Genomic DNA, 112313 nt, shown 5'->3' on the forward strand with positions numbered 1-112313 from the left:
CGCCCGCGGTGGCGGTGCTGCTGTGGAAGACGTTCTACGACGCCTCCCCGGACGGTGTCTTCAACACCGTGCTGGGGTGGGTCGGTCTCGGACCGGTGCCGTGGCTGGAGTCGGCGTCCTGGGTGCTGCCCTCGCTGGTGATGGAGGCGACCTGGGCCGCGGCCGGCGGCACGGTGATCATCTATCTCGCCGCGCTGACCTCGGTGCCGCAGGAGCTCTACGACGCCGCCTCGGCCGACGGCGCGGGCGTGCTCGGCAAGATCTGGCACGTCACCCTGCCGCACCTGCGCCCGGTGCTGCTGATCACCCTGATCCTGCAGATCATCGGCACCGCCCAGGTCTTCCTCGAGCCCTACCTGTTCACCGGCGGCGGCCCCTCGCACGCCTCGCTGACGCTGCTTCTGCTGATCTACGAGTACGCCTTCGGCAGCACGACCGGTGGCGGCGCCTACGGCCCGGCGACCGCGCTGAGCCTGATGATGGCGGTCGGCCTGGCGCTGCTGTCGTGGGCCTACTTCCGGCTGACGCGCGGATGGAGCGACTGATGAGCTTCGTCTCCTCCCTCGACCGGCGGCGTACGTCGGTGCGCTGGGGTGTCCGCGGTGTGCAGCTGGTGACGCTCCTGGTGCTGACGGTCGTCTGCCTCGGGCCGCTGCTGTGGCTGGCGAAGTCGGCGGTACCCCCACCCAGGACACCCTGCGCTCGCCGATCGCGCTGTGGCCGAACGGCCCCGACCTCTCGATCCTGTCGCAGGCGTGGACGGAGCTGGGCCTGTCGTCCTACCTGGTCAACACGGTGATCATCGCGGCGGGCTCGTGGGCCGTCCAGGTGCTGGTCGCCACGACCGCGGGCTACGCGCTCTCGGTGCTGCGCCCGCGGCTGGGCCGGGTCCTCTACGGTGCGGTGCTCGCCACCATGTTCGTGCCGATCGTGCTCCTGCTCGTCCCGCTCTACCTCACCGTGCTGAGCCTGCCGGTCGTGCACTGGTCGCTGGTCGGGACGTACGCCGGGGCCTTCCTGCCCGCGGGCGCCTCGGCGTTCAACGTGGTGCTCATGAAGCGCTTCTTCGACAGCCTTCCCCGCGAGATCCTGGACGCCGCCCGGATCGACGGCGCCGGGCCGTACCGGCTCTTCTGGTCGGTCGTCCTGCCGATGTCACGGCCGGTGCTCGGGGTGGTCTCGGTCTTCGCGGTGCTCGCCGCGTGGAAGGACTTCATCTGGCCGCTGATCGTCCTGCCGGACCCGGCCAAGCAGCCGATCGCGGTGCGGCTGCCGTCGATCGCGCCGGCCACCGACCTCTCCGTCCTGCTCGCGGCGATGGCGATCTCGGCGGCGCTCCCGATCGTCTTCTTCCTCCTCTTCCAGCGGCTCTTCCTGCGCAGCGAGGGTCTGGAGGGTGCGGTGAAGGGATAGGGATGTCGCGCCGGCGGGCTCAGGCGGGCAGCGGAAGCACCTCGACGGGGCAGTCCGCCTCGCGGAGCAGCGCCCGGGTCACGCCACCCAGGTGCGGGAACGCGTTGAGATGCGCTGCGCGCCCGACGACGAGGAGCCGGGCGGCGTCGGCGGCGGCGACGAGCGCGTCCGCGGGGGCGTCCGCGACGACGCGGCGCTCCAGCGGCGTCCCGGCGGTCTCGGGGGCGTGTGCCCGGGCCGTGCGGATGAGGTCGTCGACGTACGCCTCCGCGCGCAGCGTCCAGTCGCGGGTGGTGGCGTGGTCGGCCAGCTCGGCGCCCATGGCCATCAGCTCGAGACCGTAGAGGACGGTGACCGGTTCGTTGAGGCGGTTCGCCTCCTCCAGGGCGTAGGTCAGCAGCTGCTCGTCGGTCTTGTCGCCGCTGACGCCCACGACGATCCCGGTGCGTCCGTCGGCCGACCAGGCCTCGGGGACCACGGTCACCGGGCAGCCGGCATGTGCCGTGATGCGAGCCGAGGTGGACCCGGTGAACACCCGGTGCACGCGGGAGAACCGTCGGCGCTGGAGGACGACACGGTAGGCGCCTTCCGACTCCTTGATCAGTGCATGGGCCGCGTGGCCACGCACCAGCTCGCCGGAGACCTCGACCTTGCCGTCGACGACCTTGCGGGCGATCTCGATGGCGTCGCGGAGCAGCTGACCGGCGACCCGTCCGACCGCGGAGTCGTCGATGATCAGCGACCGCGGCTGCATCGCGCCGGGAAGTCCGAGGATCGGGTCGCCGAAGAGGACGTTGGCCTGGTGGACGTGGACGATCCGCAGCGGGTGGCCGCACGTGGCGGCCAGACGGCCGGCGTGCTCCAGCAGGGCGGTCTCCGAGGACGGGTCGAGGGTGCCGACGACGATGGGCTCGGCGCCGACGGGCGCGGAGCCGGTGGGCGTGGACGGCGTGGTCATGCCATCACGCACTCGTGGTCGGTGAAGCCGTGGAAGCCCTGGTGCATGCCCGGGTTGTGCGTGCCGCTGAACCCGACGTCCTGGGCGCAGTGGACGACGTGCTCGCCGAACTCACGCCCGTCGGCGGCCGCGGCCGGTGACGGGAGGGCGAGTGCGGTGCCGGCCGCTGCGGCGGCCGCGAAGATCAGGATGCGGTTCATGGTGAGATCACTCCTCGGAGGTCGGGGTTTCTGACTGGTCGATGCGCACGCGGGTTACGCCGGCGACGGTGGCTGCGGCGCTCTCGGCCAGGGCACGGTCCTTCGGTGTCTCCGGTCCGGTGATCACGACGCTCCCGTCGGCGACCGCGACGAGCCAGTCCGGGTGACCGAGCTTGCTGACGAGCGCGGTCAGCTCCCGGTCCAGGGTGTCGTCGTCGCGAGCCAGGGCGGCGGTCACGTCGCTTCTGCTGACGACACCCACAAGTGCCTCGTCGTCGTCGAGGACCGGCAGGCTCTTCAGCCCCCGCTGCGCCATGATGTCCACCGCGACGGACACCTCGGCGTTCGCGCGGACGGCGACCGTCACCGGGGTCATCACGTCCTCGACGTACGCCGGTGGTCGATCGGTCACGGGCTCCGGCGGGAGCACGTGGGCGCGCGGGTCGGGCAGGACACGGTCGCGGATCAGGTCGATCTCGGCGACGACGCCGCAGAGCCGGTCCGCCGACGTCACCACCGGCATCGCCGTGATGTGGTGGTCGCGGAGCAGGGCGAGCGCCTCCCGGACGGGAGTGTGCCTTCGGGCGGTGACCGGCGACGTGGTCATGATCTCTCGGACGAGCATGCCCATCACCGCCGGGAGTGTTCGATCGTCATGCGGCGAGCCTCCTCCGGCGGGCGGGGGCGGGCATGAGTGCAAGGTCCTGCGGCCAAGAGACCTTCGGCCCGCCGCAGGACCTTCGTCATCGTCTCCACGGACGAACGTCGGCGCGGTCGGGACCCGGCGGCTCTCGTTGCCGCGTCCTCGGCCGGGATGTGCTGGATCCGTCCGTGACCCACAACGAAGGAGAGGGCCATGTCCCTTCTCGACCGAACCCCGTTCCACCGCGAAGCGCGCGGTGGCGTCGCCGGCAAGGAGACACCACCGCCCCGGCCCGTCGACCGACCGGTCCCCGGCGGCGAGACGCCCGCCGGCCAGCTCCGGCTTCCCTATGCGACGGCGCTGGTGATGGGCTCCATCATCGGCGTCGGCGTCTTCAGCCTCCCGTACGCCGTCGCCTCCTACGGCCCGATCAGTCTGGTGGCGATGGTGGTCGCGACCGTCGGCGCCGTCGCGCTGGCGCTCGTGTTCGCCGTTCTCGCCCGGCGGATGCCGGCCGGCGGCGGGCCGTACGCCTACGCGCGAGCCGCCTTCGGTGACGGCTGGGGCTTCAGCCAGGCCTGGCTCTACTGGATCACCGCGTGGGCGGGCAACGCGGCCATCGCGGTCGGCTGGGTCTTCTACGTCGAGACCTTCCTCAACAAGGGCGGCGCCACCGGCTGGTCGATCGTGATCGCGCTGACGGGCCTGTGGATCCCGGCGGCGATCAACCTCACCGGCGTACGGTCCATGGGCGTCTTCCAGCTGTGGACGACGGTCCTGAAGTTCGTCCCGCTGGCGCTGATGGCGACCGCAGGACTCTTCTTCATCAAGAGCGGCAACTTCACGCCGTGGAACACCAGCGGTGACACGAACATCTCGGCGATCGGCGGTGCGATGGCGATCTGCCTGTTCAGCTACCTCGGTCTCGAGACCGCGTCGGTCGCCGCCGCCCAGGTGCGTGATCCTGCCCGGAACGTCCCGCGCGCCACGGTGCTGGGAACCGTCGGCAGCGCGGTGGTCTACCTGCTCTCGCTGGTCGCGGTCTTCGGCATCCTGCCGGCCTCGGAGCTGGCCCAGGATGTCAACCAGGCCTCCTACTCCGCGGCCGCGAACGAGGTCTTCGGCGGCAGCGTGGCGGGCGACATCGTCGCGGCCGCGGTGATCATCTCCGGGATCGGCGCCCTCAACGGGTGGACCATGATCTGCGCCGAGATGCCGCTCGCCGCGGCGAAGGAGGGCCTGTTCCCACGGCTCTTCGGCAGGATCTCGAGCCGAGGGGTGCCCGCCGTCGGCATCATCGCCTCCACGGCCCTGGCCTCGGTCGCCGTGGTCGTCAGCTATCTGGGCACCGACGGGGCCACCGTGTTCACCACCCTCGTGCTGATGACCGGGATCACCGCGGCGATCCCGTACGCCTTCTCCGCGCTGGCCCAGCTCAAGTGGCGCTGGCAGGACCACCGCCGCGGCCCGACGCCGCACCTGGTCCTCGACCTCGCGGTCGCGGTCGTCGCGCTGGTCATGTCGGTCGCGTTCGTCTACTACTCGCGCAACAGCGACAACAGCTGGTACGTCGTGTGGGGCCCGTTCCTGATGACCGGTGCCGCCGCGATCCTCGGTGTGCCCGTCTACCTCACGCAGCGACGCAGACTCCAGGCCGCGGCATCCGCGGACGCCGGCTCGCAGACGACTGATGGGAGCGAGTCGTGAGCTTCCACGTCGACTCCGAGGTCGGCCGCCTGCGGCAGGCGGTCGTGCACCGCCCCGGCCTCGAGCTCAGCCGGCTGACCCCGAGCAACATCGACCGGCTCCTCTTCGACGACGTCCTGTGGGCCGAGCGGGCCCGCGAGGAGCACGACGGGTTCGTCGCCGCGCTCGAGGCGCGCGGGGTGGTCGTCCATCACTTCGCCGACCTGCTGACCGAGGCGCTCGACCAGCCGGGCGCGCGCGAGCTCCTCCAGGAGGAGCTCTCGACGGCGCACCGGTTCGGTCCGGCGCTCGACCAGCCGCTCGACGACCTGGTGGCCACCACCCCGGCCGGTGAGCTGGCCGGCTACCTGATCGGTGGCGTGCTCAAGTCCGACGTCGCCGACCGGGTGCACGCCAGCAGCCTGCTGCTGGCGTATCTCCGCGACGACGACTTCCTGCTCGCCCCGCTGCCGAACCACCTGTTCCAGCGCGACAACGTCGCGTGGGCGTACGACGCCCTCTCGCTCAACCCGATGGCGAAGCCGGCCCGGCGGCGCGAGACGATCAACTCGAAGGTCGTCTACGACTTCCACCCGATGTTCCGGGGCCGGGTCGACTACCTCTACGGGCACGACGCCCTCGACCACGGCGGGGCGACCCTGGAGGGCGGTGACGTGACCGTCATCGGCAACCGGGCCGTGATGATCGGGATGGGGGAGCGGTCCACGCCGCAAGGGGTGGAGAACCTCGCGCGTGCGCTGTTCCGGCGAGGCACGGTCGACACCGTGATCGTGGTGGAGTTGCCCCGGGAGCGGGCGTTCATGCACCTCGACACGGCGATGACGATGGTCGACGCCGACGCCTTCTCGGTCTACCCCTACCTCCCCGACGAGCTGCGCTCCTACTCGCTCCACCGCGTGGGGACCGGCGGGGAGTTCAAGCTCGAGGAGAACGACGCGCTCTTCCCGACCGTCGCCGACGTCCTCGGCCTCGACCGGGTGCGGGTGCTGCGGGCGCCGATCGACCGACTGGGCGCCGAGCGCGAGCAGTGGGACGACGGGAACAACTTCCTCGCCCTGGCGCCCGGCGTCATCGTGGGCTACGAGCGGAACACCACCACGAACGCCTATCTGGCCGACCAGGGCATCGAGGTGATCCCCATCGTCGGTGAGGAGCTCGGCCGCGGCCGCGGTGGACCCCGGTGCATGACCTGCCCCATCGAGCGAGAGGCGGTGCCGTCATGACGCTGCTGGCCCCGCACGCGACGGTCAGGTCGCTGGCCGGCCGCGACTTCCTCAAGGAGGTCGACCTCACCGTCGAGGAATGGCGCTCGCTGGTGGCGCTGGCCGCGGAGCTCAAGATGGAGCGCCGGCTGCCCGGCAGGGCTCCACGTCTCGCCGGACGCTCGATCGCCCTGCTCTTCGAGAAGGCCTCCACCCGGACCAGGTGTGCCTTCGAGGTCGCGGCCTACGACGAGGGGGCGCACGTGACCTACCTCGACCCGTCGAGCTCGCACCTGGGCCACAAGGAGTCGGTCGCGGACACCGCCCGGGTGCTCAGCCGGCTCTACGACGGCATCGAGTACCGCGGCTCCGACCAGGCCACGGTGGAGACCCTGGCGGCGTACGCCCGGGTGCCGGTGTGGAACGGCCTGACCGACGCCTGGCACCCGACCCAGTCGCTGTGCGACGTGCTCACCATGCTGGAGCACTCGAACAAGGAGGCTGCGCAGATCTCGGTCGCCTACGTCGGGGACGCCCGCAACAACGTCGCCCGCTCGCTGCTCGTCGCGGGTGCGCTGATGGGCATGGACGTACGGCTGGTCTCGCCGACCGAGCTGGCTCCGGACCGCGACGCGGTGCGGCAGGCCGAGCGCATCGCCGCCGCCACGGGCGCCCGGCTGACGATCACCAGCGACCGCCGCCAGGGCCTGTCCGGCGCCGACTTCGTCTACACCGACGTCTGGGTGTCGATGGGGGAGCCGCCCGAGCTGTGGGACCGGCGGATCGCGCAGCTGGCACCGTACGCCGTCGACGACGCGCTGCTCCGGCTCACCGGCAACCCGGAGGTGAGGTTCATGCACTGCCTGCCGGCGCTGCACGGCACCGACACCGACCTCGGCCGGCAGCTGCAGATCAGGACGGGACGTACCTCGCTCGAGGTGACGCCGGAGGTGTTCGAGTCAGAGCGCTCGATCGTCTTCGACCAGGCCGAGAACCGCCTGCACACCATCAAGGCCGTGCTCGTCGCGACGCTGGCCGCCGGAGGCCGGCCGAGCGAGGAGGGGGCCGGATGAGGATCGTCGTCGCGATCGGCGGCAATGCCCTGCTGCGGCGCGGGGAGCGCCCGGACGCGGCCCCGCAACGCCGCCACGTCGCCGCGGCTGCGGCGGCGCTGGCGCGGATCGCCCGTGACCACCAGGTCGCGGTGGTCCACGGCAACGGCCCGCAGGTGGGCCTGCTCGCCCTCGAGAGCGGTGCCGACCCGACGCTGTCCGAGCCGTATCCGCTCGCCGACCTCGTCGCGGAGTCCCAGGGCCTCATCGGGCTCTGGCTCCAGCAGGCGCTCCTGGACGAGGGCATCGGCGACGTGGTGACGCTGGTCAGCCAGACGGTGGTGGATCCCTCGGATCCGGCGTTCCGGGAGCCGACCAAGTTCATCGGTCAGGTCTACGACGAGCCGACGGCCCGTCGCCTCGCCGACCTCCACGGCTGGACCATCCGTGCCGACGGCGGTGGCTGGCGACGGGTGGTGGCGTCCCCGCTGCCGCGGGACATCGTCGAGCTTCCGGTGGCCGCATGGCTGCTCGACGCGGGCGCGACCGTCGTGCTCGCCGGCGGCGGTGGGGTCCCGGTCGTGGACCGTGACCACCGCTACCAGAGCGTCGACGCGGTGGTCGACAAGGACCGCGCCGCAGCGCTCGCCGCGGAGAGTCTCGACGCCGACCTGCTGCTCGTGCTCACCGACGTGGAGGGCGTGATCCGGGACTTCGGCGGCTCCGCCGAGAAGGTGCTGCGTGAGGTGAGCGTCGCCGAGCTGTCCTCGATGTCGTTCCCCGCGGGATCGATGGGCCCCAAGGTGGAGGCCGTCTGCGGCTTCACCCGGCGGACCGGACGACGCTCGGCCATCGGCTCCCTCGACGAGATCAACGGGGTGCTCGCCGGCACGACGGGCACCCAGGTGCGGAGCTGAGGCCGGTGCCGACACGTACGGGAACCGAGTCCGGGGGACTCACCACGGCGGAGGCGTCGATCCGGCTGGCGCAGGACGGTCCGAACGCGGTGCCGGCACCGGCGCCGGCCACGCTGGTCGGTCGCGTCCTCACCCAGCTGCTGGACCCGATGATCCTGCTCCTCGGGGCCGCGTTCGTGGTCGTGATCGCCTTGGGAGACGTACCCGATGCGAGCATCATCGCGGTCGTGGTGCTGGTCAACACCGCCATCGGGGTGGTGCAGGAGCGGCGGGCCGAGCAGGCCATGGCGGCCCTGGGCCGGATGGCCGCGCCGCGCGCCCGCGTGCTCCGGGACGGCCGGGTGAACGACATCGAGGCGGCCGGGTTGGTGAAGGGCGACCTCGTACGCCTCGAGGCCGGCGACGTCGTCCCGGCCGATCTGGTGGCCGCCGAGGCGGTGGGCCTCGAGGTCGACGAGTCGTCGATGACCGGTGAGTCCGTGCCGGTCGGACGGGTGACCGGCGACGAGCTGCTCTCCGGGACCGTGGTCACCAAGGGACGCGGCTGGGGCGTCGTCGAGCGGATCGGCTCGGAGAGCGGTCTCGGCCGGATCGCGGCGCTGATCGCGACCACCAGGACCGAGCCGACCCCGCTCCAGGCACGGCTCCGCCGGCTCTCCCGCCAGCTCGTGGTGGCCACCGCGGCCATCGCGATCCTCGTCCTCGCGCTGTCGGTGCTCCGTGGCGTCTCGTTCGGCGAGTCGCTGATCCTGGCGGTCAGCCTGGCCGTCGCCGCCATCCCCGAGTCGCTGCCCGCGGTCGTCTCCGTCGCGCTGGCGCTGGGGGCCCACCGGATGGCGAAGCAGTCCGCGATCGTGCGCTGGCTGCCGGCGGTCGAGACCCTCGGCTCGGTGACGGTGCTCGCCTCGGACAAGACCGGCACCCTCACCGAGGGCCGGATGAGCGTGCAGCGGATCTGGACGCCGGACGCCGTCGACGAGCCGACCCTGCTCCGGGACGTGGTGCTGTGCAACGACGCCCACCTGACCGGGTCCGAGACCGACCGGACCCTGATCGGCGAACCGATGGAGGCCGCCCTGCTCCTGGCCGCCGCCGGCCGGGGCATCGAGGCGGCGCAGCTGCGCGCTCGGTGGACCCGCGTCGACGAGGTGCCGTTCGAGAGCGAGAGCCGGCACATGGTGACGGTGGACCGTGACCAGGACGGCGTCCTGCTGGAGGTGGTCAAGGGTGCTCCGGAGGTCGTGCTGGGCATGCTGCCCGAGGGCGCGGAGCGGCGCCGTGGCGAAGCGGTCGCCGAGGACCTGGCCGACGCCGGGTTCCGGATGCTGGCCGTGGCGCACCGGTCGTGGCGACCTCCGCAGGAGCGGCCGGAGTCCCTCGTGCTGGTCGGGCTCATCGGCATCACCGACCCGCCTCGCCCGGACGCCGCCTCCGTGGTGGCCGACTGCCGGGACGCAGGCATCAGAACCGTGCTGATCACCGGCGACCATCCGGCGACCGCGGGCGCCGTCGCCCGCGACGTCGGCATCCTCGATGCCGGCGAGGTGATGGACGGTGCGGCCGTGGATCGTGGCGAGCACGTCGAGGCGGTGGACCGGGTGCACGTCTATGCCCGCACCCGGCCGGAGCAGAAGGTCGACATCGTCGACGCGCTCAAGGCGCGCGGACACGTCGTGGCGATGACCGGGGACGGCGTCAACGACGGACCGGCCCTCCGCCGCGCCGACATCGGTGTGGCGATGGGGAAGCGGGGCACCGAGGTGGCTCGGCAGGCCGCGGACGTGGTGCTGGCCGACGACAACCTGCGTACGCTCGTCGTGGCCGTCGGCGAGGGCAGGCGCGTGTACGCCAACATCCGTACGTTCCTGCGCTACGGTCTCGCCGGCGGCCTGGCCGAGGTCCTGGTGATCCTGCTCGGGCCGTTCCTCGGTCTGCCGTTCCCGCTCGGTGCCGGGCAGATCCTGTGGATCAACATGCTCACTCATGGCGTCCCGGGTGTCGCGTTCGGTGGCGAGCCGCTCGACCGGCGGGACATGCGGCGCCCGTCACCGTCCCCCGAGCGTTCGGTGCTCGGCGGTGGCCTCGCCCGCCAGATCGTCGTCTCGGGACTGCTCATCGCCGCGGTCAGCATCGCCGCGGGGCTCGTCGCCCAGCGCCAGGGGTGGCACGTGCAGTCCGCGGTGTTCCTCACGCTCGGTGCTGCCCAGCTCGGCCTGGCCCTCGCGCTGCGCGCGCCGCGGCGGCGTTGGAGCCTCGCCGGGCGGGGGATCGAGGTCGCCGTGTCGATCGCGCTGCTGCTCCAGTTGGCCGCCCTGTGGTTCGGTCCGCTGAGGGCGCTGCTGGGGACGGCGGTCCTCGAGCCGCAGGCTCAGCTGCTGTTCCTCGCGCTGGCCTGTCTCCCGGGTCTCGTCGTCGCTGCCGGACGAGTGATCGGGCACCTCGCCCGGCGTGGTCAGGACGGCTGAGCCGCACGGCGCCGGGCGTTGCGCCAGGCCTTGTGGACCCGGTCGCCGAGCAGCAGGACGAACCCGGCCCCGAGCGCCCACAACCAGCCCTCGCCCGAGGGCCAGCTGCCGCCGAGCGTCTCGGAGAGCCACGGCAGGCCGAGGAAGCCGGCCAGCAGGACCAGCTCGACCGCGACGGCGGCCACGACCAGCGGGTTGCGGCGGGGGTCGAGACGCCATGCCGGCCGGGTCTCGCTGCGGCAGGCGAACGCGTTGGCGACCTGGCCGAGCGCGATCACCGCGAATGCCGTCCCGGAGGCCCGGGCGAGCAAGGTGGCGCTCGGGGTGTCGCCGAGCCCCCAGCCTCCGTCGGTCAGGACCCAGAGGAACGCGGCGACAGCGGTGACCGCCTCGATCGGCCCCAGAACCAGGAACGCCCGGCGCAGCACCGAGCCGCTGGCCACCCGCTCCTGGGTCCGCGGACCCTCCATCGTGCGCCTGCTGGGTGGCTCGGCCCCGAGCGCGAGCGCCGGCAGCATGTCGGTGCCGATGTCCAGCGCGAGGATCTGGAGCACGCTGAGCGCGGCCGGGATCGAGCCGCCCGAGAGCGCCCACACGGCGAACGGCGCGAGCTCGGCCACGTTGTCGGTCAGGTGGAAGGTGAGGAACCGGCGGATGTTGGCGTACGTCGCCCGGCCCAGCTCGATCGCCTTGACGATGGTCGCGAAGTGGTCGTCGAGCAGGACCAGGTCGGCCGCGTCCCGCGCCACGTCGCTGCCGGTGAGCCCCATCGCCACGCCGACGTCCGCGCCGCGCAGCGCAGCGGCGTCGTTGACCCCGTCGCCGGTCATCGCGACGACATGACCGTGCAGCCGTAGCGCGTTCGCGATCCTGAGCTTGTCCGCCGGCGTGACCCGGGCGACGACCGCGCCGCGCGGATCGTCGAGCAGGTCCGCCAGCGCGGTGTCGTCGGTCGGCAGCCGCTCGCCCTCGACGACGACGCCGCCCGGCAGCAGGAGCCCGACCTCGGTGGCGATCGCCGCAGCGGTACGCCCGTTGTCGCCGGTCATCATGGCCACCCGGATGCCGGCGGTGCGGCACTGCTCCAGGGCCTCGCGTACGCCATCGCGCGGCGGGTCCTCGATGGCCAGCAGCGCCAGCAGCTCCAGGGGCTCGTCCAGGAGGCCGGCGAGCTCGTCGGAGGTGGTGGGCCGCCGGTGACCGGCCGAGCGGGCGACGGCCACCACGCGCCGTCCCTGGTCGGCAAAGGTGTCGAGGACCTCGGCGGCCGAGCCGCCGGCCTCCCCGCAGCCGGGCAGGATCCGCTCGGGGGCGCCGAGGAAGTAGCTCCGGCCCGTGACGACGGCCGCGCTGAAGCGCCGCTCCGTGACGAACGGGACGCGGACGTCCGCCTCCGCCGGGTCCGTGCCCAGCCGGGCGGCGACGACGTCGATGGCGACCTCCATCGGGTCGCCCGAGGGCTGCCAGCTGCCGTCCTGGAGGACCGCTCGCCCGGTGACACAGGCGCGCGCTGCGACAGCGGCCTCGGCCGCGACGCGTAGCGCGGCCGGCTCGCCGGACACGGTGCCCGTGGGCTCGTAGCCCACACCCTGCGGGACCACGCGCCCGTCCGGCGTCCACATCTCGACGACCGTCATCTCGTTGCGCGTGAGCGTCCCGGTCTTGTCGGTGCAGATGAACGTGGTGGAGCCGAGCGTCTCGACCGCCTCGAGGTGGCGTACCAGCGCCTTGCTCTCGGCCATCCGCTGCGCACCCCGGGCAAGCGACAGCGTGACCGTGGGCAGCAGGCCCTCGGGGACGAGTGCGACGCTGACCCCGACGGCGAACAGCAGGGCGCCGGTCGTGGTGCCGCCGAGCACCAGCGAGATCACGCCCAGCACGACGCCCACCGTCAGCGCGACGACGGCGATGATCCGGACCAGCCGGTCGAGCTCGCGGTCCAGCGGGCTCGGCGGCCGGTGGGCACCGGCGATGAGCCCGGCCACGGACGCGACCTCGGTCTGCGCGCCGGTGGCCGTGACCAGGACCCGTCCGCTTCCCTGGACCAGGAACGTGGCAGCACGGACGACGGCGCCTGGCGGCTTGCGTACGGGCACGCTCTCACCGGTGAGCATCGACTCGTCGGCAGCGACCTCCTCGCTGCGCAGGAGCGTGCCGTCGGCAGGCACCCGGTCTCCGGCCTCGAGGAGGACGACGTCCCCGGGGACCACCTGGGACGCCGGAACCTCCAGGGTCCGACCGTCCCGGACCACGCGCGTGTCGGCCGGCATCAGGGATCCCAGCTTCTGCGCCGCCCGGTCGGCGCGGTGCTCCTGGGCGTAGGCGAACACGCCGTTGAGCAGGACGATGACGGCGATGGCCAGCGCGAGGGTCGGCATCCCGGCCAGCAGGGCGAGCGCCGCGGCGCCCCACAGCAGCACCGCGAAGAAGTGGGTGAGCTGGGCGACCAGGAGCCGCCACCAGGGGCGTCGTGGCGGACGCGGGAGCTCGTTGGGTCCGACCCGGGTGAGCAGAGCCGCGGCGTCGGCGGAGGTCAGCCCCCGCTGCTCGTCGGTCACGTCGCTCTCGGCCTGTCCAGCGGTCAAGGTGTCCTCCTTCGGGACCACGTTCGAGCCCCTTCGCTCGACTCTTCCCGACGGCAGCGCGGTGCCGCAGGTCCATTGGTCCCCGGGCGGGCAGACATCCGTCCCTCCGGAGAGGAAACCGGACCCGCGGCGCCCAGCGGACCTAGGTCCTCCGCTCGCGGCACCGATGACCCTGACCGCTGCCCGGGCGACCCGACGAGAGTGGAGACGCCGGGCCGGCCGGAGGTGCCGAGCCCATGAGGAGGGCAGATGTCCGAGCGTGACCGGATCATGGTCGCTGTCGACGGGGGAGAGGGCGGCCGCGCGGCGGCCCGCTACGCGGCGGGCAGGGCCCGTCGAAGCGGTGCTGACCTGTGGCTCGTCCACGTGGTCGACCTCGCCATCGCGACCGGGGTGTTCTACCCGTACGGCTATTCGGGCCTGGCGGACCAGATCCGCGAGGCCGGCGTGACTGCGCTGGCCCACGCGGAGAAGGAGGCCGCCGAGATCGTCGGCGCCGAGCATGTGACCTCGACGCTCCGCGACGGGGGCGTGGTGACGGAGCTCGTGCACGCGGCCGCCGAGTCCACGATGGTCGTGCTCGGCGACGAGCGCCACCACGGCCTGTCCCGCATCGTGACCGGCTCGGTGAGTGGCCGCGTCGCCTCGCGCGCTCCGGTACCCGTCGTCGTCGTGCCGGCCGACTGGCCGGCCGAGCGGGACAACCGCATGGTGGTCGTCGCCGTCGCCGACTGCGAGGCTTCCACCGACCTCGTCGTCCGGGGCCTCGAGGAGGCGGTGGAGCGTGACGGCGGCCTGGTGATCGTCCACTCCTGGGACGTCCCGGCCGTCTACTACGACTCGACGCTGGGACAGCTGGACGCAGCCGGCGTGCTGGCGGACGCGCGGCACCGGCTGATGCAGACCCTCGAACGGGCCCGACAGCTGGTCCCGAACTCTGCCGGGGTCGACGCCTGGATCGAGGTGCGCCGGGGCCAGGCCGCCCAGATCATCACGGAGTCATCGAAGGACGCGGCCCTCCTGGTCATCGGCCGGCGCGGCCACGCCTTCCCGCTGCGCCGCCTGGGTGGCACCGGCCACGCCCTGCTGCGTGAGTCCAGCTGCCCCGTCGAGGTGGTTCCGCCGGCGCCCGAGATCGAGAGCAGGAGGTAGTGCGGTGACCGCGAAGACGGAGGCGGGCGTGGAGAGATCAGCCTGGGTGGACGTGCTGCTGCAGGACGGCACGATCGTCCGCGTACGTGATGCGGTCGCGGGGGACCGGGGACAGCTGGTGGACCTGCACCTCCAGCTCTCCGACCTGGGCCGCTACCGGCGGTTCTTCCATGTCGGTCACTTCGACAGCACGCACTTCGTCGACCAGCTGCTGCCGCAGCTGGCCAGCGGCGACGCGGTCGCGAAGGTCGCGGTCGTCGATGGCCGGATCGTCGCGCTGGCCAGCGCCACGAGCACCGGCGACGGTGCGGCGGAGCTCGGCCTGGTCGTCGCCGACCAGCACGCCCACCGCGGCCTGGCGACCCTGCTCCTGGAGCACCTGGCCTTCGCCGCGGCCGGAGCTGGGATCACCGAGCTCGTCGCGTACGTGCTGGCCGACAACGCTGCCGTGTTCGACGTGCTGCGCCATGTCGGGTTCGAGATCGCCTCGACCCCGCACCAGGAGACCGTCGAGGTGCGGTTCCCGATCCGGCTCACCGATCGTGTCCTGGAGGCGATGATCACCCGCGAGCAGCGGGCCGACGCCGACTCGCTCCGGGCCCTGCTGCGGCCGCGGTCGGTGGCCGTGATCGGTGCCAGCCGTCAGGAGGACCATGCCGGCCACCAGGTCGTACGCAACCTGCTGCGAGCCGGGTTCACCGGCAAGGTCTACCCCGTGAACCCGCACTGCGACTATCTGCTCGGGCTGAGGTGCCACGGCTCGATCCGCGAGGTCGCGCCGGTGGACCTGGCGGTCGTCGCGGTGCCGGCGGCCCAGGTGCTGGAGGTGGTGCGCGAGTGTGCCGACAGCGGCGTACGTGACCTGGTGATCCTGTCCAGCGGCTTCGCCGAGGACGGTCCCGAGGGATGTCGTCGTCAGGACGAGATGCTGGCGATCGCCCGTGGCGCGGGGATGCGCGTGGTGGGTCCCAACTGCCTCGGCATCGCCAACACCGACCCGGAGGTCCGGCTGGACGCCACCTTCTCACCCATGTCCGTGGGACGCGGGACGGTGGCGATGATGGCGCAGTCCGGTGCGGTGGGGATCGCCGTGCTGCAGCGCGCCGAGGAGCTCGGCGTCGGGCTATCCGCCTTCATCTCCTCGGGCAACAAGGCCGACGTCAGCTGCAACGACCTGCTCATGTACGCCGCCGAGGACGAAGCCACCGACGTGGTCGCGCTCTACCTGGAGTCCTTCGGCAATCCGCGCAAGTTCTCCCGGCTGGCCAGACGGCTCGCCGCACGCAAGCCGATCGTCGCCCTGATCGGCGGCAGCAGCCACGCCGGGCGACAGGCGGCCATCGGCCACACCGCCTCGGCCGTCACGTCCTCGACCGCGGTGGACGCACTCTTCCAGCAGTGCGGTGTCATCGGCGTCCAGGGCCTCGAGCAGCTGCTGCAGACCACCAGCGTGCTGGCCAACCAGCCGCTGCCCGCCGGTCGCCGGGTCGGGATCATCAGCAACGCGGGCGGCCCGGGCGTCCTGGCCGCCGACGCGTGCGAGAGCGTCGGACTGAGCCTGGCCACGCTGAGTGCCGAGACGATGGCACGGATCCGCGACATCGTGCCCGATGCGTCCTCGGAGCAGATGCCGGTCGACCTCGGATCGGGAGTCGGCTGGGAGGCGTTCTCACAGGTGGTCTCGACCGTTGCCCACAGCGGCGAGGTCGACATGCTGATCCTGATGCGTACGCCGCTGCCCGCGCTCTCCTACGCGGCCTTCGCGCGTGCCCTGCGCACCTCGTTGCGCGCCGCTCCGGACGCAGAGACGCCGCCGGTCACGACCGTCGCGGTCATGCTCGACACGCACGGTCCGACCCGGCCGATCAGGGCCGGACACCACCACGTGCCGGTCTTCGCGTTCCCCGAGGACGCCGCCCGGGCACTCGGGCCGATCGCCACCTATGCCGAGTGGCGGGCCGCACCGCGGGTCCCGGTCGCCGAGACGGCGGCCGGCAGCCGGGCGACTGCCCGCGACGTGGTCGCCCGGGCGCTGCGGGCGACGCCGGCGGGCGGGCGGCTCGCGGAGCCCGACGTGCGGCAGCTGCTCGCGGCGTACGGGATCGGGGTCCTGCCGAGCGTGGTCACCAGGGGCGTCGAGGAGGCGGTCGACGCGGCCGCGTGGGTGGGCTACCCGGTCGCGGTCAAGATCGCCGACCCGGACCTCGTCCACCGCACCGATGTGGGAGGCGTACGCCTGGGGCTCACCGGTCCGGACGCGGTGCGCGCCGCCGCGCGGGAGCTGCTCGACGTCCCGGTCGAGCACCCCGGCCTGCTCGTCCAGCGGCAGGTCGCTCCCGGGATCGAGCTGATCGCCGGCGTCACGCACGACAAGGTCTTCGGGCCACTCGTCATGGTGGGTTACGGCGGCATCTACACCGAGCTGATCGGTGACCGCAGCTTCCGGCTCACCCCGCTCAGCCGCGCCGATGCCGCCTCGGCCCTCGCGGAGCTGCGTACCGCGCCGCTTCTCTCCGGCTACCGCGGTGCCCCACCGCAGGACGTCGCCGCCGTCGAGCACCTCCTGGTCTGTCTCGGCCGTCTCGCCGAGGACATCCCCGAGATCGCCGAGATCGATCTCAACCCGGTGATCGTCCACGAACGTGGCGTCTCGGTCGTGGACGCGAAGGTTCGCCTGCACCCGGCGGTGCCGGCACCCGACCCCGACCTGAGGCGACTGTCCGCTCCGATCGGGCAGGTCGGGCCGCTGGGGTCCGACGGGAGCGCCTGATGGCGAAGATGCTCGGGTGGCGGACGGCCGGCGACGGCCGCCTGACGGCGGGCCAGATCGAGGTTCCCGAACCGGCTCCGGGGGAGGTGCTGATCGCGGTCGAGGCGTGCGGCGTGTGCCGGACGGACCTGCACGTGATCGACGGTGATCTTCCCCGCCACCGCAGCCCGGTGGTGCCCGGACACGAGATCGTGGGCCGGGTGCTGGCCCGTGGCGACCACGAGGTCGGCGCGCCCGAGGTCGGCGTCCGGGTCGGGGTGCCGTGGCTGCGCTCGACGTGCGGGCGGTGCCGATGGTGTCGACGCGGCGCCGAGAACCTCTGCGAGCACTCGCGCTACACCGGGTGGGATGCCGACGGCGGCTACGCCGAGTACGCCGTCGCGCCGATCGACTACACCTACCCGATCCCGGAGTCGCTGACTCCGCTGCAGGCGGCGCCGCTGCTGTGCGCGGGGATCATCGGCTATCGGGCGCTGCGCCGCTCGGCGCTCCCGCCGGGAGGCCGGCTGGGGCTCTACGGGTTCGGGGCGAGCGCCCACCTGACCGCGCAGATCGCGATCCACCAGGGCGCGGAGGTGCACGTCGTCACCCGCGGCGAGGAGGCCCGCCGGCTCGCGCTCGAGCTCGGCGCCGTCACCGCGCTCGAGCCCGGCGGGGTCGTCCCGCCGCTCGACTCGGCGATCGTGTTCGCGCCGGCCGGCGAGGTCGTACGCGAGGCGCTGGCCGATCTCGAGGCCGGCGGCACCTGCGCGGTGGCCGGCATCCACCTCTCCGACATCCCGCCGCTCGACTACCAGCACGAGCTCTTCCGCGAGCGCACGCTCACCAGCGTCACCTCCAACACCCGGGCCGACGGGGCCGAGCTCTTCGGGCTCGCCGGCCGGCTCGGGCTCCACGCCGAGGTCACCCGCTACCCGATGGGCTACGCCGACCAGGCGATCGCCGACCTCGCCGAGGACCGGGTGCGGGGCGTCGCGGTCCTCGAGGTGGACGACCTGACCAGAACCGCGGTGCCGTCGTGATCGCGACCGAACCGTTGCTGGTGGGAATGGAGGGCGAGGCGTACGGAGGGCTGCGTGAGACCCACTCGGGTCTCGTCGTGTTCGTCGGGCAGACCGCGTACAAGCTGAAGAAGCCCGTCGACCTGGCGTTCCTGGACTTTCGTGAGCCGGAGGTCAGGCGCCGGGTCTGTCGGCGGGAGCTGGAGCTCAACCGCCGGCTCGCGGCGGACGTGTACGTGGGTGTGACCGACCTTCCGTTGGCCGACGGTTCGTCCGAGCCCGCGATCGTGATGCGGCGCATGCCCGATGAGCGGCGTCTGGCCACCCTGGTGCGCCGAGGGGAGCCGGTCGCGGGGGAGGTGCGCCGGATCGCGCGGGTCATGGCCGCCTTCCATGCCCGTGCCGAGCGTGGACCGGAGATCGCGGCCGAGGGTGGCGCGACGGCGCTCCGATCACGTTGGCGGCACAACCTGGCCGAGGTCGCCCGGTTCCGCGGCACGCTTCTCGACGAGGATCTCGTCGACGAGGTCGACCGGCTCAGCAGCCGCTACCTCGACGGCCGCGAGCCGCTGCTCGCCGAGCGGGTCGACACCGGGCACGTCATCGACGGTCACGGCGATCTCCTCGCCGACGACATCTTCTGCCTGCCCGACGGTCCGCGGATCCTGGACTGCCTCGAGTTCGACGACCGCCTGCGCCGTCTCGACGGCCTCGATGACGTCGCCTGCCTGGCGATGGATCTCGAGCGGCTAGGCGGCCCGCATCTCGCCGCGGAGCTGATGACCGCCTACCGAGAGTTCCGGGCGGACACCTACCCCGACTCCCTCGCGGACCACTACGTCGCCTACCGCGCGTTCATGCGGGCCAAGGTGACGGCCCTGCGTGCAGAGCAGGCGCGGACCGGCCAGGAAGCCGCCGAGGCGACCGCGGAGGCCGTACGCCTCGCGGAGCTCGCGCGCGACCACCTGCGCCGCGGAGAGGTCAGGCTGATCGCCATCGGTGGGGCGCCGGGAACCGGCAAGTCGACACTCGCACGAGGTCTTGCCGACCGGCTCGGCATGGTCGTGCTCAGCAGCGACCGGCTGCGCAAGGAGCTGGCCGGCATCAACCCGGAGGACCACGCGGCGACCGGGTGGAACGAGGGCATCTACAGCCCGGCGTGGACGGCGCGGACCTACGCGGAGCTGCTCGAGCGCGCGACCATGCTGCTCGCCCGCGGCGAGTCCGTCGTGCTCGACGCGTCCTGGACCGACCCGGTTCAGCGGGCTTTCGTGGAGGACGCCGCCCGCGCCACGTCCAGCGCTCTCACCACCCTGCGCTGCGATGTCGCTCCCGAGGTGGCGGCCGCCCGGATCGCCGCCCGCGACGACGTCTCGGACGCCGACGCGATCGTCGCGAGCAGGATGAGGCGCGCCGAGACGCCCTGGCGGGGAGCCGTCACGGTAGACACCGGCACCACCGTCGCCGACGCCCTGGAGGCCGCGATCAGCGCGGTGACGGCCCCGGCCACCTACGAGCCGGGCGGCAGCCTCGTGAGCCGGCCGCCCAGCCACCCCGACCCGCAATCACTCACATCCCGACCCGAAGGAGAACCGACATGAAAGCAGCAGTCGTCACCGGCTTCGACCGGCCCCTGGAGCTCCAGGACCGCCCCGTCCCCGAACCCGGGCCAGGGCAGGTGCTCGTCCGCCTCGAGGCGTCCGGGCTCTGCCACACCGACATCCACGCCGCGCACGGCGACTGGCCGGTCAAGCCCACACCGCCGTTCGTCCCCGGGCACGAAGGAGTCGGCGTCGTCACCGCACTCGGTGAGGGTGTCGCTCATCGCGCGATCGGCGACCGTGTCGCGATCGCCTGGCTCGGCCACGCCTGCGGCCGTTGCGGCTACTGCGTCAGTGGCTGGGAGACGCTGTGCGAGGAGCAGCGGAACAGCGGCTATTCGGTCGACGGCGCCTTCGCGGAGTACGCCGTCGCCGACGCGGACTATGTCGTCCCCGTCCCCGACGAGGTGTCGTCCTTCGACGCGGCACCGCTGACCTGTGCCGGGGTGACGACCTACAAGGCGATCAAGGTCGCCCACGTCACGCCGGGGGAGAGGGTCGCCGTGTTCGGGATCGGCGGCCTCGGCCACCTTGCCGTGCAGTACGCCCGGCTGGTCGGTGCCGAGGTCATCGCGGTCGACCTGACCGACGAGAAGCTCGAGCTCGCCCGCGAGCTGGGCGCGGACCACACCGTCAACGCGGCCACCACCGACCCTGTCCAGGCGATCGCGGACCTCGGCGGCGCCGATGTCGCGGTCGCGCTCGCGGTCACCCCCAAGGCGTTCGAGCAGGCCTTCGCGTCGCTGCGCCGCGGCGGCCGGCTCGTCTGTGTCGCGCTGCCGCCGGAGAGCGACGGGCCGATGCACCTGCCGATCTTCCGGACGGTGCTCTTCGGGATCAGCGTCATCGGCTCGATCGTCGGCACCCGCGAGGACCTCGCCGAGGTCTTCCGGCTCCACGCGCTGGGACGTACCCGCGTGGTCGCGGAGTCGCGCAAGCTCGAAGAGGTCAACGAGTCGATCGACGACGTCCTGCACGCGCGCACCTCGGCACGACTCGTCTTCGAGCTCTGAGGATCGGGGAGGGGCGACACCTCCACAGGGGCGGGCAGTTGTTCGGTCCGTCGCTGGACTTCCCTCCCGGCTGCCGGACGCCCCTCAGCGAGTTGGACCGGTGGTCGCTCCCGCCCCGACACTCACGCGCGACGGCTCGCCTCCGACTGCAGGCGCCGGCAACCGCAGGCGCCGCAGCAGGAGTGCGTTGACGGCGACCAGGAAGCTCGAGCCCGACATCGAGAGGGCGGCGATCTCGGGACGCAGCATCAGCCCGAACGCCGGTACGAACACACCGGCCGCGATGGGCAGCGCGATGGCGTTGTAGCCGACCGCCCAGCCCAGGTTCTGGCGCATCTTGTGCAACGTGCCGCGCCCGATGACCAGGGCGACCGGCACGTCGAGCGGGTCGGACCGCATCAGCACCACGTCGGCGGCCTCGATGGCCACATCCGTTCCGGCGCCCACCGCGATGCCGACGTCGGCCTGGACCAGCGAGGGGGAGTCGTTCACGCCGTCACCCACCATCGCGACGACCCTGCCCTCGGCCTGGAGCCTGGTGATCTGGTCGGCCTTGTCTTCGGGCAGCACCTCGGCGATGACCGTGTCGATGCCGAGCTCGGCGGCGATCCGGTCGGCGGTCGCGCGGTTGTCGCCGGTGAGCATGACCACGTGGACCCCGGCCTCGTGCAGGGCCGCGACGGCGGCAGCCGAGGTCTCCCGGACGGCGTCGGCGATGCCGATCACGCCGACGGCCTGCCCGTCGACGGCGACGAAGATCGCGGTGCGGCCGCCGGCGGCGATCTCGTCGCGCCGGGGCCCGAGGTCTCCGGCATCGATGCCCTCGGACTCGAGCAGGCGGCGGTTGCCGACGGCGACGCGGTGGCCGTCGACCTCGGCGACGGCGCCGATGCCGGTGATGTTGCGGAAGCCGGTCGCGCGCAGCTGAGGGACGGAGGCCCGGTCGGCGTGGCGGACGACGGCGCGGGCCAGCGGGTGCTCGGACTCGCGCTCCACCGCGCCGGCCAGGGCGAGGAGCCGGGTGCGGTCGATGTCGCCGGGGACGTCGCCCAGGACGACGTCGGTCACCTCCGGCTCACCCTTGGTGAGAGTGCCGGTCTTGTCCATGACCACGGTGTCGATTCGGGCCGAGGTCTCGATGGCGGTCGCGTTCTTGAACAGGATGCCGCGCTTCGCGCCGAGACCGGAGCCGACCATGATGGCGGTCGGGGTCGCGAGCCCGAGGGCGTCGGGGCAGGTGATGACCACGACCGTGATCGCGAACAGGAGGGCTGTGGTGACCTCAGCGCCGCTGGCCCACCAGACCAGGAAGGTGGCGGCTCCGCCGACCAGCGCGACGAGCACGAGCCAGAAGGCGGCCCTGTCGGCGAGCCGCTGACCCGGAGCCTTGGAGTTCTGGGCCTGCTGCACCAGGGACACGATCTGCGCGAGCGCCGTGTCCGCGCCGACCTTGGTGGCACGTACGCGCAGGGTGCCGTCGGCGTTGACGGTGGCACCGATGACCGCGTCGCCCGGTGCCTTGTGCACCGGCAGGCTCTCGCCGGTGACCATGGACTCGTCGACCTCGGACTCGCCCTCCTCCACGGTGCCGTCGGTGGCGATCTTCGCGCCCGGGCGGACGAGCAGGAGGTCTCCGGCCCGGACCTCCGCGGTCGGTACGTCGACGGCCTGACCGTCGCGGATCACCGTGGCCCGGGGCGGGGCGAGGTCCAGCAGCGTACGGATGGCGTCGTTGGCTCCGCCGCGGGCGCGCATCTCGAACCAGTGGCCGAGCAGCACGAAGGCGGCCAGCACCGTGGCGGCCTCGTAGAAGACCTCGCCGCCACCGGTCAGGGTGACGCCGAGGGAGTAGAGCCAGCCGGCGCCGATCGCGACCGCCACCAGCACCATCATGTCGAGCGTTCGTGCACGCAGCGCGCGCCAGGCGCCGTCGAAGAAGATCCAGGCTGAGTAGAAGACCACCGGGACCGACAGGATCAGGCTGAAGACGTCGTCGCGCAGCCCGAACGGCGCCGGTGCCTCGAACCCGAAGACGTCGCGTCCGATCGGCGACCACAGCAGGATCGGGACCGAGAGCACCAGAGCCACCAGGAACCGGTTGCGCATGTCGCGGACCATGTCGGCCATCGACATGCCCTCATGGCCACCGTGGCCCATCGCCTCGTGCGGCGACATCGTCGGTGCGTGCTCGTGGTCGGTGTGGGCTGCGTGACCCGCGTGACCCGCGTGGTCGCCAGGAGAGGCGAGAGGATCACAGATGTGGCCGGGCACCGACTGCCCGGAGCAGTGGTAGCCGCACTCGATGATCCAGTCGCGCAGCTGCGTCACGTCGGTCAGATCCGGGTCGAAGGTGACGGTCGCCGTCTGGGCGACCGGGTTGGCGTCGACCGCGAGGACACCCGGCCGCCGGCCGAGGACGGACTCGGCCACCGACTTGCTCGATGCCCAATGGACTCCGGAGACCTCCAGGACGGCTGTGCTTGTCATTCCTCGACCATACCCCATGGGGGTACCACGACAAGTCGCAAACGTCCTTCTCGCCCCCGGACCTTCGGACTCCGGTCGGGGTACTTGGTGCCCTGCTGCCAGCTCCCGGCGCTTGTGACGATGGCGCGGAGGGTCCGGCCGAGAGGAGCAGAGCCATGCGGTGGACCACGACCGACGTCAGCCGCCGGAGCCTTGTGCTCGGCTCTCTCGGAGTCCTGGCCGCCGGAGCCCTGAGCTCCTGCGACAGCGAACCCGGTCCGGTGGCGTCCCGGCTCATCGGGCCGGACGCGAAGGAGGTTCGTACGGCCGAGCGGCTGCGGCGTACGTCGCCCCAGCGGGTCGTGGCCCGGCGGATCACGGCTCGACCGAGCGCCGTGGACCTGGGCGGCCGGACCGTGCGGACCTGGACCTACGACGACGCACTGCCCGGACCCGAGCTGCGGACGAGGGCCGGTGACCTGCTGCAGGTCGAGGTGGCCAACGACCTTCCCACCGAGACGAGCGTCCACTGGCACGGGCTGGCGCTGCGCAACGACATGGACGGCGTGCCCGGCCTGACCCAGGACCCGATCGTCGCCGGGTCGAGGTTCGTCTACGAGTTCACCACCGCCGACCCGGGGACGTACTTCTTCCACCCCCACACCGGGGTCCAGCTCGACCGCGGCCTCTACGGCGTGCTGGTCGTCGAGGACCCCGCCGAGCCGGGCGGGTACGACCAGGAGTGGGTCGTCGTCCTCGACGACTGGATCGACGACACCGACCGGAGCCCCGACGACGTGTACGCGGACCTGGTCTCGACACCGGGGATGGGGCACGGCGGGATGATGGGTGCGGGGATGCAGTCCCCGCTGCTCGGCGGCGCCGGGGATGTCGACTACCCGCTCCACCTGATCAACGGGCGCACCGCCCGGGCCCCGGCCACCCTGACCGGCCGACCCGGGCAACGGGCCCGGATCCGGATCGTCAACGCCGGCTCCGACACGGCCTTCCGCGTCGCCCTCGGCGGTCACCGGATGACCGTCACCCACTCCGACGGGTTCCCGGTGAGACCGGTCGCCACCGACGCCCTGTTGATCGGCATGGGCGAGCGGTACGACGTGATCGTCGATCTCGCTGACGGGGCGTTCCCGCTCGTCGCGCGGGCGGAGGGCAAGGCCGGTGCCGGCATGGCGGTGGTGCGCACCGGCGCCGGCGCGGCACCGTCGCCGGGAGCGACCCTTCGCGAGCTCGACCGGCAGGTCCTGCTGGGCACCGATCTGACCGCGGCGGACAGCGCGCGGCTCGGCTCCCGAGACATCGACCGAGACCTCGACGTCGTGCTCGGCGGCGGGATGATGGCCTATCGGTGGACGATCAACGGCGCGGCGTACCCCGACATCGATGCCTTGGCGGTGGCGCCCGGCGAACGGGTCAGGCTGCGGCTGCGGAACGCCTCGATGATGTTCCACCCCGTGCATCTGCACGGCCACACCTTCGCCCTGGCTCAGGGCGGGACCCGCAAGGACACGGTCGTCGTGCGCCCGCGGCAGAGCGTCGAGGTCGACCTCCAGGCCGACAACCCCGGCCAGTGGGCCCTGCACTGTCACAACGCCTACCACGCCGAGGCCGGCATGATGACCGTCCTCTCCTACCGCAGGTGAGAGCTCGCCTCACACCAGGGCAAGGATCACGATCACGGCCGCCACGACCACTCCGGTGATCCCGGCCGCGGTGACCGCGATCGTGGGCGTACCCGAGGAGAAGTCACGCGTGGGCGTCGTCGGCTGCCGCCCGGTGTGCCGGCGACGGGCGATGAACAATCCGGCCCCGACGAGCAGGGCGCCCACGACGAGCATGACGATCGGCGCGGCCAGCTCTCCGGGGAACAGCTCGATGACGGACGAGGGAAGCACCAGCAGTGTGCCGAGCGCGCCGACGGCGAGCATCAGCAGGTCACGGAAGACGACCGCCGCCGCGACGACGGCGACCGACGTCGCCAGCGCCAGAGCGATGCCGGCGTCCGTCGGGATCGTCGTCATCGCTCCGGCGAACATCCCGGCGGCTCCGAACGCGATGACGAGCCGCCTCGGGTCCAGTACGCCGCCCCAGCCGAGCAGCAGCCAGATCAGGGCGACGCCCCAGACGGCGAAGCCGGGGAGCGCGTCACCGACGTCGAGCTCGTTGGTGAGCGCCGCCGCGGTCAGCATGAAGCCGACCATCATGGCCAGCTGCTGCACGGGCGGGCGGTCCACGAGCCACAGGCCGGTGGCGTACGCCGCGACACCCGCGCTCACCATCAGGAACACGTGCTCGCCGGCCAGATCCAGCGCGTCGCCGCCGAGCAGACCGAGGAACCCGGCGAATGCGCCGGTGGAGGCCAGCCACAGCACCGAGCGGAGCCGGAGAGCGACGTCTCCGATCCGCTGGGGGACGGCGAACCCGGCGGCGAGCAGGACGGCGGCGACGCCGCCGACGATGACGAGCCGGGCGGTGGTGCCGACCTGGTCCCAGTACAGCGACGCGATCAGGATCGACGCGACGACGATGATGACACCGCCCAGATAGCCGAGCGCCTCGGTGACGAGGGACGAACGCTCGTGCGGGCGCTCCTGCACCCCTGGCAGTTCGGCGAGGACGTCGCCCCGGAGCCGGATCCTGTCGGCCTGCTCGGGGGTGATGAGCTGGTCCGCGACCCAGGACTCGAGCAGAGAGGTCAGCGGTGCCGGCCTTCGCGTCGCAGTGTGGTGAGACATGGTCTGCCCCTTTCTCCAGATCTTCAGTCTTCGCCGCGCACGCCGCGGCGCTCAGTGTCGAAGGTCCCCTCGGCCGGGGCACGAAGCCACCATGTGAGGCAGATCCATCTCCGGAAGGTCGTCCGTGAACCGGACGAGGTCGTCGCGGGAGAAGACCGACGTGCCTGCCGTGGCGATCATGGCCGCGCTGCACGACAGACCGAGCCGGGCCGCCCGCGGAAGCTCCCAGCCGCGTACGAGACCGGCGACCATCCCTGCGACGAGGGCGTCACCGGCGCCGACGCCGCTGACCACCTCACCGGCCACGGCCGGGAGGAGCTGGTCGTCGGTGGGCGTCACCAGCGCGATCCCGAGGTGGCCGCGAGAGAGCACGACGACACCCGCCTGCGCCGCCTCGAGCAGCTCGCGTGCGCCGGCCAGCTGCTCCTCGGCGGACGGCAGCCGACGCCCCAGGTGGTCCTCGAGCTCTCGCACGCTCGGTTTGAGCAGGAAGGCACCGTGCGCTCGGTCCAGGGCGCCACCGGACGCGTCGAGGACCAGTCGCGCACCGATCGAGTCGGCCAGGCACCGCACCCGGGCGACAGTGTCGGTCGAGGACCCGGGTGGCAGGCTGCCGCTCAGCACGACGTACGCCGCGTGGCGGCCCTGGCGGCGCACGACCTCGAGGCAACGTTCCAGGTCGGCGGCGGTCAGCGGCTGCCCGGGAAGCACGAACCGGTACTCCAGTCCGGTGTCCCGTGCGGTCACGTGATGGCTGAGCCGCGTCTCTCCAGTGACCTCGATCGCCTCGAACGGAAGCCGCTCGACCTCCAGCAGCTCCGTCAGCGCCTGCCCGATGTGCCCCGCCGCGGGGAAGACCGCCAGCGTGCGAACACCGAGCACGTGCAGCACCCGGGCGACGTTGATCCCGCCGCCGCCGGGGTCGATCCGAGGCGCGCTGCTGCGCATCTTGCTGCCCGGGACCAGGCTCGGCACGGAGAAGGAGTAGTCGAGTGCCGGGTTCAGCGTGATGGTCACGACGTCGGATGAGGCGGGCATCGGGAAGTCCCTTCGGGGCCGTCGAGGGTGCGTTCCCAGGCAACCATCGTCCACGCGACGAGGCAGGTGGCAGAGGTCCCGGCGGAGATGACCAAGGTCTCGTGAGGTCCGGCTCAGGCGTGACAAGACTGGGGATGGACGGAGGGTGCCGGACGGGCGCCCCATCTCTCAGGGAGGACAGATGAGCACCATCATGAAGCGCGCGGCCAACCCGTTCGCGGACCTGCTCGGCTGGCTCGAGACGGAGTCGGCGGCGATGCGAACCTTCGGGTCGGCGCCCTACATCAGGGTCGAGGACTTCGTCGAGGACGACAACTACGTCGTGCGTGCCGAGATGCCGGGCGTCGACCCGGACAAGGACATCCAGATCGACGTCGCCGGGGATGTGCTGACGATCCACGGTGAGCGCCGTGAGGAGGAGCACGACCGCAACCGCAGCGAGCTGCACTACGGGTCGTTCGAGCGGACCCTTCCGCTGCCGCGCGGGGCCAAGGCCGAGGAGATCCGGGCGACCTACACCAACGGTGTGCTCGAGGTGCGCGTGCCATACGCCGCCGACGAGCCGAAGGCGACCCGCGTCGCCATCGAGCACAACGGGAGCTGATCGGTGCGGCCCCAGGCGTCATTCGAGATGGCGTCCGACGTGGAGCGTCGTGCCGGCACCGTGTGGGCGATGGACGTGTTCCTCGACCATGACGAGGGCACCGTCCGCGCCGAGGCGAAGCTCCACGCGGGCGGCCGGCAGGACCTGGTCGGAACCGGGGAGGCGGGGCTGTGCCCGGGCCAGGACCTGGCGACGGGGGAGGAGCTGGCCGCGAGCCGCGCGTTGGAGCGGCTCGCGGCCGCGCTCCTCACCGACGCACGTCAGCGGATCGACGGTTCCGGGCCGCAGGGGAGTGCGAAGCCCGCTCAGCGGGCGCGTCCGCTGCGCTCGGTGCCGCGGATGCTCGTCGGCACCGACCGGCCGTTCCGCATCACCCCGGCGATCGACTGGTCGGTGGCGCACGCGGGTACGAGCGGTCTCGGGATCGAGCTGTGCCACGTCGTCGACGACGCCGGTCCGGCGTGGGAGCGTACGCTGCGCACCTCCGTCTCGGACGCGAACGACGAGATGGCCGAGCTGGTCGAGGAGGTCCGCGAGCAGCACCACGGCGTGAATGTCACGTCGTCGGTCCTGGTGGGCTCGGAGAGTGCCTTCCTGGCCCGGTCGACGGAACGGGAGCTGGTCGTCATCGGGCGGGCGGACGTCGCCGGCGAGGACGGCTCGTACGTCGGTGCGACGGCGATGACCATCGCGCAGGACGCGAGCGTCCCGATCGTGGTCGTGCCGTCCGGCTGGTCGCCTCACCCGGACGCCGAGCGGCCGGTGATGGTGGCGATCGACGCGCTCGAGCCGCACCTGGAGGCGGTGGAGTTCGCACTGGCGTACGCGCACTGGCGGGGGCTTCCGCTCCTGGCGGTCTCGGTCTGGGAGTCTCCGACCGGGCCCGACGCGCGGATGCTGCTCGTGGGCGACGAGGAGTGGATGGAGCGCATCTCCGACGGCCTGGATGCCGCGGTGAGGCCGCTTCGGGCGCTCTACCCGGACGTGTCGGTGACCCAGCGCTCACCGCGCGGCGTGCCGGTGGACATCATCCTCCGTCTCGCCGAAGAGGCTTCGCTCCTGGTGGTCGGCAGACCCGGCCACGGCCGACACTGGCGGATGCCGCTGGGCTCGGTGAGCCGGAGGGTGCTGCACCGCGCGGCCGTGCCGGTCGCGGTCATCCCGGCCGACTGGCACGCCATGGACAGCGCGATGCCCCGTCGCTCGCCGAGCTGATCGGCTGACCGACGGGGCTGACCCGGCCCGCAGATCAGGAGGAGGCCGATCAGGAGGACGCCGTGCTCTCGTGGTGGAGGACGTCGTCGACGGCGCGTCGCGGGGTCGGCGGCAGCGGCGGGTGGTGCCGACGGGGCCAGCCGATCCGCACCAGCACCTGCGGGCAGGAGTTGTCGCCGAGCAGGTCGTGCTGCAGCGTACGCCGGGTGGAGCCGATCTCGATCGGCTGCGTGTAGGGCACCAGCGCCAGCCCCGAGGTCGTGCAGGAGAGCCAGATCGCGTCCAGCGCCTCGCCGGCACGCAGCCAGGAGAGCGGGTCGTCGGACGCGGTCGCGAGGACGATCCACTCCTCTGACGGTGGCCCGTCCTCGTCACGGGGGTCGGTGAGCGTGCCGGCGGGAAAGCGGGTGTGGGAGCCGGGCGTGCTCTCGGCCGAGAGGAGGCTGGACTCCGGGATCCCCTCCTCGCTGCCGCCACGCGTCCAGGAGTAGAGCTCGGAGAGGTAGGCCTCGTCGGTGGACTGGTGGGCGCGGGCGGTCTCCAGCGCCGCCTCGACGACCGGCCGCAGCTGGTCCGTGACGGTGGTCGCCACGACTCCGTACTCGCGGACGAGGTCGGCCAGATGCTCGAGGCGCTGGCGCGGCACCGGCCAGGACGAGACCTGGCGCCGGTCCGTGCAGCGCTGCTCGATGGCAGCCAGCCGGCTGAGGTCGTCGACATCGGGGTCGCGGTGCGCGAACGTCACCACCGCGAGCAGGTCGGTGCGACCGCCTTCGGGGGTGCGGTGCACGGTGCACGCCCAGCCCATGCCGGCCGCGGCCACGACGAGCTCGTGCAGCGCGGCACCGCAGCTCATCACCAGATCGCGCTCGTTGGGGTCGGCGTGGAGGAGCTTGCGGTGCGGGTCGGCCCGCAGCAGCAGCATCGTGTCGCGTACGGCCCACGCCCACGGTTGGGTGTTGTGGACCGACGGCGCCCGGCAGGCCAGCTCCAGGATCGCCCGCAGGGTCGTCTCGTTGGGGAAGGCGGACATCTCAGACCCTCACCTGACGCATCAGCTGGTGGCCCAGGTCCGCGGCCCAGTCCCCGGCACGGGCCGCCTCGTCGTGGGCCAGCGGACCCTCCAGGCCGCCGACGTAGAAGCTCGCCGTCGGGGCGACGTCGTAGCCACGGCGGCGCAGCACGTGGGCGACGTGCTTGGCGGCCGAGCCGGGGAGGTGACGCATCGCCCGTGCCCGGGTGTCGAAGGCGGCGATACGCACCGAGTCGGCGTCCTGGAGGTCCTCGAGCCACTCCCGGACGCCGCGGGCCTCGACCTCGGCCGGAGCGCCCCGCAGCACAGCGTCGGCTCGGGTGCTCGGTCTGCTCATGCCGAGCGCGTGCGTCGGTGCCCCGATCACGACGAGGTCGTGGGCGCGGAGCACGTCATCCTCGGCCAGCCCCACCGGGATCACCTTGACCTCCACGCCGGCGCGCCGAAGACCGTTGGCGACCGAGGTCGCGATGGTCGCGGTGTTGCCGAACATCGACTCGTAGACGACGGCTGCTCGCATCTGGTTCACGTCCTTCCCCCGGGCGCCGCGCCCTCTGCGTGGTGCCGATGGCACCACGCTCGCGTCGAACGGACGGATGTGTTCAGTGGCGCACGTCCCCGACCCGAGGACCTTGGTCCGATGCCGTCCGGCCCGGACATGCGGAGGCTGAAGACATGAACTCACACGAATCCCCGGTGATGCTCGAAGGCGGGCTCGACACCCGTGTCAGTCGAGCGCTCTGGCTGGTCAAGTGGCTGTTGCTGATCCCGCACTACATCGTTCTGTTCTTCCTGTGGATCGCCTTCGCCGTGCTCACCGTGGTCGCCTGGTTCGCGATCCTCTTCACCGGTCGCTACCCGCGGGCGATCTTCGACTTCAACCTCGGCGTCCTGCGCTGGACCTGGCGAGTGGACTTCTACGGCTACGCCGCCCTCGGCACCGACGCCTATCCGCCGTTCACCCTGCAGGACGTGCCCACCTACCCGGCCCGCCTCCACATCGCCTACCCCGACAAGCTCTCCCGTGGTCTGGTGCTGGTGAAGTCGTGGCTGTTGGCGATCCCGCATCTGCTGGTCCTGAGCTTCTTCGTGGGCGGTGGGCTGTACGCCACCCAGGCCGGCCAGGACTCCAACGACTGGACCTGGGGGAGCGGGATCGTCGGCCTCCTGGTCCTCTTCGCCGGCGTGGCGCTGCTCTTCGGCAAGGGCTACCCCCAGGGCATCTTCGACCTGGTCCTCGGGATGGACAGGTGGGCGGCGCGCGTCGCGGCGTACGTCTTCCTGATGACCGACACCTACCCACCCTTCCGGCTCGACCAGGGCGGCAGCGACCCGGCCGCGCCCATGCCCCCGGAGCCGTCCGCTCCCGCGGGAGAAGCGGCAGCGCCGCCGCGCCCGACCGCGGATCCGGTCGGAACCGGACAGCAGTGATCGCCGCTACGCAGGTGCGCCGAAGGACTTTGGTCCTCAGCGCACGGGTCAGACGTGCATTGGCGGGCGTCGTCATCGGTCGTAGGTTGATCCGGTGACCGAAAACGCAGCGCCCGAGGGCGCAGACGAGCCCATCCGGGTCTACCTGCTCGACGACCACGAGGTGATCCGCCGCGGGATCAGGGACCTGCTCGAGGACGAGGATGACATCATCGTCGTGGGCGAGTCCGGGCTCGCCGAGGAAGCCCGGCGCCGGATCCCGGCCCTGCGGCCCCACGTCGCGATCCTCGACGGCCGGCTCCCCGACGGGTCGGGCATCGACGTGTGCCGCGACGTACGCTCCGTCGACCCGAGCATCGCCGCCCTGATCCTGACGTCCTTCGACGACGACGACGCGCTGTTCTCCGCCATCATGGCCGGGGCGGCCGGCTACCTCCTCAAGCAGATCCGCAGCGCCGATCTCGTCGACACCGTGCGCCAGGTCGCGGCGGGCCGGTCGACGCTCGACCCCGCGGTCACCGCGCAGGTGCTGGAGCGGATCCGCAGCGGCCCGAAGACCAACTCGGTCTTCGAGAACCTGACCAACCACGAGCGCCGGATCCTCGAGCTCATCGGCGAGGGCCTGACGAACCGGCAGATCGGCAAGGAGATGCACCTGGCCGAGAAGACGGTCAAGAACTACGTCTCCTCCCTGCTCGCCAAGCTCGGGCTGGAGAGCCGGACGCAGGCTGCGATTCTGGTGACCAAGACCTTGCAGGGTTGATAGTTTGGGGGTGCACCACGCATGCGTCAGAGGGGGTCGACGTGGGTCGCACGCCACCGAGACAGCGCCGTGAACACGAGGACACGGTGGAGGCATCACTACGCAGCACTCCGCTCGACGAGCTCCTGACCGAGGTCCTCGCCAGGGTGACCGACGCCCGAGACGAGCAGGTGCGGTGGCGGCTGCTGCTCGACGCCATCGTCACGATGGGTGCCGGTCTCTCGACCGACGACCTGCTGGACCGGATCGTCGAGGTCGCCCAGGCCCTGGCCGGAGCGAAGTACGCAGCCCTCGGTGTGCTCGCCAGCGGCGGCGAGCGGCGGCTTCGCACGTTCATCACCCGGGGCCTCACCCCCGAGCAACAGCTCCGGATCGGGGACCTGCCCAGCGGACACGGCGTGCTCGGTCTGTTGATCGACCATCCGGAGCCGGTCCGGATGCCCGACATCACCAAGCACCCGTCGTCCTACGGGTTCCCGAAGAACCATCCCCCGATGGGTTCCTTCCTCGGCGTGCCCGTGCGTATCGGCGAGAAGATCTTCGGCAACCTCTACCTCACCGAGAAGGAGAACGGTGGGGACTTCAGCGAACAGGACGAGCGCATCGTGGTCGCGCTGGCCGCGGCGGCCGGCGTGGCGATCGAGAACGCGCTCCTGGCCGAGGAGGCGGCCCGCCGCGGACGCTGGCTCGACGCACGTGCCGAGATCACCAGTGCGCTGATGGGAGACGTGGACCGCAACTCGGCTCTGCAGCTCGTGGTCGACCGGGCGAGAGAGATCGCCGGTGCGGACGTCGCCTGGATCGTCACCGGCCCGGCGGCCGACCGGCTGCGGGTCGAGGTCGTCTCCGGCACCGAGATCGATCCCGACGTGCTCAAGCGCGCGCCGCTGCGCGACTCGGTCGCGAGCCACGCGATCCGAGACGGCGTACCGATGATCGTGGAGGACGTCGCCGGCGCCGCCGCGGGAGGAAGCGCCGCAGCGGTCATCGACCTGACCGACATCGGTCCGGGGGTGTTCGTCCCGCTGGGACGCACCGATCCGTCCGAGGAGATGAACGCCGTGGGCGCGCTCGCCCTGGCCTGGCGGCGAGAGAACGCCGAGCAGGCCCAGAGCGTCGACCTGGCGGTCGCCGATGCCTTCGCCGGCCAGGTGGCGCTGGCCATCCGGCTGGCTCAGAGCCGTGACGAGCGTCAGCGGCTGGCCGTCTACGACGACCGCGACCGCATCGGCCGCGACCTGCACGACATCGTGATCCAGCGCCTCTTCGTGATCGGCCTGCGTCTCCAGGGCGGTCTCAACCTGGCCGACAACCCGAAGCTGCGCGGCCGCCTCGACCAGGCGGTCGAGGACATCGACGAGACGATCCGCGACCTGCGACGTGCGGTCTTCGAGCTCGGCACCCCCAAGCAGAGCGGCGACGTCCAGTCCCAGGTCACCGAGGTGGTCAACCGGGCTGCGGCGTCGCTCAAGTTCCGTCCGAGACTCGCCTTCGACGGCCCGATCAGACTGCGCACCACACCCGAGATCGCCAAGGACGTCGTCGCCGTCCTCGGCGAGGCGTTGTCGAACACCGCCCGTCACGCGCACGCGAGCAACGTCGACGTGTCGCTGACGGCGGGCACGGACCTCGTGCTCCGAGTGCGCGACGACGGCGAAGGGATCCCCGCCGACACGGTGGAGAGCGGGTTGGCCAACATGCGTCATCGCGCCGAGGCGCACGGTGGTCGCTGCACCGTCGAGGCGGCGGAACCCCAGGGCACCGTCATCGAGTGGACGGTTCCTCTGGGCTGACCGGTCACCGGCCGGTCATGGCGGGCGCGCGGCGGAGGAGTCTCGTGCGAAGGTGCTCTCATGGACGTACGCCAGGTGCTGCCGTCATGGACCCGCGGCTACCAGCGCCGCTGGCTGTGGTCCGATCTCCTCGCCGGGGTGACGATCACCGCCTACCTGGTGCCTCAGGTGATGGCGTACGCCGAGCTGGCCGGTCTCCCGCCGGAGACCGGGCTGTGGGCGTGTGTCGGGGCGATGCTGGTCTACGGGTTCCTGGGTACGTCCCGGCTGCTCTCGGTCGGTCCGGAGTCGACCACGGCGCTGATGACCGCGGCTGCGATCGGGGCCACGCCGGCCGCGGCGCAGGATCCGGGATCGTTCGCGGCGACGCTGGCGCTCGTGGTCGCCGCCATCTGCGTCGTGGGCTGGCTCGCTAGGGTCTCGGTGCTGGCCGAGCTCTTCTCCCGGCCGGTGCTGGTCGGCTACATGGCCGGCATCGCGGTGCTGATGGTCGTCTCCCAGCTCGACAACCTCACCGGTGTCCAGGTCGAGGGCGACGGTGTCCTGAGCGAGCTCGCGAGCTTCGTGCGCAACCTCGACCAGGTCCATCTCCCGACCCTGCTGCTCGGTCTCGGTGCGGCCGCCGCGATGATCATCGGCTCTCTGCTCGCCCCGCGTGCGCCGGTCGCGCTGCTCGGGATGCTCGCCGCCACCGGGCTCGTCGCGCTGCTGGGGGAGGGACACGGGCTCCGGCTCGTCGGCGAGATCTCGATCCGACCACCGACGCCCGGGTTGCCGGATCTCGACCCGGGCCTGCTCGTCTCGATGCTCGCGCCGGCACTCGGCGTCGCCTTCGTCGGCTACACCGACAACATCCTCACCGGTCGCGCCTTCGCCGGCCGCGACGATCATGTCGACGCCCACCGGGAGCTGCTCGCGCTCGGCGGCGCCAACGTCGGGTCGGCGCTGCTGCACGGCTTCCCGGTGAGCAGCAGCGGGAGCCGGACCGCCATCGGACATGCGGTCGGCGGGCGCACCCAGCTGACCTCGTACGTCACAGCGGCCGCGACCGTGGCCGCCGTGCTGCTGCTCGCGCCGGTCCTGGAGGCCTTCCCGCAGGCAGCGCTCGGCGCGGTCGTCGTCTACGCCGCCACCAAGCTGGTCGAGGTGGGGGAGCTGCGCCGCTTCGCCCGGTTCCGGCGCAGCGAGCTCGTGCTGGCCCTGGTCGCGACGGTGGCCGTGCTCGTCGCGGGGGTGATGTGGGGTGTGCTGATCGCGGTGGGTCTCTCCGTGCTCGACCTGCTGCGCCGGGTCGCGCACCCGCACGACGCGGTGCTGGGGCTGGTCCCCGGGCTGGCCGGCATGCACGACGTGGACGACTACCCCGACGCCGAGGAGGTGCCGGGGCTCCTCGTCTACCGCTACGACTCGCCGCTCTTCTTCGCCAACGCGGAGGACTTCCGCACCCGTGCCCTGGCCGCGGTCGACGACGCCGCGTGGCCGGTGGAGTGGTTCCTGCTGAACGTCGAGGCCAACGTCGAGGTCGACATCACCGCGGTCGACGCCCTCGAGTCGCTGCGCAGGGCGCTGGCCGATCGCGGCGTCGTGCTCGCGATCGCCCGGATCAAGCAGGACCTGCGCGCGTCGCTGGCTCCGTCCGGCATCTTGGACAGGATCGGCGAGGACCACCTGTTCCCCACCCTTCCCACGGCTGTCGAGGCGTACCGCCGACGCGAGAGGTGAGGACGGACCAAGGTCCTCGGGGACGGGCCCCGACGTCCCTGCCCTGACGCTCCTGGCGTGGATGAGAGTGGATCCATGGCTCGGCCGGATGTGCCGCGCCCGGGAGGAGACGAGATGTCCGAGAACGACCGGATCCTGGTCGGAGTCGATGGGGGAGAGGGCGGACGCGCGGCGATCAGCTATGCCGCGGCCGAGGCCGGTCTCGACGACGCTGATCTCTGGCTCGTGCACGTGACCCTCAGCGAACCCGCCGACGTGGTCCATCCCTACCCCTGGCTCTCGCAGGACAACCGGAACGCCGGGATGCAGCTGTTGCGGAAGGCGGCCGACGAGGCGGCCACCTATGTCGGGGACGACCATGTCAGCGGGACCCTGGTGGAGGGCAGGGTGGTCCACGGTCTCGTCCACGCCGCCGCGAAGGCACGCCTGGTGGTGCTCGGCGACGACCGTGGGCATGGCCTCGAACACATCGTGACGGGGTCCATCACCCATCGCGTCGCCGGTCATGCACCGGTGCCGGTCGTGGTGGTTCCGACCTCCTGGTCGGCGGAGAACCCAGCGCGCCGGGTGCTCGTCGCGATCAAGGACTGCGAGAGCTCGGCGGGACTGATCGCGCAGGGACTGCGGCATGCGGCCGACCGTGATGCTGAGCTGGTCGTCCTGCACGCCTGGCAGCTGGACACGGTCTACGACGACATGACCCTGGGGCACCTGGACGTGACCGGGTTCGAGAGCGCCGCTCGCGACGCCCTCGAGGAGGGGCTCGACCGGGCCCGCCGCGAGGTGCCGCACGCCGCCGAGGTGGAGGTCCGCATCGACGTCCGCCATGGACAGCCCGCCCGGGTGGTCGCGGATGCGGCGGCGGAGGCCGACCTCCTGGTCATCGGGCGTCGCCGCCACTCCTTCCCGCTGGGACGCCTGGGCAGCACGGGGCGTGCGCTGATGCGCGAGAGCCGGTGCCCGGTGGAGATCCAGCCTCCGGCCCCCGACGTCATCAGCGTCGACGACCTCGTCCTCGAGCACGAGGGCCGGATCGAGAAGGCCGAGGAGGCGCCCGCGCTCTGAGCCCTGTGGGCCGGAGAGCGGGCGCGGGAGCAGCGGTGGCGACCACGACGTTCGCCCGGTGGACGGCAACGGTCGCGGTGGCGGAGAGCGCGGGCTTCGTCGCGCCCGCCGTCGTCGGCGCCCTCACGACGGACCTGCCCTGGTACGGCGCCCTTCCGGCGCTGCTCGCGGCCGGCGCCGTCGAGGGCGCCGTTCTCGGCTGGGCGCAGGCCTCGGTACTGCGACGCATGCTGCCGAGCGTGCGTGGCCGGCGCTGGGTGATGCTGACGACGGGGGCTGCGGTGGCGGCGTACGTCCTCGCGATGACCGCCGTGCTCGCGGGGACGGCGTCAGGGTGGGTGCGGATCGTCGTGCCCGTCGTCTGTGGAGCCCTTCTTCTCCTCTCGATCGGTGGTGCGCAGTGGCTCGAGCTGCGTCATCACCTGGCGCGCGCCGCCACGTGGGTCCCGGCGACGGCACTCGCCTGGCTCCTCGCCCTGGGCGCCTTCCTCGCCGTCGCCACCCCGCTGTGGCACGAGGACCAGCGACTCTGGGTCACCCTGCTGATCGGCGTCGGCGCAGGGATCGTGATGGCGCTCGTCCAGGCAGCGGTGACCGGATGGTGGTTGCTCCGGCTGCTGTCTCGGGTCCAGCGCGAATCGACGGGGTGGTCAGCCTCCCAGCGGCCGTGAGGCCGGGGCCGGGCTCATCGGGGTGCCGCCGTAGACCACCTGTCCGGACGTGTCCTGGTAGGTCTGCCACGCGATGGTGTCCTGCTGGGCCACGCCGGCCTCGGTGAAGTCACACACTCCGGTCTCGAACGTCTCCTGCAACCGCGCCCACTCGGCGTCGGTGAACCTCACCGGCACCGTGACTCCGGCCACGGTCGTCGTGTAGTCGGCGCGCCGCAGCGGCTCGAGCCGGCACTTGTTGGCGTCCGTGGTGAGGGCGTCGCCCGCGACCATCCGCGGGGTGCCGTAGACCGGCACCACGGCCTCCCCGCACAGGCCGTCGGACACCTTGTGGCCGACGCCGTCGTAGCAGCGGTCGGTCAGGTCGTCCGGCTTGTCGAGCACGACCTTCTGCGCCACCGTCAGGTCGCGCCCGTCGGCCTCGATACGCGTGAGCCAGCGGTCCATCGCGACGAAGCTGTTCTTCTCGCAGCCTGCGTCGCCGAGGATCGCGACCGGGCCCTCCCAGATCAGCTGGTTGGCATGGGTTCCGTGCTCGCGGTCGAGCCGCGCGCGCACCGCGAAGGCGCGGTAGGCGTCATGGAAGGCGCCCGGGTCGGGGCCGCGGCAGTCGATGATCGCGGTCTGGTCGAGGTTGTTGGTCTCGTTGATCATGCCGCTGCGGTAGGCGTTGGCCAGAGCCGGCGCAGGGCCGGTGTCGACCCGCGCGGCGGTCGGGTTGGTGTCGATGTCGACACCTCCGATCTTCGCGTTCAGGTCGACGAACTGCGCCGGGGTGATCCGCCCCCTGCGCAGGGCGTCGAGGCCGTACTGGACACCGACGTTGTCGATCGGTGGCGTGGCGAACCCGTGGCCGACCGCCTTCTCGGAAGCGGACCAGAGCGACTCCGGATTCGGCCCGAAGACGTTGATGGCGGCGTCGTGGATCGTGCAGCGCACCCCGCCGGGGTTGTTCGCGGGGTCGTAGCGGTTGGCGTCCGTCGTACCCGCGCACGGGTCGGTCGGCACCGCGACGTGCCATTGGGCGTTCTCGCTGACGAGGGCGTTGGCGGTCGTGACGTGGCCCTCGACATCGGCCATCTGGGTCGGCGACCACACCACCCCGGTGCCCCACTTCGTCGGGTCGGTGAAGTAGGCCAGCAGCAGGTGGTAGTCCAGGAACTGGGTGGCGGTGCTCCACGCGTCCGGGAACGAGCAGGTGGGCAGGATGCCCTGGTAGACGCCCGGGTAGGCGTTGGCGATCCACTGCTCGGCCAGCGAGCCGCCCGAGCAGCCGGTGCCGATGGTGTAGCGCAGCACGCCGTACTGCTCGGCGACGTGCTCCTTGGCCATCACCAGCGACTCGGCCTGGACCGCGATGTTGCAGTTGTGACCGCTGTTGTCGAGGGCGGTGGACATGGTGAGGAAGCCGCGGCCCAGCGCGTCGGCGTCGGTGTCGCTGCCGGTCGTGTCCGGCGCGCCGCCGGTCTTGTGGTCCACCCCGCAGCTGGCGCCGTGGGTGATGAGCAGCTTGTGGTTGAACTGCGGCTGCGGGTCGAACGTGGTCCAGGGCTTGCCGGGCTGGAAGAGCGCGGAGACCTGGTACTGGTCGCGGTCCATGTAGCCGGTCTCGATCCGCACCACGAACGGCACCCTCACGCCCTGGTCGGTGGTCGTGGTGGCGACGTCGGAGGGCGGGTTCTCGGGGTCGTAGGCCTGGAAGCCCTGCTTGGCCGGGTCGGTCGAGCGGTAGACGAAGCGGTACGTCGGGGGCTGGTTGCACTGCTCGTCGAGCGCACCTGCCTGGCAGGTCCACGGCTGCAGCTGTGGCCCGGAGAAGACCGGTCCACCGCTCGGATGGTTCGTGATCGTGAGCCGGGCACCCCCGCCCGGCGTACGCGCGGTGAGCACGTTGAGGCCGAGCGCGAGCCCCGTCACCAGCCCGGCGTACGTCCCGTCGGCGCGCATCGCGAACGACGAGGTGATGTCGCGGCCGTCCACATCGACCCGCACCTTGGCCGGCGCGGTCCCGGCGGGCAGCGCCACCTGCACCAGCGCGTCGCCGCCGCTGACCAGGTCGGCCCGGTTGGAGAGGACCTTGATGGTGGTCGAGCCGGCCGCGCCGGCCACCGGGTCCCAGCCTGCCTGCACGGTGAGCGGGAGGGCGACCACGAGTGCCGCCACGATCGGGTGATAGCCACGGAGGCGAGCGCGCAGGGACATGGAGGCTCCTCGGGTGGAAACGTGTTCTACCCGCGAAACGACCTGACGACCAGCCAGGTTACGCGCGCGTAACCTTTGTTTACCCACGTCCCGCGTCGCGGGGCCCGGCGCCCGTGAGGATCAGCGGGGCCCGGTGATCTCGCGCGCCCGCAGGGTCGCCATCAGTCGCTCGTACTCGTCCTCGTCGATCTCGCCGTGTGCCAGGCGCATCGCGAGCACGTCCTCGGGCGTGGTCGGTCCGCTGCCGAGCGGACGGTCCTCGCGGAGGAACCGGCGCCCGAGCACGACCGCCGTGGTGATGACCAAGCCCCAGAACAGGACCATGCTGAGGGTCATCAGGACGTAGCCCCAGCCGCTCATCCCCGAGCCGTACCAGTACATCATCGTGACCTCCACCGTGCGTGGTTGTGGGTATGTCTCGACAGTGCTCCGACCGGTGACGTGCAGCGAGTGGCCAACGACTGGGGAAGCCGGGGCCTTGGTCCTGTGGGGATGGGATCGTCGCCCCTCCCCGCGGGTACCGGCCGGTGAGGAGAGTGACCTCATGAGACGTTGGGTCTGGAGCGTTCCGGCCGCCACGGCAGTGGGCTGTGGGCTGGTCGCACTGATGTCGTGGTCGGTGCCGGCGACGATCGGATGGTGGCTCGCGGGCGCGTTGATCTCGGTCGCGGTCCTGGTGTGCCGTTCACCCGACGAGACTCCGGTCCGCTGGAAGCCGGTGCTCAGGCGAAGCCTGACGTGGCCGACGATGGTGCTGGCCGCCGGCGGACTCCTCCTGACGCTGGAGCCGGAGACCGCCCTGCTCGTCTCGGTGGCGGCGCTGGCCGCAGCCTGGGAGGCGGGATGGTTCGGCGGAGGCGCCCGTGGCGACCTGCCGGCGGGAGTGGGTCACCGGGGTGGACGGCGGTGGTGGGGCTCCCGGGCCGGCGACCGAGCCGCACCCGCGACGGACATCAGCCCGCTGGTCGCCGGTCCGGTCGATGTCGATCCGGTCGATGCCCTGTCGGTCACCGACGCGCTGACCGACGCCGACCTGTGCCGGGCCTGGCGCTCCAGCTACGTCGCCCTCGACCGGGCCGCCGACCCGAGCGAGAAGCTGCGTGCCGTGGAGATCCGCGAGGTGATCCTCGACGAGCTCGGGCGCCGCGACGCGTCGGGCCTGGAGGCGTGGTTCCGCTCCGGTGCCCGGGCGGCCGGGTGGCCCGACCGCTACCTCCGAGGCGTGGAGCCGCGGCAGAGCCGAGACGCGCACTGAGCTCGATGGGCAAGGGACCTTCGCCCCGACCTGCGCGACCTCCTTCCCTGGCACCGCGCGCGCCGACGGGGTTCGCTGGAGACCACGGCAGCGAGGACCCGATCTCGTGATGGAGGGGACATGACCGCAACCTCGAGTCCGGGCCCGCGGCCCACGGTTGGCGAGGCGTCTCCCACCGGCCCGCTACCTCCGCTCGAACCGAGGGTCGTGGTCGGCGTGGACGGCTCCGAGCCCAACCGGGCCGCGGTGGCGTACGCGATCGCGGAAGCGGCCGCCTCGGGACGTCCGCTCGTGCCCGTCGGCGCCGTCCAGCACCCTGTGCGACATCACGACGGTGCCGTGGACGGTCGAGGATGGCCGGTGCTGGCAGAGGTCGAGCGTCAGGCAGTGGCCGCGGATCCCGGGATCAGGACGGTGTCGTTGATCGAGTTCGACCACCCGGTGCCGGCTCTGCTCGGGTACGCCGATGTGGAGGATCTGCTGGTCGTGGGCAAACGCGGCCTCGGGGGCACTCGCCGGTTCCTGGTCGGGTCGACGGCGATGAGGGTGGCCGGACGCTCCCTCGGCACCGTGGTGGTCGTGCCACCGGGATGGAGGCCCGCGGAGCATCTGAGGGAACCGGTCATCGTCGGCGTGGATCCGGAGAGCCACTGTGAGCCGCTGCTGCGTGCGGCCTTCGAGCGGGCGCGTCGCGACCAGGTCGAGCTGGTCGTGCTGCACTCGGTCAACCTGCGTCCTGTCCTCGTCTGGGACCCGAACCTCAGCACACCGTTCGTGCGGGACGGCCTGGATCGCAGCGACGTGGACCTCGAGGCGGCGATCAAGCCGTTGCGCGACCACTACCCACAGGTCCGGGTCACGATCGAACGGGACCGTGGGCGTGCCGCCGGCATCATCCTGGCCAGGTCCGTCGGCGCGCAGCTGATCGTGCTCGGGAGACGCCACGACGCCCGGGGTACGTGGGGTCTCGGACCGGTCGCCCGCGAGGTGATCCACAACGCCGAGGTGCCGGTCGCCGTGGTGCCTTGTCCGGCCGAGCCCGACGACCGGGAGCGCTGAGGGCCATGGTCATGGACCTTGATCCCGCCCCGTTCGGACCATGGCCTCTCCGGACGGGTCGCCCGGGGAGGTTTGCTGGAGATGACAGTGAGAGCGAGTCGTAGGGGTTCTGTGATGTCCGCCTGCTCGAGCACCGGGAGCCGCCGGCGATGCCTGATCGGAGTGCCACGATGATGTACGAGAGAGATGAGACCAAGGTCGTGGTCGGCGTCGACGGCTCCGAACGCAACCGGGCAGCCATCGACTACGCCGTCACCTCGGCCCTGGCGACGAGCCGGCCGCTGAAGCTGGTCGGGGTGGTCGACGTCGGCGTCCCGGATCAGCCGGCCACCGCTGAGGTCCCTGGTCACGAATGGGTGCTCCTGGAGGACATCCGCGACCAAGTGGTCGCCGAGCATCCGCGGCTGAGCGTGCGTACGCTCGTCCGGTTCGGCCACCCGGTCTCAGCGTTGCTGGCGAGCGTCGGCGAGCGGGACCTGCTCGTCGTCGGCAAGCGGGGCATGGGGCCCGCGCGCAGCATGCGCATCGGCACCACCGCGCTCCGGCTCGCCGCTCGCGCGTCGTCGCCCCTCGTGGTGGTGCCGCCCTGGTGGCGGGTGGGATCCCATCACTCGGGCGCCATCGTGGTCGGCATCGATCCGGCGGCGGACGAGGAGACGGCGCTGCGGATGGCCTTCGTGGAGGCGGCGCGGTCGGGAGCTCCTCTGCGGGTCGTGTCCGCGGTGGACCTGCGGCCGATGCTCGTCTGGGACAAGGTCCTCGGGGCACCTCTCTACCGGCAGTGGGAGCAGCGCAGCATGGCGTCGCTGGAGCGGCTGGTCGGCCCGTTCCATGACGAGTTTCCGGGGGTCGCGGTCACCGTGGTGCGCGACCACGGCCACGCGGCGGACGTGCTGACCGACTATGCCGGAGACCCCCAGCTGATCGTCGTGGGTCGAGATCACCACGGCGGATCCTCCATCGGGCTGGGGGCGGTGGCGCGAGAGGTGCTCAACGTGGCCGACGTCCCGGTGCTGGTGGTACCCGTGGCGCGGCCGAAGGGCCTCGACGGATCGGCCTCGATGTCGGACTCGACCGCCACGGCGGCGAAGAGCCTCCGGGAGCCGGCCACCTAGGGGGATGGCCGGAGCCGGGGAACCCGCCCGGCGGGGCAGATCACGCATCTGCCCCGCCGGGCGGTTGATGCCACGAGCCAGGGCGTGCTGCTCCGGCAGGCATCGGGTCGTGACCAAGGTCCCCGAGATCGGCACCGACGCCCCTGTCCTCGGCCCGGCGACTCCGGTGAGAGTCGGATCGGGCCGGGCCGGAGGTGCCTGGTACCGAAGGAGGGGGACATGCCCGAGACAGAACGGATCCTGGTCGGTATCGACGGCGGGGAGGGTGGTCGAGCGGCGCTGAGATACGCCGCGGCCGAGGCCGAACGCAGCGGGGACGAGCTGTGGCTCGTCCATCTGGTGCCGCCGCCAACCGTCCCCGGCGTCATCGACCCGTACGTCGCCCAGTCCGCCATCGGAATCGACCATGACATCGGGGCCGGGCTGCTGGAGCGGGCGGCGAAGGAGGCGATGACCCTCGTCCCGGCCGACCGCGTCACCTCGACGCTGATGCGGGGCGACGCCGCCGACGGTCTCGTCCAGATGGCGGCCGCGGCACGGCTCGTCGTGCTGGGCGGCCAGCACGCCTCGGCCCTGGAGCGGATCTTCACCGGCTCCGTGGTCAACCGGGTCGCGGGCCACGCGCCGGTCGCGGTCGCCGTGGTGCCGGACCTGTGGCCCTCGGGCGCCGGTGCCGACCGCGTCGTGGTCGCGGTCAAGGACCGCGACGACGCCGCCGGGCTGATCGCCCGCGCGATGAGCCAGGCCGCCGCGCGCGGGGCCGAGCTGGTGATCCTGCACGCCTGGGACGTGCCCACGCCGTACGACGGCGTCGCCCTCTCCCGAGATGACCTGGCCGATTGGGCGGCCTCGATCCGGGAGGAGCTCGAGCGGACGCTCGACCGGGCCCGGCACCATCGGGCCGCGCCCGAGACGCTGGTGGAGACCCGGATCGAGGTACGTCGCGGTCAGCCGGCCCGGGTGATCACCGACGCGTCGGCCGAGTCCGACCTGCTGGTCATCGGGCGTCGGCGCCACACCTTCCCCGTCGGGCGCCTCGGGAGCACCGGCCGGGCGCTGCTGCGCGAGAGCCACTGCCCGATCGAGGTGCTGCCCCCGGTCCACGACGTCATCGAGACCGAGGTGATCGAGGGGATCGACGAGGTCCGGGAGACCGGCGAGACCGAGGCGACCGGCGAGAAGAGCACGTCGGAGCCGATCGGGATGATCGGCGCATGAGGCCTCACGGTCGCTCGTCCTGAGGCGCCGGGGACGAAGGGCCCGCCGCACGCGGACCCCGTTCCCTCGCCCCGACACGACCGGCGGCGGTTGGCTGAAGGTGTCCGGCCACGTCGGCCGGCGAGACCGATGGAGGAATCATGACCTCAATCTCCACGCCCGGCTCCACGACATCGCTGCCCGGGCACTACCCGATGCCCGCGGCTCGGATGCTCGCGACGCTGAGGATCGCCTTCGGGCTCACGTTCCTGTGGGCCTTCTTCGACAAGCTGCTCGCGCTGGGTTTCCACACCGGCGCGATCACCAACGAGGCCGGCACCCGTACCGGCATCGACTTCTTCGCCAAGGACGCGGCCTGGCTCAACGGCGGCAGCCCCACCGACGGCTTCCTGTCCCACGTGCCCGACCACAACTGGCTGCAGGGCATGTGGAACGACATGGCGGGTCAGTGGTGGGTCGACGGGCTGTTCATGCTCGGTCTGCTGGGGGTGGGGCTCACGCTCACGTTCGGCATCGGGATGCGGATCGGGGCCATCTCCGGCGCGGCGATGTACGTGCTGATGTGGTTCGCCAGCTTCCCGCTCGAGAACAACCCGATCATCGACGAGCACCTGCTCGGCGCCCTGACCGTCGGCGTCCTGGCGATGACGTACGCCGGTGACACCTGGGGCTTCGGCAAGCAGTGGGCCCGGATGCCGATCGTCATGCACAACCCGTGGCTGCGGTGACCCGCACCCAGCCGTGAATGCCACCTACCCCGGACAGTGAAGGTCTGATCATGAGCTACATCCGTACGTTCGGGGAGGTCGGCATCGCCGACGTGCCCCTGGTCGGCGGCAAGAACGCCTCCCTCGGCGAGATGTATCGCCACATCCACGATCGCGACATCCGGGTGCCGAACGGGTTCGCCGTCACGGCCGACGGCTATCGCCACTTCCTGCGAGCCTCGGGCATCGACACGGCCCTGGCGACCGTCTTCGCCGACCTCGACATCGACGACCGCGAGAACCTCGCCGAGCGGGCGGACCGGGCGCGGAAGCTGCTGCTCGGCGCGTCGCTCCCCGAGGACCTGACGGAGGAGATCCTGGCGGGCTACCGCGCGCTGAGACAGGAGTACGGCGACGACGTCGCGCTCGCGGTCCGGTCCTCGGCCACCGCCGAGGACCTGCCGGACGCCAGCTTCGCGGGCCAGCACGAGACGTACCTCCACGTCCAGGGTGAGGAGGCGCTGCTCGATGCCGTACGCCGCTGCTTCGCCTCGATCTTCACCGACCGGGCGGTCGACTACCGTGCCCGGCACGGCTACGACCAGCTGTCGGTGGCGCTCTCCGTCGGGGTGATGAAGATGGTGCGCTCCGACCTCGCCTGCTCGGGGGTCTCGTTCACGCTCGACACCGAGTCGGGGTTCCGGGACGTCGTCTTCGTGACCGGCTCCTACGGCCTCGGCGAGAACGTCGTGCAGGGCCTGGTCGAACCCGACGAGTTCTACGTGCACAAACCGACGTACGCAGCCGGCCACCGTGCCGTGCTGAGCCGCCGTCTCGGGAGCAAGGCGGTGCGCATGGTGCTGGGGGAGAGCGAGCCGGTACGGAACGAGCCCACGCCGCCGGCCGAGCGGGACCGCTTCTGCCTCACCGACGAGGAGGTGCTCGAGCTGGCCGGTGCCGCGATGACCATCGAGCGCCACTACGGCAAGCCGATGGACATCGAGTGGGCCAAGGACGGCACCGACGGCCTGCTGTACGTCGTCCAGGCCCGCCCCGAGACCGTGGCCGCCACCCGGCGACCGACGGTGACGACCCGCTACGTCGTCGACGCGCACGGCGACCTGATCACCTCCGGCCGCGCGGTCGGCGCGAAGGTCGGCGCGGGCCGTGCCCGGATCGTGCGCAGCATGGGCGAGGACGTCGGGTTCACCTCCGGGGACGTGCTGGTCGCGTCCAGCACCAGCCCCGACTGGGAGCCGCTGATGAAGATCGCCTCCGCGGTCGTCACCGAGCACGGCGGCCGCACCTGCCACGCGGCGATCGTGGCGCGCGAGCTCGGCATCCCGGCGGTGGTCGGCACCGGGGACGCGACGAGCACGATCATCGACGGCGAGGAGGTCACCGTCTCGTGCGCGGAGGGCGACGAGGGCCACGTCTACCGGGGTCTGGCCGACTTCCACGCCAACGACGTCGCCACCGCGCTCACCTCACGTCCGCGGACCCATGTCATGCTCAACCTCGGCAACCCCGGGATCGCGTTCGAGTCGTCCTTCCTGCCCAACGACGGGGTCGGGCTGGCGCGGATGGAGTTCATCCTCGCCGAGCACGTGCGGGTGCACCCGCTCGCCGCGCTGCATCCCGACCGCATCACCGACCCCAGCCAGCGCGCCGAGGTCGAGCGCCTCGTCGGGGACGACGGCGCGGCGTACGTCGTCGAGAAGCTGGCCGAGGGCATCGGCAGCATCGCCGCCGCCTTCCATCCCAAGCCGGTCGTGGTGCGGCTCTCCGACTTCAAGACCAACGAGTACGCGACCCTTCTCGGCGGCGCGGACTTCGAGCCGGCCGAGGCCAACCCGATGCTCGGCTTCCGCGGAGCCGCGCGCTACGCGCACCCCGCCTACACCGAGGGGTTCGCGCTCGAGTGCGCCGCGCTGCGCCGGGTCCGTGAGGAGATCGGCCTGGAGAACGTGATCGTGATGCTGCCGTTCGTGCGCCGTCTCGACGAGGCCGACCGCGTGCTGGCCCGGATGGCGGAGCTCGGGCTGCGCCGTGGGGACCATGGTCTGAAGGTGTACGCGATGTGTGAGATCCCCTCCAACGTGATCCTCGTCGACGAGTTCGCCGAGCGGTTCGACGGGTTCTCGATCGGCAGCAACGACCTGACCCAGCTCACCCTCGGGGTCGACCGGGACAGCGAGCTGGTCGCCTTCGACTACGACGAGCGCGACCTCGCGGTGCAGCGGATGATCACGCTGGCGGTCGAGGGCTGCCGGCGCCACGGCATGCACTCCGGGATCTGTGGCCAGGCGCCCTCGGACCACCCCGAGGTCGTCCGTTTCCTCGTCGGGCTCGGGATCGACGCGATCAGCGTCACGCCCGACTCGATCCTTGCGGTCACCCAGACGGTGCTGGCTGCCGAGGGCTGAACCATGGCCGAGGACGTGCTGCTCCGCGACGGGGCGATCGCCAGCGTCCGCGAGGTCGTCCCCGCCGACCGGAGCGCGCTGCTGGCGCTCCACGAGGGGCTCTCCGACGGCGGCCGCTACCTGCGGTTCTTCCAGATGGGCCACACCGACTCGTCCCGGTTCGTCGACGACCTGCTCGCCAGCCTGCAGAAGGGCGAAGCGGTGGCCGAGGTGGCGATCGTCGGTGACCAGGTCGTGGCGCTGGCCAGCGGCATCCGGGTCCGGGCCGACGAGGCCGAGCTCGCCCTGGTGGTCGCCGACCGGCACACCGGTCGCGGCCTGGCCACCCTCGTGCTCGAGCATCTCGCCCTCGCCGCCCATCATGCCGGGATCGCGACGTTCGTGGCGTACGTCCTGACGCAGAACGCCGCCGCGTTCGACGTGCTGCGCCACTCCGGCTTCGTCCTCGCCGCGACCCCGCACCGGGAGACGGTCGAGGTGCGGTTCCCGGTGGTCGTGCCGGGCCAGAGCGTGGCCCATCGAGGGGGTGATCGCCGCGGCGACGGCGCGGGAGCAGAGCGCCGACGCCGCCTCGATCCGCGCGCTGCTGCGACCACGCTCGGTCGCGGTGATCGGCGCGACCCGGAAGGAGGAGCATCCCGGCTACCGGGTGGTGGAGAACCTGCTGCGCGCCGGCTTCACCGGGAGCATCTACCCGGTCAACCCGCACTACGAGACGGTGCTCGGCCTGGCCTGCAGCGCTTCGGTCCGCGAGATCACCGAGCCGGTGGACCTGGCGGTGCTCGCCGTGCCGGCCGCCGAGGTCCTCGAGGTCGTCCGCGAGTGCGGGCGTTCCGCGGTCCGCGACGTCGTGGTCCTCGCGGACGGCTTCGCCGACTCCGGTCCGGAGGGAGCCAGGCTGCAGGACCAGGTGCTGGCGGTGACCAGGTCCGCGAGCATGCGTCTCGTCGGCCCCAACTGTCTGGGCGTCGCCAACACCGACCCCGCCGTACGCCTGGATGCCACCTTCGCCACCACGCCGCCGCACCGGGGCCGGATCGCGCTGATGGTCCAGTCCGGCGCGGTCGGCATGGCCGCCCTGCGCCGGGCGGCCGAGCTCGGCATCGGCCTGTCCTGCTTCGTCTCGGCGGGGAACAAGGCGGACGTGAGCTGCAACGACGTGCTCGTGTACGCCGCCGAGGACGAGGGCACCGACGTGATCGCGCTCTACCTGGAGTCCTTCGGCAACCCGCGCAAGTTCTCCCGCGTGGCCCGGCAGCTGTCCCGGCACAAGCCCGTCGTCGCGCTGGTGGGCGGACTCGCCGACGATGGGGCCGGGATGGACGCCCTCTTCGGCCAGTGCGGCGTGGTCGGTGTCGACGGGCTCGAGCAGCTCCTGCACACCTCGACCGTCCTGGCCGACCAGCCGCTGCCGATGGGAGGCCGGGTCTGCGTCGTCAGCAACGCCGACGGGCTCGGTGTGCTGGCTGCCGACACCTGCGCCGCCGCCGGCCTGCGCCCGGTCGGGCTCAGCGGACCGACCATGTCCAGGATCCGGCAGATCGTGCCGGGAGCGCCGTCGGTCCACGGTCCGGTCGACCTCGGCTCCGGGGTCACCGCCGAGGGCTACGCCGAGGCGCTCACCGTGCTCGGACGCAGCGGCGAGGTGGACATGCTGATCGCGATCCACACCCCGGTACCCGCCCTGGACGACGGCGCGTTCGAGCGCGCCGTGAGGACGGCCTGTCGTGGGCTCAACTCGGGCGGCCCGGGCCAGAGCGTCCCGGTGGCCACCGTCGCGGTGATGTTCGGGCGTGCCGGCACCGTGCGTTCGGTCAGCGCCGGGCGTCACCGGGTGCCGGTGTTCTGGTTCCCGGAGGACGCCGCCCGGGCGCTCGCCCCGATCGCGCGCTATGCGGAGTGGCGCGCCGTCCCGCCCGGCAACCGGCGTGATGTCGGCACCGTGGACCGTGCCGCGGCCCGGGCCGTGGTGAAGAAGGTCAAGACGGGCTCCGCGGAGACCCATCGGCTCACCGCGGGCGAGGCACGACGGCTGCTGGCGGCGTACGGGATCGAGGTGGTGCCGAGCGTGCACGCCGACGGGGCGGAGGAGGCGGTCGAGGCCGCCGACTGGCTGGGCTGGCCGGTCGTCCTGAAGCTCGCCGACCCCGACATCGACCACCGCACGGACCTGGGCGGCGTACGCTTCCACCTCACCGATCCCGACGCCGTTCGCGCCGCGGCCCACGAGTTGCTCGCGATCTCGACCGGCCGGCCGGGCCTGCTGGTCCAGCGCCAGGTGCGGCCGGGACCGGAGCTGGTCGCCGGGGTCGTGCACGACGAGACCTTCGGTCCGCTGGTGATGTGCGGCTACGGCGGGGTCGCCGGCGAGCTGATCGGCGACCGCTCGTTCCGGCTGGCGCCGCTGACCGACATCGACGCGGCCTCGGCGGTCCGCGAGCTGCGGACCTCACCGCTCCTGTTCGGCCACCGCGGCGCCCCGGCGGTCGACGTCGCCTCCGTCGAGCGTCTGCTGATCAGGCTCGGCCAGCTGGCCGACGACCTGCCGCAGATCGACAGGATCGACCTCGACCCGGTCATCGTGCACGAGCACGGGCTGGCGGTCGTCGGCGCAGAGGTCCTGCTCGACCACGGGCGCTCCTGGACCGTCTGAGCGTCCCGACAGGTATCGACCAAAGACCCTGTGCCGAGGACGGCGGTCCCTGTCGGGGGAGCACCTCGCCGAGCGAGTCTGGAGTCATGAACGAGAGCAGAGGACTCATCCTGGCCGGGGTCGACGGCACCGCGGCCGGACTCGCTGCCGCCCGCTACGCCGCCGCCGAAGCCGTCCGCGCCGGCGTCGCACTGCACCTGGTCTACGTGGTCGACCCGTATGCGCCGCCGCTGCCGACCTGGCCACCGGCTCCCACCGACCCCGACTCGAGGATGGGCAAGCTCGGACGAGCGATCCTCGCCGAGGCGGAGGACGCGGTCGCGGACAGCGGAGCGGTGGTGAGCACCTATCTGCTGCTCGGGAAGCCGGCCTCGGTGCTCGTGCAGGAGGCCGCCAAGGCTCGCCTCCTCGTGCTCGGCGACCAGCGACGCGGACTGTTCGACCGGATCATCACCTCATCCATCCTCGGCCCCGTCGCGGCTCACTCACCAGTGCCGATGGTCGTCGTCCCGTCCGGCTGGACGGGCGAGGGCGGACCTCGCGAGATCGTCGTCGGGGTCCATGACGTCGCCGCCTCCACAGCCCTCGTACGCCGCGGGCTGGAGGTGGCGGCCGCACGCGGGGCCCGGCTACGGCTCCTGCACGCCTGGCACGCGTTCGGTGCCTACCAGGACTACCTCACCGTCGGCAGCGAGGAGCAGGCATGGGTCGACCGGGCCGAGCGCGAGCTCACCATGGCCCTCGAGACCGCCCGCGACGCCGCTGGTCCGGCGGCTGCCGAGGTGGAGACGCGGATCGGTGTGGAGCATGCCCAGGCCGCGTACGCCCTGGTGGAGGCATCCCGGGAGGCCGAGCTGCTGATCCTGGGCCGAGGACGGCACCTCCTCGGTCTCGGGCAGCTGGGCGGCACCTCCCGGGCGGTGCTCCGGGAGAGCAGCTGCCCGGTCGAGATCGACCCGCACGTGGCTCCGGCGTTCGAGGGGGACGCCGGAGCCATCGGTGCCGCAGATGACCAGCCTGCCCATTCGGGGCGTGCCTGATGAAGGAGCAGACGATGTACTTGGCAGCACGATGGTTCCCGGGGCATCTGACCGTGATCGACCGGGACGAATGCCTGGAGCTGCTGAACCGGACCGAGGTCGGCCGGGTCGCCTTCAGTGACTCGGAGGGGCCGCTGGTCCTGCCGGTCAACCACGTCATGGTGGGGGAGCGGATCGTGTTCCGCACCGCCCCGCGCACGGCCATCGCCGACCACATCGGCACCGGTCCGGTGTCCTACCAGGTCGACGAGTTCGACTCCTACACCTCCGCGGGCTGGAGCGTGCTCGTCCGCGGGACCGCGGAGTTCGTGGACGGTGTCTGGCTGACGGCTCACGACCTCGAGCCCGAGCCGTGGGCGGACGGCCGGCGGTCGCTGCACGTGTCCATCACGCCGACCGAGATCACCGGCCGACGCGTGGTGCCGACCTGAACCGCACTGAGCAGACGAGTAGAGCCGAAGGAGTCGAGATGACGTACGTATCCATGCCCGAGGGCGCCGTCCTGGTCGGGGTCGAGAACTGGCCGGCGGCGGCCGAGAGCGTGTCATGGGCGGTCGAGCAGGCGTTCCGGGACGGGCGTGACGTACACCTGCTCCATGTGGTGCCCGCGACGAACCTGGACACGCCGCCGGGGTTCCGGGCCGGGGCGCCCGCGGAGCCCGACCAGGACCACGGCGCGGTCGTGCTCGCGAGCGCGAGCAGCTATGCCGAGCGTCGTCTCGACGAGCTCTCCAGAGCGCCGGGGTTCCTCGGGTTCCGGCGTCCGGAGGTGAGCGTCGAGCTGGAGGTGGGACCGGTGGCGCACGCCCTGGACACGGCCTCCGGGCATGCGTCGTTGCTCGTGCTCGGATCACGGGGGAGAGGACCCATCCGCAGCCGTCTCCTCGGCTCGGTCAGCAGGTCCACCGTCAAGGACGCGCGGTGCCCGGTCGTCGTGCTGCGCCCGGGCGGCGGAGGTGTCGGCCGCGGCGTGCTCGTCGGCATCGACGGGACCGCCGACTCGATCCCCGCCCTGGCGTTCGGCTTCGACCAGGCCGCCCAGCGCAACCTGCCCGTCAGCGTCCTCTACTGCTACGAGGCTCACGGCCCGGAGGGGCGTGACGGCGACCGGGCGCTGGTCGCGGAGTCCGTGGCGGGACTTCGGGAGCGCTACCCGGACCTCCACCCGCACCTGCGGATCCACAGCGGGAGCCTCGCGCGGGCGCTCGCCGAGCAGGCCCAGACCATGCACATGGTCGTGGTCGTCGGTGGAGCGGTGGCCAACAACCTCCTGGACCACGCGCACAGCGTGGTCGCCGTCGTCCCGCGGAGCTACTCGCGAACCGGCACGACGCCTCCGGCCACCGCGGTGTGAGCCGGGGCGGCGGAGGGAGTGAGGGCGGCCAGGGACCGGCGTAGCCGGGCGATCGGGCCGGGCTTGTCGATACCGACCGCGCCCACCTCGCTGCCGCCTCGCCGGTAGACGATGAACCCGGCCTCGTGCTCCTCCTCGTCGGCCGCGGTGGTCTCCCCGACGACCTGGATCCGGTGACCGTGCCAGGTCGACCAGGCGAACGGGACCGAGGTGAAGAGCTCGGTGGCTCCGGCCGCGTTGGCACCGGCCACGCGGCCCTGCTCGCCGGCGGCCGTCCAGTGCTCGCTGCGCTCGCCGTCGACGCAGGCCACATCGCCTGCGGCCCAGACCCCGGGTGCGCTGGTGGCGAGGCCGTGGTCGCAGAGGACCCCGCCCGAGCGCGGGTCCAGGGCGACGTTGCTGCCGGCGAGCCACGCCGTGGCCGGACGGGCGCCGATGCCCAGGATCACGGCATCGGCCGTCAAGGTCTCACCGGTGCTCAGCTCGACCGCGTCGACGCCACGGTCGGAGGTGCGTACGCCGGACACGGTGGTCCTGGTGAGCAGCCGGACGCCGGCCTGGGCATGCAGCTCCATCAGCCGCCCGGCCGCACGCGGACCGACCGCCCGTTCCAGCGGGCGGCTGCTCGCCTCCAGGACGGTGACCTCGATGCCGCGGGCGCGGGCCGCCGAGGCGATCTCGGAGCCGATGAACCCGGCCCCGACGATCATCACCCGGCGTGAGCGGGCCAGGGAGTCGCGTACGCCGAGCGCGTCGTCGTAGCGCCGCAGCACGTGGACACCGAGGAGCCCGGTCAGCCCGGGCAGGGTCGTCGCGGTGCTGCCGGTGGCGATCACGAGCGCGTCGTAGCCGAGCTGCCCGGCGCTGGTGGCGACCGTGCGGCGCTCGGTGTCGAGGCCGTGGACCCGCACCCCGGCGAGATGCTGGACCCGCAGCTCCTCGATAACCTCGCTCGACCGCAGCACCGGCACGGCGGGCTGCTCCTCGCCGGAGAGAGCCGCCTTCGACAGCGGCGGCCGGTCGTAGGGCGGGTGCGGCTCGTCGCCGACGATCGTGATCGGCCCGGCCCAGCCGGCGGCGCGGGCGCCCTCGACGGCGCGGAGGCCGGCCAGCCCGGCGCCGACGATCAGGAGATGACGGTCGTGGGGAGTGGACATGCTCACCCCTTGAGGCGGAGTGCGGAGACCGGGCAGGAGTCGACGGCGGCTCGGACGTACCCACGGTCGGACTCCGGCACCTCGGCGGTCAGGACGTCGACCAGGCCGTCGTCGCCGACCTGGAAGTAGTCGTCGGCCTGGGCCTCGCACATCCCGATGCCCTCGCACACGGTCTTGTCGGCTTCGATGGCGCTCACAGCGTGGACTCCTTCAGCGGGATGAAGTCGACCTTCTCGCGTACGCCGCAGTCCGGGCAGCACCAGTCGTCGGGGATGTCGCGCCAGGCGGTGCCGGCGGCGAAACCCTCCAGCTCGTTGCCGACCGCGACCTCGTAGACGTAGCCGCAGCCCGGGCAACGGCCGGCGGCGACGTCGTCGTCGAAGGTCTGCCGGGTGACGTCGTCGACGTCCTCGTGAGCCGGCTCGGCGGCCGTGGGCGGGAACGTGGTGAGCAGCCTGTCGAGCCGGCCGGGGCGTACGTTGGCCAGCCGGACGTCACCGTCGAAGTGCGCGACCACGCGCTTGTCCATCACCCGGCGCCACAGCGGCGGTACCAGGGCCAGCACGATCATCCCGGCGTAGCCGGTCGGCAGGGTCGGTGACTCCCGGTAGTCGCGCAGGGTCTGGTAGCGCCGCGTCGGGTTGGCGTGGTGGTCGCTGTGCCGCTGCAGGTGGTAGAGGAGCACGTTGGTGGCGATGTTGTTGGAGTTCCACGAGTGCATCGGGAGCACCCGCTCGTAGCGGCCGGAGGTGGTCTTCTGCCGCAGCATCCCGTAGTGCTCGAGGTAGTTCACGATCTCCAGCAGCGAGAACCCGACGACGGCCTGGAGGATCAGGTAGGGCAGGATCCCGACGCCCAGCCACAGCGTCATCCCGGTCCACAGGGCGATGCTCATCAGCCAGGCGTTGAGGACGTCGTTGCCGAGGTGGAACGGGTGGGTGCCCTTGCGCCGGTAGCGCTTGGCCTCCAGCCCCCAGGCGCTCTTGAGCGACCCGGACACGGTGCGGAACCAGAAGCCGTAGAGATTCTCACCCATCCGCGAGGAGGCCGGGTCCTCGGGCGTCGCGACCCGTACGTGATGGCCACGGTTGTGCTCGATGTAGAAGTGTCCGTAGAAGCTCTGCGCGAGCGCGATCTTGGAGAGCCAGCGCTCGTGGCTCTCCTTCTTGTGGCCGAGCTCGTGGGCGGTGTTGATGCCGATGCCGCCGATGAACCCGATGGTGAGGGCCAGGCCGATCTTGTGCGCCGGCGGCCAGTCCTGGGTGGCGATCAGGTACATCGCGAAGGCGAACCCGGCGTACTGGATCGGGAGGAACGCGAAGGTGATGTAGCGGTAGTACCGGTCCTCCTCGAGCTCCTCGATGATGTCGTCGGGCGGGTTGGACCGGTCCAGGCCGGCCGCGAAGTCGATGGCGGGGACGAGGCCGAGGACGACGATCGGCCCGGTCCACAGGAACACGCCCCAGCCGGTCAGGGCGTAGCCACCGACCGCGATGAAGGCGAAGGACGGGACCACGAGGCCGAGGAGCCACAGATAGCGCTTCCTGTCGCGCCACTTCTCGGTGGATCCCCGGTCGACGGTGCCGCTGGCGTCGAGTGACATCTTCTTCCTCCTGTGACGTCCGTTACGTTCCTGTCAGAATGGACGTACGCAGCGGGGAAGTCTCTGGCCGATCAGGCTGAATCGGTCATGAATAACTGTGAGTATTCACAGTCACGCCCGCAGGAAGGCGTCGTGATAGTCGAGCGCCAGGAGCAGGTCGCCGGCCCGCTCACGCAGCGGGTGCCCGAGCAGCCGCTCCGCCTGGGTGAGCCGGTAGCGGATGGTGTTCTTGTGGATGCCGAGGCGCTCGGCGAGCCGGTCCGCGGTGTCGGCCGAGGTCAGCACCTCCCTCACGGTCTCGCGCAGCCGGGCATGGTGCGCGTCGGCCAGGCCACCCAGAGTCGTCCGGGTGAACCGCTCGGCGGCGGCAGGGTCGTGCGCGACGAGCACCAGCGCGGCGACGTCGTCGTAGGCCGTCACCGGCTCCTGGCGCCCCGGCGCCAGCGCGACCCGCTGCGCGGCCCGGGCGTCCCGGTGTGCCGCGACGAACCCGTCGAGACCGCCTCCGCCGACGCCGATGGTGACCCGGACGGCGGTCGGGTCGATGCCGGCGCCGTCGAGGGTGTCGGGCCGTTCGGCTGCGGCGAGCCACGCCCACACCTCGCGGCCACCGGGGCGCACCAGCACCGACCGGGGGTGGCCCGGGTGGCGGGTGACGGCGTTGATCGCGGGCTCGAGCTGTTCGATGGCATCGGCGGTGAGCGCGTGCGCGACCAGCGCGACATGACCCGGGACGCCGATCGGGTGGCCGTCGAGGGCGGCGGAAAGCTCGGCGGGGGAGACGCTGCGGTCGCCGAGCGCACGCGAGACCACCTCGAAGCGGCGGGCGTCACCACGCTGCCGGATCCGGTCCGTCTCGGTCTGGTGCAGCAGCACCGACTGCTCGACCGAGGAGCCGAACCAGGCTGTCGCCTTCGTCCAGAACCACACCAGCAGACCGGCGCGGTCGAGGTCGCTCGGCGCCTCCTCGACGACCTGCACGGCGAAGTCCCAGCTCGCCTCCTGTGCCCGCTGGTAGATCTTGAGCAGCAGCGGGAGACCGAGATGGCGACGTGCGATCTCGAGCGCAACGGTTCGCGCGGTCGGGACCAGCTCGAACGGCTGTCCCGGCAGGGTGAGGCGGTCGAGAAAGGCGTACCAGTGCTCCTCGACCGCCTCCAGGAGCAAGGGCCGGAGATCGGCCAGGTCGACGTCTCCGTCGGCCAGGATCGCGTCGGCGGTCGTGGCCGCCCAGCGGGCCACCTCCTCGGGCCGGCGCTGCTCCGCGGCGAACGCCGTCACCCAGGCATCGAGCTCGGTCATCGTCCACCCCTCACGCGGCCTCGGCTCCGGGCAGTCTACAAACGCCGGTCGCGAGGCCGTGGCGCGGAGGCGACGCTCAGATCTCCATCCGGAGGATCGCGCCCGGCCAGGCCTTCGTCTGCCCGGTCTCGACCGTGAAGCGGCTCTCGAGCCTGAACCCGAACTTCTCGTAGACGCCGATGAGCGCCTCGTCGGCGGCGTAGCAGTCGAGCCTCATCTGCGTCACACCCCGCCGCCGGGCGATCTCGACGGCATCGTCGACCAGGATGTTGCCGATGCCCGACCCGCTCCGGTCCCGGTCGGTGATGAGCAGCTGCAGGTAGAGCTCCGGGACCGGGGCGGGATCGACGTACGGCAGCGGCTCGTCGGCCAGGACGCAGAGCCCGACGACCTCGCCGTCCTCCTCGGCGATGCGCGCGGTGCGCTCGGAGAGCATCGTCCGGATCTGCGCGACCCGGGCCTCGACGGCGGAGAACGGCTCCGCGCCCCACTGCCCGGTGCGGCCCCGCGAGGCGAGCCAGGCGACCGCGGCGTCGAGGAGGCCCATGGCTTCTGGGAGGTCGCTGACCGACCCGTCTCTGAGTTGCATGGACGGAAGGTTGGCAGGGCCGCGTACGCCTGTCGAACGGTTTCGCGCCCACCGGATCCGAGACCGCTTCGCGGAGATCGTCGCCGACCAGGTTCAGGCGGGGGGACTGTGGGCGAGTGGGCTCGGTAGCTCGATCAGCTGCGCGCCAAGCGGGCCGCGACAGCGGCGCCGCGCGGCAGCGGGTCGTTCGCCTCGGACGCCCGGAAGGCGTCGATGGCCAGAGCGGCGAAACGGCGCGCCGCCGGGACGCTGCTGGCGGCAGGGGTGGCGGCGAGGCCGCGGCCGGCGAGGAGGACGAGGACGAGATCGTCGATGACGAAGTCGCGCCGAAGCCTGCCGTCGGCCTTGGCGCGCCGTGCGAGATCGGCGAGCTTCGCGAGGGCCGCGGTGCGATGTTCGGTGAACGAGTCGCGCGGCTTCTCCGCCATGAAGGCGTCGACGAACCCCTGGTTCCCGACGTTGAGCACGCTGACCCGCTCGATGACCGAGGTGAAACCGCGCCACGGGTCGGGATCGGCGCAGCCGTCGTCCACGATGGCGGCGCATGCGCGCAGCTCGTCGGCGAAGACGGCGTCGAGGAGCACCTGGCGAGCGGGGAATCGACGGTAGAGCGTCGCCGGCCCGACCCCGGCGCGCCGCGCGACGTCGCGCATCGTGACCTCCAGCCCGCGCTCGGCAAAGAGCGACCTGGCCGCCGCGAGGATCCTGTCGCGGTTGTCCCGGGCGTCGGAGCGGAGCTTGTGGGGCAACGTCTCGGACATGTCTCTCACTTTCTGGAAGTGGACGCAGGCGTCCGTTAGCGTCGCCAGCGTACGCCTCACACGAGCCAGACGGACCAGACGGAGATGACGATGAGAGCAGTGCGGGTCGAGCAGTTCGGGGATCCGGGCGGCATGGTGCTGACCGAGGTCGTCGTGCCGACGCCGGGACCGGACCAGATGCTGATCGCGACCGAGGCGATCGGCGTCGGCGGGGTCGACGCGGTCATTCGACGGGGCACCATCGGGGGCCTGGGGTTCGAGCCGGGGCTGGTCCCCGGCAGCGAGGTCGCCGGCACGGTGACCGCGGTCGGCGCCGGCGTGGACGCGTCGTGGGTCGGGCGACGGGTCTGGGCGTTCACGATGCTCGGCGGCTACGCCGATCATGCGCTCGCCCGGGCCGAGCACGTCAGCCCCCTGCCCGAGAACATCACCCCTGTCGACGCAGTGACGATCGGCAGCTCCGGCCCGGTGGCCCACTTCGCCCTCGCCCACGCCCACTTCGCGCCGGGAGAGTCGGTGCTCGTACGCGGCGCCGCCGGGAGCATCGGCATCGCCGCTGTCGAGATCGCCGCGCGTGGCGGCGCGAGCGGGGTCGCGGTGACGACCTCGTCGGCCGAACGGGGCGAGCGGCTGCGCGCGCTCGGTGCGACCCATGTGCTCGACCGCTCCGGGCACGGCCCCCAGGACGCTCCGGCCGGCTACGACGTGATCGTCGACATCGTCGGAGGTCCGGAGACTCCTGACTTCGTCGACCGGCTCGCGCCCAACGGCCGGTTCGTGGTCGTCGGCGCGGTGGCCGGGATGCCACCCGAGGACGTCTCTGCTCGACTGATCCGCGCCTTCCGGCAGTCCCGCAGCTTCGCCACGTTCAGCCTCGACACCATCCCGGTCCCGGCCCGTGCCGTCGTCCGCGCCGAGCAGTTCGCCGCGCTCGGCCGAGGTGACCTGCACGCCGTCGTTCACGACGTACTGCCCCTCGAGAAGGCCGCCGAGGCGCATCGGCAGATGGACGACGGCACGGTGTTCGGTCGGATCGTGCTGGTGCCCTGACCTCGAGGGATCAGGCCTCGGCGCGGGCCCGTCCGCCGATGGCGTGGTCGATGCTGGCGCGGCCGGGGCCGGCCACGGCGAGAGCGATCGCGATGGCCGAGACGACCGCGACCAGCTCCCAGCCGCCCTGGTCGACGAAGACGCCGGCGCCGCGGTGGGCGAACCAGAACGCGCCGATCATGTCGACCACGACCAGAGCGGCGGCCACCGGGGTGAGGAGGCCCAGCACGAGGAGAGCACCTCCGGCGAGCTCGACGAGGGCGGCGAAGGTCGCGGCCGTCTGGGCCGCCGGGACGCCCATCGCCTCGAAGGACTGCGCGGTCCCGTCGAGCGTGTAGGTGGCGAACTTCTGCCAGCCGTGGGCGATGAGGACGGTGCCGACAAGGAGGCGGGCGACGAGCAGGCCCAGGTCGGGGGCGGGAGCGGGGAGCGATCGGCCGAGCTTCATGGATGTTCCTTCTCTCGTGTGCAAACGGGTGTTCAGTTGTGAGGTACGCGGGCGGCGACCCACGAGGCGAGCTCGCGGAGCGCCGCCGGCGTGATGCCGTGGCCACCGGGGTCGCGGTGTGCCACGGTCGGGGCGCCCGACTCCTCGAGCAGATAGCCCCAGGTACGCTCCAGCAGCTCGCGCGGGATGACCTGGTCGGCCTCGCCGTGGGCGACCATGACCGGCAGGCCGGCCAGGCGTTCGGCCTCGACCGGGACCCCGGCGTCGAAGGGGAGGGTGCCGTACAGGACGGCGACACCGGCGAACCGTCCGGGCTCCTGGAGCGCCAGTCCGCCGGCGAACGCGGCACCGCCGCTGAAGCCGACGAGGACGACCGGGCGGCCCGGTGGCGCGATGTCGTCGAGCCACTCCCGGAACCAGCCCATGGTCTCCGCCAGGGAGGCGGCGACGGGGCGGCCGATCCCGCGGTTGGCGAACCAGGCGTACCCGCCGCCCTCGGCGATGGGGGCGCGCACGGCGACGTAGGCGGGCCCCTCGGGAAGGTGCTTGGCGAGCTCGATGATCTCGTGCTCGTGCGAGCCGCGGCCGTGCAGCAGGACCACCAGGGGAGCGTCGGGGTCGGTGCTGCCGTGGCTCGCGACGTGCACCGGCGTGCTCATCGGTCTCTCGTCCGGTTCAGCTCGGCGGCCGTACGGACCCCGCTCCAGCGGGCGACGTCCTTGGCCAGGTCGAGCCGGTCGACGGGAGCGGCGTTCTCGAAGTCGCCCCAGTGTGCTCGGGGCAGCATCCACATCACCTCGAACTCGTTGCCGTCGGGGTCGGCGCCGTAGACGCTCTTGGTGGCGCCGTGGCTGGACTCCCCGGTGAAGGCGCCGAGCTCGGCGAGCGTCATCCGGGCCTGCTCGAGCTCGTCGATCGTGTCGACCTGCCAGGCCAGGTGGTAGAGACCGAGCGAGCCGCGGGGGCGCGGCGGCTGGGCGCCGACCCCGAAGAGGCCGAGGTCGTGGTGGTTGCCGGAGTCGCGCAGCCGCAGGAACGCCGCGTTGGCGCGGGGCTCGCGAGCCATGACCGTCAGCCCGAAGGCAGTCTCGTAGAACGCGATGCTGCGCTCGAGGTCGGAGACGAACAGGACGGCGTGGTTGAGACGTACCGGGTTGACGGTCATCGTGGGCTCCTTCGTGGGCTCCTTCGTGGGGCGATCAGGCGACGACGCCGAAGCCGCCGGTCCAGGAGATCTGCTCGGCCGCGGCGAGGGAGATCTGCAGAAAGCCGAGCGCCTCGAGCTCGCGGGCCCGCTTGAGCGCGCCCGCGTCCATGGCCCGCAGGCCGGCGGAGGTGACGACCTCGGTCAGCGTCGCCTTGGCGTCCGCGTCGTCGCCGGCGATCTGGACGGCCGTCGTCAGGTCACCGACCGTGCCCTGGGCCAGGGTCGCGGCGAAGGTGGTGTTGAACGCCTTCAGTACGCGGGAGTCCGGGAGCGCCGCGGCGATCTCGGCGGTGGCGGAGCCGTCGGCGGGGACCGTGAGCGAGTCGAAGGTCTCGAAGTTCACCGGGTTGGTGATGTCGACGACGATCTTGCCGGCCAGCTCGGCGCCGCGCTGGGAGACGATCTCGCTCAGCGCGGGGTAGGGGACGGCGAGCACGACGACCTCGCCGGTCGCGGGAGTGGCGGCGTCCGCCTTGCCGAGCAACTGGACCGAGTGTCCGCCGCGGCCGGCGACCGCCGCGATGGCCTGACCCATGGTGCCGGTGCCGATGATCGAGATGTCTGTCATGTCGTACTCCTCGGATGAAAGGTTGTTGCTACAACAAAACTCTCACGGAATGGTTGTAGCGTCAAGTTTTTGGTTGTAGCGACAATCTGGCGGGCTACCATGGAGCCGTGGACGATGTCTGGCTGGATGACGAGGAGATGGCCGCCTGGCTGCGCCTGATCGCGATCGTGGAGCTGCTTCCCGGGGTGCTCGACTCCCAGCTGCGCCGTGATGCCGGGCTGTCCCACTTCGAGTACTTCGTCCTGGCGATGCTCTCCGAGTCGGAGGGGCGTACGCTGCGGATGACCGCGCTGGCCCACCGCACCAACTCGACCCTGGCGCGGCTCTCCCATGTGGTGCGGCGGCTCGAGGACAGGGGCCTGGTGGAGAGGTTCCCGTGCCCGGAGGACGCCCGTGCGACGAACGCCCGGCTCACCGCCGCCGGCTGGGACGCCGTCGTCGCGGCCGCGCCCGGCCATGTCGCGAACGTACGCGGCAACGTCCTCGACGGGCTGAGTGCCGAGCAGGTCCGGCAGCTGACGGAGATCGGCGACGCGCTGCTCGCGCGCCTCGACCCGAAGGGCAGGATGACCGCCCTGTATCGGCCCGAGGACTCCTAGGCGCCACCCCCCCTGGGCCAAGGGCGGGGACTTCTGTATCCCTTGACATGAAACCAAATGGTTTCCTATTGTGGCTCGCGTGGAACAGGTGTTTCGAGCTCTTGGTGACCCGACTCGGCGGGCGCTGCTCGATGCACTGCTGCAGGAGGACGGGCAGACGCTCTCCTCGCTGGTGAGCCGCCACTCCATGACCCGCCCGGCGGTGGCCAAACACCTGGCGATCCTCGAGGAGGCAGGCCTGGTGGCCGTCGCCCGCAGGGGACGCGAGAAGCACCACTTCCTCAACGTGGTGCCGATCCGCGAGATCCACGACCGCTGGGTGACCAAATACACCGAGACCTGGGCGAGCGGCCTCGCCGAGCTCAAACGAGACCTGGAGCGCACGATGGAGAAAGTCTTCGAGATCTACATCCGCACCACGCCGGAGCGACTGTGGGAGGCGATCACCGACCCGCAGATCCGCGCGAAGTACCACTTCGGCGCCAGCGTGCACTCCGAGTGGACCCCCGGATCGGCCTTCACGATGGTCCACCCGGGCTCGGAGGGACCGCTCGCGGAGGGCGAGAACATCGTCGTGGAGCCGCCGACGCGGCTCGTCCAGTCGATGCGCACGCTCTGGTCCGAGGCCGCCGAGGAGCAGGGCACCACGCGCGTGACCTGGGAGATCGAGCCCGTCGGCGACTCCTGCCGCCTCACCGTGACCCACGACCAGCTGCGCGGCGACGCGCCCCCCGAGCTCTACGGCGGCTGGCCCATGATCCTGTCCGGCCTCAAGACGTGGCTGGAGACGGGGGAGACCCTGACCACTCCGGGATCACAGATGTACGGCCCCAGCTGACGCCGATCGACGTCAGCGACCGAGAGGAACCCCATGAGCACCATCACCGATATCCGCACCGTCGGCATCACCGTCGCCGACCAGGACGAGGCCATCGCCTTCTACCGCGACACGCTGGGCTTCGACGTACGACTCGACGTCGACGGGCCGACCCGCTGGATCGAGGTCGCCCCGGTCGGCGCCGACGTCTCCCTCGCCCTCGTCGCCGGGGATCGCCCGGCAGCGGAGGTCACCGAGACCGGCATCCGGTTCAACGTCCCCGACGCCGCCGCCGAGCGCGACGCGCTCGGCTCTCGTGGCGTGAGCGTCGGCGAGCTGCTGACGTGGCCGGGTGTACCGCCCATGTTCACCTTCGACGACACCGACGGGAACCGCTTCGTGATCATCGAGCAGGCGTCATGAGCACCCCGATCGACAAGACCTTCACCGCGACCCTGACCCAGAGCGAGGCGAAGGGTGGCTGGACGTACGTCGTCACCGACTGGACCGCGGACTTCTTCGGCACCCGGGGCCTGGTCAAGGTCTCCGGGCGGATCGACGACCTCCCCTTCCAGGCCTCCTTCATGGCGCTGGGCGACGGCACCCACAAGCTGCCGCTCAAGGCCGAGCTCCGCGAGGCGCTCGGCAAGTCCGCCGGCGACTCCGTCACCATCCATCTGACCGAGCGCCGCTGAGATCGGTCTGGCTCAGGTAGCCCGCGGTGAGCGCGACCATCTCCTCGAGCACCGCCTCACGCGGGTAGGGCGGTCGGTCGAGCACCCAGCGCAGCGCGATGTTCTCCATGGCCACCACCAGCACCCACGCGGTGAGCTGCGCGTCGGGGCGGGTCCTCGCGACCGCCCCGGCGTGCAGATAGGCGGCGGTGAGATCGCGTACGCGGGTGACGAGTGCGGCGTGGCGGTCGCGGTTGCGGGAGGCGGGGAGCTCTTCGGTCAGGACGCGCAGGAGGGTCGGATCCTGCTCCAGCCCGGCGAGCAGCGCGTCGGCGACCGACCGGATCGCCGGCGTGCCGGTGGTGTTCGTCTGCAGCGCCAGCGCCGAGGCGGTGCGCTCGGAGACGTCCTCCCAGTAGCGGCTGATCACGATGTCGAGGATCGAGGCCTTGTCGGCGAAGTACTGGTAGAGCGAGCCGGGACTGATCCCGGCGGCGGCCGCGACGCGGTTGGTCGAGAACGCCTCGTAGCCGTCGTCGACCAGCACCTGCCGCCCGGCCGCCAGGATGCGCTCGACCGTCGCCTTCGAGCGGGCCTGGGTGGGTGTCTTGCGCACGGGCTCAGACTAGGTGGAACGCGAATTGAAAGCGAGCTCCTGCTCGCATCACGCTGGAGGTATGACCACACTCGCGCAGCAGGGCATCCAACCCGCCGGTTTCCCGACCCGTTTCCGTGAAGGCGAGGCGCGTGGGCGCCGTCTCGGCCGGCCGTTGCGCCTCCTGGGGCGCATCGACGAGGTCGACGAGGAGCTGATGGAGCGGATCGGGCGGGCGTTCGGCGAGCGGGACGAGGCCGGCGCACGGCTGGCGGAGGCGATCCGGATGCGAGCCGGAGCGCCGGGCAAGGTCACGATGGGCCAGCTGCGTACGGCTCTCGAGCACGGCGTCGCGGCGGTGGAGTCGCCGCCGCCGGCGCTCGCTGAGTTCTTCGCCCAGGTCGAGGCCACTCCGGACTGGGTCGACTGGGGCCTGGTCGACGAGGGCGGCCGCGTGTTCGCACGACTGGGGCAGAACGCGGCCGACGTGCTCCTGCAGCTCTCGCTGATCAGCGGCTACCGGTTCGGCGGCCCGCCCGACCTGCTCGTGGCCACCGGCGGTCTGACCGGCAGCACCACCCGGCGGCGCCTGGGCGAGACCCAGCACTGGGCGGTGAGCCTGCGCCGGCCGGGCGCGCTCCGGCCACCGGGCTCGGGCTCGGGCTCGGATTCGAGCTCGGGGGAGGCGTGGCGGCTCACCGTCCACGTACGGGCCATGCATGCGCTGGTGAACGCCGGGTTCGAGCAGCGATGGGACGCCGGCAGGTGGGGGCTGCCGATCAACCAAGCCGACCAGGCAGCCACGCTGGGCCTGTTCGACGGCGTACTCATCATCGGGTGCCGGGCGCTGGGTGTGCCGATCTCCCGGCAGGACGCCCGGGCGCTGATGCATCTGTGGAAGTACGTCGGCTGGCTGATGGGTGTCGACGAGGACTTCCTCGTCGACGACGAGTGGGAGCGGCACCGGATCAACTACCACGTGCTGCTCGCCCAGGCGGCGATCTCCGAGGCCGGTCCACAGCTCGCGCAGGCGGCGGTCCGGGTCCAGCGCGAGCGCCGGTATCCGGGCTGGCCGAGCCGTCTGCAGCGGGTGCGTGGCTGGTACGAGACCGAGCGGCTGCTCTCGATGCTGACCGTCTTCCTCGGGGTCAGGTCGATGCGCGAGCTCGGTCTGCCGACGAGGCCGCCGTGGGCGCACGCGTACGTGGTGCCGCTGAACGTGGTCAGGTATCGGGTCCTCGGCAGGACTGCGAAGGGCCGGGATCGCCTGGAGAGGCGTGGCCGGCGACAGGCAGATGCGCTGCTGGCCGGCTACTTCGGCGGTGAGCGCGCCTCGGTCGGGAACCTCCCGGAGTGAGCGGTCAGTCCTTACCGGGAGGAGTCAGGGCGGACTGCACCGTGTCGTCGATCAGCGCGGCCGCGTCGGTCGCCTTGATCTCGCCGCGGTAGACGGCGCCGGAGGCGGCGTGGAGGACGCTCTGGAGCAGGGTGAGCTGCCACTGGAGCGGCTGGTCGTCGCGGAAGCTGCCGTCGCGGCGACCGCGCTCCATCAGCGGCTTCCAGCGGTCCATCAGCCCGAGGTGAACCGCCTGGAACTGCTCGTGGGGCATGCTCTGCTCGGCCGCGACGATCAGGGCACCGTACTGCTGGGTCAGCCGCCACGACGCCTCGAGGAGGTTGCTGAGCGCGGTGCGCGGATCGCCGTCGAGGTCGACCGCAGCGAGCGCCTCGTCGGTCTGCTGGATGGCGCGCTCGACGACCTGGGTGACGAGCGTCGAGCGGGACTCGAAGTGGCCGTAGAGGGTGACCCGGCCGACGCCGGCCGCCTTCGCGATCTCGGCGACGCTGACGTCGGGATCACGGGCGAGGCAGGCCGTCGCCGCATCCATGATCGACTCGATGTTCTTGCGCGCATCGGCACGCTTTGCGGTCGTCACGGCCGGAACCTCCCACGAGATGGTGACCTCAGGATATCGGTCGAGCCTCGCCGTCCTCCGCGCACACCGCCTGGGCGTGGTGAGCGTGGGAGACGGCGTATTCACCGGGGCGGGCGAGCATCGCGGCGAGCATGAGGACCAGCATGAGCACGTGGCCGAGCAGCATCAGGCCGTCGGCATCGATGGCCCCGAGCCACAGGAGCGGGAACAGGACGACGAAGCCTGCGTACATCGCGGCTGACATCTCCACGACCGGCCGCCAGCCGTGTCCGCGGAAGCGCATCCAGGCGGCCATCGGGATGACCATCGTGGTGGCCATGACGAGCGACTCGACGTCGGTGCGGTGCGCCCAGGCGTCCGTGGGCAGGCCGGCGGTGGCGAGCATCCAGAGCGGGTAGAGCAGCATCATCCCGACGACCATCGCGACGATCATCTGGAGGTAGTGGAGCGCGAACGTCCGCGCGCGGGATCTGGGGCGGTGGGTGGTGGTCATGACGCGGTCTCCTGGTAGGTGGTGGGGGAGGCGGTGCGGCCCGGGATGAGTGCCCCGGCGAGGACGGCGGCGAGCGCGGCGATGACGGCGGCGACCAGATAGGCCCTCTCGAAGCCGGCCGTGCTTCCGTCGACGAGGCTGGCCGCGGCGACTCCGGACATCACCGCGGCGCCGAGGGAGGCACCGAGCTCGTGGAAGGTGCTCAGGATGCCGGAGGCGACGCCGGCGAGATGGGGTTCGACCTGGCTCAACGCTGTGGCCGCCGCGACCACGAAGAGGACACCGAGGCCGGCCGAGCCGACGCTGACCGCGACCACGGTGGTCGGCGTGGTCATGCTGATCGCGGGTACGACCAGCCCGGCCCCGGCGATGAGGAGCCCGGCCATGCCGAGGGTGCGTGCGCCGAGGCGGCCGACGAGCCGGCCGGCCAGCTGCGCGCCGACCATGGTCGCGGCCGCGACGGGCAAAAACAGCAGTCCGGTCGTGAGTGGACCGTGCCCGGCCACGCCCTGCAGATAGAACGTCCCGAGGAAGAACACCGCGACCATCAGCCCGGTCGCCACGAACAGCACGAACGTGCCGGACAGCACCGGTCGCCGGGTGACCAGTGCCGGGTCGATCAGCGGGTGTCGCGTACGCCGCAACCATCCGGCCAGGAGGGCGTAGCCGAGGATCCCGGCGACGAGGAGCGCGGCCGTGCCGGGCGAGGTCCAGCCGCCGTCGCCGGCCTCGATGAAGCCGAGGATCAGCAGCCCCGTGGAGGCGGTGACGATCAGCGCGCCGACGAGGTCGAGGCGTACGTCGCCTCCCCAGGTGGGCAGCGCGGGGAGCTGCCGGGCGAGCAAGGTCGCCACGACGACGCCGACGGGAACGTTGATCAGGAAGACCCACTCCCAGCCCGGCCCTGCGGTCAGCGCGCCGCCGAGAAGCACGCCGATGGCCGCCCCGCCGGCGCCGAGTGCCGACCAGATCCCGAGCGCGCGGTTGCGCTCCTCGCCGTCGAAGAGCCGGACCACGATCGACAGCGCCGCGGGGGAGAGCATGGCGGCCCCGATCCCTTGCGCGATCCGCCCGCCGATCGCCAGCTCGGCGCTGGTGGCGAGACCGGTGGCCAAGGAGGCGAGGGTGAAGGTGGAGAGTCCTGCGAGCACGACCGGTTTGGGGCCGAACAGGTCGGCGGACCGGCCGCCGAGCAGCATCAACCCACCGAACGCGAGCGTGTACGCGCTCACCACCCAGGTCAGCGCGTCTCGCCCCAGACCGAGGTCGGCACCCATGTGCGGCAGCGCGATCGCCACCACGGTGACGTCCAGGATGAGCATGAACTGCGCCAGCCCGAGGAGTCCGAGCAGGCGCCATCGGCGCGGATCGGCTGATCGGGCGGTGGCTTCGTCGGTGGTGGTCATGGGCCCTCCTGAATGGCGCAAGTCGTACATCGGTGTTCATGATATTAACTCGAACACCGATGTACGACAACGGAGTTTCGCCGGAGGGTGGCTCTTGCACGGTCTCGACGCGGGATCCATGGTGGGTAGAGCGACCATCGAGAGAAGGGGCAGGGCATGTCTTCACACACCTACCGCGTCACCGAGATCGTCGGCACCTCCGACGAGGGACTCGAGCAGGCGATCCGCAACGGCGTCGGCCGGGCGTCCAAGACGCTGCGGCACCTGGACTGGTTCGAGGTCACCCAGATCCGCGGTCACGTCGACGACGACGGCATCCAGCACTTCCAGGTCGGGCTGAAGGTCGGTTTCCGGATGGAGGACGAGTAACCGCTAGGTCCGACGTCTTCTCGGCATCAACGAGGGCCAGGCTGCGTGGTCGATGCCGAGCCACGGCTCCGCGGCGACCCCGAGGGGCGTGGTGCCCACGATCGAACGCACCTCGCGGTTGAGGTGCGGCTGATCGGAGTAACCCGCGCGCGCCGCCGCCTCGGCGGGCGGGGTGCCGATGGCGAGGAGTCGGGCAGCGTGGTCGAAACGTACGAGTCGAGCGGCGTGCTTGGGGGAGAGGCCGACCTGGGCGCGGAAACGAGACCACAGCCGTTGCCGGGACCAGCCGGTCTCGGCTGCGAGGGTGCCGACGTCGGCCCGGCCGTGGCGGAGGTGGGTCTGCTGCCAGACGTACGCGACCTCGCGGTCGACCCTCCGCCGACCCTCGAGGCGACGGCCGAGGAACGTGGTGGTCAGCGCGAACCGCTCCGGCCACGACGCGGTGCTCCGCAGGCTGTCGACGAGGCGTCTCGCGCGCGGCCCCAGAACGTCGTCGAGGCCGGCGAAGGTGCCGCTGAGGCCGGCGGTGTCGAGGAGCTCGGCGGCGAGGACCGGCGAGAGACGTACCTGGAGACACTCGCCGGCGCTCGCGCCTCGCAGGGTCACCCTGTTGGGCAGCAGGCCGATCGCGACGGCGCCCGGGATGCGTACGCCGTCGCCGTCATCGACCGCCAAGCCGTGGTCGCTGAGGTCGAAGAGCAGGGTGACGGCCGGGTGGGCGACCATCGCGATCGCCGCCGGATCGGTCCCGCGATAGCGGAACCCGGCCATCTGGACGCCGCGGATCCGCGCGGCGCCGACCGAACCCTGGGGGACGGCGACATCCACCTGGGACCAGTCCATGGCTTCAGGGTAGGCCCGCGGCGCAAGGATGACATTCGTCCAAGACGACGCCGGTGGTGGCGGGCGATCGTGATGGGTATGACTTCCTACGAACGGCCGACCGCCCAAGGTCTTCACCTGGTTCAGGACGGCGCGAAGACCGCGCCGCCCGTGCTACTCATCCATGGCTCCGGAGCTGCCGGGTCGACCTGGGAGCCGATGGTTCCTGGGCTCGCCGATCGGTTCCGGGTGCTCCGGGTCGATCTTCCGGGCTGCGGCAGGTCGAGCGCACCGGCGACCTACGCCGTGCCCGACCAGGCCGACCGCGTCGCTGCGGTGCTCGACGAGCTGGGGCTCGAGGGCGTGGCGGTGGTCGGCCACTCGAGCGGAGGGTACGTCGCCACCGCGCTGGCCGAGCGGCGTCCGGAGCTGGTCGGGCCGCTGGCTCTGATCAGCACCGGGCCGAGCATGGAGGCATTGCTGCCCCAGCCGGCGGTGGTCAAGCTGCTGAGCGGGGCCGCGGTCGGGGCGCTGGTGTGGCCGCTGCGCACCGACGCGATGATCCGGAAGGGGATCGCCGCCATGGCCGCACGACCGGTGGCGATCAGCGACGAGGTGATCGACGACCTGAGGCGGACGTCGTTCACGGCGTTCCGGGCGATCATGCGGGAGAACAGTGACTACATCGCCGAGCTGAGCATCCCGCAGCGGCTGGCCAGGCTGGGCCGGCGGCCACTGGTGATCTTCGGCGACGCCGACCCGCGGTGGGACCCGGAGTCGGCGCACGACTACGACGTCGTGCCCGGGTCACGAGTGGCCTACCTCGCCGGCGTCGGGCACGTCGCCATGCTGGAAGCGCCGGCCGAGGCGACCCGGCTGTTGCTCGACTTCCTCGGCTGAGTCGCGCTGCTCAGGGGCTGTCGCGCGGAAGGACGCCTGGTCCCTCACGGAGCTCGAAGACGAGCTGCGTCTCGGTCTGTCGTACGACGCGGTGGACGGTCACGTGCTGCAGGACGAAGTCGCGCAGCGCCTCGGCGTCCTCGACGGCGACGTGGAGATGGAAGTCGTCGGCGCCGGCGACGTGGAAGGCCTGGATGACGCCGTGGGTCGTGGCCAGGTCGTCGTAGAGCTTCTCGACGTGCTCCTTGCTGTGACTGCCGAGCCGGACCTTGATCACGGCCTGGAGCGGGTAGCCGAGGGAGCGGACGTCGACGTCGAGGCGCCGGCCGGTGATGACGCCGCTGTCGCGCAGGGCTCGCAACCGGTAGGCGCACGTCGACTCGGCGAGGCCGAGGCGCGCCGCGAGGGCCTTGTTGGTGAGCTCGGGGTTGGTGCCGAGCGCGCTCAGGATGCGGCGGTCGACGGAGTCGAGGGACGGTTGCGCTTTCGCCAACGGGGGCACCCTTGATCAGTGGTGGTTTTGCTCGGATCAGGCGAGATCACCGGTCGGTTGGGATCTTCAGCAATCGATCTGGCCATATCTTGTGATTCTCGCCACCATCTTGGCATGCCGCTTGAGAACCCACACCTCGACTCAGTTGCCGTCCACGCCGGTCGGGAGGACCTGGCGATGCTCGGTGTCCACGCCGTGCCGCTCGACCTCTCCTCGACGAACCCGCTGCCCGACATCGAGCGCGGCGGTGCGTCCTACGAGGCGATGGCGACCGGCGGCCGGCCGCTTGCCGATGGTGGGTCCGTCTACCAGCGGCTGTGGAACCCCACCGTCGCGCGCTTCGAGTCGGCGCTCGCACAGCTCGAGCAGGCCCAGACGTCGGTGGCGTACGCCTCGGGGATGGCGGCCATGACCGCGGCGATCATCGCGAGCACCTCCTTCAACGGCAAGCGGCACATCGTCGCGGTCCGGCCGCTGTACGGCGGCACCGACCACCTGCTCGCCTCCGGTCTCCTCGGCGCGGAGGTCACCTTCTGTGCCGAGCATGAGGTCGCCGCCTCTGTCCGCGCCGACACCGCGCTGGTGGTGCTCGAGACTCCGGCCAACCCGACGCTCGACCTCGTCGACATCGCCGGTGTGGTGGCGGCGGCCGGTGACGTACCGGTGCTCGTGGACAACACCTTCGCCACCCCGGTGCTGCAGAACCCGCTCACCCTGGGAGCGGCGATGTCGCTGCACAGCGCCACCAAGTACATCGGCGGCCACGGCGATGTCGTCGGCGGCGTGATCGCCTGCGACGAGGAGACCGCGGCGCGTCTTCGCCAGGTCCGTGCGGTCACCGGCGGCCTGCTGCACCCCCTCGGCGCCTACCTCCTCCACCGCGGCCTCGCCACGCTGCCCACGCGGATGCGTGCCCAGCAGGCGACCGCCGTCGAGATCGCCGCGTGGCTGGAGTCGCACCGTGCTGTCGAGCGCGTCCACTTCGCGGGTCGGGAGGACGACCGCGGCCTGGTCGGGAAGCAGATGACCGGCCCCGGCGCGATGATCGCGATCGCGCTGCGCGGCGGGTACGAAGCCGCCGCCCGCCTCTCCTCCTCGGTCCAGCTCTTCACCCACGCCGTCTCCCTCGGCGGTGTCGACTCCCTCGTCCAGCACCCCGCCGGCCTCACCCACCGCCCCGTCGCCGCCCACGCCAAGCCGTCCGCGAACCTCGTACGCCTCTCGATCGGTCTGGAGAGCCCTGCGGACCTGATGGCCGACCTCGACGCCGCGCTTTCAGGGGCGTCTGTGCCTGCCGCTCGCACTGCAGACTCCGAGGTCCGTGGATATCTGTCGCCCGAGTTCGCCTGAGAAATCTGCCTGACGTGGCCTGCGACCCGGGTCGCCGAAGACGGTCCACCTCGCGCTTTTGGTCCGCTGTGCGGTCCAATCAGCCTGGCATTCGTCGAAAGCCCGGGTTCGTACGGAAGGCCGCCAATACGCTCGAAAGGCGGAACCACACTCTCGGGAGGCCGCTGCCATGGCGAAGAAGAAGTCCAGGTTCGTACGCTATTTCGGATATCTGCTGCTCGCCCTGGCGGTGCTGCTGTTGTTCGGGTTCGACGTAGGGCCGCTCACACTCTCGGGTGTGTTCGTGGTCTGCTTCGTGTGGCTGCTCTTCGCGGCACCGACATCGTGCGGGGCGGAGATCCGGACGGGGGAGAACTGCCGCAACAATTCCTACGGTCTCCTCGGCGGTTGCTCCATCCGTCAGCACAAGTGGCAGCGCGTCCGAGCCCTCACTCACCTCGACACCGCTCGCAACGCATGCCGAGGTTGGTTCACCGGGCCACAGCAACAGGTCGCCACCTGTTCAATGCTGATCGCGGCCTTTGGAGCTGTTGCCGCCCTCTTCAAGTAGGCGCATCAACACTGCAGGGATGAGACGCGTCATGTGCTGGTCAGATATGGGCCGAGTATCGCCACGCTGCCCGCGCCGTGGGCAGCAGCAGTCTCAGTACTTGCGTTAGTGAAGGGCGCGTAGACGTCAGCGGGGCAGAGTTCGAAGGGCTTCGACTTTCATCACGAGCTCTGGATCTGCGGAGATGTCTACGGTGTATCCCGCTCGTTCGAGCATGACCAGGCTTGGGGCCAAGACGGCGTTGACCAGTGGAATCATCACCGGGTGGTCGGGAGACGCGCTGACACGTGCGAGCAACGCTGCGGCGAAGGTCCGGAATGAGGACGGGTCGACCTCGACGTAGTCGTCAGCTATGAACGTGAAGCCGGGATCTATGCCGACGGTTGTGCCGAGCGCTTGGGCACACGCCGTGTATGCGGTCCCGACGTCGAGCGCGGGCGACCAGACGGTCTCGTCGTTGAGGGCGATGATGAAGCTCATTTCTGCGAACCTTCCCGCTGGTGTCGACGCCGGAGTTGGCTCGACGACCCAGCATGGCGACGGCTGAGTCGATTGCCGCCGCGCTTCGCCTCATGGCCGCGCAATCCGCAGCTCGGGCTTGCTCGGACGGTTGCTAAGCGTCAAGATCGATGGCTGCAACGCGATCGAAGAAATCGTTGAGACCGACGGTCTCAGACACGTCCGCATCGAGGTCATCCTCGACTGTTGCAGTCGAGGCATCGAAGTCGAGGACAACGTTCGAGACGTTGAAGGTCAGTTCTTCGACGCCGGATGTTCTGCGCTCTCGAACCGCCAAGATGGCGGCACGCTCATGGGGTCCCATCAGGGCGCGGAGAAATTCGTCTAGGTAACTCATCAAGGTCCTATCGGGAAGGCCGTCTGGATTCGTCCGTCGCGTACGTATATCTGCAGGTGGCTGACGGGGTTGCCGCTGGGATCGGTCCCGATGACCCGGCCGGTGTCGTAGACGATGGCGTGTCCGTTGGTTCCGTTTGGCGAGACTTCTCCGTTACGCAATGCGTCGTCAACCAGGTGGCGAATGTCGCTGACACTGGTGTTTTCGGCGTAGTGGCTAACGTTGCCGAACCCCGAGTTGTAGGCGTGGCGATAGTTGATGTGCTCTATGGCCGTCATTTCGCCGCCGTGCTTGTAGTTGGTCGTCCCGCCCCATGTGGCGTCGACCTTGGGTCCGTTGGGGAGCGCCTTCGGGGCTTCGCCGCCGTCAGGGGCACATGGCGAGAGTCCGAGTGGGTCGGCCAATCGGGTCGGGTTGGACACGTATGCACCTGGGTTGGGCGCGGGCGCCAAGCCGAGCGGGTCCTGCGATACGTAACGGCCGGCGTCCGGGTCGTAGTACCTGTGGAGGTTGTATGACAGCCCCGTCTCAGAGTCTGCATATTGGCCGGGAAAGCGGAGCGGCGTGAGCGTCTCGGCAGGGTTGCCTGGCGCGCCCCAGAGGGTGCGGCGAGCGTGCCAGGCGAGGTCGCCATCGGGGGTGACGAGCTCGGTGGGGGTGCCGACGAGATCGGTGATGATGGAGTAGAAGCGGGCGTCGACTTCGTCGTCGGCCAGGTCGAGCTGGGCGATGGGACGGAGGCCGTCGTGGGTCCACGACCGTGAGCCGACCGAGGTGGTCTCTTCGACGAGGGTGGTTCCGTCCCAGGCGAAGAGGATCTCCTCGGCGACGTCGCCGCTGTCGGTGAGGCGGCGCTTGGCGACGCGTCGGCCGAGGATGTCGTAGAGGTAGCGCCAGCGGGTGCCGTCGGGGGTGCGTACGCCGGTGAGGCGGTCGTCGGCGTCCCATTCGTAGGCCCAGGTCTCGGGCTTGTGGGAGAGGCGGGTGGTGGTGCGGCCGACGAGGCGGCCCTGGGCGTCGTAGCGGTAGCGGTTGCGGCCGGAGCGGGTGAGCAGGGTTCCGGCGTACTCGCGACGTTCGCCATCGGCGTTGCCGGTCATCGATCGGGTGATGTTGCCCATCGGATCGTAGGTGTAGGCCTCGGACCAGTCGGGGCCGGTGACCGATGTGATCCGGTTGGCGAGGTCGAGCTCGAAGCGGCGGGCGCCGGTGAGCCGGTCGTCGATGCCGATGAGGTCGCCGCCCGCGGCGTAGGTGTAGCCGCGCTGCTGCAACACGCGCGGGCCGTCCCCGACGGTCGGCGCGGTTCCGGCTCCGCTGAGGCGGTCGACGAGGGCGTTGCCGGCGGCGGCCGAGGGAGCGATGGTGACCGTCTGAGCGGTGAGCTGGCCGAGAGCGTCCCAGGTCTGGTCCAGAGTGGCGCTGCCGACGCTGCGGCGGGTCTCGCGGCCGAGGACGTCCCGGTCGATGCCGATGTGATGGCCGTCGACCGTGATCGCGGTCGGTCGAGCTGACGTTCCGTAGGCCCAGGTGGTCTCGACGCCTGCCGGCGTGGTTCGGGTGATGCGGCGGCCGAGCCCGTCGAAGCCGGACGTGACGGTGCGGCCGTTGAGGGTCTCGGCAGTGATCCGGCCGAGCCGATCGCGTTGGAGGACGAGCTCGACCTCGGGTCCGGTCGCGCGCAGGAGCCGTCCGAGCGGGTCGTAGGTCATGACGGTGGCGGCTGGCCCGACCCGTTGGGTGGTGATGTTGCCGAGCTGGTCGCGCTCGTAGGCAACGACCTCGTCGGCGCCGTTGATGCGGCGGGTGAGCTGGCCGGCGCGGTCGTAGTCGTAGCGCAGGGTTCGGCCGTTGTAGTCGGTCTCGGCGACCAGCCGGCCGGCCGGGTCGTAGTCGTAGGTCCAGGTGCCGCCCTGAGGGTTGGTCACCTGCCGCAGACGCAGCTCGGGGTCGTACGCGTAGCGGGTGGTGGTGCCGTCGGGTGCGGTGACCGCTGACGGGAGGTCGAAGTGGGTGAACTCCGTGCGCGTGATGCGACCTGCCGCGTCGACGTGTTCGACGGGGTTGCCCTCGCCGTCGTACGTCCATGTCTCGGTGGTCCCGTCGGGCAGCGTGCGGGAGGCGAGCTGGCTGTCCGGGTTCCAGGTGAGGGTGACGGTTGCTCCGAGCGCATCGGTGATGGTCGTGACCCGGCCGAAGCCGTCGCGCTCGAGGCGGGTCGTGTTGCCGTCGGCCTCGGCGATGACGAGCGGGAGGCCGGCCGGATCGGTCTCGATGATGCGTACGTTGCCGAGCGCATCGCTCACCGCGGCCAGGTGCCCGCGCTGGTCGAAGGTGAAGGTGGTGGTCGCACCGAGCGGGTCGGTGGCAGCGGTGCGGTTGCCGTTCTCGTCGTATTCGAAGACCCACTCGGTTCCGTCGGGCAGTACCGTCCGGGTCGGCTGCGGCCGGCCGCCGGAGGAGGCGTAGGCCACCGTCTGCTGCAGCCCGTCGGGCCGGGTGACGGCGACCAATGTGCCGTCGGCGTCGTAGGAGAACGACGTCGTCCGGCCCAGGGGATCGGTGCGGGACAGCAACCGGTTGCGCTCGTCCCAGACCGAGCGGGTCTCACCACCCAGGGGATCGGTGACCGAGATGACCTGGGAGCGTTCGTTGATGAGGAAGCGCGTCGAGTGCCCGGCCGAGTCGGTGACGACGGTCTCGCGCAACGAGGGGCTGATGACGGTGTAGGCGAAGGTGTTGGCCATGACACCGGCGGTTCCGGCCTGGTCGACACAGCGTCCGGCTTCGTCGTAGCGGTAGCTGTAGACGGTGTCGTTGCGGTCGGCCCACTCGACCAGCCGCCCGATTTCGTCGTAGCCGAACCTGAGCGGGTGACCGGACGCGTTGATGACACCGACCAGGTGCCCGGCATCGGTGTCGCCGAGCCCGTATACGTACTCGGCGACCTTGACGGGCTCGGTGCCGTCGTCGCGGACCACGGTGAGCGCGGTGATGCGCGAGCCCTGAGTGTCGATGAGGACGCGGTAGCCGCCGGTGTGGCGGATCTCGACCGGTGCGCCGTAGGGATCGCGCGCGATCATGTAGCGGTGGCCCGTCGGGTCGGTCAGGGCCGCCAGCATCGACCGGCCTTCGACCGGGGCCAGGTAGTGACGGTGCTGCCCTGTGGTCAGATCGGTGAGCGTGTAACCGCCGACCTCGGTGACGCTCAACCGGGTCCCGCCGCCCGCGACAGGTTCGGTGGGCTCCTCCGGCGTGGGTCGAGGGAAGACCTGCGCGGTCGCGTCGGCCCGGACCACGACGACGTGCTCGCCGTCGTCGTCGAGGTCGATGCGCTCGTCGAAGGTGGAGGCCCAGGTGCGGCCGAACCAGAGCCCGTAGGTCCAGTCCGAGGAGTGCTTCCGCGTCACCACGAGAGGGTGCACACCCGGGAGATGAAGGTCCGTCTGCTCCAGGAACACCGCGCCGGTGGCGACGTCGACCGGGTCACCACACACGTTCTTGCACTCGTCCGGAACACCTCGCCGAGCGGCATCGGCGGCGTCGTCGCCGATGCGGGCGGCGTCATCGGCGAACCGGCTCGCGTCATCGCCCAACCGCGCGAGGTCGTCGAGGGCGCCGGCACCCTTCGCCGCGGCGCCACCACCGGCAGTGAGCGCGGTGATGATCGCATCTGGTGCCAGCCGTCCCAGGGCTTCGGCGGGGTCGGTGGTCCAGCCGCTGCCCACCAGGGCCGAGGCGAGCTCGCCGGGGTGGGCCGTGGCATAGACGAGCCCGGCAGCGGTGTTGGACAGCGTCTCGGTGTACTCCACCGGGTGGAGCAGGTTGTAGGGATCGGTCGGGTTGATCGACCGTGCGAACCGGGCCATCCCAGCCAGGCCCTTGAGGGCGCCGCCGGTGAGGTGCATCTGCTGCGTCTGACCCCATGCGGCCAGGTCGGTGGCGTTTGCGCTCATCCGCCCCACGAAGTCGGGGGACTCCGGCGCGGTCGCGGTCGCCGAGCTGATCGTGGAGGCGGCCTGGTCGCCGGCCTCGTTCCGCTGTCGCCGTGCCTCGTTGAGCGTCTCCTGCGCGGCCTCGAACAAGGCCGGACCCGGATCGACGAACTCTCCCGGCGCGGTCGGCTTGACGCCCGGGTCGCCACCCGAGGCGGCCGTCGAGTTGTAGCGGTCGACGGCCGAGTTGTAGTCGGAGACCTTCGCGTTGTGGGCATCCAACGCCGCCTTCTGCTTGGTCTCGGCCTCCTTCCACTGCCGGATGGCCTCCGCCGCCTGGTCCTGCGCCCACGTCACCGTCGAGGAGAACGACTTCAGCGCACCCGAGGCCTTCTCGCACGCGGCCTGCGCGCGGGCCCAGTCGGCGGGCGTCTTCGACCATCGCGAGTCGTACGCGTCGCCGGCCTGGCCCTGCCAGTTGCCGACCTCGATGCTCGACATGCCCGCCGAGACGTCGCCGAACGCCTTGGCCAGGTCGGTGAGGTGGGACACGGCCTCGTCGATCTTGCCGGCATCGCCGTGGACGAGCTGCTTGGGGTCCTCGGTCTCACCCAGCTGCATCTCGCCGACATCGGCCCCGAGCTGGTCGGCCAGCTGATCTCCGTGCTCACGGACCCAGTCCGCTGCCGACTCGGCGCCGATCGCGTCCAGACCGTCCTCGGCGACGTGGGAGAGCTGCTCGACACCCTCGCCGAGAAGCTCGGCGCCATCATCGATCGCGCCTTCGACCGCCTCACCGACATCGTTGGCGCGGTCTCGCAGCCAGCCTCCGATCCCCATCAGCGCGCGCCGCCGTCGACGTCGCCGCCGGACTGTTCGTCACCGGACTCCTCGGCTGGCTGGTCGACTGGTTCGGTGCCCTCGGCCGGTCCGGTCACGCCGTCCCAGGCCGACTCCACCTCTTCCTGGGCATAGCCCAGCGGGTCGGTGAGCTTCTCTTGCTGGGTCTCGACCCAGTCGTTGCCGACCGTGCTCCAGGTCTCGCCCATGCGCTCGTTCGCCGCGACCTGGGACTCGACGGAGTAGTCCGGCTTCCAGTCGTCGAAGTTTTCGCCCCACGACTGCGAGGTGATCTCGGCCTCCGACAGGTGCGGGTTGCCGGCGACCGAGGTCGCGATGATCTTTCCTGCATCCGCGACGTACTGGTCCTGCTCGTGGAAGAGGCCCGCGGCCATACCCAGCGCCTGCGCCATCTGGTTCGCGTCCTGCACCAGAGCCCGTACGCCCCAACCCCACCGCTCACAGAACCCGCCGAACGCATCGGCGAGCCCGGAGTGCCCGGCTTCCATCCCCGACAGCGCCATCGACCCGAACCCGCGACCGTGGCTGCCGGAGCCGAGCATGCCCATGTCGTTGAGCTCCCCGATGGTCGCGTTGATCCCGGACTCGGCGCGCTTGAGCGCCTCCGGGTCGACGTTGAGATTCTCGCCACCCATCAGAGCGCCTCGTCCACGCCGTCGGCGACAGCGGGGACCAGCATCGGTGAGCTGCTGCCGATGTCGATGGCGAGACCGACAGGCATTCCCGCCGCAGACGCCAGCTCCGGCAGGGCCACCTCCAGAAGTCGGTCCGCGCGCACCGTCATGAAGTCGACATCGACGGACTCGTCAGCGCCTCGCACCGCGGCGTACCTCGCCAGGTCTCGAACGCTGGTGAAGGCATACACCCACCGCACACCGTCCTGGTCGCCGGTGAGCAGGGCGGTCTCGCTCCACCGCAGCACGTAGAGCACGCTCTCGCGCAGTGAACGATCGAAGCTTGCGGCATCGCCCACCCCGCCGCGTACGAGCTGGATCTCGGTCCGGAGCGGTGCATTGCGCCGGTCGATCTTGCGGTTCGCCGCGTCTGCGGGGTCGCTGACCGCGGGCTCCTGCTCCAGCAGATCGAACGTCATCGTGGGCTCCCTCCCGGATCGGGGCATACGACGGGTGAAGGACAACTACACAGGGGTTCTACCCCGAAACCAGATTTCCAAACCACCCAAACGGTGAAATCTCGACGGCGTACACCTGACGGAGCTCTCGGCCTACCAGCCCGTCGAGGCGGGATTCGTGCTCAGCACCCGCTGCGCCACGGCCGTGGTCGCCTCGACACCGAGGAAGCCGACGACGCGGGTGACCCGGTCGATGTCGAGGGGGAGGAGGCCGGGGGTGCCGGGGATGTCGGGAGTGAGGCGGAGGTCGAGGTCGTCGCGGCAGGTCATCATCCGCAGGTTGAAGTCGTAGCGCTCCCGCGCGCCGGGGGCGGAGAGGGCGCGGACGACGCGTGAGCCGATACGGCGTACGCCGGTGTCGGCAGCCCACGCGTCGAGGATCTCGGTCACCTTCCGGCCGTCGTTGTCGGAGATGTCGGACCAGATGCCGTCCATCGGGCCGACCTGGTCGAGGAGCGCGGCGGCGGTCTTCTCGCCGATGCCGCTGACGCCGGGCAGGTTGTCGCTGGCGTCGCCGCGGAGGGCGGCGAACTCCAGGTAGCGGGCTGCCGGGACGCCGTACATGGAGTACAGCCGGGCGGGGGTCAGCAGGGGAGAGCCGTTGATCCCGCCGTTGATCAGCCGCAGGACCCGGGTGTGCTCGCTGATCAGGGCGAACGCGTCGCGGTCGGAGGTGATCACGACGCAGTCCCAGCCGTTGCGGCCGGCCCAGGCCGCGCCGGAGGCGTTGACATCGTCGGCCTCGAGGCCCGGGGGAGTGTGGGTCGCGAGCCCGAGGGCGTCGAGCATCGCGCCGGCCCGGCCGAGCTGCTCGACCAGCATCGGGTCCTTCTCGGCGCGCCCGGCCTTGTAGGCGGGATAGGCGTCGCGGCGTACGGATGCAGTGCGGTCGTCGAGACCGAAGAGCACCGCGTCCGGAGCGAACGCGTCGATCGAGTCGAGGATCTGCCGCAGCATGCCGTGCAGCGCCCAGGCGGGCCGGCCGGCACGGTCGACCATGCGGGTGTGGGCCCGGGCGTGATGGTTGCGATGCAGCAGCGACGGTGCGTCGACGACGAGCAGGAGGCGGCGGGGGCTCGGCGAGCTGTTCATCGACATCGCGCCTATCGTAGGTGGCGGTGACGTTGTGGCGGGCTCGGGACACCGCGTGCCGCGAGCCCACCACAGATGACGCCGGGTCAGGCGACGTGCGGGACCTCGACGTCGACACCGAACGTCTTCGCCAGGTCGGAGAGGATGTAGTAGGCGCCCTGGAGGCTGACCGCGGTCATCCAGGTGGTGTCGGAGACCTCGGTGACCTTGGGGGCGATCGGCTTCCAGAGCGGGTTGCGCTCGAAGGCGGCCTTGGTCTTGACCGCGATGCCCTCCTCGTCCTCGTAGGTGGTGACGAAGACCTTGTCCGCGTCGGCGTCGGCGATCTTCTCCTCGGAGATGTCGAGGGCGAAGTCGTTGGTCTCCTGCGACGTCGGGCGGGCCAGGCCGGCGTCGGCGAGCACGACACCCGAGTAGGTGCCCTTGGTGTAGAGGCGGGTCGGGCCGTCGAGGAAGCGGGTCACCGAGATGGTCGGGTTGCCGGCCTTCTCGTTGATGGCGTCGCCGACCTCCTTCGCGGTCTTCTCGTACGCCGCGATCTCCTCCTGAGCCTTCTGCTCCTGCCCGACGGCCTTGCCGAGCATGAGCAGGTTCTCCTTGAACAGGTGCGCGGAGGTCTCGGGCATGATCGTCGGGGCGATCTTGGAGAGCTGGTCGTAGAGCGCCTCGTGACGGACCTTGATGCTGACGATCAGGTCGGGCTTCAGGGCGGCGATCTTCTCCAGGCTCGGAGTGGTCTGATCGCCGACGGAGACGACCTCGGCGGCGTGCTCACGGTCGTCGCCGAGGTAGTCGGGCAGGTCGGTCGAGTAGCCGCGGTAGGTGGTGATGCCGACCAGGTCCTTGTCGAGGAGGAGAGTCGCGTCGGCCAGGCTCGAGTCGAGCGCGACGATGCGCTGGGGCTCGCCCTTGATGGTCGTGCTTCCCATGGCGTGCTCGATGGTGACGCTGTGCTCCTTGGCGGCGTCCGCGTCCGTCTCGCCGGCGCCACAGGCGCTCAGTCCCAGGGCCAGGGCCGCGGCCAGGGCGGTGATGATAGCGCGAATCAACGGTTCTCCTCTGTCCAGATGCGGCCCAGGTGACCGCGCGGGTGCGTTAAGGGTAGGCTAACCTTCTTCATCGAGAACGCCCGCTGTTCAGATGAGATGGATCACGTCATGCTTCACGCGCCCCGGAGCGGCCGCGCCGTCACGGCTTGGGGCAGCATCGCCGCCCTGGTGCTGTTGCTGCCGGTGGTCGCTGTCGCCTCCCTCGCGCTCGGGGCGAACGCGCTCAGCCCGGGCGAGCTGGCGCATGCGGTTCTCCATCCCGACGGTGCCGAGGGCGACGTGATCGTGCGCTCGCTCAGGTTCCCGCGCACTGTGCTCGGACTGATCGTCGGCGCGGCGCTCGGCGCCGCGGGCGTACTGATGCAGGGACACACCCGCAACGCGCTCGCCGAGCCGGGACTGCTCGGGGTGAGCGCCGGCGCCGCGTTCGCCGTCGTCCTCGGCCTGCGGCTCGAGCTGGTCCAGGGACTGCCCGGCATGATCGGCGCCGCTGCGATCGGCGCGGCGAGCGCCGCCGTGGTCGTCCACACGCTCGCTCGGCGCAGCATCCGGCAGGGCGGAGCAGCGCTGGTCGTTGCCGGCGCCGCGATGACGGCCTTCCTGGGCGCGCTCACCTCAGCGGTGGTCCTCCTCGACGCCAAGACGCTCGACTCCTACCGGTTCTGGGCGGTGGGGTCGCTGGCCGAGCGCGGCCAGGAGACGCCGGTCACGGTCCTCCCGTTCGTCGTCGCCGGGCTTCTGCTGGCGGCGGTGAACGCCCGCTCCCTCGACCTGCTCGCGTTGGGCGACGAGGTCGCCTCGGCGATGGGCCTGCGGATCAGACGCGCGCGGCTGGTCGGTCTGCTGGCGGTCACCCTGCTCACCGCGGCATCGGTCGCAGCGTGCGGTCCGATCGCTTTCATCGGCCTCCTCGCCGGGACCCTCGCCAGGCTGATGGTCGGAGCCAGCTGGAGCAGGGGCGTACTCGCCGGCGCGCTCGTCGGCGCCGTCCTGACCGTGACGTCGGATGTCGTCGGGCGCCTCGTCGCGGGTCCGGGTGAGCTCCAGGTCGGGGTGGTCTCCGGCATCCTCGGTGCGCCTCTGCTGATCGCCGTGATCCGCCGGCGGGAGCTGATCCTGTGAGCCTGGGCGTACTCCTGCCCGCGGAGCGGGCGCAGGCGAGCATCCGGTCCTCGGCGACCCCGGCGCGACTCACCGTGCTGGCCGCAGCAGTGCTGCTGCTCGCCGGAGTGGCGACGTCGCTGGCGGTCGGGGAGAGCAGTCTCACCCTCGGCCAGGTCCTCAGCACACTGGTCGGGCAGGGCGACCCCTTCAGCCGGCTCGTGGTGGTCGACTTCCGCGGCCCCAGGGTGGGTGCCGCCGTCCTCGTGGGTTGCAGCCTCGCCCTCGCCGGAGCCGTCCTCCAGTCCGTCGCCCGCAACCCGCTGGCCAGCCCGGACCTTCTGGGCCTCAACGCCGGCGCGTCGGTCGCCGCGGTCGCGGTGGTCATCCTTGCCGGCGGGAACGGGGGAGTGTCCGGCCTGGCCGCGTCGGTCGGCCTGCCGGTCGCCGCGCTCGTCGGGAGCCTCACCTCGGGTCTCGTGCTCTACCTGCTCGCCATCCGTGGACGTCAGCTCGACCCCGTACGGATGGTGGTCGTCGGTGTCGGCCTGGCCGCTGCGGGCACGGCGCTGGTGAGCTGGCTGCTCACCCTGGGCGACGTGATGGTCGTCGGCCCGGCGCTCGCCTGGCTCTCCGGGTCGCTGCACGCTGCCACCTGGCCTGGCCAGGCCGGCCTGCTCGTGGTCCTGGCCGCAGCGACCGGTCCGCTGGTCCTCCTCGCCCGACGCCTCGACCTCCTCGTGCTGGGCGACGACACGGCGGGAGGGCTCGGGCTGGACGTGCACCGGACCCGCATCCTCTTCCTGCTGCTCGCCACGGCCCTCACCGGAGCGGCGACGGCGGTCGCGGGTGCCGTCGTCTTCCTCGCGCTGTGCGCACCCCAGCTGGCCAGGGGGCTCTCGCGTGCGTCACGACCCCCGCTGCTCGCCAGCGCCCTGACGGGTGGAGCCTTGCTGGTCTGGGCCGACCTGGCCGCCCGGATGCTGCTCTCGTGGACGGGTTTCGGGCCGACCGAGCTCCCGGTCGGAGTGTTCACGGCCGTGCTGGGCGCGCCGTACCTGCTGTTCGTCGTGGCGCGGCAGCGCGCCGGAAGCGAAGGGATCCCTTCATGAAGGTCACCGACCTGAGCCTCGGATACGGCGAGCGCCGCATCATCCACCACGTCGACCTCGACATCCCGGCCGGCGCCCTCACCGTGATCGTCGGGCCCAACGGGTCCGGCAAGTCGACGCTGCTTCGCGGGATGGCTCGGCTGCTGCGGCCGGCCACTGGTGCCGTACACCTGAACGGGACCGACATCGCCGACCTCGGCCACGGTGCGCTGGCTCGCCAGCTCGCGCTCCTGCCGCAGGCCCCGGCCACGCCGGCGGGCCTCTCGGTGGGCGACCTCGTCGCTCGCGGCCGGTTCCCGCACCGCTCCTGGTATCAGCGCTGGAGCGAGCGTGACGAGGAGGTGGTACGCCGCGCCCTGAGCCAGGTCGACCTGATCGACCGTGCGGACGAGCCGGTGACCGAGCTCTCCGGCGGCCAGCGGCAGCGCGCCTGGATCGCGATGGTCCTCGCTCAGGACACCGAACATCTCCTGCTCGACGAGCCGACGACCTTTCTCGACCTCGCCCACGCTGTCGACGTGATGACACTGGCCCGCTCGGTCGCCCACGACTCCGGGCGTACGGTCATCTGCGTCCTCCACGACCTGACCCTCGCGGCGCGCTTCGCCGACCATCTCGTGGTCGTCTCCCAGGGCCGCATCGCCGCGGCCGGTGCTCCGAAGGACGTCCTCACCCCGGAGGAGCTCGACGACGTCTTCGGGCTCTCGGCCCACGTCATCGATGTCGACGGCGCACCGGCGGTCGTGCCGGTGCGCCGCGCCTGAGCTTGTGCAGGCCCCGGCTCAGGCCGACTGATCCCGTCCCAGCCGCCAGCCACCGACCGGCAGCTCGAGCGCCGACTCCGGCCCCCAGGAGCCCTGTGGGTAGCTCTCCACGGCGGGCAGATGCTCGAGGACCGGCTGGCAGATCTCCCACAGCCGCTCCACCTCGCGCGCACTGGTGAACAGGGTGCGGTCGCCGTTCATGACGTCGAGCAGGAGCCGCTCGTACGCCTCCAGCGGTCCGGCGTCCGGTGCGTCGCAGGCGAGGTCGAGGCGAAACACCCCCTCGGTCAGCGCCATGCCGGGGCCGGGGCGCTTGGCGCGTACCTCGATCTCGATGTGGGCGTCGTCGCTGAGCTCGATCACCAGCTCGTTGGGCTGGGCCGAGCCAGGATCGGCCGGCTGCAGCCAGCGGTGGCGCGGGTCGATGAATCGGATCGTGATCGTCCGCCGCCCGGCCGCGAGGGCCTTGCCGGTGCGCAGGTAGAACGGCACCCCGCGCCAGCGGTCGTTGTCGATCCACGCCTCGATGGCGACGTACGTCTCCACCTCGGAGTCGGCGGCGACGTCGGGCTCCTCGCGATAGCCGTCGTACTGCCCGAAGACCACGCGCTCCGGATCCAGCGGCCTCACGGCGGCGAAGGCGGCGGCCTTCGCCGCGCGGATCGCGCCCTCGCGGAAGGCGTGCGGGTCCTCCATCGCCACGAACCCGAGCAGCTGGCACAGGTGGGTGGTGACCATGTCGCGCAGGCACCCGGTGCCCTCGTAGAAGTTGCCGCGCCCCTTGACGGTGAGCTTCTCCGGTACGTCGATCTGCACCGACTCGATGCTGTGCCGGTTCCACGCGGGCTCGAAGAGACCGTTGGCGAAGCGTAGCGCCAGCAGGTTCTGCACGGCCTCCTTCCCGATGAAGTGGTCGATCCGGAAGATCTGCGGCTCGTCGAACGCCTCGCTGAGCACGGCGTCGAGCTCGCGCGCCGAGGCGAGGTCGGTGCCGAACGGCTTCTCCGCGACCAGCCGGCTTCGCAGGTCGAGCCCCTCACGCGCGAGCATCCCGACCATCGGCTCCACCGCCTGCGGCGGCACGGAAAGATAGAGAAGGCGCTGTACGTCGCCCACCGTCTGCCCGCTGTCGAGCGCGAGCCGGTCCTCGGCCTCGTGCACCGCCTCGGCCAGCTCGGTACCGTCCTCCGCGGACGAGGCCACGAACCGGATCCGCTCCAGCAGCGGCCCGGCGACCGACTCGTCGACGTCGCCGACGAACTCCTTCAGCGCCTGGCGGACCTGGTCGCGGAACTCGTCATCGGTCCCCGGCGAGCGCCGCCCGCTGCCGATCACCGCGAGCTGGTCGGGCAGCCGCTTCGCGAGGGCGAGCCGGTAGAGCCCGGGGAACAGTTTCCGCGCGGCCAGGTCTCCTGTCGCGCCGAAGAGGACGAGTACGTGCGGGGCTGGTTTGTTGGGCACGTGCCCAGTCTCCGCCACTCGCGGTAATCGGTGCCAGGGACTCGCGCTACCAGGCTGAGTTCAGCTGCGAATCACCTGCGCCGGGCCGGCTGACCAGGCTGTCGCGAGATGGCGGAGGACACTGTCCTCGCTGTTCGCGCCGATGACGCCGGTAGCGGCCGCGAGGACCTCCGGGGCGGCATTGGCGACGGCGTACGCCTCATCGGCTGCCCCGAACATGGGCAGGTCGTTGAGGTTGTCGCCGTAGGCGATGACCCGGTCAACGCTCAGGTAGTCACGGAGCCAGGCGACGGCGTGGGCCTTCGTGGCGCGGGCGGCGCTGAGCTCGAGGTAGGTGTCCTGCGGGTGGTGCGTGTCGATCTGTGCGATGAGCGAAAGCCTGCCCTCGGTGGCCGCGGCTATGTCTTCGGTCAAAGCGGTGATAGCCGCTGCCTCGCCGATGATCGTGGCGTAGAAGACGCCGTCGCGGGGCAGGTGCGCCCAGTCGGTGGCGGTTCGGAAGCGCCGATCGCCGACCCTGTCCGCGAAGAAGCGGCGCATCCCCTCGGACTCCTCGCCCTCCATCCACGTCGCCCTCTCGTCGGTCGGGCTGCCGTTGTAGACGATCGGCGGAATCCGGTGCTCGCGACAGAGCTGGACGACGGTGTCCAGGTCGTCGTCCGCGATGCGCTCCTCGTTGAGGATCGCACCGGTCTGCGGGTCGAGCTGGAATGCGCCGCCAGAGACGGTGACAGGGACCCGCAGGTCGAGCCCATCGGTGACTCTCGAGGCGGTGACGTACGAGCGGGCGGTTGCGTACGTGAACAGCAGGCCGTCGGCGACGAGGTCGTTGATGCCGTCGCGGGTTGCTGCCGAGAGCAGGGCGCCGGGGCCGAGGAGCGTGCCGTCGAGGTCGCTGAGGATCAGGGTGCTCAAAGGGTCCCGTTCTCGTCGGTGATGAAGGTCGTGTCGATCAAGGTGCTGTGTTGGGAACTGCCACCACATCTTCAGGGGTCGCCGCCGCGAGCGCGATCCGTTTCTCGGCCACGCCGCACGCGCAGGTAGGACCCGGCGGCATGTGCTGGGCGTAGGTGATCTTCACGGCCGTCGGAATGGGTTCGGGACACGACCTAGCCGCTTGGATCAACAGCCCACAACTGGCCCGTCCTATGGCCGGGTACGACGCATGCGCCGCTGACGCTCGATCCAGTCGGCGATCTCGTTGACATCGCCGTGAAGGTTCGCCGGGAGCGCCAGCGATGCTGTGCCCTGCATCGCCCGATTCGCACGCATCAGTACGCGCACGAACGGACCACATCCAGCCAGCCACTCGTGTTCGAACTCATCGGTGATGTAGAGGATGACGAATCTCGTGCCCTGGATGCTGTTGGCTCCAGTCCCCTCGATCTGGTCCCACGAAACCAGATCCGGCCACGAAATCAGCGCGCCGTGCCGAGCACCGACAGAAGGTCTGACCCCACGGGCATCAACGACCACAACGCTCGTTCGCATTGCCTGCAGAGCGAGCGCAGGAACGCAGACCACACCAAAGAACACGACAGCTGTCCAGCCCCACACCTGAGCCTCAGCATCCGAGTCGAAGAGGACGATGGCCAGGCCGATTCCCGTGAAGGCCAGACATCCCAGCGCCATCAGCCACAGCCGCTTCTTGGTGGTGGCGAACTCGACCCGCCCATTCGCCTCCAGGTCCTGATCCCACAACTTCGAGTCGGTCGCATCGCTCTTCGCCACCGCGGAAGTATGCACGGGATCGCGAATCAGTTCGACTTCGTCGGAGCACACACACCGCTGGAACGCACCTGCTGGCGCTGGTTGCCTCGGGCTGGCATAGCTGCCCAGAACTGACACATTCGGCCACTATTGGCCGTCTTTGCATAGTCACCTGGTTGGCACACGTTGCAGCTGGTCCTTCTTTCCCTTGACCTGATGGAACTTCTTCATCAACTTGTGCGCTTCGTCTTGACTCAGGTTCGGGTAACCCTCGACCGCGTCCATGAAGGCCCCTTTCAACGGGCCGTACGAAGTGGTGAGTTCCCGAGCCCGTCCAGCCATCTCTGAGTAGTTGCGCACATTGGGAAATACGGCACAGATGGATGCGACAAGTGCCGGGAGCGCCAATACGAGGCTCAGCCAGGCTGGACTGTCACTTTGCGCGACAGGATAGATCGAAGCGCCGGTAACTGCTGCCAGGACTCCTGCCGTAATCGCGAATCGGTCCGCCTTACCCTGCTCGCGACTCGCGTACCGAGGCAACTCGTCGGTCCAGTGCGTGACGCTGCGCAAGCACTCCTCGAGGTTCTGAAGCGTGATGGCAATGTTCAGGTCATCGACGTCAATCGCGTCGACACTGACGTGCTCGTATCCGGTGGAAGCCTTTGTCTTCATATCGTCCTCCGTCTCGATCGATTTGGCTCTTACCTCAGAGCACCTCATCTCGGTCGGAAAGGCAGGAGTCGGAGGTCCTCCATAGTCCGGTCAAGATGCCCATGGCAGTGGTCCTGATTGCGGGCTGATTCCAGCGAGGGGTTGAAGTGCGATCTTCACAGAACTCATAGTCAGCGTGACCAGTGGGTTCAGCGGGTCGCGCCCTCAGTGGCGCGGCCATTCCTGGGATGAGTCATGTCGCCGCAACTGGGTGACGGAGGAGCCGATTGGTGAGGGCCGTACCTCAATCCAAGTACCGCCGGATGCGGACTGACTCGCCGAGCCTGCCCCGGACGATGGTGGATCGATGGATGCATCGCAGCAGACGGCAGACGAGGTGGCGGAGCGGCTCTTCGGCTCGCTCCTCGGCACGGTCGAGGTGGTCTCGATCTTCATCGGAGACCGGCTCGGGTGGTATCGGTCGCTGGCGGATGAGGGGCCGGCTAGTGCAGTGGAGCTGGCGGGGCGTACGGGGACACAGGTGCGGTACGCCCGGGAGTGGCTCGAGCAGCAGGCGGTGAGCGGGCTGTTGGTGGTCGCGGAGGACGGCGATCCCGATGAGCGGCGGTTCGCCATTCCGGCCAGCACGGCGGAGGTGATGACGGACTCGACGAGCCTGGCTTATCTGGCGCCCATTGCACGGATGTTCGCGGCGGTCGGGCCGGCGCTGCCTCAGCTGCTCGACGCGTACCGAAACGGTGGTGGGGTGAGCTGGGACGAGCTGGGCGATGATGCTCGGCAGTCGCAGGCGGATGCCAATCGGCCGTGGTACGAGAAGCAGCTGGGGCCGGCGCTGGCAGGCGTGCCGGAAGTCCATGACGCACTCTCCACGAAAGGGTGTCGGATTCTCGACGTGGGCTGCGGCGGGGGATGGTCGAGCATCGCGTTGGCTCGTGCTTATCCCGAAGCCACCGTGCTCGGCATCGACATCGATCAGCCTTCGGTCGACATGGCGGTGGCGAACGCCCGTGAGGCAGGAGTCGAGGACCGGGTGCGGTTCCAGTGCCAGGACGCGGCGACCCTCGAGGAGGGGACGGTCGACGTGGCGTTCGCCTTCGAGTGCGTGCACGACATGCCGCGTCCGGTCGAGGTGCTCAGTGCGACCCGGAGGACGCTCGTGCCCGGGGGATCGCTGGTGGTGATGGACGAGGCGGTGGCGGAGAGCTTCGCTCCGGACGGCGACGAGCTGGAGCGGATCATGTACGGCTTCAGCCTGCTGGTGTGCCTGCCGGACGGGCTCTCGTCGCCGCCGAGCGTCGGGACCGGGACGGTGATGCGGCCGTCGACGCTGCAGAGCTACGGCGAGGCGGCGGGGTTCAGCGGGTTCGAGGTCCTGCCGATCGAGGGGTTCGGGTTCTGGCGGTTCTACCGGCTCTCCTGAGCCCGCCGCGCGGTTACCTCATCTCGATGATTCCCGCAGGTCAGGGCGATCTTACGCTGGCGGGAAAGGTCAGTTGCCGGGGCGGAGGCCCCTCTCTCTCGCGTACTGGACGCACCGCTTCCGACAGCTCGTTGGAAGGGGACTGCCATGGCGTGGCGAATGAAGGCGAAGTACTACGAGGCGTGCAACTGCGAGTTCGGTTGCCCCTGCAACATGAGCGGCTTCCCGACGTACGGGAAGTGCGAAGGGGTGGTGGCGTTCTCCGTCACCGAGGGCGAGAAGGACGGGGTCGACCTGGCCGGGGTGAAGGTGGTCGGCGGCGCCAAGTGGCCGGGTGCGATCCACGAGGGCAACGGCGCGCTCGTGATCTTCGTCGACGGCAACGAGGAGCAGCGGCAGGCGATGGTGCCGATCCTGACCGCCGAGGACCCGGGTCTTCCGTGGGAGATCCTCGCCTCGACGTTCACCGACATCCACGGTCCGTTCTTCGAGCCGATCGAGATCACCGAGACCGACGGCGGCCCGCGCGTACGAGTGGGGGAGAAGGTCGACGTCGCCTGGCAGGCGTTCACCAACCCGGTGACCGGCGAGCGGCACGAGCCGCACATGGTGCTCAAGGACGGCTTCATCTTCCAGGACGGGCTCATCGGCACCACCTCGGCCTTCCGAGTCGACGCTGACGGGGTGTCGATGGAGCACCCGAACAAGAACTCCTACCTGGCCGAGGTGGAGTGGTCCAGCGAGAACCGGCTCGCCCCCGCCGAGGGCGCGGGGCGGTTCTGAGCGAGCCGAGGGGCGAGCATGACTGATACGCCTCGATCGGCCTATCAGGCGCTGGAGGTACGAGCGACGCTCGTGACGGTCGGCGTCCTGCTGACGCTGGCCGCCGTCGCCTGGTGGTCGATCGTGGGCCAGGCCGCCGACATGGCAGACATGGCGTCGGGCCTGGGCGCGATCGGCACGGCGATGATGCCGTTCGACATGGGCGCCGCGACCTTCATGGCGATGTGGGCGACGATGATGGTCGCGATGATGTTCCCGACCGTGGCGCCCATCGTCCTGCTGCACCGGATGGTGTCACGGCGCCGCGGCGACGGCGTCCTGCCGACCGTCGCCTTCGGGGCCGGCTACCTCCTCGTGTGGACGGTCGCCGGGCTGGTGCCGCTCGCCGTGCTCGTCGCGTTCCGGGACGTCGCCCACGGCACCGGTTGGGTCGCGCCGCTCAGCGGTGCCGTGCTGATCGTCTGCGGCGCCTACCAGTTCACCCGCTGGAAGCTGGCGTGCCAGCGCGCCTGCCGCAGCCCGATGGCGTTCCTCATGACCCACGACTTCGGCCGTGGCCTGGCCGGCGCACTACGCACCGGCACGACCCACGGTGCCTACTGCCTGGGCTGTTGCTGGGCCCTGATGGCCGTGCTGTTCGTCGTCGGGCTGATGAACCTGGTCTGGATGGCAGCCATCGCGGTCGTGTTCCTCGCCGAGAAGAACTGGCGGCACGGCGCCGTGCTGGCCAGGATCGTCGGGACTCTCGTGATCGGCCTCGGTCTGGGCGTCCTGCTCCAGCCCGCCCTGCTCGCCTCGATCAGCATCTGACCCACCCCGCGAGGTGTCGTCGGCCCGCGGCGTGGGTCAGCTGCTCCCATCGATCGAGGCCGCCTGATGGAACCCTTCCCAGAGTCGGCCGCCGGTCAGGGCGAGGCACTCCTCGGCGATCTCCCGGAGCGGCACGGTGTCGCCGGTGAGGGCTGCGGACAGACCGGCGTCGAGGCGGGGCGCCCAGGTGGTGCCGGCGTCAGAGTCGAGGGAGACCAGCTCGCGCATCAGCCACTTGCCGCCGCCGCGCCAGCAGCCGTTGACGTCGAGGACCAGCTCGGCAGTACGCCGCCACGTCTCGACCGCGATCGCGGTGCCTTCCGGACCCCGCTCGGCGGCCTGCAGGTCGTCGACGAGGTCGCTCAGCGCATATCGAGCGCCTACGAGCGCCTCGGCAGGGAGGGGAGCGGGGCCGGCCCGAAGCACCTCGTCGCAGTAATGACGTACGGCCGCTCCGCCGTCACCGGACAGCAGAGCTACGCCTCGGGCGACGAGCCGCGCCATCGTGGGTTTGCGCTCGACCTGATTCCGGGTGACGAAGTGGCGGATGCTCGCCTCGGTGTGCACGAAGAGCTCCACCGGCCAGCCCTGATGCCGCAGCGACTCGCGGTGGGCCGTCGCGGTCGCATCGAGCACGGTGATGTCGAGATCGGACATCGGGGTCGCGCCGCCCAGGACCACCGAGCCGCCGAGCCAGGCTTGCTGTGCGCCGGGAAATCGCTCGCGGACCAGGTCCGTAGCGGCAGCCACCGGTTCCGGCCGGTGCGGCACAGACGTGCTCACGAGATCCTGCTCAGGCGCGGTGCGGGTCCTGGCCCGCTTCCTTCACGATCCGGTCCCCGACCTCGAGCTCCTTCCACAGGGCGCGGCCGACGCGGACCTTCTGGGTCTCGCCGGACCCGGTCCGGATCTTCACGCGCCGGTAGAGGTTCGAGCCGTCGAGCATCCCTCGTGACTTCTTGACGACCGTTCCATCCCACGATTCGTCCTTGCTCACGCCTGTTCTCCTCTGCTTCGTCGCGCGCCGGTAGGAGTTCGAGTACATCAGCCGGGAGCGACGGCGATGCGTCGCCGCGCCGCTCCCGCGGCAGCATTCCTTTACCGATGTGACACCGGACACAGGCGAGAACCGTTGAACTAGAGCATTCGCTCTATTTAGAGTCGCCACATGTCCCGGCAGCGGCTCCACACGCTCGACGACCTCCTCGACGTCGCCGAGCAGATCGTCACCAGCGGCGATCCCTCCGGGCTGACACTGCGGTCGCTGGCCGCCGCGGCGGGGGCGTCGAACGGGACGATCTACCACGCGTTCGGCTCGAAGGACGTCCTGCTCGCCCGGCTGTGGCTGCGCTCCTGGTGCCGTCTCGGTGACCTGATGACGGAGGCGATGGGGGAGCGGGCCGGCACCTCCGGTGAGGACGCCGTGGTCGCGGTGGCGCTGACCCCCGTCGAGTTCGTACGCCGCTTCCCGGCCAGCGCTCGGCTCTTCTTCGCCCAGCGCCGCGACCAGCTCTTCTCCGCCGACCTTCCGCCCGAGATCGAGACCGAGCTGAGCTCCGTGCAGGAGAAGTTCGTCGAGGTGCTGATCGCGCTGGCGCGCGGGGTGTGGGGCCGCGGCGACCGGATCGCGGTCGAGGCGATCGCGGTCTGCGTCGTCGACCTGCCCGGCGGGATCCTGCGCCGCTGCCTCCTCGAGGACCGCGAGGCCGACGAGGCGACCGCCTCCCGGCTCGAGGCCGCAGTCCGCGCCATCCTCGCCGTCCCGCTCCAGCCACGCCCGTCCAAGGCATCACCCACCGAAACGTCCACACCGAGGAGCAACCCGTGACCCGCGACCAGTCGATCCTGGCCCAGCCGCTGGAGCTGCCGAACGGGTTCGTGATCCCGAACCGGCTCGCCAAGGCTGCTCTCAGCGAGGGCCTCGGGCGTCGCGACTTCACCCCGGGAAGCCGGATCAAGAACCTCTACCGGCGCTGGGCGAGCAGCGGTGTCGGGCTCTCGATCACCGGCAACGTCATGGTCGACCGCACCGCGATCGGCGAGCCGGGCAACGTCGTGGTCGAGGACGAGCGCAGCGCCGACGACCTGGCGGAGTGGGCGCAGATCGCCAAAGCAGGCGGCTCGAAGGTGTGGGTCCAGATCAACCACCCGGGCCGGCAGACGCCGCGTACGCTCACCGCCCATCCGGTGGCACCCTCCGCCGTCGCCGTGCCCGGCACGGGCGGGCTCTTCGCGGAGCCCCGCGCGCTCACCGAAGCCGAGATCGAGGACCTGATCCGCCGCTTCGCCACCACCGCGAGGATCGTGACCGGAGCAGGCTTCGACGGCGTACAGATCCATGGCGCGCACGGCTACCTGATCAGCCAGTTCCTCTCGCCGCTGTCCAACCAGCGCACCGACGCCTGGGGCGGAACACCCGAGAAGCGGCGCCGCTTCGTGCTCGAGGTGCTCCGCGCGATCCGCGCAGAGGTCGGACAACAGACACCGGTCGCGATCAAGCTCAACTCCGCCGACTTCCAGAAGGGCGGCTTCGGCGAGGAGGAGTCACTCGAGGTCGTCCACGCGCTCGCCGAGGAAGGCCTGGACCTGCTCGAGATCTCCGGCGGCACCTACACCTCGGCCGCCATGCTGGGCGTGGACCCGTCGCTGAAGGCGAGCACCCGGCGCCGTGAGGCCTACTTCCTGGCGTACGCCGAACGCGTCCGTGCCGAGCTCCCGACGCTGCCACTGATGCTCACCGGCGGGTTCCGTACGGCCGGCGGCATGGTCGACGCGGTCGAGTCCGGCGCCGTCGACCTGGTCGGCCTGGGGCGGCCGCTCACCGTGCAGCCCGACTTCCCGGCCCAGCTCCTGGCCGGCCGCGCCGACGAGAGCGTCGTCAACCCGCGCCGCAGCGGGATCCGGATGCTCGACAGCCTCACCGAGCTGACCTACTACAGCGTCCAGATGTGGCGGATGGCCAAGGGCAAGGAGCCGGCACCCGACCGGCACGCCGCCCTCAACGTGACCCAGTACCTCCTCAACAACGGCCTCGAGAGCCTGCGCTCCCCGCGCGGCTGACCCCCGGAAGGAACGACCATGACGACGACCCTGACCCAGACGGAGGGCGTGTACGTCCTCGACATCGGCGACACCGAGAACCGGTTCAGCCCCGACTGGATGACGGCGGTGAACGACGCGCTCGACAAGGTCGTGGCCGCGCCCGCGCCGCTGGTCCTGACCGCCACCGGCAAGTTCTACTCCAACGGCCTCGACCTCGACTGGCTCGGCCAGAACGCCGACCAGTTCGAGCCGTACGTCGCCCGGGTCCAGGCGCTGCTCGCCCGCCTCCTGGTCCTCCCGGTGCCGACGGCGACCGCGATCAACGGGCACGCCTTCGGCGCCGGCGCGATGCTCGCGATGACCCTCGACTGGCGGGTCATGCGCGAGGACCGCGGCTTCTTCTGCTTCCCCGAGGTCGACATCCAGATCCCGTTCACCCCCGGCATGGCCGCCCTGATCCAGGCCAAGCTCACCCCGCGGGCGGCGACCGACTCGATGACCACCGGCCGCCGCTTCCCCGGCCCCGACGCGCTCACCGCCGGCATCGTCGACGGCACCGCACCCGACGCCGAGCTCCTCGAGCAGACCATCGCCCGGGTCGCCCCGCTCGCCGGCAAGCCCGCCGACACCCTCGGGAAGATCAAGTCGACGATGTACGCCACCGCGGTCGCCGCGCTCCTGGGTACCGACGCCTGAGGTCGTGGCAGCGTCGGGGCGCTATCCCAGCGCCCCGAGGGCCGCGTCGACGATCTCCATGAGAGCGCCACGATCCAGACCCTGGTTGGACTGGGCCGACAGGCCGTGCCAGAGCGTCTGAGTCAGCGAGGCGAGCGTCGAGGGAGCGATGCCGGTCTGAAGCTGTCCCTCGCCATGGGCACGCTCGATGCGCTCCCGTAGCAATCGCTCGTTGGTTGCGTGCAGCTCCCGGACATAGGTGCGGGTGTCGATGGTGTCCGGTGCGTCGGTCATCGCCGCACTGCTGATCAGGCAGCCCGGATGCCGGGCGCTGGGCTGGGTGAACTCCTCCACCGAGCGACGAAGGAGCTGGCTGAGGACGTCCTCGAGATCGGGTTCGGAGCACGCCTCGACGTAGATCGTCCGGTAGCGCTCGGCGTAGGTGCGCACGGCTTCCTCGAAGAGGCCGGCCTTGCTGCCGAACGCGGCGTAGATGCTCGAGGTCGACATCCCCAGGGCGGCGCTGAGCGCGCGGGTGGTCGTGCCGGAGTAGCCCCGGCTCCAGAAGAGGCGCGCAGCGGCCAGCACGGCATCGTCGCGATCGAACATCCGGGGACGTCCCACAGGTCGGGAGCTCATGGGTTGAATTGTAGAGCGTTCGCTTCATAATAGGTTTATGGAGCGAACGTTTCAGAAGTTGGTGCCGACGCGTGACGACAGCTGGGTGACGGTTGATGTGTACGGAGACGGCCCCGGCCTGCTCATGGTGCCGGGCGTCATGAGCGATGCCGGAGGATGGCGCCACGTGGCCCGGGCCATGACCGCCTGGCCATCGGTCTCGATCCTCAACCGGCGAGGACGCACGCCGTCGGGCCCGCTCGGCGACGACTACTCGCTCCGGACCGAGGTGGACGACCTGGCGGCCGTGCTCGAGCAGATCGGTGAACCCCGGGCGATCTTCGGCTGGAGCTACGGAGGACTCATCGCTCTCCTGCTCGCTTCCGAACGACCCGTCGGGCACGTCATCGCCTACGAGCCGGTCGCGCCGGGGTTCGGTGCCGCCGCGCTGCCCTCTCTGCGGACGGCCGACGACCTCGGTGACTGGGACCGCAGCGTCGAGATCGTGAACCGGGACGTCTCTGGATTCTCGGCGGAGCACGTCGAGCTCCTCCGATCCGACCCCGTCGCATGGGCGACGCTGCGTCAGCTCAGCGAGCCCCTCTACGCCGAGCTCCGGGCCCTCTCGCAGGCCGACATCCCTGGCTCGTTGGGGTCGCACGCCGGCTTGGTCGACCTGATCATCGGCGAGGACAACCTCGACAGGGCTCCGTACGGCACGTCCTTCGAGCAGATCAGGCGACGGCTGCCCGACGCCGACGTCCACCGCCTTCCCGGCCAAGGCCATCTCGCCCATGTCGACGCGCCCGCGGCGCTCGGCCGGATGCTCGACTTGTTGGTCCGGTCGTGACCTCGATGGTTCGCCACGGCCGGGTTACACCGAACTTACGTACCGACGCGCACTCCGTATTCCAGGTGTAACCAGTCCGAAACGCCCGGGCCGAAGGCTTGATGCCATGACCAAGCCCCTTCGCGATGCGCACCGCCACATCGGCCGACTGCCGGCGTACCCCTTCTACGGGGGTCCGGCGATCAACGCCGACGTGACCGCGCGCGACACCGTGAAGGAGCTGGTGGCCGACCTCGACGCCGACCGGATCGAGCGGGCGCTGGTGCTGCCGAACTACGGCGTGCCGGACCCGGACGCCGCCTTCGGTCTCAACCACCTGGCCATCGAGGCCGCGCAGAGCGACGACCGGATCCGGTGCGGCCTGTGGGTCTCGCCGAAGCCGACCGACGCCGCCCGCAACGACGCCGCCCTCGCCCTCGCCGGCGAGGAGGGGGTGGCCGCCCTCAAGACCAGCTTCCTTCTGGGCGGCCATCCCAGCGACCCCGAGTGCCTCGAGCAGCTCGACAAGGTCTTCGCCACCGCACGCGAGCACGACCTGACCGTGCACGTGCACACCTCGCCCGGCGCCGCCTCCGACATCGACCAGATCGGCACGCTCGTGGAGCGCTACGCCCGGGACGTACGCCTTCATCTCGTGCATCTCGGCGGCGGGATGAGCGGCCACATGAAGCTCATCGGCGGCCGGCTCTTCGACTGGATCGAGGCCGGGATGCAGGTCTACACCGACACCAGCTGGGCGATCGGCTTCGCCCCGACCTGGCTGGTCCAGGAGATCGAGCGTCGCGGTGTCGGGCACGACCGCATCCTCTTCGCCACCGACGCCCCGTGGGGCGACTTCGCCGGTGAGCACGCCCGCCTCTCTGCCGCGGCCGGCGACGGCGAGCTCGCCGACGCCTTCTTCCACCACAACTTCTCAGCCCTCTACGGCTGAGACCGGCGGCGCCGCCGCCGGCCGCTCGTCAAGGACGACGAGTCCGCTCCCATCCCGCACCGCTCATCCTCTCTGGAGACCCTCGTGACCACTGACACCGCTGACATCGACGCCCAGATCGCCGAGAACATGGCCAAGTCGCTCGGCGAGATCCCGCACCCCTCGTCGCAGCCCGGCACCAACATCTACGGCTCGACCAAGATCTTCCCCGACTACCAGGCCGAGGAGGGGGAGACCTACTTCACCCTCGTCCACGGCATCCCGCACGAGTCCTCGGTCAGCTTCGTCGCCGTCCTGCAGGCGACGCGCGCGCTGCGCAAGGGCTTCGAGTCGGCCATCTACTTCTACGGCCCGGGCACGCTCGCCTGCATGGCCTCGCGTGGCTTCCCGACGATGGGCGATGCCGGGTTCCCCGGCGAGCTCAACACCAACGGCGCCATCGAGACGTTCATCAAGGAGGGCGGCACGGTCTTCTGCTGCCGCTTCGGGATGGGCCTCCACGGCCTGCGCGAGGAGGACCTGATCGAGGGTGTCGTGCCCTCGCATCCGCTCGACGTGCAGGACGCGCTGATCCACTACGCCCGCAAGGGCGCCATCATCAACTCGACCTACAACCTCTGAGGGACCGGCCATGACCTCGCCGATCTCGTCCAGCACCCGCGTCGACGTCGCCATCCAGGGGATCCGCCTGCTCGACGCACCCGTCGCCCGCCGCTCGGGCGCCGGACCGAGCGATGACGGCCACGTCCTCCTGGACGGGGTCGGCGCGGCCATCCCGCTCAACCCCCGCAGCCCCTATTCCGTACGCGGCGGCAAGCTGCTCCTCGACGGGGCCGACACCGGCCTCGGGGTCGAGGCCGTCGCCCGGCCCCGCTTCTACGACCTGACCACCGCCGACGGTGTCGGCTACGACAAGATCGCCCGCCTGCACTCGGCCAACGTGCTCGCCACGACCGTCGTGCAGACCTGCGCGCGCTACGACGTGGACGAGCGGTGCCGGTTCTGCGCGATCGAGGAGTCGTTGCGCCAGGGCTCCACGATCGCGGTCAAGCAGCCCGCCCAGCTCGCCGAGGTCGCCAAGGCGGCCGTCGAGCTCGACGGGGTCACCCAGATGGTGATGACCACCGGCACCTCCCGGGGCCGCGACCGCGGGGCGACCCACCTGGCGCGCTGCGTACGTGCCGTGCGGGAGGCGGTGCCCGACCTGCCCATCCAGGTGCAGTGCGAGCCGCCCGGAGACCTCGCCTCGATCCAGGAGCTCTACGACGCCGGTGCCCGTTCCATCGGCATCCACGTCGAGTCGCTCGACGACGCGGCCCGGCTGCGCTGGATGCCGGGCAAGGGCTCGGTGCCCATGAGTGAATATCGGGCAGCGTGGGCGGAGGCGGTCCGCGTCTTCGGCTGGAACCAGGTCTCGACCTACATCCTGGTCGGCCTCGGCGAGGACCCCGACGAGCTGGTCGCCGGCTGCGAGGAGCTCATCGCGATGGGCGTCTACCCGTTCGTGGTGCCCTACCGCCCGCTGGACGGCACCCTCGCCAAGGACGTCGACGGCATCCCGGCGCCGCCGCACGCCGACGTCTACCGGGTCACCTCCCGGGTCGCCGCGCTGCTGCGCCGGGCCGGGATGACGGGAGCGGACCAGGCCGCCGGATGCGCGTCGTGCGGCGCCTGCTCGGCGCTGGGCGCCTGTGGGGAGGAGTCGGCATGACCGAGCTGCTCGACGAGGTGATCCTGGCTGGTGGCGTGCGCCGGGCGCCGAGCCTGGAGGGCTACCGCGTGGTCCGGGCCGAGATCGCCGCCGACCACGAGGCCTACCTCCGCCTGCGCCGCGAGGTCTTCGTCACCGAGCAGGGCCTCTTCGCGGGCTCCGACCTCGACGACGTCGACGAGGACCCCCGCCGGATCGTCCTGCTCGCCCGAGCCGACGACGGCGAGTTCCTGGGCGGCGTACGCCTCCACCCGGCGCAGCCGGATGCCCGTGATGTGGGCTGGTGGCGGGGCAGCCGGCTCGCGGTCAAGGCCGACGCCCGGCAGCTCCTCGGTGTCGGCGCGGCGCTGGTCCGGGCGGCCTGCGCCGCCGCCGAGGACGCCGGCGCGCTCCGCTTCGACGCCACCGTCCAGGCCCGCAACGAGGGACTGTTCCGGCGGCTCGGCTGGGTCCCTCGCGAGCGGATCCACCTCCACGACATGACCCATGTGGTGATGGAGTGGCCGCTCGTACGCATCGGGCGGCTGGCCGAGGCCACCAAGTCGCCCCTGGGGGACCTGATCGGTGCCCTGGTCGGGCGGTCGACGCCCGGATTCCGGGGTGACGACGGAGCACCCGTCCCCGGCAGCGACCTGGTCGCGGCCTGCGACGCGATCCTGCCCTCGATGGTCGAACGCGACCCCGAGTGGGCCGGCTGGTGCGCGGTGCTGGTCAACGTCAACGACCTCTCCGCGATGGGCGCGGAGCCGGTCGGCCTGCTCGACGCCATCGGCGCCCGGGACGCCTCCTTCGCCCGCCGGATCGTGCGCGGGCTGGCCGAGGCCGCACAGGCGTGGGGTGTACCCGTCCTGGGTGGGCACACCCAGCTCGGCGTCCCGGCCGCGCTCTCGGTCACCGCCCTCGGGCGCGCGGAACGACCGGTTCCGGGCGGCGGGGGAGCACCCGGCAACCAGCTCCGCCTGAGCGCCGACCTGGGCGGAGGTTGGCGGCCCGGCTACCACGGCCGCCAGTGGGACTCCTCCTCGCACCGCACCTCGGCCGAGCTGCGGGCGCTGTCCGGGGTCGTCCCCGCACTGGCCCCGACTGCGGCCAAGGACGTCAGCATGGCCGGCCTGGTCGGCACCGCGGGCATGCTCGTCGAGGCCAGCGGCTGCCGCGCGATCATCGACGTCGCCGCAGTCCCCGCCCCTTCCGCGGCCTCCGTCGCGGACTGGTTCACCTGCTTCCCGGGCTTCGCGATGCTCACCGCCGAGGAACCCGGCCGTGTCTCGACACCGGCCGGTCTGCCCGGCTTCGTCTCCTCCGCCGTCTGCGGCGAGCTCGTCCCGGGCACAGGCGTCGGCCTGCGCTGGCCGGACGGCACCGTCACCGACGCCATCGACCACACCGTCACCGGACTAGGACCTGCGACATGACCACCACCGACACCCACCGCGGCAGCGCCGTCGCGGCCGTCTGCGCCGGTTTCGGCCGCGACGTGGACGAGAACCTCGCTCAGATCGGCGCCCTGATCGACGACGCGCGCCAGGCCGGCGTCGGCCTGCTCGCCCTTCCCGAGGCCTGCCTCGGCGGCTACCTCTCGGTGCTCGGCGCCGGACGCGACGGCAACCACGACGAGGCGCCTGAGGACCTCCCGCCCGTGATGGACATCGACGGTCCCGAGCTCGCCCGGGTCGCCGCGATGGCCGGCGACATGACCGTCGTCGTCGGCCTGTGCGAGTCCGACGGCGGGTCCCGCTACAACACCGCGGCCGTCGTCACCGGCGACGGCGTGCTGGGTGCCCACCGCAAGGTGCACCAGCCGCTGGGGGAGAACCTCTACTACGCGGCCGGGGACGGGTTCGGCTGCGTCGATACGCCGGCCGGCCGGATCGGCACCCTGATCTGCTACGACAAGGCGTTCCCCGAGGGAGCCCGGGCGCTCGCCGTCGACGGCGCCGAGATCATCGCCTGCATCTCCGCCTGGCCGGCCTCGCGCACCGCCACCAGCGCCTCCATCGAGGACGACCGGTGGACGAAGCGGTTCAACCTCTTCGACGCCGCCAGGGCGCTCGAGAACCAGGTCGTCTGGCTCGCCTCGAACCAGTACGGGACGTTCGGCAAGCTCCGCTTCGTCGCCAACGCGAAGGTGGTCGGTCCGGGCGGCGACGTCCTGGCGACCACCGGCGTCGAGGCCGGCATGGCCGTGGCCGAGCTGGACGTGCCCAGCGCCCTGGCGACCGCCCGGCGGGCGATGTTCCACCTGCGGGACCGCCGGCCCGAGGCGTACCCGTCCGCGCTGGCGACCGCCGAGCCGTTCTCCCCGGTGGGTGAGGGGCATGCCTGAGATGACGTTCACCGTGCGCTGGCCCGATGGCCGGGTCGAGGACTGCTACTCACCCTCGCTGGTGGTGCACGACCACCTGGCGGTCGGCGGCACGTACGCGGTCGAGGACTTCCTCGACCGCAGCCTCACCGCACTGGCCACCGCCTCCGAGCGGGTCCGCGCGAAGTTCGGCTTCGCCTGCACCAGCGCGATGGCGACCGCCGACCAGCTGCGGGCCTCCGCAGCGGCGTACGAGTTCGGTCAGTACGTCACCGTCCTCGCGATGCACCCGCCCCTGCCCGCCACCTCCACAGCCCGGGAGACCCGATGACCACCCACCGCACCACCGTCGCGATCGTCGGCGGCGGGCAGGCAGGCCTGGCCGCCAGCTGGTTCCTCGGCCGTGACGGCGTCGACCACGTCGTCCTCGAGGCGGGCACCGCCGGTCACGAGTGGGCCGACACCCGCTGGGACAACTTCACCCTGGTGACGCCCAACTGGCACTGCCGGCTGCCCGGCTACGAGTACGCCGGCCCCGACCCGGACGGCTTCATGACCCGCGACGAGGTGGTGAGGTGGCTCGCCGGCTACGCGCCGACCTTCGGTCCGCCGCTGCGTGAGCACACCCGGGTGACCTCGCTGACCCAGCGCGCCGAGGGCGGGTTCCTGGTCGAGGCCGAGGGTCCCGAGGGCGCCGAGGCCTGGGAGGTCGAGCAGGTCGTGGTCGCGACCGGCGGCTATCACGTACCGGTGGTGCCGGCCTGGGCCCCCGCGCTCGACCCCACCGTCGACCAGCTGCACTCGGCCGACTACAAGTCCGCCTCACGGCTGCGCCCGGGTGGGGTGCTGGTGGTGGGCTCGGGGCAGTCCGGCGCGCAGATCGCCGAGGACCTGCACCTCGAGGGACGCCAGGTGCACCTCGCGATCGGCGACGCTCCCCGGGTCGCCCGGTTCCACCGCGGCCGTGACTGCATGACCTGGCTGGCCGAGATGGGGCTCTACGACACGCCGGTCGCGAGCTACCCCGGCGGGCTCGCCGCCCGGGAGAAGACCAACCACTACGTCACCGGCCGCGACGGCGGGCGGGACATCGACCTGCGCCAGTTCGCCGCCGAGGGCATGCGGCTCTACGGGCGGCTCGAGGCCGGGGCCGGGACCGAGCTGACGATCGCGCCGACGCTGCGCGACGCGCTCGACTCCGCCGACGACGTCTACCGCTCGATCTGCCGCGACATCGACGCCCACATCGAGGCGCAGGGTCTCGACGTCGCACCGGCCGAGGCGTACCGGCCGGTCTGGGAGCCCGAGACCGACCCGACCGGTCTCGACCTGGACGCGGAAGGCATCACCACGATCATCTGGGCGATCGGCTACCGGCCCGACTACCGCTGGGTGCGCGCCGGCGTCTTCGACGGCACCGGGAGGCCGACCCACACCCGGGGCGTGAGCGCCGTGGCCGGGCTCCACTTCCTAGGCCTGCCCTGGATGCACACCTGGGGCTCCGGCCGCTTCCTCGGCATCGCCGCGGACGCGGAGCACGTCACCGGCGTGATCACCGGTCGAGACGACCGGAGCATCGAGCGTGCCGCCGATCTGGCCGGTCGTCGCTCTCCGGGCCCGCTGAACACCTCGGCGGCGGTGGCCTGAGGGAATCCCAGGCCGGAACGATGACGACGGATAGGTTGAGGACCATGTCGAACGTGCGTATCGGGGCCGTCGCGGCTCACTTCGGGCGCGACCTGACCCGCGCGGTCGCCAAGCTCGAGGGGATCATCGAGGACGCCCGCCGCAACGGGGTCGGCCTGCTCGTTCTCCCGGACGCGACGCTCGGCGGCTACCTCTCCGACCTGCGCCACCCGGACCCGCACGCGCTCCCGCCCGCTCTCACCGAGGACTCCTTCGAGCTGGGTCGGGTGATCGCGGCGGCCGGTGACATGGTGATCTGCCTCGGCTACGCCGAGGAGGTCGTCGCCGGTGGCGAGGCACGCCTCTACAACTCCGCCGTCTGCCTCAGCGGCGACGGGGTCCTCGGACGCCACCGCAAGGTGCACCAGCCCGCCGGTGAGTCGCTCGTGTACGCGGCGGGGACCCGGTTCGAGGCCTTCGACACCCCGGTCGGGCGGCTCGGGATGCTCATCGACTACGACAAGACCTTCCCGGAGGCGGCCCGCACGCTCGCCCTCGACGGGGCGTCGGTGATCGCCTGCCTCTCGGCCTGGCCGGCCTCGGTCACCGACCGGGCCTCGCGGCTCCCGCAGGACCGGCAGTCGCGGCTCTTCGACCTCTACGACCAGGCCCGCGCCGCCGAGAACCAGGTCGTCTGGGTCTCCTCCAACCAGACCGGGGTGATGGGCGGGCTGCGGTTCCTGGGGCAGGCCAAGGTCGTCGGACCCGGCGGCGAGATCCTCGCCCGCACCACCTCCAAGGGAGGCCTCGCGGTCGCGGAGATCGACGTCGAGGCGGAGATCGCCCGGTCCCGCCGGGTGCTGCATCACCTCAAGGAGCTGACCCCGACGGCCTACCAGCTCCCGGGGAGGCCGGAATGAGGATCGCACTCCTGACCTACTCCACCCGGCCGCGCGGCGGCGTCGTGCACACGCTGGCGCTCGCCGAGGCACTGGCCGCGCTGGGCGAGGAGGTCCATGTCTGGACCCTCGGTCGCCACGGCGACACGGCGTTCTTCCGTCCGGTCGACCCCGCCGTCTTCGTCCATGCGGTGCCGTTCGAGGCGCGCGAGGAGGAGTCGGTGGGGGAGCGGATCGTGCGCTCGATCGAGGTGCTGCGAGCCGCCTTCGAGCGGGAGCGGGACCGCTACGACATCGTGCACGCCCAGGACTGCATCAGCGCCAACGCCGCCCTGCCCTGCATCCGCACCATCCACCACCTCGACCACTTCACCACCCCGCAGCTCGCCGCCTGCCACGAGAAGGCGGTCGTCGAGCCGTACGCCAGGATCTGCGTGTCCCGGTCGGTGGCCGACGAGGTCGCGGCCGGATGGGGGTTCACCCCGGAGGTCATCCCGAACGGCGTCGACGCGGCCCGGTTCGCGGCCGGCGCCGCCGACCACGCCGGCCGCGCGCGCTGGCGCGACCGCCTCGGTCCCTACGTGCTCGCGCTCGGCGGGATCGAGCCGCGCAAGGGGTCGCTCGACCTCCTCGAGGCGTACGCCGCGCTGCGTGGCGCCGAGCCCCAGCACGAGGAGCTGACACTGGTCTTCGGCGGCGGGGAGACGCTCTTCGACTACCGCGACTACCGGGCCGCCTTCGACGCCCGGGCCCGCGAGCTCGGGGTGCCGGTCGTCGTGACCGGGGTGGTCGCCGAGGACGAGCTCCCGGCCCTGGTGGCCGAGGCCCGCGTGCTCGCGATGGTCTCGACCAAGGAGGGCTTCGGCCTCGCCGCCCTGGAGGCGCTCGCCGCCGGCGTACCCGTCGTCGCGCGCGACCTGCCGGTGCTCCGCGAGGTCTTCGCCGAGACCGTCGCCTACGCCACCTCGCCGGCCGAGATCGCCGTCGCCCTCGGCAAGGTCCTGGACACGCCGCCCGAGCCGGCGGCTGGGCGCGACCTCGCCGCCGGCTACACCTGGGAGCGCGCCGCCCGCGCCCACCAGGCCTTCTACGAGCGCACCCTCCGCGACGCCTCAGGCGGGTGAGGTGACCTCGTCCAGACCCCGGCGCTGATGCATGTGGCCGTCCGCGTCGAGCTCGAGGACGGTGTCGATGCCGATCCGCTCCAGGAACCCGACGTCGTGGCTGACCACGAGCAGGGCGCCGCGGTAGGCGTCGAGCGCCTCGGCGAGCTGCTCGACGCTGGTGATGTCGAGGTTGTTCGTCGGCTCGTCGAGGATCAGCAGCTGGGCCGGCGGGTCGGCGAGGAGCAGGCGGGCGAGACAGACCCGGAAGCGCTCACCACCCGACAGCGTACGGACCGGCCGGTCCACGCTGTCGCCGCGAAGCAGGAGCCGGGCGAGCTGGTTGCGGATCGTGCCGGGCGGCATCTCGGGCGCGACGGTGCGTACGTTCTCCATCGCGCTCGCCTCCTCGTCGAGACCGTCCAGGCGCTGAGGGAGCACCCCGACCAGCTCGGTGAGCAGACGCCCGTGCGGCCGCCCGGCCACGGGATCGGAGCCCTCCACCAGATGAGCGAGCAAGGTCGACTTGCCCGAGCCGTTCGCGCCGATCAGCGCCACCCGCTCAGGCCCCTGGACCACGACGGTCCGGCCCTCGTCCTCGAGCTCCGCGATCCGGCGGCCACGCGGGACGCCGGGGTCGGGGAGGGTGAGATGGATGTGCTCGTCGTGGCGTACGCGGGCCCCGGCCGCATCGACGGCGGCCTGCGCCGCCTTCACCTTGTCGTCGAGCGTCGAGCGGAGGGAGCCGGCGGACGCCTGGGCCTTGCTGGCCCGGTTGCCGGCGAGGATCTTCGGGATCCCGCCGTCCTTCTGGGTCTTCTTGGCGGTCCGCTCGCGGCGGGCCAGCTTCGTCTCCGCCTCGATCCGCTGGCGCTTCTCGACCTTGAGCGCCTGCTGAGCCGACCGGGCAGCCTGCTCGGCGGCTGCCTGCTCCTGCTCCTGGTGCTCCTTCCAGGCGCTGTAGGGCCCGCCGAACGTGGTCAGCGTGCCGGCGTACAGCTCGGTCGTGCTGTCCATGTGCTCGAGCAGCTCGAGGTCGTGGCTGACCACCACGAGCGTTCCCGGCCACTCGTCGACGAACTCGGCGAGCTTGGCTCGGGTGGCTCGGTCCAGGTTGTTCGTGGGCTCGTCGAGCAGCGTGATCGGGGTGCGGCGGATCCGCAGGCCGGTGATCGCGATCAGCATGCCCTCCCCGCCGCTGATCTCGGCGACGCGACGGTCGAGATCGGCGGCGGAGAAGCCGATCTGGTGCAGCGCCTCGTCGGCGCGGGACTCGATGTCCCAGTCGTCGCCGACCGCGTCGAAGTGGCGCTGGTCGACCTCGCCGGACTCGATCGCCCGGATCCCGGCGAGGATGCCGTCGATGCCGAGCAGCTCGGCCACGGTGGTGTCCTGCCGCAGCGTCAGCGTCTGCGGCAGGTAGCCGACCTCGCCGGCGGCGTCGATCTGCCCGGACGAGGGGGTCAGCTCGCCGGCGACGAGGCGCAGCAGGGTCGACTTGCCGGCACCGTTGCGACCGATCAGACCGGTCCGGTCGGAGCCGAAGGTGCCGTTGACGCCCTCGAGCGCGACGGTGCCGTCGGGCCACTCGAAGGTGAGGTTGCGCAGGGTGATGGAGGGGGTGGACATTCGCGGTGGGTTCTCTTTCTCGTCCGTCGAGCGCCATGAGGGCGCGACGGGAGTCGGTGACAGGTCGAAGACGTAGGCACCGCGAGGTCGACCGGAGGGTCGTGATCGCGCGTTCGCAGAGGCGAACGTACCGGGCATGCCGACGCGAGCGCGTCAGGCGAGAGCCACCGGCAGTGCGGTGGCTAGAGCTTGTCCACTTCGATCAGTCCCACGCCTCGAATTTATCAGGCGCTGATCCGAGCGGCGCATTCCGACCGCTGCCTCGACCGTTGCTCCGACCGATGTCGCCGGCCTCCTCGGCGAGCACCTGAGAGACGACCGCTCCGTCGAGGGTCTCTCGCTCCTGCAGCAGCCGCGCCAGGTGGTCGAGTGCCGTCCGGTGCGCGCGGAGCAGGGTGATCGCGCGTTCCTCGGCCTGCCCGAGCAGCCGGGCGATCTCCCGGTCGACGACGCGCTGGGTCTGCTCGGAGTAGGCGCGGCGCAGATTCTCCTCGGTCGCCTGACCGAGGTACTGCGGTGACTCCGAGCCGTACCCGATCGGTCCCAGTGCCGGCGAGAGCCCGAACTCGACGACCATCCGGGCGGCGATCTGGGTGGCGCCGGAGAGGTCGTTCGCGGCGCCCGAGGAGCCCTCGCCGAAGACGATGAGCTCGGCGGCCCGGCCGCCGAGCCGCACCGCGAGCAGATCGTTGAGGTACCCCTCGCTGTACAGGCGGCGTTCGGCCTCGGGGAGCTGCTCGGTGACTCCGAGGGCCATGCCGGCAGGGAGAATGGTCACCTTGGCGACCGGGTCGGCGTGCTCGCAGAGCTGCGCGACCAGGGCATGGCCGGACTCGTGCACCGCGACCGCGTGGCGTTCCTCGGGCAGGAGCGCGTTCGAGGTCTCCCGTCGCCCGAGCAGGACGCGGTTGCGGGCCGTGTCCAGGTCCTCGGCGGTGATGACGGAGCGGTCGTCACGAACGGCGTTGATGGCGGCCTCGTTGACGAGGTTGGCCAGGTCGGCGCCGGAGAACCCCGGTGTGGCACGGGCGACGACGGTCAGGTCGATGCCCGGCTCGAGGTGCTTGTTCTTGGCGTGGACCTCGAGGATGGCCGTACGTTCGGACTGGTTGGGCAGGGGCACGACCACCTGACGGTCGAAGCGGCCGGGGCGCAGGAGCGCCGGGTCGAGCGAGGCCGGCCGGTTGGTGGCCGCCAGCACCACGATCCCGGTGGACTGGTCGAACCCGTCCATCTCGGCCAGCAGCTGGTTGAGGGTCTGCTCGCGCTCGTCGTTCCCGATCCGTCCGGGGCTGACGGTGCGCGAGCCGAGGGCGTCGATCTCGTCGATGAAGATGATCGACGGGGCCCGCTTGCGTGCCTCGGCGAAGAGATCCCGCACCCGTGCCGCGCCGACTCCGACGAACATCTCCACGAACGCGGACCCGGTCACCGACAGGAACGGGACCTCCGCCTGGCCCGCCACGGCCCGGGCCATGAGCGTCTTGCCGGTGCCCGGCGGGCCGACCATGACCACACCGCGCGGACCCTTGGCCCCGGCCTCGGCGTACCGTTCGGGGCGGCGTAGGAAGTCGACGATCTCGCCCACCTCCTGCTTGACCCCGTCGTAGCCGGCCACATCGTCGAAACGAGTGGTCGGTCGCTCGGCCTCGATGATCTTCGCCTTGGAGCGGCCGAAACCGCCGATGCCGCCGACGCCGGCACCCATGGCCTTCTGCGCGGCCCGGCTCGACCACAGCAGCAGCCCGAGGATCAGCAGCAGCGGCAGCCATGCCAGCAGCGCCGTCCACCACGGTGCGCCGGCGCTCTCGGCGGTGATCTCCACGTCCTTGGCCTGCAGGCTGCTGGTCAGCGCGGTCATGTCCAGGGCCGTGGGGAGCTGGGTGCTGAACCGTGTCCCGTCCTCGAGCTTGCCGGTGACCGCGCCGAGCTCGTCGATGGTGACCGAGGAGACCTTGCCGTCGGCGACCCTGCTGGTGAAGTCCGTGTACGAGAGCGACGTGGTCGTCTTCGTGTCCGGCGAGGGCACGAACAGCAGGAAGACCGCGACCGCCAGCGCGATCGGCAGCAGCCAGCGCTGCCAGCGGGGCGGGAGCGGCGGGGCCGGCTTCGGTGGCTCCTTCGGTGGACCGGACTTGACCGGCGCCGAGAACTGAAGGCCCCCGGGGTCGTGGACGGACCGGAGGCTCAGCTGGTGTCCGCAGTCGGAGCGCCCTTCGAATGACATGGTGTCAGGCCAGCAGCCCGGCACCGACCGGGAAAGAGGCCGAGGTCTGCGCGGTCCCGGGGCCAACGTCCTTCGGGGCCGATGGCGGGGGATCGGGGACGAAGGACACTTTCCGGGGTCCTGTCTGCGGAGCGATGGTGATCTCCGGAAGGAGCCGCCGGTCGATGCACAGGGAACCAGCAGCGCGGGAAGCCGACCGAGCCGGTCGTGAGCGTCGTCGAGCCGCCCCGGTAGGGGCATGGGTCCGCCGCGTCGGCCTGCTCATCGTGGCGGTGCTGGCCCTCGAGTACGTCGCGGTCGACCTGCTCACCGGTGCCCGCCAGTCCTGGACCTCGGCCGCCGCCGCGGCTCCGTTCGCCCTGATCCTGGCCCTCGCCTTCGAAGCGTTGTCCTACGGCAGCTACAGCGGTCTCACCCATGCGCTGCTTCCTGAGGAGTCGCGTCCGACGTATCCGACCGTGCTGGCGATCGACGTGACCGGAAACGGCTTCAGCCACGTCGTGCCCGGCGGGGGAGCGGTCGCTGCGGCGTTACGGATGCGGCTGCTCGCCCGAGCCGGGGTCCGGCCCGCGAAGGCGGTCGCCGCCGGCGCCGTGGAGTTCGCGGTCACCGTCCTCTGGTTCGTCGCCGCGTTCGTGATCGGGCTGATCGCCGCGGTACCGCTTCCGGAGACGCACCCGTTCCTCAAGACGGCCTCGATCCTCACCGTTGTCCTGATCGTCACCTTCGGCGGACTGGTGGCGGTGCTGATCGTGCGCCCGGACCAGCTCGTGACGGTCACGCACGCCCTGGCCCGCCGGTTGCCGCTGGTCCACCCGAATGCCTTCGAGCGGCTGGTCCGGGCGATCATCAGCCAGGTCCAGCTGGTCCTCGGCAACCGGGCACTGAGCCGACGGACCCTCCTGTGGGGGCTGGGCTACTGGTCGTTCGACGCCGCGAGCCTCTACCTCAGCGTGCTCGCCTTCGGGGACGCGCCGAACCCGGGCGGTCTGATCACGACGTACGCCCTGGTGGGTCTGATCGCCCTGCTGCCGATCACGCCCGGTGGCCTCGGGCTCGTCGAGGGCGTCGCGGTGCCGGTCCTGGTCTCGTTCGGGACGGCTCACGACGCCGCCCTGCTCGGCGTCCTGACCTGGCGTCTCTTCGGTTTCTGGCTGCCCATCCCCGTGGCCGGGGCGACCTACCTCTGGCTACGACTCCGTCGGCTGGGGTGACAGGCGGGGTTGACAGTCGACGGTGACGGCCCTCACACTCATCGCCATGAACCTGTCTGACAGGCAAACAGTCAAACCGATTCGGCGCGCCAACGCCATGGAGCTCGTCCTCGCCGAGCTGCGCTCGGAGATCGAGTCCGGCACCTTCCCGGTCGGCACCCGGCTGCCGTCCGAGGCGACCCTGGTCCGCGATCTGGGGGTCAGCCGTCCGGTCGTCCGCGAGGCGCTGCGGGCGCTGCAGGCGCTCGGCATGACCGAGTCCCACACCGGCCGGGGCACGTTCGTGATCTCCGAGCGGGCCGCTGACAACCCGACCTTCGGCAGCTACTCCGCACGTGATCTGGTCGAGGCGCGCCGCCATGTCGAGGTCCCGGCCGCCGGGTACGCAGCGGCCCGGCACAGCGGCGACGACCTCGACGAGATGCGCAGCCTGCTCGAGCGGATGGAGCGCGAGGAGGACGGCGCCGTCTGGGTCGCCCTCGACTCGCTGTTCCACATCGCCATCGCCCGCGCCTCGGCCAACCCCGTCTTCGGAAAGGTGATCGAGGAGATCCGCGAGGCCCTGGCCACCCAGTCCGCCCTGCTCAACAAGCTCGACGAGAGGCGGCGTACGGCCTCTGACGCCGAGCACCGCCTGATCGTCGACGCCATCGCCTCCGGGTCCTCCGAGACCGCCGAGGCGGCGATGCGCGCCCATCTTGAGCACGTCGACGGCGCGCTCGGAGACATCGTCCGCGACCCCACCACCGACAGGAACACCGACCGATGACACTGCCATCCTCCACTGGCACCGAAGCACCACCCCAGATCACCGACGCCGGTGACGACGGCTACGGCAAGTCGCTGACGCCGCGCCACATCACCATGATCGCGATCGGCGGCGCCATCGGCACCGGCCTGTTCCTCGGCGCCGGCGGGCGCCTGGCCAGCGCCGGACCCTCCCTCGCCATCGCGTACGCCGCGTGCGGCCTCGTCGCGTTCATCGTGGTGCGCTGCCTCGGTGAGCTGATCCTCTACCGTCCCTCCTCGGGAGCCTTCGTCTCCTACGCCCGCGAGTTCCTCGGCGAGAAGGGCGCCTACACCGCGGGCTGGATGTACTTCCTGAACTGGTCGACCACCGGCATCGCCGACATCACCGCGATCGCCCTCTACGCCCACTACTGGTCGTTCTTCGCGCCGGTCCCGCAGTGGGTGCTCGCCCTGGGCGCCCTGGTGATCGTGCTGACCCTCAACCTGCTCTCGGTCCGCCTCTTCGGCGAGATGGAGTTCTGGTTCGCACTCATCAAGGTGGCCACCCTGGTGGTCTTCATGGCGATCGCGATCTTCCTCATCGTCACCCGGCACCCGATCGACGGCACCACCCCCGGACCGCAGCTGATCCTCGACCACGGCGGCATGTTCCCCTCCGGGGTGCTCCCGATGGTCCTGGTCGTCCAGGGCGTCATCTTCGCCTACGCCTCCATCGAGCTGGTCGGTGTCGCCGCCGGCGAGACCGCGGACCCGCGCCGAGTCATGCCCCGGGCGATCAACACGATCATCTGGCGCATCGGCATCTTCTACGTCGGCTCGGTCGTGCTGCTCGCGATGCTGCTGCCGTGGTCGTCCTACTCCGCCGACGAGAGCCCGTTCGTGACCGTGCTGTCCCGGGTCGGCGTGTCCGGTGCGGGCGACGTGATGAACCTGGTGGTCCTCACCGCCGCGATGTCGAGCCTCAACTCCGGGCTCTACTCCACCGGCCGGATCCTGCGCTCGCTCGCCGCCGCCGGCACCGCGCCCCGCTTCGCCGCGGCGATGAACCGGCACAAGGTGCCGTACGGCGGGATCCTGATGACCGCCGCCGTCTGCGTCCTCGGTGTCGGGCTCAACTACGTCGTGCCCGCCCAGGCGTTCGAGATCGTCCTCAACCTGGCCTCGGTCGGCATCATCGCGACCTGGGCGATCATCCTGATCAGCCACACGCTCTTCGTACGCCGCAGCCGCGCCGGCGAGGTCGAGCGACCCTCCTTCCGGGTGCCGCGCTCGCCGTTCCCGCAGCTCGTCGCGCTGGCCTTCCTCGCCCTGGTGCTGATCCTGATGTTCTTCGACCACGTCGGCCGGATCACCCTGCTCGCGATGCCGGTGCTGCTGGTGCTGCTGGTCGGGGGTTGGTTCCTCGTCCGCGACCGCATCGACACCTCCGCGATGGAGGTGTGATGAGCCTGCCCCACCTGGTGACACCGGTCGCCGACGCTGCTCCGATGCGGGTGCCGGCGCACCAGCCCCTGGTCGAGCTCTGGCGCGGCGAGATGGTCGAAGGCGTCCACCACGGCTCGGCCGTCCTCCTCGACCCCGACGGCCGGGTACGCCTGGCCGTGGGTGACATCGAGGCGGCGTTCTACCCGCGGTCGGCCGCCAAGCCGATGCAGGCGGTCGCAATGGTGCGCGCCGGGCTCGACGTCGGCGACGACCTGCTCGCCCTCGCCGCGGCCAGCCACTCCGGCGAGGTGTTCCACCTCGCCGGCGCGCGCCGGCTGCTCGCCTCCGCCGGCTTGGGCGAGGACGCCCTGCAGAACCCGCCGGACCTGCCCTACGACCCGGTCGAGCGGGAGAGCTGGCTGCGCGCCGACGGGCAGCGGAGCCGCCTCGCCCACAACTGCTCGGGCAAGCACGCCGCGATGGTCGCGACCTGCGCAGCGGCGGGCTGGGCGCACGATCGCTACCTCGATCCCGAGCACCCGCTCCAGGTCGCCGTCCGCGCCACCGTCGAGGACCTCACCGGGCAACGGGTCGC

General features: G+C 71.2%; 107 protein-coding genes and 1 pseudogene (2 of these 108 running past the window's edge). 65 read left to right on the forward strand and 43 right to left on the reverse strand.

The genetic code is table 11. The features are described 5' to 3' along the window. Window positions 1-545: the 3' portion of a carbohydrate ABC transporter permease gene (locus UG56_RS06265; RefSeq protein WP_256206465.1), read on the forward strand. The gene continues 418 nt to the left of window position 1, outside the view; only the last 545 of its 963 coding nucleotides appear in the window; the start codon falls outside the window, past its left edge; it ends in the stop codon at window positions 543-545. Window positions 546-657: 112 nt separating this feature from the next. Next, on the forward strand, window positions 658-1413 hold the full coding sequence (locus UG56_RS06270) for a carbohydrate ABC transporter permease (RefSeq protein ID WP_256206466.1): 756 nt from the start codon (window positions 658-660) through the stop codon (window positions 1411-1413). A gap of 19 nt (window positions 1414-1432) precedes the next feature. Here the strand turns inward: UG56_RS06270 and UG56_RS06275 are convergent, their stop codons facing one another. The 3 genes from UG56_RS06275 to UG56_RS06285 are packed head-to-tail and all read right to left on the reverse strand — an operon-like array spanning window position 1433 to window position 3196. Then, complete coding sequence (locus UG56_RS06275) at window positions 1433-2371, reverse strand: universal stress protein (RefSeq protein ID WP_071326903.1); 939 nt, start codon at window positions 2369-2371, stop codon at window positions 1433-1435. Beyond that, window positions 2368-2571: a hypothetical protein gene (locus UG56_RS06280; protein ID WP_045551781.1), complete on the reverse strand. Its 204-nt coding sequence runs from the start codon at window positions 2569-2571 to the stop codon at window positions 2368-2370. The genes UG56_RS06275 and UG56_RS06280 overlap by 4 nt, the downstream gene beginning before the upstream one ends. A 7-nt stretch (window positions 2572-2578) precedes the next feature. Next, window positions 2579-3196 (reverse strand): CBS domain-containing protein, encoded by a 618-nt coding sequence (locus UG56_RS06285; protein WP_045551783.1) that lies wholly within the window; start codon window positions 3194-3196, stop codon window positions 2579-2581. Window positions 3197-3427: 231 nt separating this feature from the next. On the opposite strand from UG56_RS06285, the gene UG56_RS06290 reads away from it, so the two are divergent. From UG56_RS06290 to UG56_RS06310, 5 genes are read left to right on the forward strand one after another with little or no spacing between them, the layout of a single operon-like run. Then, entirely contained in the window at window positions 3428-4921 is a 1494-nt protein-coding gene (locus UG56_RS06290; protein ID WP_084100609.1) for an amino acid permease, read from the forward strand. After that, the gene (locus UG56_RS06295) at window positions 4918-6144 is read left to right on the forward strand and encodes an arginine deiminase (RefSeq protein ID WP_045551780.1); all 1227 of its coding nucleotides are present in this window, start codon (window positions 4918-4920) and stop codon (window positions 6142-6144) included. The genes UG56_RS06290 and UG56_RS06295 overlap by 4 nt, the downstream gene beginning before the upstream one ends. Then, entirely contained in the window at window positions 6141-7196 is a 1056-nt protein-coding gene (argF, locus tag UG56_RS06300) for an ornithine carbamoyltransferase (RefSeq protein WP_071326904.1), read from the forward strand. The genes UG56_RS06295 and argF overlap by 4 nt, the downstream gene beginning before the upstream one ends. Then, entirely contained in the window at window positions 7193-8092 is a 900-nt protein-coding gene (locus UG56_RS06305) for a carbamate kinase (protein ID WP_071326905.1), read from the forward strand. The genes argF and UG56_RS06305 overlap by 4 nt, the downstream gene beginning before the upstream one ends. A gap of 5 nt (window positions 8093-8097) precedes the next feature. Then, window positions 8098-10557 carry a cation-translocating P-type ATPase gene (locus UG56_RS06310; protein WP_045551865.1) on the forward strand — a complete coding sequence of 820 codons (2460 nt, stop codon included), beginning with the start codon at window positions 8098-8100 and terminating at the stop codon, window positions 10555-10557. Here UG56_RS06310 and UG56_RS06315 read toward each other — a convergent pair. Then, entirely contained in the window at window positions 10545-13142 is a 2598-nt protein-coding gene (locus UG56_RS06315) for a cation-translocating P-type ATPase (protein ID WP_071326918.1), read from the reverse strand. The two genes, UG56_RS06310 and UG56_RS06315, sit on opposite strands and share 13 nt — an antisense overlap. 249 nt (window positions 13143-13391) lie before the next feature. Between UG56_RS06315 and UG56_RS06320 the strand changes: the two genes are divergently transcribed. The 5 genes from UG56_RS06320 to adhP are packed head-to-tail and all read left to right on the forward strand — an operon-like array spanning window position 13392 to window position 20679. Beyond that, window positions 13392-14294 (forward strand): universal stress protein, encoded by a 903-nt coding sequence (locus tag UG56_RS06320; RefSeq protein WP_045551889.1) that lies wholly within the window; start codon window positions 13392-13394, stop codon window positions 14292-14294. Window positions 14295-14298: 4 nt separating this feature from the next. Continuing rightward, the gene (locus UG56_RS06325; protein ID WP_177191428.1) at window positions 14299-17064 is read left to right on the forward strand and encodes a bifunctional acetate--CoA ligase family protein/GNAT family N-acetyltransferase; all 2766 of its coding nucleotides are present in this window, start codon (window positions 14299-14301) and stop codon (window positions 17062-17064) included. Continuing rightward, window positions 17064-18086 carry a zinc-dependent alcohol dehydrogenase family protein gene (locus tag UG56_RS06330; RefSeq protein ID WP_143054929.1) on the forward strand — a complete coding sequence of 341 codons (1023 nt, stop codon included), beginning with the start codon at window positions 17064-17066 and terminating at the stop codon, window positions 18084-18086. Before UG56_RS06325 ends, UG56_RS06330 begins: the two co-directional genes overlap by 1 nt. Further along, the gene (locus UG56_RS06335; protein ID WP_071326906.1) at window positions 18083-19666 is read left to right on the forward strand and encodes a bifunctional aminoglycoside phosphotransferase/ATP-binding protein; all 1584 of its coding nucleotides are present in this window, start codon (window positions 18083-18085) and stop codon (window positions 19664-19666) included. The genes UG56_RS06330 and UG56_RS06335 overlap by 4 nt, the downstream gene beginning before the upstream one ends. Beyond that, window positions 19663-20679, forward strand: coding sequence for an alcohol dehydrogenase AdhP (gene adhP, locus UG56_RS06340; protein WP_045551950.1), 1017 nt, complete (start codon window positions 19663-19665; stop codon window positions 20677-20679). The genes UG56_RS06335 and adhP overlap by 4 nt, the downstream gene beginning before the upstream one ends. Before the next feature lie 84 nt (window positions 20680-20763). Here adhP and UG56_RS06345 read toward each other — a convergent pair whose 3' ends face one another. Continuing rightward, window positions 20764-23166 (reverse strand): heavy metal translocating P-type ATPase, encoded by a 2403-nt coding sequence (locus UG56_RS06345; protein WP_071326907.1) that lies wholly within the window; start codon window positions 23164-23166, stop codon window positions 20764-20766. Window positions 23167-23321: 155 nt separating this feature from the next. Here UG56_RS06345 and UG56_RS06350 point away from each other — a divergent pair, with 155 nt between their 5' ends. Beyond that, window positions 23322-24806, forward strand: coding sequence for a multicopper oxidase family protein (locus UG56_RS06350; protein ID WP_045549715.1), 1485 nt, complete (start codon window positions 23322-23324; stop codon window positions 24804-24806). Between the two features lie 9 nt (window positions 24807-24815). Here the strand turns inward: UG56_RS06350 and UG56_RS06355 are convergent, their stop codons facing one another. Both UG56_RS06355 and UG56_RS06360 read right to left on the reverse strand, forming a co-directional pair. After that, entirely contained in the window at window positions 24816-25898 is a 1083-nt protein-coding gene (locus tag UG56_RS06355; protein ID WP_045549714.1) for a DUF2157 domain-containing protein, read from the reverse strand. A 51-nt stretch (window positions 25899-25949) separates the two neighbouring features. Then, a complete protein-coding gene (locus tag UG56_RS06360; RefSeq protein ID WP_045549713.1) occupies window positions 25950-26936 on the reverse strand; it encodes a 1-phosphofructokinase family hexose kinase in 987 nt (328 codons plus the stop codon). A 181-nt stretch (window positions 26937-27117) separates the two neighbouring features. On the opposite strand from UG56_RS06360, the gene UG56_RS06365 reads away from it, so the two are divergent. Continuing rightward, window positions 27118-27540, forward strand: coding sequence for an Hsp20/alpha crystallin family protein (locus UG56_RS06365; protein WP_045549712.1), 423 nt, complete (start codon window positions 27118-27120; stop codon window positions 27538-27540). Between the two features lie 27 nt (window positions 27541-27567). After that, window positions 27568-28755 (forward strand): universal stress protein, encoded by a 1188-nt coding sequence (locus UG56_RS06370; protein ID WP_045549711.1) that lies wholly within the window; start codon window positions 27568-27570, stop codon window positions 28753-28755. Between the two features lie 49 nt (window positions 28756-28804). Here UG56_RS06370 and UG56_RS06375 read toward each other — a convergent pair whose 3' ends face one another. Both UG56_RS06375 and UG56_RS06380 read right to left on the reverse strand, forming a co-directional pair. After that, on the reverse strand, window positions 28805-29788 hold the full coding sequence (locus UG56_RS06375) for an Acg family FMN-binding oxidoreductase (RefSeq protein WP_045549710.1): 984 nt from the start codon (window positions 29786-29788) through the stop codon (window positions 28805-28807). A 1-nt stretch (window position 29789) separates the two neighbouring features. Beyond that, the gene (locus UG56_RS06380) at window positions 29790-30308 is read right to left on the reverse strand and encodes a flavodoxin family protein (RefSeq protein WP_045549720.1); all 519 of its coding nucleotides are present in this window, start codon (window positions 30306-30308) and stop codon (window positions 29790-29792) included. A gap of 155 nt (window positions 30309-30463) precedes the next feature. Between UG56_RS06380 and UG56_RS06385 the strand changes: the two genes are divergently transcribed. The 6 genes from UG56_RS06385 to UG56_RS06410 all read left to right on the forward strand — a co-directional run bounded on the left by UG56_RS06385 (window position 30464) and on the right by UG56_RS06410 (window position 37233). Then, window positions 30464-31219: a DUF4389 domain-containing protein gene (locus tag UG56_RS06385; RefSeq protein WP_071326908.1), complete on the forward strand. Its 756-nt coding sequence runs from the start codon at window positions 30464-30466 to the stop codon at window positions 31217-31219. 94 nt (window positions 31220-31313) lie between these two features. Continuing rightward, window positions 31314-31982: a response regulator gene (locus UG56_RS06390; protein WP_218145150.1), complete on the forward strand. Its 669-nt coding sequence runs from the start codon at window positions 31314-31316 to the stop codon at window positions 31980-31982. Window positions 31983-32068: 86 nt separating this feature from the next. Continuing rightward, window positions 32069-33775, forward strand: a complete 1707-nt coding sequence (locus UG56_RS06395; RefSeq protein WP_045549709.1) for a sensor histidine kinase — start codon at window positions 32069-32071, stop codon at window positions 33773-33775. A 60-nt stretch (window positions 33776-33835) separates the two neighbouring features. Further along, the gene (locus UG56_RS06400) at window positions 33836-35497 is read left to right on the forward strand and encodes a SulP family inorganic anion transporter (RefSeq protein WP_045549708.1); all 1662 of its coding nucleotides are present in this window, start codon (window positions 33836-33838) and stop codon (window positions 35495-35497) included. 114 nt (window positions 35498-35611) lie between these two features. Continuing rightward, entirely contained in the window at window positions 35612-36562 is a 951-nt protein-coding gene (locus UG56_RS06405; RefSeq protein WP_045549707.1) for a universal stress protein, read from the forward strand. Window positions 36563-36597: 35 nt separating this feature from the next. After that, on the forward strand, window positions 36598-37233 hold the full coding sequence (locus UG56_RS06410) for a hypothetical protein (RefSeq protein WP_071326909.1): 636 nt from the start codon (window positions 36598-36600) through the stop codon (window positions 37231-37233). Here UG56_RS06410 and UG56_RS06415 read toward each other — a convergent pair. Further along, on the reverse strand, window positions 37213-39435 hold the full coding sequence (locus UG56_RS06415; RefSeq protein WP_052693764.1) for a DUF6351 family protein: 2223 nt from the start codon (window positions 39433-39435) through the stop codon (window positions 37213-37215). The two genes, UG56_RS06410 and UG56_RS06415, sit on opposite strands and share 21 nt — an antisense overlap. 120 nt (window positions 39436-39555) lie before the next feature. After that, a complete protein-coding gene (locus tag UG56_RS06420; protein ID WP_218145151.1) occupies window positions 39556-39831 on the reverse strand; it encodes an SHOCT domain-containing protein in 276 nt (91 codons plus the stop codon). A 148-nt stretch (window positions 39832-39979) separates the two neighbouring features. Between UG56_RS06420 and UG56_RS06425 the strand changes: the two genes are divergently transcribed. The 11 genes and pseudogenes from UG56_RS06425 to UG56_RS06470 all read left to right on the forward strand — a co-directional run bounded on the left by UG56_RS06425 (window position 39980) and on the right by UG56_RS06470 (window position 52262). After that, window positions 39980-40690 (forward strand): hypothetical protein, encoded by a 711-nt coding sequence (locus tag UG56_RS06425; protein ID WP_143054930.1) that lies wholly within the window; start codon window positions 39980-39982, stop codon window positions 40688-40690. Window positions 40691-40810: 120 nt separating this feature from the next. Then, window positions 40811-41749: a universal stress protein gene (locus tag UG56_RS06430; RefSeq protein ID WP_084100623.1), complete on the forward strand. Its 939-nt coding sequence runs from the start codon at window positions 40811-40813 to the stop codon at window positions 41747-41749. 170 nt (window positions 41750-41919) lie between these two features. Next, on the forward strand, window positions 41920-42864 hold the full coding sequence (locus UG56_RS06435) for a universal stress protein (RefSeq protein WP_177191429.1): 945 nt from the start codon (window positions 41920-41922) through the stop codon (window positions 42862-42864). Between the two features lie 219 nt (window positions 42865-43083). Further along, on the forward strand, window positions 43084-44082 hold the full coding sequence (locus tag UG56_RS06440) for a universal stress protein (RefSeq protein WP_071326910.1): 999 nt from the start codon (window positions 43084-43086) through the stop codon (window positions 44080-44082). 140 nt (window positions 44083-44222) lie between these two features. Further along, window positions 44223-44810 (forward strand): hypothetical protein, encoded by a 588-nt coding sequence (locus UG56_RS06445; RefSeq protein WP_052694096.1) that lies wholly within the window; start codon window positions 44223-44225, stop codon window positions 44808-44810. A gap of 50 nt (window positions 44811-44860) precedes the next feature. After that, window positions 44861-47215: a phosphoenolpyruvate synthase gene (gene ppsA / locus UG56_RS06450; RefSeq protein WP_045551219.1), complete on the forward strand. Its 2355-nt coding sequence runs from the start codon at window positions 44861-44863 to the stop codon at window positions 47213-47215. Between the two features lie 135 nt (window positions 47216-47350). Next, window positions 47351-47644: pseudogene (locus UG56_RS29110) on the forward strand (GNAT family N-acetyltransferase); the annotation flags it as partial. A 97-nt stretch (window positions 47645-47741) separates the two neighbouring features. After that, complete coding sequence (locus UG56_RS06455; protein ID WP_052694092.1) at window positions 47742-49868, forward strand: acetate--CoA ligase family protein; 2127 nt, start codon at window positions 47742-47744, stop codon at window positions 49866-49868. Between the two features lie 86 nt (window positions 49869-49954). Then, window positions 49955-50908: a universal stress protein gene (locus tag UG56_RS06460; protein ID WP_045551218.1), complete on the forward strand. Its 954-nt coding sequence runs from the start codon at window positions 49955-49957 to the stop codon at window positions 50906-50908. Between the two features lie 14 nt (window positions 50909-50922). Beyond that, entirely contained in the window at window positions 50923-51339 is a 417-nt protein-coding gene (locus UG56_RS06465; RefSeq protein WP_045551221.1) for a pyridoxamine 5'-phosphate oxidase family protein, read from the forward strand. Between the two features lie 38 nt (window positions 51340-51377). After that, on the forward strand, window positions 51378-52262 hold the full coding sequence (locus tag UG56_RS06470; protein ID WP_071326911.1) for a universal stress protein: 885 nt from the start codon (window positions 51378-51380) through the stop codon (window positions 52260-52262). On the opposite strand, the gene UG56_RS06475 is transcribed toward UG56_RS06470, so the two are convergent. The 6 genes from UG56_RS06475 to UG56_RS06500 all read right to left on the reverse strand — a co-directional run bounded on the left by UG56_RS06475 (window position 52220) and on the right by UG56_RS06500 (window position 57674). Then, window positions 52220-53419 (reverse strand): NAD(P)/FAD-dependent oxidoreductase, encoded by a 1200-nt coding sequence (locus tag UG56_RS06475; protein WP_071326912.1) that lies wholly within the window; start codon window positions 53417-53419, stop codon window positions 52220-52222. The two genes, UG56_RS06470 and UG56_RS06475, sit on opposite strands and share 43 nt — an antisense overlap. Before the next feature lie 2 nt (window positions 53420-53421). Continuing rightward, entirely contained in the window at window positions 53422-53616 is a 195-nt protein-coding gene (locus UG56_RS06480) for a ferredoxin (protein WP_045552105.1), read from the reverse strand. Then, the gene (locus tag UG56_RS29025; protein WP_045552106.1) at window positions 53613-55022 is read right to left on the reverse strand and encodes a fatty acid desaturase; all 1410 of its coding nucleotides are present in this window, start codon (window positions 55020-55022) and stop codon (window positions 53613-53615) included. Before UG56_RS29025 ends, UG56_RS06480 begins: the two co-directional genes overlap by 4 nt. A 111-nt stretch (window positions 55023-55133) precedes the next feature. Beyond that, a complete protein-coding gene (locus UG56_RS06490) occupies window positions 55134-56324 on the reverse strand; it encodes a PucR family transcriptional regulator (RefSeq protein WP_071326913.1) in 1191 nt (396 codons plus the stop codon). Between the two features lie 76 nt (window positions 56325-56400). After that, a complete protein-coding gene (locus UG56_RS06495) occupies window positions 56401-56913 on the reverse strand; it encodes a GNAT family N-acetyltransferase (RefSeq protein ID WP_052694290.1) in 513 nt (170 codons plus the stop codon). 134 nt (window positions 56914-57047) lie between these two features. Further along, entirely contained in the window at window positions 57048-57674 is a 627-nt protein-coding gene (locus UG56_RS06500) for a TetR/AcrR family transcriptional regulator (protein WP_071326914.1), read from the reverse strand. Between the two features lie 90 nt (window positions 57675-57764). Here UG56_RS06500 and UG56_RS06505 point away from each other — a divergent pair, with 90 nt between their 5' ends. Beyond that, window positions 57765-58724: a zinc-binding dehydrogenase gene (locus tag UG56_RS06505; RefSeq protein WP_045547770.1), complete on the forward strand. Its 960-nt coding sequence runs from the start codon at window positions 57765-57767 to the stop codon at window positions 58722-58724. Between the two features lie 10 nt (window positions 58725-58734). Here UG56_RS06505 and UG56_RS06510 read toward each other — a convergent pair whose 3' ends face one another. Genes UG56_RS06510 through UG56_RS06525 form a run of 4 tightly spaced genes read right to left on the reverse strand, consistent with a single transcriptional unit; the run spans window position 58735 to window position 60947 of the window. Beyond that, window positions 58735-59172 carry a DoxX family protein gene (locus UG56_RS06510; RefSeq protein WP_045547733.1) on the reverse strand — a complete coding sequence of 146 codons (438 nt, stop codon included), beginning with the start codon at window positions 59170-59172 and terminating at the stop codon, window positions 58735-58737. A gap of 32 nt (window positions 59173-59204) precedes the next feature. Beyond that, window positions 59205-59831 (reverse strand): alpha/beta hydrolase, encoded by a 627-nt coding sequence (locus UG56_RS06515; protein ID WP_045547734.1) that lies wholly within the window; start codon window positions 59829-59831, stop codon window positions 59205-59207. After that, window positions 59828-60337, reverse strand: coding sequence for a VOC family protein (locus UG56_RS06520; protein ID WP_045547735.1), 510 nt, complete (start codon window positions 60335-60337; stop codon window positions 59828-59830). Before UG56_RS06520 ends, UG56_RS06515 begins: the two co-directional genes overlap by 4 nt. A gap of 34 nt (window positions 60338-60371) precedes the next feature. Next, entirely contained in the window at window positions 60372-60947 is a 576-nt protein-coding gene (locus UG56_RS06525) for an NADPH-dependent F420 reductase (RefSeq protein ID WP_045547736.1), read from the reverse strand. Window positions 60948-61054: 107 nt separating this feature from the next. Between UG56_RS06525 and UG56_RS06530 the strand changes: the two genes are divergently transcribed. The 4 genes from UG56_RS06530 to UG56_RS06545 all read left to right on the forward strand — a co-directional run bounded on the left by UG56_RS06530 (window position 61055) and on the right by UG56_RS06545 (window position 63058). Beyond that, window positions 61055-61546 (forward strand): MarR family winged helix-turn-helix transcriptional regulator, encoded by a 492-nt coding sequence (locus UG56_RS06530; RefSeq protein WP_045547737.1) that lies wholly within the window; start codon window positions 61055-61057, stop codon window positions 61544-61546. Window positions 61547-61625: 79 nt separating this feature from the next. Then, window positions 61626-62384, forward strand: a complete 759-nt coding sequence (locus tag UG56_RS06535; RefSeq protein WP_045547738.1) for an ArsR/SmtB family transcription factor — start codon at window positions 61626-61628, stop codon at window positions 62382-62384. 33 nt (window positions 62385-62417) lie between these two features. After that, window positions 62418-62786, forward strand: a complete 369-nt coding sequence (locus UG56_RS06540) for a VOC family protein (RefSeq protein WP_045547739.1) — start codon at window positions 62418-62420, stop codon at window positions 62784-62786. Continuing rightward, the gene (locus UG56_RS06545) at window positions 62783-63058 is read left to right on the forward strand and encodes a DUF1905 domain-containing protein (protein WP_045547740.1); all 276 of its coding nucleotides are present in this window, start codon (window positions 62783-62785) and stop codon (window positions 63056-63058) included. Before UG56_RS06540 ends, UG56_RS06545 begins: the two co-directional genes overlap by 4 nt. Here the strand turns inward: UG56_RS06545 and UG56_RS06550 are convergent. Further along, window positions 63030-63653 carry a TetR/AcrR family transcriptional regulator gene (locus UG56_RS06550; RefSeq protein ID WP_045547741.1) on the reverse strand — a complete coding sequence of 208 codons (624 nt, stop codon included), beginning with the start codon at window positions 63651-63653 and terminating at the stop codon, window positions 63030-63032. The two genes, UG56_RS06545 and UG56_RS06550, sit on opposite strands and share 29 nt — an antisense overlap. Before the next feature lie 61 nt (window positions 63654-63714). On the opposite strand from UG56_RS06550, the gene UG56_RS06555 reads away from it, so the two are divergent. Next, entirely contained in the window at window positions 63715-64989 is a 1275-nt protein-coding gene (locus tag UG56_RS06555) for an oxygenase MpaB family protein (protein WP_045547742.1), read from the forward strand. Window positions 64990-64993: 4 nt separating this feature from the next. Here the strand turns inward: UG56_RS06555 and UG56_RS06560 are convergent, their stop codons facing one another. Genes UG56_RS06560 through UG56_RS06570 form a run of 3 tightly spaced genes read right to left on the reverse strand, consistent with a single transcriptional unit; the run spans window position 64994 to window position 67468 of the window. Beyond that, window positions 64994-65569, reverse strand: a complete 576-nt coding sequence (locus tag UG56_RS06560) for a TetR/AcrR family transcriptional regulator (RefSeq protein ID WP_084100629.1) — start codon at window positions 65567-65569, stop codon at window positions 64994-64996. Window positions 65570-65597: 28 nt separating this feature from the next. Continuing rightward, window positions 65598-66062: a hypothetical protein gene (locus tag UG56_RS06565; protein WP_045547743.1), complete on the reverse strand. Its 465-nt coding sequence runs from the start codon at window positions 66060-66062 to the stop codon at window positions 65598-65600. Next, on the reverse strand, window positions 66059-67468 hold the full coding sequence (locus tag UG56_RS06570; RefSeq protein WP_045547744.1) for an MFS transporter: 1410 nt from the start codon (window positions 67466-67468) through the stop codon (window positions 66059-66061). The genes UG56_RS06565 and UG56_RS06570 overlap by 4 nt, the downstream gene beginning before the upstream one ends. Window positions 67469-67624: 156 nt before the next feature. On the opposite strand from UG56_RS06570, the gene UG56_RS06575 reads away from it, so the two are divergent. Further along, entirely contained in the window at window positions 67625-67837 is a 213-nt protein-coding gene (locus tag UG56_RS06575) for a dodecin (protein ID WP_045547745.1), read from the forward strand. Between the two features lie 3 nt (window positions 67838-67840). Here the strand turns inward: UG56_RS06575 and UG56_RS06580 are convergent, their stop codons facing one another. Next, entirely contained in the window at window positions 67841-68680 is an 840-nt protein-coding gene (locus UG56_RS06580) for an AraC family transcriptional regulator (RefSeq protein ID WP_071326915.1), read from the reverse strand. 78 nt (window positions 68681-68758) lie between these two features. Here UG56_RS06580 and UG56_RS06585 point away from each other — a divergent pair, with 78 nt between their 5' ends. Further along, window positions 68759-69559 (forward strand): alpha/beta fold hydrolase, encoded by an 801-nt coding sequence (locus UG56_RS06585; RefSeq protein ID WP_052693302.1) that lies wholly within the window; start codon window positions 68759-68761, stop codon window positions 69557-69559. Between the two features lie 10 nt (window positions 69560-69569). Here UG56_RS06585 and UG56_RS06590 read toward each other — a convergent pair whose 3' ends face one another. Continuing rightward, a complete protein-coding gene (locus UG56_RS06590; RefSeq protein ID WP_143054931.1) occupies window positions 69570-70061 on the reverse strand; it encodes an Lrp/AsnC family transcriptional regulator in 492 nt (163 codons plus the stop codon). 105 nt (window positions 70062-70166) lie between these two features. On the opposite strand from UG56_RS06590, the gene UG56_RS06595 reads away from it, so the two are divergent. Beyond that, complete coding sequence (locus UG56_RS06595; protein WP_045547747.1) at window positions 70167-71402, forward strand: trans-sulfuration enzyme family protein; 1236 nt, start codon at window positions 70167-70169, stop codon at window positions 71400-71402. Between the two features lie 169 nt (window positions 71403-71571). Next, the gene (locus UG56_RS06600; protein WP_052693303.1) at window positions 71572-71952 is read left to right on the forward strand and encodes a hypothetical protein; all 381 of its coding nucleotides are present in this window, start codon (window positions 71572-71574) and stop codon (window positions 71950-71952) included. Between the two features lie 126 nt (window positions 71953-72078). On the opposite strand, the gene UG56_RS06605 is transcribed toward UG56_RS06600, so the two are convergent. The 7 genes from UG56_RS06605 to UG56_RS06635 all read right to left on the reverse strand — a co-directional run bounded on the left by UG56_RS06605 (window position 72079) and on the right by UG56_RS06635 (window position 80877). Continuing rightward, on the reverse strand, window positions 72079-72432 hold the full coding sequence (locus UG56_RS06605; protein WP_045547748.1) for a DUF6086 family protein: 354 nt from the start codon (window positions 72430-72432) through the stop codon (window positions 72079-72081). 133 nt (window positions 72433-72565) lie between these two features. Further along, window positions 72566-72808, reverse strand: a complete 243-nt coding sequence (locus UG56_RS06610) for a hypothetical protein (RefSeq protein WP_045547749.1) — start codon at window positions 72806-72808, stop codon at window positions 72566-72568. Next, the gene (locus UG56_RS06615) at window positions 72808-77583 is read right to left on the reverse strand and encodes a putative T7SS-secreted protein (protein WP_052693305.1); all 4776 of its coding nucleotides are present in this window, start codon (window positions 77581-77583) and stop codon (window positions 72808-72810) included. Before UG56_RS06615 ends, UG56_RS06610 begins: the two co-directional genes overlap by 1 nt. After that, entirely contained in the window at window positions 77583-78239 is a 657-nt protein-coding gene (locus UG56_RS06620) for a hypothetical protein (RefSeq protein ID WP_045547750.1), read from the reverse strand. Before UG56_RS06620 ends, UG56_RS06615 begins: the two co-directional genes overlap by 1 nt. Next, window positions 78239-78697, reverse strand: coding sequence for a hypothetical protein (locus tag UG56_RS06625; protein WP_052693307.1), 459 nt, complete (start codon window positions 78695-78697; stop codon window positions 78239-78241). Before UG56_RS06625 ends, UG56_RS06620 begins: the two co-directional genes overlap by 1 nt. A 132-nt stretch (window positions 78698-78829) precedes the next feature. Next, a complete protein-coding gene (locus UG56_RS06630; RefSeq protein WP_256206470.1) occupies window positions 78830-79834 on the reverse strand; it encodes a 5'-3' exonuclease in 1005 nt (334 codons plus the stop codon). 80 nt (window positions 79835-79914) lie between these two features. Next, the gene (locus UG56_RS06635) at window positions 79915-80877 is read right to left on the reverse strand and encodes an ABC transporter substrate-binding protein (protein ID WP_045547751.1); all 963 of its coding nucleotides are present in this window, start codon (window positions 80875-80877) and stop codon (window positions 79915-79917) included. 108 nt (window positions 80878-80985) lie between these two features. Between UG56_RS06635 and UG56_RS06640 the strand changes: the two genes are divergently transcribed. From UG56_RS06640 to UG56_RS06650, 3 genes are read left to right on the forward strand one after another with little or no spacing between them, the layout of a single operon-like run. Next, the gene (locus UG56_RS06640; protein WP_045547752.1) at window positions 80986-81999 is read left to right on the forward strand and encodes a FecCD family ABC transporter permease; all 1014 of its coding nucleotides are present in this window, start codon (window positions 80986-80988) and stop codon (window positions 81997-81999) included. Next, a complete protein-coding gene (locus UG56_RS06645; RefSeq protein WP_052693309.1) occupies window positions 81996-83090 on the forward strand; it encodes a FecCD family ABC transporter permease in 1095 nt (364 codons plus the stop codon). Before UG56_RS06640 ends, UG56_RS06645 begins: the two co-directional genes overlap by 4 nt. Next, window positions 83087-83854: an ABC transporter ATP-binding protein gene (locus tag UG56_RS06650; protein ID WP_045547753.1), complete on the forward strand. Its 768-nt coding sequence runs from the start codon at window positions 83087-83089 to the stop codon at window positions 83852-83854. The genes UG56_RS06645 and UG56_RS06650 overlap by 4 nt, the downstream gene beginning before the upstream one ends. A gap of 18 nt (window positions 83855-83872) precedes the next feature. Here the strand turns inward: UG56_RS06650 and zwf are convergent, their stop codons facing one another. The 4 genes from zwf to UG56_RS06670 all read right to left on the reverse strand — a co-directional run bounded on the left by zwf (window position 83873) and on the right by UG56_RS06670 (window position 87700). Beyond that, window positions 83873-85315, reverse strand: coding sequence for a glucose-6-phosphate dehydrogenase (gene zwf / locus UG56_RS06655; RefSeq protein ID WP_045547754.1), 1443 nt, complete (start codon window positions 85313-85315; stop codon window positions 83873-83875). A gap of 60 nt (window positions 85316-85375) precedes the next feature. Then, entirely contained in the window at window positions 85376-86230 is an 855-nt protein-coding gene (locus tag UG56_RS06660; protein WP_045547755.1) for an HAD-IIB family hydrolase, read from the reverse strand. Between the two features lie 231 nt (window positions 86231-86461). Continuing rightward, entirely contained in the window at window positions 86462-87046 is a 585-nt protein-coding gene (locus UG56_RS06665; RefSeq protein WP_045547756.1) for an STM3941 family protein, read from the reverse strand. A gap of 147 nt (window positions 87047-87193) precedes the next feature. Continuing rightward, the gene (locus UG56_RS06670; protein ID WP_143054932.1) at window positions 87194-87700 is read right to left on the reverse strand and encodes a hypothetical protein; all 507 of its coding nucleotides are present in this window, start codon (window positions 87698-87700) and stop codon (window positions 87194-87196) included. 346 nt (window positions 87701-88046) lie between these two features. Here UG56_RS06670 and UG56_RS06675 point away from each other — a divergent pair, with 346 nt between their 5' ends. The 3 genes from UG56_RS06675 to UG56_RS06685 all read left to right on the forward strand — a co-directional run bounded on the left by UG56_RS06675 (window position 88047) and on the right by UG56_RS06685 (window position 90713). Beyond that, window positions 88047-89120: a class I SAM-dependent methyltransferase gene (locus UG56_RS06675; RefSeq protein ID WP_045547758.1), complete on the forward strand. Its 1074-nt coding sequence runs from the start codon at window positions 88047-88049 to the stop codon at window positions 89118-89120. A 147-nt stretch (window positions 89121-89267) separates the two neighbouring features. Beyond that, on the forward strand, window positions 89268-89903 hold the full coding sequence (locus tag UG56_RS06680) for a DUF1326 domain-containing protein (protein WP_045547759.1): 636 nt from the start codon (window positions 89268-89270) through the stop codon (window positions 89901-89903). Window positions 89904-89921: 18 nt separating this feature from the next. After that, window positions 89922-90713, forward strand: coding sequence for a DUF2182 domain-containing protein (locus UG56_RS06685; protein WP_045547760.1), 792 nt, complete (start codon window positions 89922-89924; stop codon window positions 90711-90713). 36 nt (window positions 90714-90749) lie between these two features. On the opposite strand, the gene UG56_RS06690 is transcribed toward UG56_RS06685, so the two are convergent. Continuing rightward, complete coding sequence (locus tag UG56_RS06690) at window positions 90750-91496, reverse strand: nucleotidyltransferase domain-containing protein (RefSeq protein ID WP_143054933.1); 747 nt, start codon at window positions 91494-91496, stop codon at window positions 90750-90752. 10 nt (window positions 91497-91506) lie between these two features. Next, window positions 91507-91710, reverse strand: a complete 204-nt coding sequence (locus UG56_RS06695) for a DUF7489 domain-containing protein (RefSeq protein ID WP_045547762.1) — start codon at window positions 91708-91710, stop codon at window positions 91507-91509. Window positions 91711-91881: 171 nt separating this feature from the next. Between UG56_RS06695 and UG56_RS06700 the strand changes: the two genes are divergently transcribed. Genes UG56_RS06700 through UG56_RS06710 form a run of 3 tightly spaced genes read left to right on the forward strand, consistent with a single transcriptional unit; the run spans window position 91882 to window position 94451 of the window. Then, window positions 91882-92541, forward strand: coding sequence for a TetR/AcrR family transcriptional regulator (locus UG56_RS06700; protein WP_045547763.1), 660 nt, complete (start codon window positions 91882-91884; stop codon window positions 92539-92541). Beyond that, complete coding sequence (locus tag UG56_RS06705; protein ID WP_045547764.1) at window positions 92538-93773, forward strand: NADH:flavin oxidoreductase/NADH oxidase family protein; 1236 nt, start codon at window positions 92538-92540, stop codon at window positions 93771-93773. The genes UG56_RS06700 and UG56_RS06705 overlap by 4 nt, the downstream gene beginning before the upstream one ends. Before the next feature lie 18 nt (window positions 93774-93791). Then, window positions 93792-94451, forward strand: coding sequence for an enoyl-CoA hydratase-related protein (locus tag UG56_RS06710; RefSeq protein WP_045547765.1), 660 nt, complete (start codon window positions 93792-93794; stop codon window positions 94449-94451). Between the two features lie 21 nt (window positions 94452-94472). Here the strand turns inward: UG56_RS06710 and UG56_RS06715 are convergent, their stop codons facing one another. Further along, the gene (locus UG56_RS06715; protein WP_045547766.1) at window positions 94473-95069 is read right to left on the reverse strand and encodes a TetR/AcrR family transcriptional regulator; all 597 of its coding nucleotides are present in this window, start codon (window positions 95067-95069) and stop codon (window positions 94473-94475) included. A gap of 85 nt (window positions 95070-95154) precedes the next feature. Here UG56_RS06715 and UG56_RS06720 point away from each other — a divergent pair, with 85 nt between their 5' ends. The 10 genes from UG56_RS06720 (at window position 95155) to UG56_RS06765 (ending at window position 104494) form a co-directional block, all read left to right on the forward strand. Next, a complete protein-coding gene (locus UG56_RS06720; protein ID WP_218145152.1) occupies window positions 95155-95898 on the forward strand; it encodes an alpha/beta fold hydrolase in 744 nt (247 codons plus the stop codon). Between the two features lie 106 nt (window positions 95899-96004). Continuing rightward, window positions 96005-96829 (forward strand): amidohydrolase family protein, encoded by an 825-nt coding sequence (locus UG56_RS06725; RefSeq protein WP_045547768.1) that lies wholly within the window; start codon window positions 96005-96007, stop codon window positions 96827-96829. A gap of 84 nt (window positions 96830-96913) precedes the next feature. Next, window positions 96914-97450 carry an MSMEG_0572/Sll0783 family nitrogen starvation response protein gene (locus UG56_RS06730; protein ID WP_008361338.1) on the forward strand — a complete coding sequence of 179 codons (537 nt, stop codon included), beginning with the start codon at window positions 96914-96916 and terminating at the stop codon, window positions 97448-97450. A gap of 10 nt (window positions 97451-97460) precedes the next feature. Beyond that, on the forward strand, window positions 97461-98540 hold the full coding sequence (locus tag UG56_RS06735) for an MSMEG_0568 family radical SAM protein (RefSeq protein ID WP_177191430.1): 1080 nt from the start codon (window positions 97461-97463) through the stop codon (window positions 98538-98540). After that, entirely contained in the window at window positions 98537-99955 is a 1419-nt protein-coding gene (locus tag UG56_RS06740; RefSeq protein ID WP_084100649.1) for an MSMEG_0567/sll0787 family protein, read from the forward strand. Before UG56_RS06735 ends, UG56_RS06740 begins: the two co-directional genes overlap by 4 nt. Then, window positions 99952-100866: a carbon-nitrogen hydrolase family protein gene (locus UG56_RS06745; protein ID WP_045551899.1), complete on the forward strand. Its 915-nt coding sequence runs from the start codon at window positions 99952-99954 to the stop codon at window positions 100864-100866. The genes UG56_RS06740 and UG56_RS06745 overlap by 4 nt, the downstream gene beginning before the upstream one ends. Continuing rightward, complete coding sequence (locus UG56_RS06750) at window positions 100859-101176, forward strand: MSMEG_0570 family nitrogen starvation response protein (RefSeq protein ID WP_045551900.1); 318 nt, start codon at window positions 100859-100861, stop codon at window positions 101174-101176. Before UG56_RS06745 ends, UG56_RS06750 begins: the two co-directional genes overlap by 8 nt. Beyond that, window positions 101173-102492: an MSMEG_0569 family flavin-dependent oxidoreductase gene (locus UG56_RS06755; RefSeq protein WP_045551901.1), complete on the forward strand. Its 1320-nt coding sequence runs from the start codon at window positions 101173-101175 to the stop codon at window positions 102490-102492. The genes UG56_RS06750 and UG56_RS06755 overlap by 4 nt, the downstream gene beginning before the upstream one ends. A gap of 44 nt (window positions 102493-102536) precedes the next feature. Then, window positions 102537-103391 carry a carbon-nitrogen hydrolase family protein gene (locus UG56_RS06760; RefSeq protein ID WP_045551902.1) on the forward strand — a complete coding sequence of 285 codons (855 nt, stop codon included), beginning with the start codon at window positions 102537-102539 and terminating at the stop codon, window positions 103389-103391. Next, a complete protein-coding gene (locus UG56_RS06765) occupies window positions 103388-104494 on the forward strand; it encodes an MSMEG_0565 family glycosyltransferase (RefSeq protein WP_071326916.1) in 1107 nt (368 codons plus the stop codon). The genes UG56_RS06760 and UG56_RS06765 overlap by 4 nt, the downstream gene beginning before the upstream one ends. Here the strand turns inward: UG56_RS06765 and UG56_RS06770 are convergent. Both UG56_RS06770 and ftsH read right to left on the reverse strand, forming a co-directional pair. Further along, window positions 104483-106102: an ABC-F family ATP-binding cassette domain-containing protein gene (locus UG56_RS06770; protein WP_045548085.1), complete on the reverse strand. Its 1620-nt coding sequence runs from the start codon at window positions 106100-106102 to the stop codon at window positions 104483-104485. The genes UG56_RS06765 and UG56_RS06770 overlap by 12 nt on opposite strands. 202 nt (window positions 106103-106304) lie before the next feature. Next, a complete protein-coding gene (ftsH, locus tag UG56_RS06775; RefSeq protein WP_052693387.1) occupies window positions 106305-108329 on the reverse strand; it encodes an ATP-dependent zinc metalloprotease FtsH in 2025 nt (674 codons plus the stop codon). Between the two features lie 164 nt (window positions 108330-108493). Here ftsH and UG56_RS06780 point away from each other — a divergent pair, with 164 nt between their 5' ends. The 4 genes in view from UG56_RS06780 to UG56_RS06795 are tightly spaced (at most 46 nt apart) and all read left to right on the forward strand, a layout consistent with a single transcriptional unit that may run on beyond the window. Next, a complete protein-coding gene (locus UG56_RS06780) occupies window positions 108494-109543 on the forward strand; it encodes a lysylphosphatidylglycerol synthase transmembrane domain-containing protein (protein ID WP_177191431.1) in 1050 nt (349 codons plus the stop codon). A gap of 46 nt (window positions 109544-109589) precedes the next feature. Further along, the gene (locus UG56_RS06785; RefSeq protein ID WP_143054934.1) at window positions 109590-110312 is read left to right on the forward strand and encodes a FadR/GntR family transcriptional regulator; all 723 of its coding nucleotides are present in this window, start codon (window positions 109590-109592) and stop codon (window positions 110310-110312) included. Continuing rightward, window positions 110309-111736, forward strand: a complete 1428-nt coding sequence (locus tag UG56_RS06790; protein ID WP_045548082.1) for an amino acid permease — start codon at window positions 110309-110311, stop codon at window positions 111734-111736. Before UG56_RS06785 ends, UG56_RS06790 begins: the two co-directional genes overlap by 4 nt. Then, a protein-coding gene (locus tag UG56_RS06795) for an asparaginase (RefSeq protein WP_052693385.1) crosses the window boundary here: on the forward strand, window positions 111736-112313 show its 5' portion. The gene runs 427 nt beyond the window's last position; 578 of the gene's 1005 nt are visible here — the first part of the coding sequence; the start codon lies at window positions 111736-111738; the stop codon falls past the right edge of the window. Before UG56_RS06790 ends, UG56_RS06795 begins: the two co-directional genes overlap by 1 nt.

Origin of the sequence: Nocardioides luteus (assembly GCF_000960475.2) — a bacterium.
Taxonomy (GTDB): Bacteria; Actinomycetota; Actinomycetes; order Propionibacteriales; family Nocardioidaceae; genus Nocardioides; species Nocardioides luteus_A.

What these genes read in the sequence shown, in the direction of transcription:
- ftsH (WP_052693387.1), bottom strand. Translation starts at nt 108,329, where the DNA reads ATGTCATTCGAAGGGCGCTCCGACTGCGGACACCAGCTGAGCCTCCGG.
- UG56_RS06740 (WP_084100649.1), top strand. Translation starts at nt 98,537, where the DNA reads ATGACCGAGCTGCTCGACGAGGTGATCCTGGCTGGTGGCGTGCGCCGG.
- UG56_RS06520 (WP_045547735.1), bottom strand. Translation starts at nt 60,337, where the DNA reads ATGACCGTCAACCCGGTACGTCTCAACCACGCCGTCCTGTTCGTCTCC.
- UG56_RS06275 (WP_071326903.1), bottom strand. Translation starts at nt 2,371, where the DNA reads ATGACCACGCCGTCCACGCCCACCGGCTCCGCGCCCGTCGGCGCCGAG.
- UG56_RS06710 (WP_045547765.1), top strand. Translation starts at nt 93,792, where the DNA reads ATGACGACGACCCTGACCCAGACGGAGGGCGTGTACGTCCTCGACATC.
- UG56_RS06555 (WP_045547742.1), top strand. Translation starts at nt 63,715, where the DNA reads ATGACCACACTCGCGCAGCAGGGCATCCAACCCGCCGGTTTCCCGACC.
- UG56_RS06465 (WP_045551221.1), top strand. Translation starts at nt 50,923, where the DNA reads ATGTACTTGGCAGCACGATGGTTCCCGGGGCATCTGACCGTGATCGAC.
- UG56_RS06365 (WP_045549712.1), top strand. Translation starts at nt 27,118, where the DNA reads ATGAGCACCATCATGAAGCGCGCGGCCAACCCGTTCGCGGACCTGCTC.
- UG56_RS06765 (WP_071326916.1), top strand. Translation starts at nt 103,388, where the DNA reads ATGAGGATCGCACTCCTGACCTACTCCACCCGGCCGCGCGGCGGCGTC.
- UG56_RS06385 (WP_071326908.1), top strand. Translation starts at nt 30,464, where the DNA reads ATGAACTCACACGAATCCCCGGTGATGCTCGAAGGCGGGCTCGACACC.
- UG56_RS06570 (WP_045547744.1), bottom strand. Translation starts at nt 67,468, where the DNA reads ATGACCACCACCGACGAAGCCACCGCCCGATCAGCCGATCCGCGCCGA.
- UG56_RS06585 (WP_052693302.1), top strand. Translation starts at nt 68,759, where the DNA reads ATGACTTCCTACGAACGGCCGACCGCCCAAGGTCTTCACCTGGTTCAG.
- UG56_RS06445 (WP_052694096.1), top strand. Translation starts at nt 44,223, where the DNA reads ATGACCTCAATCTCCACGCCCGGCTCCACGACATCGCTGCCCGGGCAC.
- UG56_RS06630 (WP_256206470.1), bottom strand. Translation starts at nt 79,834, where the DNA reads ATGTCGATGAACAGCTCGCCGAGCCCCCGCCGCCTCCTGCTCGTCGTC.
- UG56_RS06500 (WP_071326914.1), bottom strand. Translation starts at nt 57,674, where the DNA reads ATGTCCGAGACGTTGCCCCACAAGCTCCGCTCCGACGCCCGGGACAAC.
- UG56_RS06580 (WP_071326915.1), bottom strand. Translation starts at nt 68,680, where the DNA reads ATGGACTGGTCCCAGGTGGATGTCGCCGTCCCCCAGGGTTCGGTCGGC.
- UG56_RS06330 (WP_143054929.1), top strand. Translation starts at nt 17,064, where the DNA reads ATGGCGAAGATGCTCGGGTGGCGGACGGCCGGCGACGGCCGCCTGACG.
- UG56_RS06505 (WP_045547770.1), top strand. Translation starts at nt 57,765, where the DNA reads ATGAGAGCAGTGCGGGTCGAGCAGTTCGGGGATCCGGGCGGCATGGTG.
- UG56_RS06685 (WP_045547760.1), top strand. Translation starts at nt 89,922, where the DNA reads ATGACTGATACGCCTCGATCGGCCTATCAGGCGCTGGAGGTACGAGCG.
- UG56_RS06405 (WP_045549707.1), top strand. Translation starts at nt 35,612, where the DNA reads ATGTCCGAGAACGACCGGATCCTGGTCGGAGTCGATGGGGGAGAGGGC.
- UG56_RS06290 (WP_084100609.1), top strand. Translation starts at nt 3,428, where the DNA reads ATGTCCCTTCTCGACCGAACCCCGTTCCACCGCGAAGCGCGCGGTGGC.
- UG56_RS06350 (WP_045549715.1), top strand. Translation starts at nt 23,322, where the DNA reads ATGCGGTGGACCACGACCGACGTCAGCCGCCGGAGCCTTGTGCTCGGC.
- argF (WP_071326904.1), top strand. Translation starts at nt 6,141, where the DNA reads ATGACGCTGCTGGCCCCGCACGCGACGGTCAGGTCGCTGGCCGGCCGC.
- UG56_RS06320 (WP_045551889.1), top strand. Translation starts at nt 13,392, where the DNA reads ATGTCCGAGCGTGACCGGATCATGGTCGCTGTCGACGGGGGAGAGGGC.
- UG56_RS06380 (WP_045549720.1), bottom strand. Translation starts at nt 30,308, where the DNA reads ATGCGAGCAGCCGTCGTCTACGAGTCGATGTTCGGCAACACCGCGACC.
- UG56_RS06515 (WP_045547734.1), bottom strand. Translation starts at nt 59,831, where the DNA reads ATGAGCACGCCGGTGCACGTCGCGAGCCACGGCAGCACCGACCCCGAC.
- UG56_RS06415 (WP_052693764.1), bottom strand. Translation starts at nt 39,435, where the DNA reads ATGTCCCTGCGCGCTCGCCTCCGTGGCTATCACCCGATCGTGGCGGCA.
- UG56_RS06565 (WP_045547743.1), bottom strand. Translation starts at nt 66,062, where the DNA reads ATGACCACCACCCACCGCCCCAGATCCCGCGCGCGGACGTTCGCGCTC.
- UG56_RS06715 (WP_045547766.1), bottom strand. Translation starts at nt 95,069, where the DNA reads ATGAGCTCCCGACCTGTGGGACGTCCCCGGATGTTCGATCGCGACGAT.
- UG56_RS06375 (WP_045549710.1), bottom strand. Translation starts at nt 29,788, where the DNA reads ATGTCCGCCTTCCCCAACGAGACGACCCTGCGGGCGATCCTGGAGCTG.
- UG56_RS06750 (WP_045551900.1), top strand. Translation starts at nt 100,859, where the DNA reads ATGCCTGAGATGACGTTCACCGTGCGCTGGCCCGATGGCCGGGTCGAG.
- UG56_RS06610 (WP_045547749.1), bottom strand. Translation starts at nt 72,808, where the DNA reads ATGAGTTACCTAGACGAATTTCTCCGCGCCCTGATGGGACCCCATGAG.
- UG56_RS06435 (WP_177191429.1), top strand. Translation starts at nt 41,920, where the DNA reads ATGATGTACGAGAGAGATGAGACCAAGGTCGTGGTCGGCGTCGACGGC.
- UG56_RS06425 (WP_143054930.1), top strand. Translation starts at nt 39,980, where the DNA reads ATGAGACGTTGGGTCTGGAGCGTTCCGGCCGCCACGGCAGTGGGCTGT.
- UG56_RS06545 (WP_045547740.1), top strand. Translation starts at nt 62,783, where the DNA reads ATGAGCACCCCGATCGACAAGACCTTCACCGCGACCCTGACCCAGAGC.
- UG56_RS06595 (WP_045547747.1), top strand. Translation starts at nt 70,167, where the DNA reads ATGCCGCTTGAGAACCCACACCTCGACTCAGTTGCCGTCCACGCCGGT.
- UG56_RS06495 (WP_052694290.1), bottom strand. Translation starts at nt 56,913, where the DNA reads ATGCAACTCAGAGACGGGTCGGTCAGCGACCTCCCAGAAGCCATGGGC.
- UG56_RS06670 (WP_143054932.1), bottom strand. Translation starts at nt 87,700, where the DNA reads ATGAAGACAAAGGCTTCCACCGGATACGAGCACGTCAGTGTCGACGCG.
- UG56_RS06680 (WP_045547759.1), top strand. Translation starts at nt 89,268, where the DNA reads ATGGCGTGGCGAATGAAGGCGAAGTACTACGAGGCGTGCAACTGCGAG.
- UG56_RS06430 (WP_084100623.1), top strand. Translation starts at nt 40,811, where the DNA reads ATGACCGCAACCTCGAGTCCGGGCCCGCGGCCCACGGTTGGCGAGGCG.
- UG56_RS06470 (WP_071326911.1), top strand. Translation starts at nt 51,378, where the DNA reads ATGACGTACGTATCCATGCCCGAGGGCGCCGTCCTGGTCGGGGTCGAG.
- UG56_RS06760 (WP_045551902.1), top strand. Translation starts at nt 102,537, where the DNA reads ATGTCGAACGTGCGTATCGGGGCCGTCGCGGCTCACTTCGGGCGCGAC.
- UG56_RS06605 (WP_045547748.1), bottom strand. Translation starts at nt 72,432, where the DNA reads ATGAGCTTCATCATCGCCCTCAACGACGAGACCGTCTGGTCGCCCGCG.
- UG56_RS06780 (WP_177191431.1), top strand. Translation starts at nt 108,494, where the DNA reads ATGCACAGGGAACCAGCAGCGCGGGAAGCCGACCGAGCCGGTCGTGAG.
- UG56_RS06510 (WP_045547733.1), bottom strand. Translation starts at nt 59,172, where the DNA reads ATGAAGCTCGGCCGATCGCTCCCCGCTCCCGCCCCCGACCTGGGCCTG.
- UG56_RS06640 (WP_045547752.1), top strand. Translation starts at nt 80,986, where the DNA reads ATGCTTCACGCGCCCCGGAGCGGCCGCGCCGTCACGGCTTGGGGCAGC.
- UG56_RS06620 (WP_045547750.1), bottom strand. Translation starts at nt 78,239, where the DNA reads ATGGGTGGCGAGAATCTCAACGTCGACCCGGAGGCGCTCAAGCGCGCC.
- UG56_RS06725 (WP_045547768.1), top strand. Translation starts at nt 96,005, where the DNA reads ATGACCAAGCCCCTTCGCGATGCGCACCGCCACATCGGCCGACTGCCG.
- UG56_RS06345 (WP_071326907.1), bottom strand. Translation starts at nt 23,166, where the DNA reads ATGACAAGCACAGCCGTCCTGGAGGTCTCCGGAGTCCATTGGGCATCG.
- ppsA (WP_045551219.1), top strand. Translation starts at nt 44,861, where the DNA reads ATGAGCTACATCCGTACGTTCGGGGAGGTCGGCATCGCCGACGTGCCC.
- UG56_RS06785 (WP_143054934.1), top strand. Translation starts at nt 109,590, where the DNA reads ATGAACCTGTCTGACAGGCAAACAGTCAAACCGATTCGGCGCGCCAAC.
- UG56_RS06540 (WP_045547739.1), top strand. Translation starts at nt 62,418, where the DNA reads ATGAGCACCATCACCGATATCCGCACCGTCGGCATCACCGTCGCCGAC.
- UG56_RS06755 (WP_045551901.1), top strand. Translation starts at nt 101,173, where the DNA reads ATGACCACCCACCGCACCACCGTCGCGATCGTCGGCGGCGGGCAGGCA.
- UG56_RS06735 (WP_177191430.1), top strand. Translation starts at nt 97,461, where the DNA reads ATGACCTCGCCGATCTCGTCCAGCACCCGCGTCGACGTCGCCATCCAG.
- adhP (WP_045551950.1), top strand. Translation starts at nt 19,663, where the DNA reads ATGAAAGCAGCAGTCGTCACCGGCTTCGACCGGCCCCTGGAGCTCCAG.
- UG56_RS06790 (WP_045548082.1), top strand. Translation starts at nt 110,309, where the DNA reads ATGACACTGCCATCCTCCACTGGCACCGAAGCACCACCCCAGATCACC.
- UG56_RS06305 (WP_071326905.1), top strand. Translation starts at nt 7,193, where the DNA reads ATGAGGATCGTCGTCGCGATCGGCGGCAATGCCCTGCTGCGGCGCGGG.
- UG56_RS06475 (WP_071326912.1), bottom strand. Translation starts at nt 53,419, where the DNA reads ATGTCCACTCCCCACGACCGTCATCTCCTGATCGTCGGCGCCGGGCTG.
- UG56_RS06355 (WP_045549714.1), bottom strand. Translation starts at nt 25,898, where the DNA reads ATGTCTCACCACACTGCGACGCGAAGGCCGGCACCGCTGACCTCTCTG.
- UG56_RS06745 (WP_045551899.1), top strand. Translation starts at nt 99,952, where the DNA reads ATGACCACCACCGACACCCACCGCGGCAGCGCCGTCGCGGCCGTCTGC.
- UG56_RS06460 (WP_045551218.1), top strand. Translation starts at nt 49,955, where the DNA reads ATGAACGAGAGCAGAGGACTCATCCTGGCCGGGGTCGACGGCACCGCG.
- UG56_RS06575 (WP_045547745.1), top strand. Translation starts at nt 67,625, where the DNA reads ATGTCTTCACACACCTACCGCGTCACCGAGATCGTCGGCACCTCCGAC.
- UG56_RS06770 (WP_045548085.1), bottom strand. Translation starts at nt 106,102, where the DNA reads ATGTCCACCCCCTCCATCACCCTGCGCAACCTCACCTTCGAGTGGCCC.
- UG56_RS06400 (WP_045549708.1), top strand. Translation starts at nt 33,836, where the DNA reads ATGGACGTACGCCAGGTGCTGCCGTCATGGACCCGCGGCTACCAGCGC.
- UG56_RS06615 (WP_052693305.1), bottom strand. Translation starts at nt 77,583, where the DNA reads ATGGGGATCGGAGGCTGGCTGCGAGACCGCGCCAACGATGTCGGTGAG.
- UG56_RS06675 (WP_045547758.1), top strand. Translation starts at nt 88,047, where the DNA reads ATGGATGCATCGCAGCAGACGGCAGACGAGGTGGCGGAGCGGCTCTTC.
- UG56_RS06625 (WP_052693307.1), bottom strand. Translation starts at nt 78,697, where the DNA reads ATGACGTTCGATCTGCTGGAGCAGGAGCCCGCGGTCAGCGACCCCGCA.
- UG56_RS29025 (WP_045552106.1), bottom strand. Translation starts at nt 55,022, where the DNA reads ATGTCACTCGACGCCAGCGGCACCGTCGACCGGGGATCCACCGAGAAG.
- UG56_RS06650 (WP_045547753.1), top strand. Translation starts at nt 83,087, where the DNA reads ATGAAGGTCACCGACCTGAGCCTCGGATACGGCGAGCGCCGCATCATC.
- UG56_RS06280 (WP_045551781.1), bottom strand. Translation starts at nt 2,571, where the DNA reads ATGAACCGCATCCTGATCTTCGCGGCCGCCGCAGCGGCCGGCACCGCA.
- UG56_RS06490 (WP_071326913.1), bottom strand. Translation starts at nt 56,324, where the DNA reads ATGACCGAGCTCGATGCCTGGGTGACGGCGTTCGCCGCGGAGCAGCGC.
- UG56_RS06360 (WP_045549713.1), bottom strand. Translation starts at nt 26,936, where the DNA reads ATGCCCGCCTCATCCGACGTCGTGACCATCACGCTGAACCCGGCACTC.
- UG56_RS06700 (WP_045547763.1), top strand. Translation starts at nt 91,882, where the DNA reads ATGTCCCGGCAGCGGCTCCACACGCTCGACGACCTCCTCGACGTCGCC.
- UG56_RS06525 (WP_045547736.1), bottom strand. Translation starts at nt 60,947, where the DNA reads ATGACAGACATCTCGATCATCGGCACCGGCACCATGGGTCAGGCCATC.
- UG56_RS06600 (WP_052693303.1), top strand. Translation starts at nt 71,572, where the DNA reads ATGGCGAAGAAGAAGTCCAGGTTCGTACGCTATTTCGGATATCTGCTG.
- UG56_RS06440 (WP_071326910.1), top strand. Translation starts at nt 43,084, where the DNA reads ATGCCCGAGACAGAACGGATCCTGGTCGGTATCGACGGCGGGGAGGGT.
- UG56_RS06285 (WP_045551783.1), bottom strand. Translation starts at nt 3,196, where the DNA reads ATGCTCGTCCGAGAGATCATGACCACGTCGCCGGTCACCGCCCGAAGG.
- UG56_RS06370 (WP_045549711.1), top strand. Translation starts at nt 27,568, where the DNA reads ATGGCGTCCGACGTGGAGCGTCGTGCCGGCACCGTGTGGGCGATGGAC.